The sequence below is a fragment of the Ruegeria sp. AB5 genome, assembly GCF_056542645.1.
Window position 1 is genome coordinate 166,701 of sequence record NZ_JBQGAE010000001.1, and the last position, 112,086, is coordinate 278,786.

112 protein-coding genes, 1 tRNA gene and 1 pseudogene (2 of these 114 running past the window's edge) are annotated in these 112,086 nt (G+C 58.7%); 75 read left to right on the forward strand and 39 right to left on the reverse strand.

The features are described from left to right. Positions 1 to 460, reverse strand: partial view of a cobaltochelatase subunit CobS gene (gene cobS, locus ACR0L4_RS00875; RefSeq protein ID WP_480509869.1) — the 5' portion only. 527 nt of this gene lie to the left of the window's left edge; only the first 460 of its 987 coding nucleotides appear in the window; the start codon lies at positions 458 to 460; its stop codon lies off the left edge, out of view. 286 nt (positions 461 to 746) lie between these two features. Here cobS and ACR0L4_RS00880 point away from each other — a divergent pair, with 286 nt between their 5' ends. Both ACR0L4_RS00880 and ACR0L4_RS00885 read left to right on the forward strand, forming a co-directional pair. After that, complete coding sequence (locus ACR0L4_RS00880; RefSeq protein WP_170748362.1) at positions 747 to 1,400, forward strand: methyltransferase domain-containing protein; 654 nt, start codon at positions 747 to 749, stop codon at positions 1,398 to 1,400. 41 nt (positions 1,401 to 1,441) lie between these two features. Next, on the forward strand, positions 1,442 to 2,308 hold the full coding sequence (locus ACR0L4_RS00885) for a hypothetical protein (protein ID WP_480509871.1): 867 nt from the start codon (positions 1,442 to 1,444) through the stop codon (positions 2,306 to 2,308). 196 nt (positions 2,309 to 2,504) lie between these two features. Here ACR0L4_RS00885 and ACR0L4_RS00890 read toward each other — a convergent pair whose 3' ends face one another. Continuing rightward, a complete protein-coding gene (locus ACR0L4_RS00890) occupies positions 2,505 to 3,281 on the reverse strand; it encodes a hypothetical protein (protein WP_480509873.1) in 777 nt (258 codons plus the stop codon). 32 nt (positions 3,282 to 3,313) lie between these two features. Further along, entirely contained in the window at positions 3,314 to 3,940 is a 627-nt protein-coding gene (locus ACR0L4_RS00895) for a J domain-containing protein (RefSeq protein ID WP_170748365.1), read from the reverse strand. A 107-nt stretch (positions 3,941 to 4,047) separates the two neighbouring features. Here ACR0L4_RS00895 and ACR0L4_RS00900 point away from each other — a divergent pair. Beyond that, positions 4,048 to 4,301: pseudogene (locus tag ACR0L4_RS00900) on the forward strand (BolA family protein). Between the two features lie 6 nt (positions 4,302 to 4,307). On the opposite strand, the gene ACR0L4_RS00905 reads toward ACR0L4_RS00900, so the two are convergent. The 7 genes from ACR0L4_RS00905 to pepN form a co-directional block, all read right to left on the reverse strand. Next, a complete protein-coding gene (locus ACR0L4_RS00905; RefSeq protein ID WP_480509875.1) occupies positions 4,308 to 5,207 on the reverse strand; it encodes a hypothetical protein in 900 nt (299 codons plus the stop codon). A gap of 163 nt (positions 5,208 to 5,370) precedes the next feature. After that, entirely contained in the window at positions 5,371 to 5,799 is a 429-nt protein-coding gene (locus ACR0L4_RS00910; protein ID WP_480509877.1) for a DUF4177 domain-containing protein, read from the reverse strand. 80 nt (positions 5,800 to 5,879) lie between these two features. Next, positions 5,880 to 7,124 carry a peptidase T gene (gene pepT, locus ACR0L4_RS00915; protein ID WP_480509879.1) on the reverse strand — a complete coding sequence of 415 codons (1,245 nt, stop codon included), beginning with the start codon at positions 7,122 to 7,124 and terminating at the stop codon, positions 5,880 to 5,882. Between the two features lie 90 nt (positions 7,125 to 7,214). Beyond that, a complete protein-coding gene (gene gatB, locus ACR0L4_RS00920; RefSeq protein ID WP_480509881.1) occupies positions 7,215 to 8,726 on the reverse strand; it encodes an Asp-tRNA(Asn)/Glu-tRNA(Gln) amidotransferase subunit GatB in 1,512 nt (503 codons plus the stop codon). Between the two features lie 79 nt (positions 8,727 to 8,805). Beyond that, the gene (locus ACR0L4_RS00925) at positions 8,806 to 10,062 is read right to left on the reverse strand and encodes a hypothetical protein (protein ID WP_480509883.1); all 1,257 of its coding nucleotides are present in this window, start codon (positions 10,060 to 10,062) and stop codon (positions 8,806 to 8,808) included. Between the two features lie 133 nt (positions 10,063 to 10,195). Continuing rightward, positions 10,196 to 10,624: a hypothetical protein gene (locus tag ACR0L4_RS00930; RefSeq protein ID WP_170748371.1), complete on the reverse strand. Its 429-nt coding sequence runs from the start codon at positions 10,622 to 10,624 to the stop codon at positions 10,196 to 10,198. Continuing rightward, positions 10,621 to 13,173 (reverse strand): aminopeptidase N, encoded by a 2,553-nt coding sequence (pepN, locus tag ACR0L4_RS00935; protein WP_480509885.1) that lies wholly within the window; start codon positions 13,171 to 13,173, stop codon positions 10,621 to 10,623. The genes ACR0L4_RS00930 and pepN overlap by 4 nt, the downstream gene beginning before the upstream one ends. Positions 13,174 to 13,367: 194 nt before the next feature. On the opposite strand from pepN, the gene ACR0L4_RS00940 reads away from it, so the two are divergent. From ACR0L4_RS00940 to ACR0L4_RS00950, 3 genes are all read left to right on the forward strand, one after another. Continuing rightward, positions 13,368 to 15,503: a malate synthase G gene (locus tag ACR0L4_RS00940; protein WP_480509887.1), complete on the forward strand. Its 2,136-nt coding sequence runs from the start codon at positions 13,368 to 13,370 to the stop codon at positions 15,501 to 15,503. A gap of 82 nt (positions 15,504 to 15,585) precedes the next feature. Then, complete coding sequence (locus ACR0L4_RS00945) at positions 15,586 to 16,011, forward strand: heme-binding protein (RefSeq protein ID WP_170748374.1); 426 nt, start codon at positions 15,586 to 15,588, stop codon at positions 16,009 to 16,011. 174 nt (positions 16,012 to 16,185) lie between these two features. Then, positions 16,186 to 16,965 (forward strand): gamma-glutamyl-gamma-aminobutyrate hydrolase family protein, encoded by a 780-nt coding sequence (locus ACR0L4_RS00950; protein WP_480509889.1) that lies wholly within the window; start codon positions 16,186 to 16,188, stop codon positions 16,963 to 16,965. A 40-nt stretch (positions 16,966 to 17,005) separates the two neighbouring features. On the opposite strand, the gene ACR0L4_RS00955 is transcribed toward ACR0L4_RS00950, so the two are convergent. Together ACR0L4_RS00955 and ACR0L4_RS00960 are read right to left on the reverse strand one after the other, a co-directional pair. Continuing rightward, the gene (locus tag ACR0L4_RS00955; protein ID WP_480509891.1) at positions 17,006 to 19,246 is read right to left on the reverse strand and encodes a xanthine dehydrogenase family protein molybdopterin-binding subunit; all 2,241 of its coding nucleotides are present in this window, start codon (positions 19,244 to 19,246) and stop codon (positions 17,006 to 17,008) included. 3 nt (positions 19,247 to 19,249) lie between these two features. Continuing rightward, positions 19,250 to 19,714, reverse strand: coding sequence for a (2Fe-2S)-binding protein (locus tag ACR0L4_RS00960; RefSeq protein WP_170748377.1), 465 nt, complete (start codon positions 19,712 to 19,714; stop codon positions 19,250 to 19,252). Positions 19,715 to 19,812: 98 nt separating this feature from the next. Here ACR0L4_RS00960 and ACR0L4_RS00965 point away from each other — a divergent pair, with 98 nt between their 5' ends. Further along, entirely contained in the window at positions 19,813 to 20,391 is a 579-nt protein-coding gene (locus ACR0L4_RS00965; RefSeq protein ID WP_170748378.1) for a TetR/AcrR family transcriptional regulator, read from the forward strand. On the opposite strand, the gene kynU is transcribed toward ACR0L4_RS00965, so the two are convergent. Then, a complete protein-coding gene (gene kynU / locus ACR0L4_RS00970; protein WP_480509894.1) occupies positions 20,384 to 21,577 on the reverse strand; it encodes a kynureninase in 1,194 nt (397 codons plus the stop codon). The two genes, ACR0L4_RS00965 and kynU, sit on opposite strands and share 8 nt — an antisense overlap. 218 nt (positions 21,578 to 21,795) lie before the next feature. Here kynU and ACR0L4_RS00975 point away from each other — a divergent pair, with 218 nt between their 5' ends. The 6 genes from ACR0L4_RS00975 (at position 21,796) to ACR0L4_RS01000 (ending at position 28,503) form a co-directional block, all read left to right on the forward strand. Next, entirely contained in the window at positions 21,796 to 22,245 is a 450-nt protein-coding gene (locus ACR0L4_RS00975; protein WP_480509896.1) for a methyltransferase family protein, read from the forward strand. A gap of 129 nt (positions 22,246 to 22,374) precedes the next feature. Further along, positions 22,375 to 23,946: a Re/Si-specific NAD(P)(+) transhydrogenase subunit alpha gene (locus ACR0L4_RS00980; RefSeq protein ID WP_480509898.1), complete on the forward strand. Its 1,572-nt coding sequence runs from the start codon at positions 22,375 to 22,377 to the stop codon at positions 23,944 to 23,946. A 13-nt stretch (positions 23,947 to 23,959) separates the two neighbouring features. After that, on the forward strand, positions 23,960 to 25,414 hold the full coding sequence (locus tag ACR0L4_RS00985) for an NAD(P)(+) transhydrogenase (Re/Si-specific) subunit beta (protein WP_170748382.1): 1,455 nt from the start codon (positions 23,960 to 23,962) through the stop codon (positions 25,412 to 25,414). A gap of 135 nt (positions 25,415 to 25,549) precedes the next feature. Then, entirely contained in the window at positions 25,550 to 25,906 is a 357-nt protein-coding gene (locus ACR0L4_RS00990; protein ID WP_170748383.1) for a VOC family protein, read from the forward strand. 107 nt (positions 25,907 to 26,013) lie between these two features. Beyond that, positions 26,014 to 27,294, forward strand: coding sequence for a DUF3422 family protein (locus ACR0L4_RS00995; RefSeq protein ID WP_480509901.1), 1,281 nt, complete (start codon positions 26,014 to 26,016; stop codon positions 27,292 to 27,294). Positions 27,295 to 27,366: 72 nt separating this feature from the next. Further along, the gene (locus tag ACR0L4_RS01000; protein WP_480509903.1) at positions 27,367 to 28,503 is read left to right on the forward strand and encodes an MFS transporter; all 1,137 of its coding nucleotides are present in this window, start codon (positions 27,367 to 27,369) and stop codon (positions 28,501 to 28,503) included. 7 nt (positions 28,504 to 28,510) lie between these two features. On the opposite strand, the gene ACR0L4_RS01005 is transcribed toward ACR0L4_RS01000, so the two are convergent. From ACR0L4_RS01005 to ACR0L4_RS01015, 3 genes are all read right to left on the reverse strand, one after another. Beyond that, positions 28,511 to 29,491 carry an ABC transporter permease gene (locus tag ACR0L4_RS01005; RefSeq protein WP_480509905.1) on the reverse strand — a complete coding sequence of 327 codons (981 nt, stop codon included), beginning with the start codon at positions 29,489 to 29,491 and terminating at the stop codon, positions 28,511 to 28,513. Next, positions 29,484 to 30,491, reverse strand: a complete 1,008-nt coding sequence (locus tag ACR0L4_RS01010) for an ABC transporter permease (RefSeq protein ID WP_170748386.1) — start codon at positions 30,489 to 30,491, stop codon at positions 29,484 to 29,486. Before ACR0L4_RS01010 ends, ACR0L4_RS01005 begins: the two co-directional genes overlap by 8 nt. A gap of 93 nt (positions 30,492 to 30,584) precedes the next feature. Continuing rightward, entirely contained in the window at positions 30,585 to 32,291 is a 1,707-nt protein-coding gene (locus ACR0L4_RS01015) for a peptide ABC transporter substrate-binding protein (protein ID WP_170748387.1), read from the reverse strand. 285 nt (positions 32,292 to 32,576) lie between these two features. On the opposite strand from ACR0L4_RS01015, the gene ACR0L4_RS01020 reads away from it, so the two are divergent. From ACR0L4_RS01020 to ACR0L4_RS01040, 5 genes are read left to right on the forward strand one after another with little or no spacing between them, the layout of a single operon-like run. After that, positions 32,577 to 34,397, forward strand: a complete 1,821-nt coding sequence (locus ACR0L4_RS01020) for an ABC transporter ATP-binding protein (protein WP_480509907.1) — start codon at positions 32,577 to 32,579, stop codon at positions 34,395 to 34,397. 6 nt (positions 34,398 to 34,403) lie between these two features. Next, the gene (gene argE / locus ACR0L4_RS01025; protein ID WP_480509909.1) at positions 34,404 to 35,570 is read left to right on the forward strand and encodes an acetylornithine deacetylase; all 1,167 of its coding nucleotides are present in this window, start codon (positions 34,404 to 34,406) and stop codon (positions 35,568 to 35,570) included. 39 nt (positions 35,571 to 35,609) lie between these two features. Further along, positions 35,610 to 36,776 carry a M20 aminoacylase family protein gene (locus tag ACR0L4_RS01030; protein ID WP_480509911.1) on the forward strand — a complete coding sequence of 389 codons (1,167 nt, stop codon included), beginning with the start codon at positions 35,610 to 35,612 and terminating at the stop codon, positions 36,774 to 36,776. Between the two features lie 15 nt (positions 36,777 to 36,791). Beyond that, entirely contained in the window at positions 36,792 to 37,955 is a 1,164-nt protein-coding gene (locus tag ACR0L4_RS01035) for a M20 aminoacylase family protein (RefSeq protein ID WP_170748391.1), read from the forward strand. A 17-nt stretch (positions 37,956 to 37,972) separates the two neighbouring features. Beyond that, positions 37,973 to 39,136 (forward strand): M20 aminoacylase family protein, encoded by a 1,164-nt coding sequence (locus tag ACR0L4_RS01040; RefSeq protein ID WP_480509914.1) that lies wholly within the window; start codon positions 37,973 to 37,975, stop codon positions 39,134 to 39,136. 51 nt (positions 39,137 to 39,187) lie between these two features. Here the strand turns inward: ACR0L4_RS01040 and ACR0L4_RS01045 are convergent, their stop codons facing one another. Then, the gene (locus ACR0L4_RS01045) at positions 39,188 to 40,516 is read right to left on the reverse strand and encodes a 3-deoxy-D-manno-octulosonic acid transferase (RefSeq protein WP_480509916.1); all 1,329 of its coding nucleotides are present in this window, start codon (positions 40,514 to 40,516) and stop codon (positions 39,188 to 39,190) included. A 1-nt stretch (position 40,517) separates the two neighbouring features. Next, complete coding sequence (gene moaA / locus ACR0L4_RS01050; protein ID WP_480509918.1) at positions 40,518 to 41,525, reverse strand: GTP 3',8-cyclase MoaA; 1,008 nt, start codon at positions 41,523 to 41,525, stop codon at positions 40,518 to 40,520. A gap of 91 nt (positions 41,526 to 41,616) precedes the next feature. Between moaA and ACR0L4_RS01055 the strand changes: the two genes are divergently transcribed. Further along, entirely contained in the window at positions 41,617 to 42,030 is a 414-nt protein-coding gene (locus tag ACR0L4_RS01055) for a hypothetical protein (RefSeq protein ID WP_170748395.1), read from the forward strand. Here ACR0L4_RS01055 and ACR0L4_RS01060 read toward each other — a convergent pair. The 4 genes from ACR0L4_RS01060 to glmU are packed head-to-tail and all read right to left on the reverse strand — an operon-like array spanning position 42,027 to position 46,436. Further along, on the reverse strand, positions 42,027 to 42,704 hold the full coding sequence (locus ACR0L4_RS01060) for a DNA alkylation repair protein (protein ID WP_480509920.1): 678 nt from the start codon (positions 42,702 to 42,704) through the stop codon (positions 42,027 to 42,029). The genes ACR0L4_RS01055 and ACR0L4_RS01060 overlap by 4 nt on opposite strands. Positions 42,705 to 42,709: 5 nt before the next feature. After that, positions 42,710 to 43,252: a pyridoxamine 5'-phosphate oxidase family protein gene (locus ACR0L4_RS01065; RefSeq protein WP_480509922.1), complete on the reverse strand. Its 543-nt coding sequence runs from the start codon at positions 43,250 to 43,252 to the stop codon at positions 42,710 to 42,712. Positions 43,253 to 43,255: 3 nt separating this feature from the next. Further along, the gene (gene glmS / locus ACR0L4_RS01070; protein ID WP_480509924.1) at positions 43,256 to 45,079 is read right to left on the reverse strand and encodes a glutamine--fructose-6-phosphate transaminase (isomerizing); all 1,824 of its coding nucleotides are present in this window, start codon (positions 45,077 to 45,079) and stop codon (positions 43,256 to 43,258) included. Positions 45,080 to 45,083: 4 nt separating this feature from the next. Continuing rightward, the gene (gene glmU / locus ACR0L4_RS01075) at positions 45,084 to 46,436 is read right to left on the reverse strand and encodes a bifunctional UDP-N-acetylglucosamine diphosphorylase/glucosamine-1-phosphate N-acetyltransferase GlmU (RefSeq protein WP_480509926.1); all 1,353 of its coding nucleotides are present in this window, start codon (positions 46,434 to 46,436) and stop codon (positions 45,084 to 45,086) included. Positions 46,437 to 46,570: 134 nt separating this feature from the next. Here glmU and ACR0L4_RS01080 point away from each other — a divergent pair, with 134 nt between their 5' ends. From ACR0L4_RS01080 to ACR0L4_RS01090, 3 genes are all read left to right on the forward strand, one after another. Then, positions 46,571 to 47,242, forward strand: a complete 672-nt coding sequence (locus ACR0L4_RS01080; RefSeq protein WP_480509928.1) for an HAD-IA family hydrolase — start codon at positions 46,571 to 46,573, stop codon at positions 47,240 to 47,242. A 39-nt stretch (positions 47,243 to 47,281) separates the two neighbouring features. Then, entirely contained in the window at positions 47,282 to 48,472 is a 1,191-nt protein-coding gene (locus ACR0L4_RS01085) for a DegT/DnrJ/EryC1/StrS family aminotransferase (protein WP_480509930.1), read from the forward strand. A gap of 572 nt (positions 48,473 to 49,044) precedes the next feature. Continuing rightward, complete coding sequence (locus ACR0L4_RS01090) at positions 49,045 to 50,208, forward strand: isovaleryl-CoA dehydrogenase (protein ID WP_170748403.1); 1,164 nt, start codon at positions 49,045 to 49,047, stop codon at positions 50,206 to 50,208. Positions 50,209 to 50,259: 51 nt separating this feature from the next. Here ACR0L4_RS01090 and ACR0L4_RS01095 read toward each other — a convergent pair whose 3' ends face one another. Then, a complete protein-coding gene (locus ACR0L4_RS01095) occupies positions 50,260 to 50,865 on the reverse strand; it encodes an OmpW/AlkL family protein (protein WP_480509932.1) in 606 nt (201 codons plus the stop codon). A 136-nt stretch (positions 50,866 to 51,001) separates the two neighbouring features. Between ACR0L4_RS01095 and ACR0L4_RS01100 the strand changes: the two genes are divergently transcribed. Beyond that, a complete protein-coding gene (locus ACR0L4_RS01100) occupies positions 51,002 to 52,522 on the forward strand; it encodes an AMP-binding protein (protein ID WP_480509934.1) in 1,521 nt (506 codons plus the stop codon). Positions 52,523 to 52,621: 99 nt separating this feature from the next. Here ACR0L4_RS01100 and ACR0L4_RS01105 read toward each other — a convergent pair whose 3' ends face one another. Further along, entirely contained in the window at positions 52,622 to 52,846 is a 225-nt protein-coding gene (locus tag ACR0L4_RS01105) for a hypothetical protein (RefSeq protein ID WP_170748406.1), read from the reverse strand. 45 nt (positions 52,847 to 52,891) lie between these two features. Here ACR0L4_RS01105 and ACR0L4_RS01110 point away from each other — a divergent pair, with 45 nt between their 5' ends. The 31 genes from ACR0L4_RS01110 to ACR0L4_RS01260 all read left to right on the forward strand — a co-directional run bounded on the left by ACR0L4_RS01110 (position 52,892) and on the right by ACR0L4_RS01260 (position 80,318). After that, complete coding sequence (locus ACR0L4_RS01110) at positions 52,892 to 54,496, forward strand: carboxyl transferase domain-containing protein (protein WP_480509936.1); 1,605 nt, start codon at positions 52,892 to 52,894, stop codon at positions 54,494 to 54,496. 1 nt (position 54,497) lies between these two features. Beyond that, entirely contained in the window at positions 54,498 to 54,947 is a 450-nt protein-coding gene (locus ACR0L4_RS01115; RefSeq protein WP_480509938.1) for an ASCH domain-containing protein, read from the forward strand. After that, entirely contained in the window at positions 54,929 to 56,860 is a 1,932-nt protein-coding gene (locus ACR0L4_RS01120) for an acetyl/propionyl/methylcrotonyl-CoA carboxylase subunit alpha (protein WP_480509940.1), read from the forward strand. Before ACR0L4_RS01115 ends, ACR0L4_RS01120 begins: the two co-directional genes overlap by 19 nt. Before the next feature lie 77 nt (positions 56,861 to 56,937). Then, the gene (locus tag ACR0L4_RS01125; protein WP_480509942.1) at positions 56,938 to 57,789 is read left to right on the forward strand and encodes a hydroxymethylglutaryl-CoA lyase; all 852 of its coding nucleotides are present in this window, start codon (positions 56,938 to 56,940) and stop codon (positions 57,787 to 57,789) included. 1 nt (position 57,790) lies between these two features. After that, entirely contained in the window at positions 57,791 to 58,579 is a 789-nt protein-coding gene (locus tag ACR0L4_RS01130; protein ID WP_480509944.1) for a crotonase/enoyl-CoA hydratase family protein, read from the forward strand. A gap of 186 nt (positions 58,580 to 58,765) precedes the next feature. Then, on the forward strand, positions 58,766 to 59,131 hold the full coding sequence (locus ACR0L4_RS01135; protein ID WP_480509946.1) for an NADH-quinone oxidoreductase subunit A: 366 nt from the start codon (positions 58,766 to 58,768) through the stop codon (positions 59,129 to 59,131). After that, positions 59,122 to 59,655: a NuoB/complex I 20 kDa subunit family protein gene (locus ACR0L4_RS01140; protein ID WP_037307875.1), complete on the forward strand. Its 534-nt coding sequence runs from the start codon at positions 59,122 to 59,124 to the stop codon at positions 59,653 to 59,655. The genes ACR0L4_RS01135 and ACR0L4_RS01140 overlap by 10 nt, the downstream gene beginning before the upstream one ends. A 12-nt stretch (positions 59,656 to 59,667) precedes the next feature. Beyond that, positions 59,668 to 60,273 (forward strand): NADH-quinone oxidoreductase subunit C, encoded by a 606-nt coding sequence (locus ACR0L4_RS01145; protein WP_170748413.1) that lies wholly within the window; start codon positions 59,668 to 59,670, stop codon positions 60,271 to 60,273. Then, entirely contained in the window at positions 60,273 to 60,446 is a 174-nt protein-coding gene (locus ACR0L4_RS01150) for a hypothetical protein (RefSeq protein ID WP_170748414.1), read from the forward strand. Before ACR0L4_RS01145 ends, ACR0L4_RS01150 begins: the two co-directional genes overlap by 1 nt. 1 nt (position 60,447) lies before the next feature. Further along, positions 60,448 to 60,570 (forward strand): hypothetical protein, encoded by a 123-nt coding sequence (locus ACR0L4_RS01155; protein ID WP_480509949.1) that lies wholly within the window; start codon positions 60,448 to 60,450, stop codon positions 60,568 to 60,570. After that, positions 60,570 to 61,793 (forward strand): NADH-quinone oxidoreductase subunit D, encoded by a 1,224-nt coding sequence (locus ACR0L4_RS01160; RefSeq protein ID WP_170748415.1) that lies wholly within the window; start codon positions 60,570 to 60,572, stop codon positions 61,791 to 61,793. The genes ACR0L4_RS01155 and ACR0L4_RS01160 overlap by 1 nt, the downstream gene beginning before the upstream one ends. Then, positions 61,790 to 62,164: a hypothetical protein gene (locus tag ACR0L4_RS01165; RefSeq protein ID WP_170748416.1), complete on the forward strand. Its 375-nt coding sequence runs from the start codon at positions 61,790 to 61,792 to the stop codon at positions 62,162 to 62,164. Before ACR0L4_RS01160 ends, ACR0L4_RS01165 begins: the two co-directional genes overlap by 4 nt. Then, positions 62,164 to 63,261: an NADH-quinone oxidoreductase subunit NuoE gene (gene nuoE / locus ACR0L4_RS01170; protein WP_480509951.1), complete on the forward strand. Its 1,098-nt coding sequence runs from the start codon at positions 62,164 to 62,166 to the stop codon at positions 63,259 to 63,261. The genes ACR0L4_RS01165 and nuoE overlap by 1 nt, the downstream gene beginning before the upstream one ends. A gap of 31 nt (positions 63,262 to 63,292) precedes the next feature. Next, positions 63,293 to 63,514, forward strand: a complete 222-nt coding sequence (locus tag ACR0L4_RS01175) for a DUF5337 domain-containing protein (protein ID WP_170749229.1) — start codon at positions 63,293 to 63,295, stop codon at positions 63,512 to 63,514. Between the two features lie 12 nt (positions 63,515 to 63,526). Further along, entirely contained in the window at positions 63,527 to 64,825 is a 1,299-nt protein-coding gene (nuoF, locus tag ACR0L4_RS01180) for an NADH-quinone oxidoreductase subunit NuoF (protein WP_480511114.1), read from the forward strand. Next, positions 64,825 to 65,328 (forward strand): DUF3291 domain-containing protein, encoded by a 504-nt coding sequence (locus ACR0L4_RS01185; protein ID WP_480511116.1) that lies wholly within the window; start codon positions 64,825 to 64,827, stop codon positions 65,326 to 65,328. The genes nuoF and ACR0L4_RS01185 overlap by 1 nt, the downstream gene beginning before the upstream one ends. Positions 65,329 to 65,333: 5 nt before the next feature. Continuing rightward, a complete protein-coding gene (locus tag ACR0L4_RS01190; protein WP_480509953.1) occupies positions 65,334 to 65,687 on the forward strand; it encodes a hypothetical protein in 354 nt (117 codons plus the stop codon). A 98-nt stretch (positions 65,688 to 65,785) separates the two neighbouring features. Continuing rightward, positions 65,786 to 66,190 (forward strand): DUF5333 domain-containing protein, encoded by a 405-nt coding sequence (locus ACR0L4_RS01195; RefSeq protein ID WP_480509955.1) that lies wholly within the window; start codon positions 65,786 to 65,788, stop codon positions 66,188 to 66,190. Positions 66,191 to 66,193: 3 nt separating this feature from the next. After that, positions 66,194 to 68,215 carry an NADH-quinone oxidoreductase subunit NuoG gene (gene nuoG / locus ACR0L4_RS01200; protein ID WP_480509957.1) on the forward strand — a complete coding sequence of 674 codons (2,022 nt, stop codon included), beginning with the start codon at positions 66,194 to 66,196 and terminating at the stop codon, positions 68,213 to 68,215. Positions 68,216 to 68,260: 45 nt separating this feature from the next. Further along, complete coding sequence (gene nuoH, locus ACR0L4_RS01205; protein WP_480509959.1) at positions 68,261 to 69,298, forward strand: NADH-quinone oxidoreductase subunit NuoH; 1,038 nt, start codon at positions 68,261 to 68,263, stop codon at positions 69,296 to 69,298. Between the two features lie 231 nt (positions 69,299 to 69,529). Next, entirely contained in the window at positions 69,530 to 70,024 is a 495-nt protein-coding gene (gene nuoI, locus ACR0L4_RS01210) for an NADH-quinone oxidoreductase subunit NuoI (protein WP_480509961.1), read from the forward strand. Beyond that, a complete protein-coding gene (locus tag ACR0L4_RS01215) occupies positions 70,021 to 70,431 on the forward strand; it encodes a carboxymuconolactone decarboxylase family protein (RefSeq protein WP_480509963.1) in 411 nt (136 codons plus the stop codon). The genes nuoI and ACR0L4_RS01215 overlap by 4 nt, the downstream gene beginning before the upstream one ends. Further along, positions 70,428 to 71,030, forward strand: a complete 603-nt coding sequence (locus ACR0L4_RS01220) for an NADH-quinone oxidoreductase subunit J (protein WP_480509965.1) — start codon at positions 70,428 to 70,430, stop codon at positions 71,028 to 71,030. The genes ACR0L4_RS01215 and ACR0L4_RS01220 overlap by 4 nt, the downstream gene beginning before the upstream one ends. Positions 71,031 to 71,035: 5 nt before the next feature. After that, positions 71,036 to 71,566, forward strand: coding sequence for a hypothetical protein (locus ACR0L4_RS01225; protein WP_480509967.1), 531 nt, complete (start codon positions 71,036 to 71,038; stop codon positions 71,564 to 71,566). After that, on the forward strand, positions 71,563 to 71,868 hold the full coding sequence (nuoK, locus tag ACR0L4_RS01230; RefSeq protein WP_050602759.1) for an NADH-quinone oxidoreductase subunit NuoK: 306 nt from the start codon (positions 71,563 to 71,565) through the stop codon (positions 71,866 to 71,868). Before ACR0L4_RS01225 ends, nuoK begins: the two co-directional genes overlap by 4 nt. Positions 71,869 to 71,875: 7 nt before the next feature. Beyond that, positions 71,876 to 74,056, forward strand: a complete 2,181-nt coding sequence (gene nuoL / locus ACR0L4_RS01235) for an NADH-quinone oxidoreductase subunit L (RefSeq protein WP_480509969.1) — start codon at positions 71,876 to 71,878, stop codon at positions 74,054 to 74,056. Continuing rightward, positions 74,056 to 75,600, forward strand: a complete 1,545-nt coding sequence (locus tag ACR0L4_RS01240; protein WP_480509971.1) for an NADH-quinone oxidoreductase subunit M — start codon at positions 74,056 to 74,058, stop codon at positions 75,598 to 75,600. The genes nuoL and ACR0L4_RS01240 overlap by 1 nt, the downstream gene beginning before the upstream one ends. 15 nt (positions 75,601 to 75,615) lie before the next feature. Continuing rightward, complete coding sequence (gene nuoN / locus ACR0L4_RS01245) at positions 75,616 to 77,058, forward strand: NADH-quinone oxidoreductase subunit NuoN (RefSeq protein ID WP_480509973.1); 1,443 nt, start codon at positions 75,616 to 75,618, stop codon at positions 77,056 to 77,058. Positions 77,059 to 77,113: 55 nt separating this feature from the next. Continuing rightward, positions 77,114 to 77,863, forward strand: a complete 750-nt coding sequence (locus ACR0L4_RS01250) for a biotin--[acetyl-CoA-carboxylase] ligase (RefSeq protein WP_480509975.1) — start codon at positions 77,114 to 77,116, stop codon at positions 77,861 to 77,863. Between the two features lie 11 nt (positions 77,864 to 77,874). Next, the gene (locus tag ACR0L4_RS01255) at positions 77,875 to 78,654 is read left to right on the forward strand and encodes a type III pantothenate kinase (protein WP_480509977.1); all 780 of its coding nucleotides are present in this window, start codon (positions 77,875 to 77,877) and stop codon (positions 78,652 to 78,654) included. Next, complete coding sequence (locus tag ACR0L4_RS01260; RefSeq protein WP_480509980.1) at positions 78,651 to 80,318, forward strand: ribonuclease J; 1,668 nt, start codon at positions 78,651 to 78,653, stop codon at positions 80,316 to 80,318. The genes ACR0L4_RS01255 and ACR0L4_RS01260 overlap by 4 nt, the downstream gene beginning before the upstream one ends. 8 nt (positions 80,319 to 80,326) lie before the next feature. On the opposite strand, the gene ACR0L4_RS01265 is transcribed toward ACR0L4_RS01260, so the two are convergent. After that, positions 80,327 to 81,028: an NUDIX hydrolase gene (locus ACR0L4_RS01265; protein WP_170749232.1), complete on the reverse strand. Its 702-nt coding sequence runs from the start codon at positions 81,026 to 81,028 to the stop codon at positions 80,327 to 80,329. A gap of 16 nt (positions 81,029 to 81,044) precedes the next feature. Next, positions 81,045 to 81,440 carry a DUF983 domain-containing protein gene (locus tag ACR0L4_RS01270; protein WP_170749233.1) on the reverse strand — a complete coding sequence of 132 codons (396 nt, stop codon included), beginning with the start codon at positions 81,438 to 81,440 and terminating at the stop codon, positions 81,045 to 81,047. A 213-nt stretch (positions 81,441 to 81,653) separates the two neighbouring features. On the opposite strand from ACR0L4_RS01270, the gene ACR0L4_RS01275 reads away from it, so the two are divergent. The 4 genes from ACR0L4_RS01275 to ACR0L4_RS01290 are packed head-to-tail and all read left to right on the forward strand — an operon-like array spanning position 81,654 to position 83,558. Further along, positions 81,654 to 82,121, forward strand: coding sequence for an EF-hand domain-containing protein (locus tag ACR0L4_RS01275; protein WP_170748429.1), 468 nt, complete (start codon positions 81,654 to 81,656; stop codon positions 82,119 to 82,121). 6 nt (positions 82,122 to 82,127) lie between these two features. Further along, positions 82,128 to 82,742, forward strand: a complete 615-nt coding sequence (locus tag ACR0L4_RS01280; protein WP_480509984.1) for an RNA polymerase sigma factor — start codon at positions 82,128 to 82,130, stop codon at positions 82,740 to 82,742. Then, a complete protein-coding gene (locus tag ACR0L4_RS01285) occupies positions 82,735 to 83,088 on the forward strand; it encodes a hypothetical protein (RefSeq protein ID WP_480509986.1) in 354 nt (117 codons plus the stop codon). Before ACR0L4_RS01280 ends, ACR0L4_RS01285 begins: the two co-directional genes overlap by 8 nt. Next, positions 83,085 to 83,558 (forward strand): periplasmic heavy metal sensor, encoded by a 474-nt coding sequence (locus tag ACR0L4_RS01290; RefSeq protein ID WP_480509988.1) that lies wholly within the window; start codon positions 83,085 to 83,087, stop codon positions 83,556 to 83,558. Before ACR0L4_RS01285 ends, ACR0L4_RS01290 begins: the two co-directional genes overlap by 4 nt. Positions 83,559 to 83,563: 5 nt before the next feature. Here the strand turns inward: ACR0L4_RS01290 and ACR0L4_RS01295 are convergent, their stop codons facing one another. Continuing rightward, positions 83,564 to 84,961: a diguanylate cyclase gene (locus tag ACR0L4_RS01295; RefSeq protein ID WP_480509990.1), complete on the reverse strand. Its 1,398-nt coding sequence runs from the start codon at positions 84,959 to 84,961 to the stop codon at positions 83,564 to 83,566. 88 nt (positions 84,962 to 85,049) lie between these two features. Between ACR0L4_RS01295 and ACR0L4_RS01300 the strand changes: the two genes are divergently transcribed. The 5 genes from ACR0L4_RS01300 (at position 85,050) to ACR0L4_RS01320 (ending at position 89,430) form a co-directional block, all read left to right on the forward strand. Next, positions 85,050 to 85,334: a DUF3572 domain-containing protein gene (locus ACR0L4_RS01300; RefSeq protein ID WP_170748434.1), complete on the forward strand. Its 285-nt coding sequence runs from the start codon at positions 85,050 to 85,052 to the stop codon at positions 85,332 to 85,334. 27 nt (positions 85,335 to 85,361) lie between these two features. Beyond that, complete coding sequence (locus ACR0L4_RS01305) at positions 85,362 to 86,054, forward strand: HAD family hydrolase (protein ID WP_480509992.1); 693 nt, start codon at positions 85,362 to 85,364, stop codon at positions 86,052 to 86,054. A 121-nt stretch (positions 86,055 to 86,175) separates the two neighbouring features. Beyond that, entirely contained in the window at positions 86,176 to 87,735 is a 1,560-nt protein-coding gene (locus tag ACR0L4_RS01310) for a trimethylamine methyltransferase family protein (protein WP_480509994.1), read from the forward strand. 118 nt (positions 87,736 to 87,853) lie between these two features. Beyond that, positions 87,854 to 88,441 carry a heme NO-binding domain-containing protein gene (locus ACR0L4_RS01315; protein WP_480509996.1) on the forward strand — a complete coding sequence of 196 codons (588 nt, stop codon included), beginning with the start codon at positions 87,854 to 87,856 and terminating at the stop codon, positions 88,439 to 88,441. Further along, complete coding sequence (locus ACR0L4_RS01320) at positions 88,438 to 89,430, forward strand: GGDEF domain-containing protein (RefSeq protein WP_480509998.1); 993 nt, start codon at positions 88,438 to 88,440, stop codon at positions 89,428 to 89,430. Before ACR0L4_RS01315 ends, ACR0L4_RS01320 begins: the two co-directional genes overlap by 4 nt. Before the next feature lie 2 nt (positions 89,431 to 89,432). On the opposite strand, the gene ACR0L4_RS01325 is transcribed toward ACR0L4_RS01320, so the two are convergent. From ACR0L4_RS01325 to ACR0L4_RS01360, 8 genes are all read right to left on the reverse strand, one after another. After that, positions 89,433 to 90,131 carry a CbiX/SirB N-terminal domain-containing protein gene (locus ACR0L4_RS01325; protein ID WP_480510000.1) on the reverse strand — a complete coding sequence of 233 codons (699 nt, stop codon included), beginning with the start codon at positions 90,129 to 90,131 and terminating at the stop codon, positions 89,433 to 89,435. Between the two features lie 71 nt (positions 90,132 to 90,202). Next, positions 90,203 to 91,135 (reverse strand): AEC family transporter, encoded by a 933-nt coding sequence (locus ACR0L4_RS01330; RefSeq protein WP_480510002.1) that lies wholly within the window; start codon positions 91,133 to 91,135, stop codon positions 90,203 to 90,205. A gap of 45 nt (positions 91,136 to 91,180) precedes the next feature. After that, the gene (locus ACR0L4_RS01335) at positions 91,181 to 91,978 is read right to left on the reverse strand and encodes an MBL fold metallo-hydrolase (RefSeq protein WP_170748441.1); all 798 of its coding nucleotides are present in this window, start codon (positions 91,976 to 91,978) and stop codon (positions 91,181 to 91,183) included. Then, positions 91,975 to 92,781, reverse strand: a complete 807-nt coding sequence (locus tag ACR0L4_RS01340; protein ID WP_170748442.1) for a TatD family hydrolase — start codon at positions 92,779 to 92,781, stop codon at positions 91,975 to 91,977. The genes ACR0L4_RS01335 and ACR0L4_RS01340 overlap by 4 nt, the downstream gene beginning before the upstream one ends. After that, the gene (locus ACR0L4_RS01345; RefSeq protein WP_480510005.1) at positions 92,778 to 93,899 is read right to left on the reverse strand and encodes a DNA polymerase III subunit delta'; all 1,122 of its coding nucleotides are present in this window, start codon (positions 93,897 to 93,899) and stop codon (positions 92,778 to 92,780) included. Before ACR0L4_RS01345 ends, ACR0L4_RS01340 begins: the two co-directional genes overlap by 4 nt. Before the next feature lie 3 nt (positions 93,900 to 93,902). Continuing rightward, positions 93,903 to 94,529 (reverse strand): dTMP kinase, encoded by a 627-nt coding sequence (tmk, locus tag ACR0L4_RS01350; protein ID WP_480510007.1) that lies wholly within the window; start codon positions 94,527 to 94,529, stop codon positions 93,903 to 93,905. After that, positions 94,526 to 95,653, reverse strand: a complete 1,128-nt coding sequence (locus ACR0L4_RS01355; RefSeq protein WP_480511119.1) for a D-alanyl-D-alanine carboxypeptidase family protein — start codon at positions 95,651 to 95,653, stop codon at positions 94,526 to 94,528. Before ACR0L4_RS01355 ends, tmk begins: the two co-directional genes overlap by 4 nt. 56 nt (positions 95,654 to 95,709) lie before the next feature. Next, positions 95,710 to 96,888, reverse strand: coding sequence for an SPOR domain-containing protein (locus ACR0L4_RS01360; RefSeq protein WP_480510009.1), 1,179 nt, complete (start codon positions 96,886 to 96,888; stop codon positions 95,710 to 95,712). 202 nt (positions 96,889 to 97,090) lie between these two features. On the opposite strand from ACR0L4_RS01360, the gene ACR0L4_RS01365 reads away from it, so the two are divergent. The 4 genes from ACR0L4_RS01365 to ACR0L4_RS01380 all read left to right on the forward strand — a co-directional run bounded on the left by ACR0L4_RS01365 (position 97,091) and on the right by ACR0L4_RS01380 (position 100,051). Further along, positions 97,091 to 97,180: transfer RNA gene (locus ACR0L4_RS01365), tRNA-Ser, on the forward strand. A 419-nt stretch (positions 97,181 to 97,599) separates the two neighbouring features. After that, entirely contained in the window at positions 97,600 to 98,331 is a 732-nt protein-coding gene (locus ACR0L4_RS01370; RefSeq protein WP_480510011.1) for a sulfotransferase-like domain-containing protein, read from the forward strand. Beyond that, positions 98,328 to 99,269, forward strand: coding sequence for an aminotransferase class IV (locus ACR0L4_RS01375; RefSeq protein WP_480510013.1), 942 nt, complete (start codon positions 98,328 to 98,330; stop codon positions 99,267 to 99,269). Before ACR0L4_RS01370 ends, ACR0L4_RS01375 begins: the two co-directional genes overlap by 4 nt. A gap of 80 nt (positions 99,270 to 99,349) precedes the next feature. Further along, positions 99,350 to 100,051, forward strand: a complete 702-nt coding sequence (locus tag ACR0L4_RS01380; protein WP_480510015.1) for an SDR family oxidoreductase — start codon at positions 99,350 to 99,352, stop codon at positions 100,049 to 100,051. A 168-nt stretch (positions 100,052 to 100,219) separates the two neighbouring features. Here the strand turns inward: ACR0L4_RS01380 and ACR0L4_RS01385 are convergent, their stop codons facing one another. From ACR0L4_RS01385 to ACR0L4_RS01400, 4 genes are all read right to left on the reverse strand, one after another. Continuing rightward, entirely contained in the window at positions 100,220 to 100,645 is a 426-nt protein-coding gene (locus ACR0L4_RS01385; RefSeq protein ID WP_480510017.1) for a VOC family protein, read from the reverse strand. Between the two features lie 114 nt (positions 100,646 to 100,759). Next, positions 100,760 to 101,800, reverse strand: coding sequence for a TRAP transporter substrate-binding protein (locus ACR0L4_RS01390; protein ID WP_480510019.1), 1,041 nt, complete (start codon positions 101,798 to 101,800; stop codon positions 100,760 to 100,762). 66 nt (positions 101,801 to 101,866) lie between these two features. Beyond that, positions 101,867 to 103,195 (reverse strand): TRAP transporter large permease, encoded by a 1,329-nt coding sequence (locus tag ACR0L4_RS01395; RefSeq protein ID WP_480510021.1) that lies wholly within the window; start codon positions 103,193 to 103,195, stop codon positions 101,867 to 101,869. Further along, on the reverse strand, positions 103,192 to 103,752 hold the full coding sequence (locus ACR0L4_RS01400) for a TRAP transporter small permease subunit (RefSeq protein WP_170749234.1): 561 nt from the start codon (positions 103,750 to 103,752) through the stop codon (positions 103,192 to 103,194). Before ACR0L4_RS01400 ends, ACR0L4_RS01395 begins: the two co-directional genes overlap by 4 nt. 445 nt (positions 103,753 to 104,197) lie before the next feature. Here ACR0L4_RS01400 and ACR0L4_RS01405 point away from each other — a divergent pair, with 445 nt between their 5' ends. From ACR0L4_RS01405 to ACR0L4_RS01440, 8 genes are all read left to right on the forward strand, one after another. Continuing rightward, positions 104,198 to 105,601 (forward strand): MATE family efflux transporter, encoded by a 1,404-nt coding sequence (locus ACR0L4_RS01405; RefSeq protein ID WP_480510023.1) that lies wholly within the window; start codon positions 104,198 to 104,200, stop codon positions 105,599 to 105,601. 122 nt (positions 105,602 to 105,723) lie between these two features. Then, a complete protein-coding gene (locus tag ACR0L4_RS01410) occupies positions 105,724 to 107,085 on the forward strand; it encodes a V-type ATP synthase subunit B (protein WP_480510025.1) in 1,362 nt (453 codons plus the stop codon). Then, positions 107,063 to 107,668 (forward strand): V-type ATP synthase subunit D, encoded by a 606-nt coding sequence (locus ACR0L4_RS01415; protein ID WP_480510027.1) that lies wholly within the window; start codon positions 107,063 to 107,065, stop codon positions 107,666 to 107,668. Before ACR0L4_RS01410 ends, ACR0L4_RS01415 begins: the two co-directional genes overlap by 23 nt. Further along, entirely contained in the window at positions 107,665 to 109,461 is a 1,797-nt protein-coding gene (locus tag ACR0L4_RS01420) for a V-type ATP synthase subunit I (RefSeq protein ID WP_480510029.1), read from the forward strand. Before ACR0L4_RS01415 ends, ACR0L4_RS01420 begins: the two co-directional genes overlap by 4 nt. Continuing rightward, positions 109,458 to 109,901: an ATP synthase subunit C gene (locus tag ACR0L4_RS01425; protein WP_170324458.1), complete on the forward strand. Its 444-nt coding sequence runs from the start codon at positions 109,458 to 109,460 to the stop codon at positions 109,899 to 109,901. Before ACR0L4_RS01420 ends, ACR0L4_RS01425 begins: the two co-directional genes overlap by 4 nt. Next, the gene (locus tag ACR0L4_RS01430) at positions 109,901 to 110,578 is read left to right on the forward strand and encodes a hypothetical protein (protein WP_480510031.1); all 678 of its coding nucleotides are present in this window, start codon (positions 109,901 to 109,903) and stop codon (positions 110,576 to 110,578) included. Before ACR0L4_RS01425 ends, ACR0L4_RS01430 begins: the two co-directional genes overlap by 1 nt. 1 nt (position 110,579) lies before the next feature. Beyond that, positions 110,580 to 111,272, forward strand: coding sequence for a hypothetical protein (locus tag ACR0L4_RS01435; RefSeq protein ID WP_480510033.1), 693 nt, complete (start codon positions 110,580 to 110,582; stop codon positions 111,270 to 111,272). Beyond that, positions 111,269 to 112,086: the 5' end (the start) of a V-type ATP synthase subunit A gene (locus tag ACR0L4_RS01440; protein WP_170748458.1), read on the forward strand. Its footprint extends 1,024 nt past the window's final position; 818 of the gene's 1,842 nt are visible here — the first part of the coding sequence; its start codon is at positions 111,269 to 111,271; the stop codon falls past the right edge of the window. The genes ACR0L4_RS01435 and ACR0L4_RS01440 overlap by 4 nt, the downstream gene beginning before the upstream one ends.

Below are 112,086 nucleotides of genomic sequence, written 5' to 3' on the forward strand. Positions count from 1 at the left end.
TGACGAACATCACATCGGCACGGCCCGCGTCGTATTCGTCAAAGACGATGGCAACAGGGTTGCGCAGCGCCCACGGCAGAATCCCTTCGTGGAACTCGGTGACCTGCTTGCCGTCACGCAGCTTGATTGCATCCTTGCCGATCAGGTCGATCCGGCTGATATGGCTGTCCAGATTCACACGGACGGCGGGCCAGTTCAGACGCGCGGCGACCTGTTCGATATGGGTCGACTTTCCGGTGCCGTGATAGCCTTGGATCATCACGCGACGGTTATGAGCAAAGCCCGCCAGAATGGCCAAGGTGGTTTCCGGGTCGAACTTGTACGTCGGGTCGATTGCAGGGACGCGGTCGCTGCGCTCGGCAAAGCCTTTGACCGCCATTTCGGTATCAATGCCGAACACTTCACGGACCGAGATCTCTTCGGTTGGTTTTGCGTTGATGTCGATCGATCCGTCAGCCATTCGTCGTGTCCTTATACCTTGTCCCGTCTCGCCGGGCTTGAACCCGTGTGTGGTGCAACATATTGCGCCCAAGGGCAAGGGGAAGAGGTGCACGCAACGGTTTGCCGGTCTGCCGGCGTCACCGTCCCGACCAGTGTTGCGCGAAAGCGCACGGCACCCGAAAGTTTTGAGAACCCAGTTGGTGCGCCACGTTTGACCTTGATTTCACGTTTATTTTCCATCGAGATTGCAGTTGCTCTTGAGTGGTAAAAATGGCTTAAGTCGCGATCACGAAAAGGAACAGGCAATGACAAGAACCGGACAGCGGAATGAGGCATTCTGGCAGAAGTTCTATGACGATCAGCTTCAAGACAGAGTACTTCTGCCGCCGTCACAGTTTGCCGCTTTTGTCGCGCAAGAGTTGTCTCCGCACAGCAGTATAATCGATGTCGGCTGCGGCAACGGACGCGACACGATTTTCTTCAGTCTTCTCAGGTTTGATGTGGTAGGTATTGATGCCAGCGAGCAAGGGATTGCCGTGGCCCGCGCCAATGCTGACCGCCTGGGGTTCAATCGGACGCCGCTATACCAAAGCCTTGCCAGTTCAGACCGCGTTGTCTCTGAAATTGCTAAGCGGACCGAAGCCGAGCTGTGTGTGTATGGGCGGTTCTTCCTTCACGCCATAACGCAGGATGTACAGGACGCATTTTTGCTGTTGTTGTCCAAAAACCTTTCGGTTGGTCAAAAACTTGCTTTTGAGTATCGGACCCTAGAAGATGAAGCCTTGCTCAAGGTCGCGTCGCCACACTACCGCCGATATCAGTCGATGCAGATGTTAGACGCGCAGTTGCATGATCTTGGTTTTGACAAGGTTTATGGCACTCAGGGGCAAGGTCTGGCCAAGTATCAGGATGAAGACGCGCATGTCGCGCGTGGAATCTATGAAAGGGCAGATCGATGAGCTCTGATCGCGCTGCATTCGAGGGCTTTCGAGACGAGCTGATGGGGATCATCCGTTCAGGGGGGCGTTTGCGTCGTCCTTTTGCGATTCAACCTCGCTTGGATGCGGTGTTCAGTCCAGATTGGGAAGAGGACTGGTTGAAGTTGTTCGTGTACTACCATTGTGCAGGCCGCTTTCGCCCTACACGTACCTATGGAAAGCTGATTAGACTACGAGAGTTGTGCCGCCAACATGGGCGCTCGGCTCAGTTCGAAGAGTTTCTCGCCGAGATCAATCAGCTCATGTATCCGGAATCGCTCACGTTCCACGGTTACCGCAGCACGTTTGCAGCACAAGATACGGACTCCATGGCGCGTTCGTTTAGAGGTATCCTGACGCCGCTTGAGGGGCACGGCTATCCCTTTTTTCTCTACGCTGGGGCTCTGTTGGGATTGGTTCGGGATGGCACCTTCATCGCGCATGATGACGATATTGATCTGGCTGTGTACCTGGGGGAATGCACCGATGCCGAGGCCGCTGAAAAGTGGCGCTTATACAAAGAGACGTTGTGCGCTGCAGGGTCGGTTGCCTATGGGCAAGTCTCAAACAACCCACCGGTTTTCCAGATCATCAATGACAAGGAACTTTCCGTCGATTTGTTTCCGGCCTGGACAACCGATGGCAAATTCTCGGTCTACCCCTATTCATACCATGCGATGGACGCGCAGGATATCTTGCCTTTGAAAACGGATCCTGACGGCACGCAAGATATGTTTGTCGACTATGAAATCATGCTGCCAGCCAATCCCGAAGCTCTTTTGGTCAGCAGCTACGGTCCCAATTGGCGTGTTCCGGATCCTTTGTTCAGATTCAACTGGCGGAAAGCACAAAGAAAGTTCAATTTGATTTTCAATCAACAGTATTGTTGAACGTCCTTACTGCATTGAAATGCAAAGTCGAAGTTGCTTTGCAGGCCGGGAATGCAGCGGTTGGGCGGTGACGTGGCGATTGAAGTGCGACGTCAATCTATTGAACCTGAGCGTGTGAACTAGACCGGCTCGTAACTTTGAAGCACAAACATGCCTGCACCAGGTCGTCAGGTGTGACCGCATTCAGGGGTGTCGCTTATTTAGCTGCGTTCCAGTAGCCGTTCAGTTCAATGACGCTGGCCACCGCGAATGCTTTCTCGGCCAAACACGTGTCAGTGCCATCGTTCAGCGCCAGATTTTTGTACCTGTCATAGAGGGATTTGGACGTGTAGAATTCAAACGCCTTCGAGTTGCCAGGGCTCTCCCAGAAGGCCGTGATCCAAACGGACTCGCGCCCGGGGATGCAATTTTTGCACCAATCATTCCAAAACCGCTCTGTTAGCTTCGCGTCTGATGCCGCAGTGACCTGTTCAAACAGGCTATCCAAGTGCCACCCGGCCAAACCGAACATGCACACTGTGTCATCCAGATAGCCGGTGTCGCGCTCAATTTCGCGTGCAAGATACGCACGCTGGAACCTGTTCAGGACGTGCCATTCTTCGTCAGACCAGTTCTTCGGGTTACCTGTTTCGAACCTGTTCAGGCTGACTTCCAGCCCAACATTCGCGGCCTCTTCATCAGTTGCAAGAACTTCCAGTATGCGCGGCAGCAGATAGCCCCAGGTTCCCTTGGAGATCCCGTTCGGGTCATAGGCGGCAAAGAACCAATCCTGAATATAGTGCAGCGGCAATTCCGCTATGGGGGGCGAAAAGAAATCGGCCTCGATATCCGCATCCATACAGCAGCCTTGGCACACGTCGGTACTCGAGGGTTTATCGTAGTCGAAAACCCTGTAGGCGTCGCTGATGATCTGAAAAAACGGATGTTCGGGCGGAAGCTTGGCCCTGAGAGGTTTTTGTTGCTTGCGCGGCATGTTACGGCATCCTCGAAAGCGCGCCTTGATATCTACTTGAAGTTCCGGCTGTCCTTGATCTGATCCCAGGCCCAGACGACCTCTTGCAATTGTTCTTCCTGCGAGCGGTCGCCGCCGTTCATATCCGGGTGCAAAACCTTGATCAGCTTCTTGTAGGCCTTGCGCACCTCGGCTTTGGACCAGCTGTCGTTGGCCTCAAGGATTTCAATCGCGCGGCGTTCAGTCGGGGGCAGGCGGCGACCGCCGCCACCTGTGGTTCGGCCCTTGTTCTGCGTGCCGTTTGCGCCCAGAACCTGATGCGGGTCTTCGATGCCCAGCCGAGCCCAGGCGCGGGCCTCGGGATCGCCCATGGGCTTGGTCTCACGCTCCCACACCTTGTCTTTGGACCGCTGCGCGTTCAGCTCAGCCTCGGTTGTGCCGTCAAAAAAGTTCCACTTTTGGTTATATTCACGCACATGCTGCTGGCAGAACCAGTAGAAGTCATCCAGAACGTCCGGTGCCTTAGGCGCGCGGAACTTGCCGGGCTCTTCACATCCCGGATGATCACAGATTCGCTTCGACGTCTCGGACGCGCCCGACATGCCCCGGCGCCCGCGCGGGTTCTTCTTCTTGGCGCTGGAAACGGACATATCAAATCCGAAGGGGTCTGATTTGGTCATGCTGTGATCCTCACGAACGCATCTTTTCGACTCGGAGGCAGCAGTTTAGTCTAAGCAGCCGAAAGTAGAAGAGGGGGGCGGCAAGTTTTTTGTCGCTGAGCATAAAAATGAGCATGACTGACGAAATCCGAACCCGCCTGCAATCCGCATTTGACCCGCATGAGTTGGAGGTTGTGGATGACAGCGAAAGCCATCGCGGCCATGCCGGATTTCAGGAAGGCGGCGAAAGTCATTTCAACGTCCGTATCCGCGCAGCTGCGTTCGAAGTCAGTCTCGCGTCGCTCGTCACCGTGCGGTCCATAAGGCGTTAGGGGATGTCGTCCCCCGCATTCACGCGCTGGCCTTGGATATTGATGTGTGATCCGGGTCAGAACCGCAGCCGAAAGGCCAGACCGACCAGCGGGGCCGTTTCATAGCCTTGGCTGTCGATCTCGGTTCCGTTCTCATCTTCCAGCGTAAGCTGGCCATCGAACTCGGCCCCGGCAAAAACTGTCAGCGACACGCCCGGGTTGGGAGTGTAGCTGAGCGCCGCAACAACCGGGATGCTCTGGTCTTCACCGATGCCATTTGGTGCAGGTCCACTGCCATCCAGGCGGAAGCGGATTTTTTCTGACCGCGCCGACAGCGATAGGCTGAAATCGGCATTCACCGCATAGCTCAAGGTCAATCCCGGCCCGCGCGTGGCGCCGATTCCCGATCCCGTGTTCAGGTTCCAACGGTCATTGATGTCCCAGTCCACCAACAGGGCCGGGAAAACATCCGTTCCGCCGTCTTCGAGTTGGGAAAACGCGCCAAAGGCCGGCCCGATCGTTAGGCTGTCGCTGACCTGCCACGCGACGCCCGCAAACACACCATAGGTACGCCCGTCCGAAGACTCAGCTCCGCTTTGGTAGTCCCACCTGATTTGCGGAGACACAAAAATGTTGGCCCGTTGACCGGCCTGAAAGCGCAGCGGGGCCGAGATGCGGATGTCGCGGATGTCATTCCATGGCTGGTTGTTCGCCGCGCTGAAATCATAGTCCAGTTGCCCGTAGCTGACCGAGACCCCGAAAGAGGTGCCGCTATCGAAGTTGTAAAGCCCCGTGGCCCGCAAGAACGACCGTGTTGCAGTAAAATCCCCACCATCATCCAGATCCGCGCTGCCCTGGTAGGCGGCCAGCCCGTCAATCTGACTTACCCAACCCAGGTGCTGTTGTGCAGCGACCGGTTGCGCAAATTGGCTGGCAAAGACGGTGACGAGGCAAAACGTGGCGGTACAGGATTTCATTAAAAATCGGGTCCCATGATTGTTTTCAGTTGGTCGCCTGAAGAATACGACCGACGCATCCGAACGGATGACGGATCTTGGCGTTTCAGAATGTCGCAGTGCCATGAATGCCACACCCGACACGGGCGGGCTGCTTTGTTCCACAAGCGGACCTTTTGCAAAGCTACTTGGTGGCTTCTTCGGCTTTTTCTTCGGGCTTCAACGTCAAAGGCGGTTCATCCACCTCTGCCGAAATCGGATCTGGTGCTTTAACGGCGTCCGGTCCCGGTATCGGTTGGGCCAGTGGCACCCCCTGCGGCGTCTCGCTGGGCGAGGGCGCGGCCACCGAGGGCGCAGGAGCCGCGTCCGGCATATCCCCTGCCACGGCCCGCCGGAAGACCAGCACATTGCGCCAATTTGTGGTCGACCCGGTCAGGCCCGAGCGTTCTTCGCTGGGCAGCAGCTCGGCGCGTTGGTATTCCCACCCCTGTTGCCCCATCTCGTTCAGCACCTGTTCGACCGAGGTGGCAAAGCGGCCTTCGGGTGTCTTGACGCCCTTGGCCTTGGTACCCTTCTGCGGGGCGGGGATGACCTTGTATTCGTAGCGCTGCATTGCGTGTTCCCTTGTGCCTCTTGACGCCAACTTATCACGCACGTCGCAGGGTGAAAGAGACGTTCGGCGAGCGGCGCAAATCAGCCGGTTTTCTGCGCCGCCTTGGCCACAACGGACAGACACAGTTCCGTCGCCAGCGCCATGTCCTGGACCGAGATCCACTCAAGTGGCCCGTGAATACACTGCATACCCGTGAACAGGTTGGGGCAGGGCGTGCCGAACTCGGTCAGGCGCGAACCATCGGTGCCGCCGCGGATCGGAACCGACAGTGGTTCTATCCCCAACTCCCGGCACGCCTCGTTGGCCAGATCGACCGGTGTCATGTCCTTTTCAAGCCAATACCGCATGTTGCGGTACTGATGGCTGATATAGCAGGTGATGGTCGCACGCGGTTCCGAGGCTTGCACCGCGTCGCAAACCTTGCGCACCAGATCGCGCTGGGCCTCAAGTCCCTCCATCTCGAAATCCCGCAGGATCAGCTTGATCTCCATCTCGGACGAGCCGCCATTCATATCGGTGACATGGATGAACCCTTCGCGCCCATCAGTGACTTCGGGTGTCAGCGTGGCCTGCGGCAGGGTCTGTACGATCTTTGCGGCCAGATGGGTGGCATTGACCATCTTTTCCTTGGCCAGTCCGGGGTGAATCGAAACACCGGTGATCTTGATCACCGCCCGGTCGGCCGAGAAGCTTTCGTATTCGATCTCACCCACTTCCTGCCCGTCCAAAGTGTAGGCGAAATCGGCCTTCAGGTTCTTGGGAAGTTGCTTTGTCACGCCGCGTCCGATCTCTTCGTCGGGCGTAAAGGCGATGCGGATGGGGCCGTGCGGAACGTCTGGATTTTCGATCAGATGCCGCGCCATGGTCATCAGGATTGAAACGCCGGCCTTGTCATCAGCACCGAGCAAGGTCGTGCCCGAAGCGGTGACCAGATCATGGCCAATCTTTTCGGCCAGATAGGGATGCTCGTCAGGGGACAGAACCAGTTCGGGATCGTCAGGAAAGGTGATGTCGCCCCCGTTATAGCCTTTGATGACGCGCGGTTTGACGCCGGTTGCATTAAACTGGGGTGCCGTATCGACATGGGCCAGAAACCCAACGGTCGGTCCTTCGGCCGTGCCGGGAATGGTCGCCACTACAACGCTGTCGCCAGTCATCTCGACATCCTGCGCACCGATCTCAGTCAGTTCCCGATGCAGCAGGTTCAGCATGTCGAACTGGATCGGCGTACTGGGGGTCGAGGGCGATGTCTCGTCGCTTTGGCTGTCGATGGCCGCGTAGCGCATCAAGCGATCTTCAAGTTCCTGATCGAATTGTTTTTTCATTGCATCTCTCCTGAGCGGAAGAAAGGGCGCAAACGAAAACGGAGTCAAGCCGATGCCTGACCCCGTTCCAATTCTGTAAAAAGACGGGTCTTATGATCCCAGTTTCTTGGCAACCAACTCGTTCACCGCCTTGGGGTTGGCCTTGCCGCCGGTCGCTTTCATCACCTGACCCACGAACCAGCCCGCAAGCTTGGGGTTCACCTTGGCCTTTTCGACCTGTGCCGGATTCGCCGCGATGATCTCGTCCAAGGCTGATTCAATCGCGCCCGTGTCGGTGACCTGCTTCATGCCGCGATCCTCGACGATCTGGGCCGGGTCACCACCTTCGGTATAGACGATCTCGAACAGGTCCTTGGCGATCTTGCCCGAAATGGCGTCAGACGAAATCAGGTCGATGATGCCACCTAGCTGCGCAGGGGAAACCGGCGAGTCGGTAATGTCGTGGTCTTCTTTTTTCAGGCGACCAAACAGCTCGTTAATGACCCAGTTCGCGGCCAGTTTGCCGTTGCGGCCCTGCGCGACCTCTTCGAAATAGGCAGCCGATTCAACATCGGCGGTCAGAACCGAGGCGTCATAGTCGGTCAGACCGAAGCTCTCGATAAAGCGTGCTTTTTTGTCGTCCGGCAGCTCGGGCAGGTTGGCGGCGATGTCGTCGACCCAGGCCTGCTCGATCTCAAGCGGCAGCAGATCGGGGTCAGGGAAATAGCGATAGTCATGCGCTTCTTCCTTGGACCGCATCGAGCGGGTCTCGCCCTTGTCCGGGTCATACAGGCGGGTTTCCTGATCGACCTTGCCGCCACCTTCGACGATGGCGATCTGACGACGAGCCTCGACCTCGATCGCTTGCTGGATAAAGCGCATCGAGTTCATGTTCTTGATCTCGCAGCGCGTGCCCAGATGCGAGAAATCCTGTGTTTCCTGATACTTCTCATAGGCCCCCGGCAAGCAGATCGAGACGTTCACGTCCGCCCGAAGGTTGCCGTTCTGCATGTTGCCGTCACAGGTGCCCAGATAGCGCAGGATCTGACGCAGCTTGACGATATAGGCGGCGGCCTCTTCCGGGCTACGGATGTCGGGGCGGGAAACGATCTCCATCAGGCAAACGCCGGTCCGGTTCAGGTCGACAAAGGACATATGCGGGTCCATGTCGTGAATGGATTTGCCCGCGTCCTGTTCCATGTGGATGCGTTCGATCCGAACCATGCGTGCGGTGCCGTCACCCATCTCGACCAGCACTTCGCCTTCGCCCACGATGGGATGGTACAGCTGGGAAATCTGGTAGCCCTGCGGCAGGTCGGGGTAGAAATAGTTCTTGCGGTCAAAGGCTGATTTCAGGTTGATTTCCGCCTTCAGGCCCAGCCCGGTACGCACCGCCTGTTCCACGCAATATTCGTTGATCACCGGCAGCATTCCCGGCATCGCCGCGTCCACAAAGGCCACGTTCGAGTTCGGCTCGGCCCCGAATTGGGTCGATGCGCCCGAGAACAGCTTGGCATTGGATGAGACTTGCGCATGCACCTCCATCCCGATCACCAGTTCCCAATTGTGCTTGGCCCCGGCAATGATTTTGGGCTTGGGCATTTCATATGTCAGGTCGAGCATGGCGCGCCTCATTTCCGCAGAAGTCTAAGCCTGCGTATTAGGCGCGCCGGAGCAAAGGGGCAAGGGGGAATGGCGCGATTCAGTGCTGTGAAAACTGCAGGCCTGTGGGCGTAAAGGTCACATCCTTGCCACTGCCCAACTCATCCCGGAAGAAATCGCCGATGGCACGTAGCGCGTCGCGCTGTCCCCGCGCGGCAAATCGCTCGGGTGAGCTGACGCGAACCGAGTTGTTGAACCCCGACGCCGCATGCGCCCAGATCAGCGGGTGAAGCTCGGTCAGGTGATCGCGGATCAGCCAGTTTGCGGTGTCACGCATCTGAGACCGGGCCAGATCGGCCTTTTCGTTCAGACCCTGACCGTTTTGAACTGTAATTGCGCAATAAGCTGACAACATGTTGACCATCTGCTGATCGGGGCGCAGCCGCAAAATGTCCTGCAGCCCTTCGAGGAAGTATTCAACATCGACCCGCGCGCAGGCCTCATCATCCAGCGCAATGGCGTCGAATTGAACCCAGGTGTATCCGCCTGCACCCCAAATCTGATGGGTACGGGCCGCATTTCGCAGGGCTTGCACTTCGAGTTCTTCATAGCTGCCGAACCAGCGGGGCAGAAGATGGCTGCCCATCGCGCGCATATGGCGCTGGTTGTTCGGGTCGAGGTCGATCAGACGTTCATACTCATCCGCAACGCGTGCTGTCGCCCTGCGCTGACCTGCAAGCAAGGCGCAGCACGCGGACGCCACCAGAGGGCTCTCCGGGGCGGCTGTCTTGCAATCTGGCAGAATTTGCGCCGCCCGGTCAAAATGTGCGGTGCACCGTGACTGATGCAAAGACGGCAGCGTTGCGTCCGTTGCATTGCCGCGCCAGGCCCATGCAAGGTCGATATGCGCCAGCGCCACGACCAGGGCGATCATCGGATCATCGGAATGATCCTGCAATTCGCATTCGAGATCCGAAATGCCACCCAGCAGATCGTAATCCGATATGGCTTTGCCATCGGCCAGCGCATGCTCGGCAGCCAGAACCACATCGGCGCGCGCGCCAAATGCCAGCAGATCGGCAATTGGCATTCCGTCTGGTGCAGCCGCGCGTGCCGAGTCGGCGTCACGCATTTCTCTGGACAAATCGGACCACCGATCCTGTCGCGCCAGATGTCGACCGCGTTCAATCGCTTCGCGTCCTACCCCGTCGTCCGGCCCGGGCGTGGCCACGGAAATGTTCAACTGTCCCTGTTCGGGCAGAGCTGCCGCCAATGCGGAATTTGCGCTGAATTCATGCGCTGTTTGAAGACTGGAAGACGTGAAACGGGCAGAAAGCGCCCGGGCAAACCGGAACATGGTGGAACTCGAAAACAAAAAACACGTTGTACTTAGGATATTCAGGTTGGCCGGATTCCCAGTTCAATTCAAGTTAAATGCGCGCTATTTTTCAGGAATTCGGCACAATCCGGGCAGGCAGCCCCGATCGTTCTCAGAAAGCCATGAAATGATGGCGTTCTACACGGAAACCGGCCTGTTCCAGCAGGGCTTGAAAGTCGCGATGCGGTGGCAGCGATTCATCCGGCAGGCGTATTTTCTTCCCTGAATGCAACACCAGCGACACGCGGACCGAGAAATCCCATCGCGTATCAAAGCGGAAGAAATCGATCTCGCTTAGCTTCATTTCCCCTTGCCGTTTGCCTGTGAACCAACGCAACTGGTCTGGTTCCAACTGCAGACCTGCGCTGGTGTCCTGCACGATGTCCCAAAGGGCGGGCAGCGTGGCAAGGGACAGCAGACCCACCAGCCACCATACCGCATCAAACATGATGATGAGCAATAACAGGGCTGCGTAAACGCCGATCAGGATGACGACAGTCCGAGAGTTCCGGTTGCGGCGTGTGAACGTATACGGGGTCATGTGCCGAGGATGCGCGACACCATTTCGGTGGTGTCACGAGACAGGTTGGGCGTCTCGGAAATGCGCGTCAGTTGCGCGCGCATCAGCTGCTGCCGGTTCGTGTCATAGCGTTTCCATGTCTGGAAGGCCGCGCACATGCGCGCCGTTGTTTGCGGGTTTACCGCATCCAGACGGATAAGCCAGTCGGCCAGCAACTGGTACCCTGCGCCATCGGGCTGGTGGAACCCGGCATGGTTCATTGCCAACCCACCCATCACAGCACGGAAACGATTGGGGTTTTTCCAGTTAAAGTCAGGATGCGCGGTCAGGTCCCGCGCCGTTTTCGGTGTCGCTTCGGGCGCGGCCATGGACACTTGCAGACCAAACCATTTGTCTATGACCAGCCGGTCATGCTGCCACTGGTCATAGAAGGCAGCAAGCTCGCTTTCTCCTTTGCCAGCGCGCAGCAGGCAGGACAGGGCCGAAAGCTGCAACGTCATGTTGTCCGACGTGGTGTAGGCCTCGGCGGCCATCGCGCCACCGTCCAGGCGTGTGGTCAGGGCCAGGACTGCACTTCCCAAAGCACGCTTGCCCGATTGCTCGGCGTTGGGGGCGTAAGGTGCGTCCACCAAAGCCTCGCTGTGCAGGCGAGGCAGAAGGTCCTGCAGGTGCTGCGCTGTGACTTGCCGCAAGGTCTCGGTCGCGGTCCAGATTACCATCGGGTCAGGCGTCCGGCCCCGTTCGTGCAAAGCCGCTGCCAGTTCGGATTGCGTGGGAAGGCCAAGCATCAGCGCGCGATAGGCCGGGTCCAGATCGCCATCGCGCAAAACAGCCAGCAAACCGTCGAGGTAATCGGCATCGGGCGTCGCTTCGTCCGAGATCATGTGCAGCAACGTATCTTCTGCCAGCGACCGCCCGGCCTGCCAGCGATTGAACGGGTCGGTGTCGTGAGCCAGAAGGAAGGCGCGCTCGGCGTTTGTGTGGTCATGCTCCAGGATCACCGGGGCCGAAAAGCCGCGTAGGATCGAGGGTATGGGTTTCGCTGCCAAACCGGTGAACTGAAAGCTCTGCTCGGCCTGGGTCAGTTCCAGCACTTCGGTCCTGCGCACCTCATTGCCGTTGGACCCCAGCAAGCCAACAGCCACGGGGATGACCTGAGGTTCCTTGCGTTCCTGTCCCGGTGTCGGCTCGGTGCGCTGGCGCAGGGTCAAGGTATAGGTGCCATCGTTCCAATCCTCGGAAACGGTCACCCGAGGTGTGCCGGACTGGCTGTACCATCGTTTGAATTGGGTCAGATCGCGCCCAGTCGTATCTTCGAACACCTTGATCCAGTCTTCGATGGTGCAGGCTTGCCCGTCATGGCGGTCGAAATAGAGGTCCAGTGCCGTCGCATAGGCCTTATCACCCACCAGTCGCTTTAGCATCCCAATGACCTCGGCGCCTTTTTCATAGACGGTCGCAGTGTAGAAGTTGTTGATTTCCTGAAAGCTCTCGGGCCGAACCGGATGCGACAGCGGCCCGTTATCCTCGGGGAACTGCCGTGCGCGCAAATCAATGGCGTCATGGATGCGTTTTACCGGGGCCGAGCGCATGTCAGAGGTGAACTGGGCATCGCGAAACACGGTCAGCCCTTCTTTGAGGCACAGCTGGAACCAGTCGCGGCAGGTGATGCGGTTGCCGGTCCAGTTGTGGAAGTATTCATGCGCGATGATGGCTTCGATCCGTTCGAAATTCAGATCGGTCGAGGTCTCAGGGCTGGCCAGAACGGCTGAAGAGTTGAAGATGTTCAGACCCTTGTTTTCCATTGCGCCCATGTTGAAATCGTCAACGGCCACGATGTTGAAAACATCCAGATCGTATTCCCGACCATAGACATCCTCATCCCATTTCATCGACTTCTTAAGCGCCTCCATGCCAAACGCGCATTTTCCTTCATCGCCCGGGCGGACCCAAAGGTTCAGGTCAACAGGGCGACCGGACATCGTGGTGAAGCGGTCGGAATGGGCAATCAGATCGCCCGCGACCAGCGCAAACAGATAGGCCGGTTTGGGCCAGGGATCTGTCCATTCAGCCCAACCATCGCCCATGCCCGAGGGGTTTCCGTTCGACAGCAGCACAGGAAGGTCACCATTGATCCGCACGGTGAAGGTCGACATCACGTCGGGGCGATCCGGGTAGTAGGTGATCTTTCGGAAACCCTCGGCCTCGCACTGGGTGCAATACATGCCGTTGGACATATAAAGCCCCTCAAGCGCGGTGTTGTTGCCGGGGTCGATCTCGACCTCGGCCTCCCAGATGAAGGGGGTACTGGGAACATCGGCAGTCAGGCCCTTGTCGGTGACGTCCGGAGTAAGCGCGACACCATCAATGGTCGCGCGGATCAAGCTCAGTTCTTCGCCATGCAAGAAAAACGTTTTGTCAGTGGCCTCAGGGTTCGGACGGAAAGCGATACGCGAAGTGACACGCGTGGCATGTTCAGCCAGATCAAATGTCAGGTGTACGCTGTCCACCAGATAACCAAAGGGCGCATAGTCTTTGAGGTAAATTGTGGTGGGGGCAGCGTCACGCATCGGGGCCTCGCATCGGTTCGTGTTTGCCGCGACGTTAGGGGGATCAGGGCGAGGCTGCAAGGCGGCGAGACGGGCGACTGTCGCCGATTTGGTAACTTCACTTTACCACAGACGCGGCGTTATTGTTGCGTATCGGAAACTTTCGCCTTAATTGGAGCGCATACAGTGGCACACAATGGCGGGAGATGTCGAAAATGAGCAGCAGAGAAGCCCGGAACGGATTGAAAATTTCCGTTGAACTGGCGGACTTTATCGAAAACCGAGCGCTGCCAGGGACGGGTGTATCGGCTGAAGTCTTCTGGGCTGGTTTGTCGCGTATGGTAACTGAACTCGGCCCGAAAAACCGTGAGCTGCTGGCCAAGCGCGCCGACATTCAAAGCCGGATCGATGCCTGGCATGAAATGCGCCAAGGCCAGGATCATGACGCCGCTGCTTATGAAGCTTTTCTGAAAGAGATCGGGTATCTGGTCGAGGAGGGTGCGGATTTCAGGATCGACACCGCCAATGTCGATCCCGAGATTGCGCTGACGCCCGGGCCGCAGCTGGTGGTGCCGATCACGAACGCTCGTTTTGCCCTGAACGCCGCCAACGCACGCTGGGGCAGCCTTTATGATGCGCTCTACGGCACCGATGCAATGGGCGATCTTCCCCCCGCGGGTGCCTACAACTCCGAACGTGGAGCGCGCGTGATCGCATGGGCCAAAACCTTTCTGGACGATGCTGTTTCGCTGGCAAGCGGGTCGTGGTCGGACGTCACAGGCCTGAGCGTGGAAGGTGGCACACTGGTTCCCGCTCTGGCCGATCCCGCGGCTTTCGTGGGCTTTGGTGGCGCTGCGGAAAATCCGGACTTTGTGCTCTTGAAGAACAAGGGATTGCATGTGCAGGTCCTGATCGACCCGACCAGCAATATCGGATCTTCCGACCCTGCGGGTATCGCGGATGTCCGTTTGGAATCGGCTTTGTCGACCATCATGGACTGCGAAGATTCAGTTGCTTGTGTCGACGCCGCTGACAAGGTTGTCGCCTACAGCAACTGGCTGGGCCTGATGAAAGGCGACCTGACTGAAGAGGTCGCCAAGGGCGGCAAAACATTTACGCGCAAACTGGCGAGCGACCTGGAATACACCTCTGCCGCTGGTGAACAGGCCAGGCTTAAGGGTCGTTCGCTGATGCTGGTGCGGAATGTCGGCCATCTGATGACCAACCCCGCCGTTCTGGACGGAGCTGGCAACGAGATCGGCGAAGGGCTGATGGATGCGCTGTGCACCACGTTGATTGCCATGCATGACTTGAAGCGCGAGGGCGGAAATTCGGTTGAAGGGTCTGTCTATGTGGTGAAACCCAAGATGCACGGGCCGGAAGAGGTCGCGTTCGCGGTCGAGATTTTCGACATGGTTGAAGACATCCTCGGATTGCCGCGCAACACCGTGAAACTGGGCATCATGGATGAAGAACGGCGCACGTCGGCCAACCTCAAGGAATGTATCCGCGCCGCGAAATCGCGTGTGGCCTTCATAAATACCGGGTTTCTTGACCGCACCGGAGACGAAATCCACACCTCGATGGAGGCGGGTCCGATGCTGCCCAAGGGTGACATCAAAAATACGCCTTGGATCGCCTCCTACGAAGACCGTAACGTTGATATCGGCCTGTCATGTGGCCTGAAAGGCAAGGCGCAGATCGGCAAGGGTATGTGGGCGATGCCTGACCGCATGGGCGACATGCTTGAGGCCAAGATCGGTCACCCGCAATCTGGCGCGACCTGCGCCTGGGTTCCGTCGCCCACCGCTGCGACCCTGCACGCGACCCATTACCACAAGGTTGACGTGCTTGCGCGTCAGGACAAATTGGCCGCGGGTGGCGCGCGCGGGACGCTTCGGGATCTGCTGACAGTTCCTTTGTTGGGGGGTCGGAACCTCGGCACAGAGGAAATCACCCAAGAGATTGAGAACAACGCGCAAGGCATTCTGGGTTACGTAGTACGCTGGGTGGATCAGGGCGTTGGATGCTCGAAAGTGCCGGACATTCACGATGTTGGCCTGATGGAAGATCGTGCGACCTGCCGTATCTCCAGTCAGGCGCTGGCCAACTGGCTGCATCACGGCGTCGTCAGCGAAGATCAAGTGATGGCGGCGATGCAAAAGATGGCGGCTGTGGTGGATCGTCAGAACGCGGACGACCCGACCTACAACCCCATGGCGACTGCCTTTGACGGGATCGCGTTTCAGGCGGCCTGTGATCTGGTTTTCAAGGGGCGGGTTCAGCCTTCCGGGTACACAGAGCCGGTTTTGCACGCCCGCCGGCTGGAACTCAAAGCCAGCTTGCGCTGAACAGCAGCGTCGGGAACGAGGGGGCTGTCTGCCCCCTCGCGCTCCCCCGAGGATATTTTTGGCCAGATGAAAGGGATCAGGCATGGTTATTTCGTTGCGCAAAGCGCGCACCATCATTCGCAAAGCGCTGGAAAAAGGACGCGAGATGGAGCTGAAGCCTCTGTCCGTTGTGGTTCTGGATGCGGGCGGCCACGTCATCGCATTTGAACGCGAGGACGGCGCGGCCCCCGGTCGGTTCGCGATTGCGCAGGGCAAGGCCTATGGCTCGGTGATGTTGGGGATGGCCGGGTCGGCTCAGATGCAGCGGGCCGAGGCGCAGGCGTATTTCATGGCAGCGGTGAACGGCGTCTATGGCGGTCAGGTCGTGCCGGTTCCGGGCGGTGTTCTGCTGCGCGACAAGAAAGGCGCGGTGATCGGAGCAGTCGGCGTGACCGGCGACACCTCGGACAATGATGCAATTGCTGCGATGGCCGGGATCGAGGCAGGCGGATTGGTCGGCGAGATCTGATTGGTCTTGGCGATCGGTGCCACCTTGCGCCAGTGTGCCTAGATTTTTTGCGTCGGTTCGATTTGTGCGCAGTTGAACACGTCCTTGCGCTATGGTGCAGGGCGTGTTCTGTTGCACGCATGAGCTGCGCCGGATAGCTTTTGTGCAGACTTCTGACGCAGCAAGGACAGCAGAATGGCCCGACCCGTTGTTGGCATTATCGGCAACTCATATCTGATGAACGACGAATACCCGACCCATGCGGGCGGAACGATGAATTCAGATGCGGTCGCCAATGCCTCGAACTGCTTGCCGTTGCTCATTCCTGCTGATCCGCGCTATGTCACGGTCGAGGAATTGCTACAGGTCTGCGACGGGTTTCTGCTGACGGGTGGGCGGCCCAACGTGCACCCAGAGGAATATGGTGAGGCCGCGACAGACGCACATGGTGACTTTGATCGTGCACGGGATGCGATAACGCTGCCGCTTGTTCGGTCTTGCGTCGAACGCGGTCAGCCCTTCATGGGCATTTGCCGTGGATTTCAAGAAGTGAATGTCGCCATGGGCGGAACGCTCTACCCCGAGATCAGGGACTTGCCGGGCCGGATGAACCACCGGATGCCGCCCGATGGCACATTGGAGGAAAAATTCGCCCTGCGCCACGTCGTGACATTGGCCGAAGGGGGCGTTTTCCACGATCTTTTTGGCGCGCCTGAGGTGATGACCAACACGTTGCACGGGCAGGGCATCAAAACCGTGGGAGAGCGTGTTGTGATCGAAGGCCACGCACCTGACGGGACACCAGAGGCGATTTACATCAAGGATGCGCCGGGCTTTACACTTTCGGTGCAGTGGCACCCGGAATGGGACGCAATGAACGACCCCGTGTCGCGGCCACTGTTTGCGTCATTTGGAAAGGCCGTTCAGGCGTGGGCTGCCGGAGCGGGGCCACAGTTGGTTCAAAAATCCGCGTGAACGGCGACCGGTCCAACGCAGGCTGGACCGGAGGGTTCTATCAGACCAGCAGATTGAACTGATTGCTCAACGGCAGTGTACGTGCGCGTTCTCCGGTCAGATCGAACAACGCGTTTCCAAGCGCCGGCATGGACGGAGGTGTACCGGGTTCGCCGGCGCCACCCATGTGACGGTTGGTTTCCAGCACGCGCACTTCGACGTGCGGGGCCGTATGCATGCGAAGCGCGTCGTAGTCGGGGAAGTTGTATTGTTCGACCTCGCCGTCGGCAAAGGTGATCTCTTCGTAACACGCAGCGGACAGGCCATACATCATTCCACCAAACATCTGCGCCTTTACGTTTTCCGGGTCCAGTGCCAACCCCGTGTCGCAAGCAATCCATGCTTTGTTGACGCGGATGGTTCCGTCTTGGTCAACCACCTCGATGACCTGCGCGACCGGAGTGCCAAAGCTGTAGGTGAAGGCCACGCCACGACCAACGCCGTTCGGGGTCTGCCCTGTCCAGCCGGACATCTCTTTCACGGCTTCAAGGCACCCGGCTGAAGGGGCATGTTCGTGTCGCATCATCTCAAGCCGGAACTCCAGCGGGTCGCGCCCGGCGGCATGTGCCAATTCATCCATGAAGGTTTCATGGAAGAACCCGTTGTGGCTGTTTCCGACCGAGCGCCAGAATCCAACAGGGACATCCAAGTTAGCGATATGACCGCTCATCCGGTAGTTTGGCACAGCATAGGGCTGGTTAAAGAAGCCTTCGACCAGAACTTTGTCCGGGCCCGCGCCGGGCAACCCGGTATAGCGCCGCACGGCTTGTTGGGTGCAGGATTGCGACGCAACCGCGCCATCGATCAGAACCGCTTTGCCATCCTGCACCGCGCCACGCATCCGCGCGATGGCACCGGGGCGGTAGTAATCATGTCGCATATCCTCTTCGCGGCTCCAGGTGGTCTGGACCGGGGTGCCCGGCATGGCCATGGCAACCTTGGTGGCGATGTCACCAAAATCCAGTTCGCCCCGACGGCCAAAACCGCCACCCAGATAGGTGGTGTGGATCTGAACCGCCTCGGTCTCAAGCCCGGCGGTATTGGCAACGCGGAACCGGATCAGGGTCGGGGCCTGGTTGCCGCACCACAGCTCAAGCGCGTCCCCGGTGTAAAGCGCGGTCGCGTTCATCGGCTCCATTGTGGCGTGGGCCAGATAGGGCACCTGATACTGGCCGGTGATTTCAATTGCGCCGTCGGGCGTGACGCTGACATCCCCATCGTCGCGCATGGTCGAGTTCGGGGCGTCATCGAACGCCTCGGCGATCTTGGCAAAGATACTATCGGTGTCGGGCGGATAGGGGGCGTCACCCCAATCCACAATGATGGTCTCGACCGCCTGATTGGCCAGCCATGTGTTGTTGGCAATAACGGCGACGCCCGTGCCCAGATCGACGACCTTTTCGACCCCCGGCATGTCCTGCGCGGCACTGGCATCGTACCCGTTCATCGCGCCGCCCAGCTTGGGGTTCATGCGAACGGCCGCGAATTTCATACCGGGCAGGCGAACGTCTACCCCGAATTCTGCTGTTCCGGTGACCTTCTCGACCATGTCCAGACGGGGTTGGGTTTGGCCGAGATAGCGCCATTCTGACGGATCTCGCAAAGAAACCTCGACCGGCTCAAGCCCGGCTACCTCGATAGCCAGTTCGGTGTATGCGATCTTGTCGCCATTTGGCGTGATGACATGGCCCGAGGCCGTCTGTAGTTGCGACGGATCAACCCCCAGACGGTCGGCAGCGGCCCGTTTCAGCGTCTCTCGCGCCGAGGCGCCGGCCTGTCGCATCCGTTCGAATCCGTCTTTCATCGAGGTCGAGCCACCGGTCACCTGAAGGCTCAGCGCCTTCCCAAGCACGCCAAGCGCCTCGCCCAGATTGTGCTGGAAGTTCGAGATGTCATATCCCTTGTTCGGCAAGCCTTCGCCCACCAGCGCTGAATTGTAGTAGGCCGCCGCCGCAGGACCGTGCAACACGGTGACCTGGTCGAGATCCACGTCCAGTTCTTCGGCAATCAGGGCGGCCCACGTCGTCTTTACGCCCTGTCCCATCTCAGCACGCGGTGCGAACAGTGTGATGCCATTCTGGTCGATCAGAATGAACGGGTTCAACGCGGCCTCGCCTTTGCCGGGTTTCAGTGGATTGGGGGCAGGGCGGGTGACATGGTAAGCCCCGAAAGCCACACCGCCGACGATGGCGGCTGAGCCGATCAAGAAGGTGCGGCGCAGTATTTTTCCAACTTTTCCCATGAGTTATGCCTCGTTCAGCTTGCTTGCGGCGTCCTGGATCGCGGCACGAATACGGGGATAGGTGCCGCAGCGGCACAGATTACCCTGCATCGCGTCGTCGATATCGGCGTCAGTCGGCGCAGGGTTGTCGGCCAGCAATGCTGCCGCCTGCATGATCTGCCCAGACTGGCAATACCCACATTGCGCGACTTGATGGTCAACCCAGGCTTGCTGGATGGCCGACATCGCTTTGGGCGAGCCGATACCTTCGATTGTGGTCACATCGCCCCACACATCCGACAGAGCCACCTGGCAGGATCGCACGGCCTCACCATCGATATGCACGGTGCAGGCCCCACAGGCGGCAACGCCACAGCCGAATTTGGTTCCCGTCAAACCGACCTCATCCCTCAAGACCCAAAGCAGTGGGACGTCATCGGGCAGGTCAACCTGGTGTTGCGTTCCGTTGATCTTCAGCGCGGTCGCCATGGCGCACATCTCCTGGTTGTGGTAGATTGTGACATAATTGGTGAAAAGTGTCAGAGTGTCAATTGACAAAATAAACAAAAACTGTCAAACGTGCGGATATGACGAAAACAATTGAAGATTCACGGCAAAAGGCGATCCTGAATTCTGCTTTTCAGGCTTTTGCCGCATATGGATTTCGCAAAACCTCGATGGATGACATCGCGCGCGGGGCCGGGATGTCCCGACCGGCAGTGTATCTGCACTATAAGAACAAGGAGGCGATCGTCCGCAGACTGACGCAGATTTACTATGAGGAAAAGACCGCAGCGGTTGCCGCGGCTTTGGCGATACCGGGGCCTGTGCCCGAAATTCTGGACCGCGCGATTCAGGCGCAAACCGAAGGCATGGCGACGATTTTGGCCTCGCCACACGGGCTTGAGATGCTGGACGCCTCAAAATCCATGTCCTCCGAAATCGTCTCGGAGGGTGAGGAGGAACTGGCCGGTCTTTATGCCGATTGGCTAAGGCGCGAGGCGTTGGCGGGGCGGGTACACTTGCAGGTCGAGGCCAGCGAGGTTGCGCGCACGATTACGGCCGCCCTGAAGGGGCTCAAGATGATAGGGGCCGGGGCCGCAGTCTATGAGCAGCAAGTGACACAGTTGTCGGCGCTGCTTGGTGCCGGGCTCGAGGTCAGGTAACGCGCTGTCGGATTTTGTGCTCTGGCCTGTCCCAGAGCTTGTTCGCCATGATGTCAGCCAGAATGTCCGCGGCCCGCAGTACGTCCGTCTCGTCGACGTAGAGTGGTGCAAAGCCAAACCGCATGATGTCTGGTGCACGAAAATCGCCGATCACACCGCGGGCGGCCAGGGATTGCATGGCGGCATACCCTTCCGGGAACCTGAACGAGACCTGACTGCCGCGCTGCGAAGGGTCCCGTGGGCTGGCAAGGGTCAGATCGGGGCAAGTTGCCTCAACCCTCTCGATGAACAATTGCGTCAGTGCGATGGATTTCGCGCGGATATCCGACATGTCAGCCATGTCCCAGACGTCCATCGCGGCCGACAGCGCCGTCATCTGGATAACCGGCGGGGTGCCAACCCGCATCCGCTCGATACCCTTGCCGGGGCGATAGTCCAAATCAAAGGCGAAAGGTGCTTCATGCCCCAGCCAGCCAGACAAAGCTGGGCGAATCCGGTCGTTCAAATGCGGAGCGACGTAGATGAAGCCAGGTGCGCCGGGGCCACCATTGAGATACTTGTAGGTGCAACCGACAGCGAAATCCGCATTGCAGCCGGATAGATCCACCGGAAGCGCACCGGCAGAGTGGGCGAGGTCCCATACCGTTACCACACCTCGGGAGTGAGCGAGTTCGGTCAGGGTCCGCATGTCATGCAATCGGCCGTCTTGATACCCCACTTCGGTCAACATCAGAACGGCGATGTCTTCGGAAATATGTGCCGCGACATCCTCGGGGTCGACCACCAGCAGTTCATAGTCGGGACCCAAGGAGTGCAACAGCCCGCTTGCCATATAGAGGTCCGAAGGAAAGTTGCCATTGTCAGACAGAACCACCTTGCGCCCGGGATTGAGGTCCAGCGCTGAGGCCAGCGCTTGGTAAACCTTGATCGACAAGGTGTCACCGAGCATGACGCTGCCGGGTTCTGCGCCAATCAGCCGCCCGATACGGTCGCCGAGCATCGTTGGCATGGCCATCCAGCCTGCTGCATTCCAACTAGTGCTCAGCATCTCTCCCCACTCGCGCTGCATCATCTCGCCGACCCGTGCTGCCGCAGCTTTGGGCATCGGGCCCAACGAGTTTCCATGCAGGTAAATGACGCCCTCGGGCAATTCGAACATGGATTTGGTCTCGGCGAAATCGGTCATGGCTGCTCTTCATGCTGAGGTGGAAAGGGTGGTCCTGTCCCGGCCTATCTGATCGGTCGCTACCTGTCCATGACCTCTGGTCTGTACCCGTTGCAGAGCGCATGAGGTGAACTTTCCCTGATGCGACAACCTGAACTTTTGCCATTGGGGTCAGAAAGCGATAACACGTCGCCCAGAAACGACATGCGCGGATGTATGTCGCCGCTGCGGGGATGGCCATGCATCGAATAGACCTTCCACCAGTCTGGCTTGTGGGTTTTGCCGCATTGGCATGGGTTCAGGCGCGGGTGCTGCCCTTTGGTCTGTCGCTGGACAGTGGACTGACCGGTCTGCTCAGCGGCCTTCTGATTGGCGGAGGGATCGTCCTTGCGCTCTTGGCGGTTGTCGAGTTCCGTCGTCATCAAACTACCGTCATGCCGCATGAAACCCCCAGCAGAATGGTGCAATCCGGTATCTACAAGCGCAGCCGCAACCCGATCTATCTGGGGGATGTTCTGATCCTGGCGGGGTTGATCCTGCGGTTTGATGCCGTTTTGTCGCTGGTGCTGATCCCGATTTTCGTCTGGGTGTTGGAGCGCCGGTTCATCCTGCCTGAAGAGGATCGCCTGCGTCGCACTTTTCGGGCCGATTTCGCACGCTACGAGCGTTCAACACGGCGTTGGATCTAGGACGATTTGCATAGTGACATAACGTCAGATTTGCTGCGCTTGCGAAATAATGTTGCGCAGGATACATGTCTGCTTAACGAAGAATATCGATCACCCGCTCATAGAAAGTAAGAACTAGGGGGACTGCCAGTGAAGATAGGCACACCGAAAGAGATACTGGACGGAGAGGCTCGTGTTGCGATGACGCCCGAGTCTGCTGTGCAGTTGCAGAAACTGGGCTATGACTGCGCCATCGAAACCGGAGCCGGTGCTGCCGCCGGTTTCTCGGACGAGGCCTACAAGGCCGCGGGCGTTGAGATCGTCAAGACAGCCGCGTCACTTTGGAAAAACTCGGATATCGTTGCCAAGGTCCGCATCCCGACAGATACCGAACTGAAGCGCTTGAGCAAAGGCAAGACGCTGATCTCGTTCTTCAACCCGGCGGGCAATGAAGAAGGCATGGAGTTGGCCAAATCCAAGGGCGCCAACGTGATCGCCATGGAGATGGTGCCGCGGATCAGCCGGGCGCAGAAGATGGACGCGCTGTCCTCGATGGCGAACATTGCCGGCTATCGCGCCGTGATCGAGGCAGGGAACAACTTTGGCCGCTTTTTTACCGGTCAGGTGACAGCGGCGGGCAAGGTGCCGCCTGCGAAGGTACTGATTGTTGGTGCCGGTGTGGCCGGTCTTGCGGCAATCGGCACCTCGACCTCTCTGGGTGCGATCACCTACGCATTTGACGTGCGCCCGGAAGTGGCCGAGCAGGTCGAATCCATGGGGGCCGAGTTTGTCTATCTGGATTTTGAAGAGGAACAGCAGGATGGCGCAGCCACCGGCGGGTATGCTTCGGTCCAGTCCGAAGAGTTCCGCAATGCGCAACTTGCAAAGTTCCGTGAGCTGGCTCCGGAAATTGATATCGTCATCACAACAGCCCTGATCCCCAACCGCCCGGCACCCAAGCTGTGGCTTGAGGATATGGTCAAGGCGATGAAGCCGGGATCGGTCATCGTCGACCTTGCGGCGGAACGCGGCGGCAACGTGGAAGGCACGGTGCCGGATGAGAAGGTTGTGACCGACAACGGCGTCACCATCATCGGCTATACCGATTTCCCAAGCCGAATGGCCGCGCAGTCCTCGTCGCTCTATGCGACCAACATCCGTCACATGATGACCGACCTGACACCCGAGAAGGACGGTCAGATCAACCACAACATGGAAGATGACGTGATCCGTGGTTCGACCGTGACGCATGAGGGCGAGATCACCTTCCCGCCACCGCCACCCAAAGTGCAGGCGATTGCAGCGCAGAAAAAGCCGGAGGTCAAGGAACTGACCCCGGAAGAGAAAAAGGCGCAGGAAGTCGCTGCCTTCAAGGCGCAGACCAAGCAGCAGTTCACCCTGTTGGGTGTCGGCGGGGCGCTGATGCTGTTGGTGGGGCTGGTCGCACCGGCCAGCTTCATGCAGCACTTCATCGTCTTCGTGCTGGCAATATTTGTCGGCTTCCAGGTGATCTGGAACGTCTCGCACAGCTTGCACACTCCGTTGATGGCGATCACCAACGCGATCTCGTCGATCATCATCGTTGGGGCCCTGATGCAGATCGGGTCGGGGTCATTCCTGGTCATTCTGCTGGCGGCGCTGTCCGTCTTCATGGCCGGGATCAACATCTTCGGCGGCTTCCTCGTAACACGGCGCATGCTTGCCATGTTCCAGAAATCTTAAGGAGGCCGGGCACATGGAATTTGGCTTCACCACCGCCGCCTATGTCGTTGCGGCTGTTCTGTTTATCCTGTCCCTCGGCGGTCTATCGAACCAGGAAAGCGCCAAGCGCGCGGTCTGGTACGGCATCGTCGGTATGGCGCTGGCGGTTTTTGCAACGCTGGTCGGCCCGGGATCCGGCCTGTGGCTGCTGTCTCTGCTGCTGATCGCGGGCGGCGGTTTCATCGGCCAGTACGTCGCACAGCGTGTGCAGATGACCGAGATGCCGCAACTTGTGGCCGCGATGCACTCGCTGGTCGGTCTGGCGGCTGTCTTCGTCGGCTTCAACGCGCATTTCGAGATCGGAAACGTGGCACAGGTCATGGCAATTGTGGATTCTGCCAGTCAGGCTGACCTGTCCGATCTGGGTGCCTTTGCCAAGCTGATTGCCAAGAAGACACCGGCGGAACTGGCTATCCTGCATGTCGAACTTTTCCTGGGTATCTTCATCGGCGCGATCACCTTTACCGGCTCGGTCGTGGCCTATGGAAAGCTGGCGGGCAAAGTGACCTCGGCGGCAACCAAATTGCCGGGCGGTCACGCGCTGAACGCTGGTGCGGCGGCTTTGTCGTTCATCTGTCTGATCTGGTACACCAGCTCGGGCGGTTTTTTCCCGCTGTTCCTGATGACTCTGGCGGCGCTGTTCATCGGGTATCACCTGATCATGGGCATCGGTGGCGCCGACATGCCGGTGGTTGTTTCGATGCTGAACAGCTACTCGGGCTGGGCAGCTGCGGCAATCGGCTTCAGCCTTGGCAACGACCTGTTGATCGTCGTCGGTGCGCTGGTGGGCTCAAGCGGTGCGATCCTGTCCTACATCATGTGTAAGGCGATGAACCGTCACTTTGTCAGCGTGATCCTGGGCGGCTTTGGCGGCCCGCAGGGCGAACAGATGGCTGTTGAAGGTGAGCAGGTGGCAATCGAAGCGGACGGCGTTGCTGCGGCCTTGAATGATGCCGACAGTGTGATCATCATTCCGGGTTACGGCATGGCGGTCGCACAGGCGCAGCAATCAGTGTCCGAACTGGTGCGCAAGCTGCGCGCCAAGGGCAAGAACGTGCGTTTCGCAATCCACCCCGTTGCCGGGCGTCTGCCGGGTCACATGAACGTGCTGCTGGCCGAGGCGAAAGTCCCGTATGACATCGTTCTGGAAATGGACGAGATCAACGAGGACTTCCCCGAGACAGACGTGGCCATCGTGATCGGGTCGAACGACATTGTTAACCCCGCCGCGCAGGAAGACCCCAACAGCCCCATCGCCGGCATGCCGGTTCTGGAATGCTGGAAAGCCAAGCAGGTGTTCGTGTCAAAACGTGGCCAGGGTACCGGGTATTCGGGCATCGAAAACCCGCTGTTCTTCAAGGAGAACACCCGCATGTTCTATGGCGATGCTAAACAGTCGCTGGACAAGTTGCTGCCCATGATCGACTGATCAATGGTACAAGCCAATTGCAAAGGGCGCCGTCGGGCGCCCTTTTCTTTATTCTCGTGCAGGATATTTGAAGCCAGAGGAAGCGAGCGGATTGTGCTATTCTGGATCGGAATGACGGCGGACAGGAGGTTTGAGATGCAGAAAGTGAATGGCATAGGCGGTGTTTTCTTTCGCGCCCGCGATCCTGAGACCCTGCGCGACTGGTATGAAAAACATCTGGGCGTACAGCACTACGATCCCGTGCCCTGGAAGCAGCGCGAGGGCTATACGGTCTTTGCTCCTTTTGCGCAGGATACCGAGTATTTCGGCAAGGCCGAGCAGCAATGGATGATCAATTTCCGCGTTGATGATCTGGCGGCGATGACCAGCCAGCTTGAGGCGGCGGGTATCAAGGTTGAAACCCATCCCGACTGGGACAGTGAGGTCGGCAAGTTTGCCCGTATTCACGATCCTGAGGGCAATCCGATAGAGCTGTGGCAGCCAAATCAATGAGATAACACGCTTGTATACCGTTGTATTCCTGTAAGTATATGAAATAAAAAGAGAATTGATGTTGTCTCCTTGTGTCGTATAGTGCCCCGAGTGAACTGGAGCCCCGCATGACACCGATTGATGACCATCCCTTGCGCTACAGGCTAGCCAACGAGTTGCATGCGCGGCCTTTTCCGGTCGCGGAAGTCCCGTGCACGGTGGTTTTTCTGGCTATCAAAAAAACGGAACAGAATTTGGGGCAGGATGGGCAAGAGGACATTGCCCATCTGACCGATCTGCTGGATCGCCACGGCGCCCTGCACCCACAGCCCGAAGCGACCCACTACGCCGGGCAAATCGGGCGTCACTGGCTCAAATGGGAACAGCATACCGAATTCGTGACCTATACTGCTATCTCTCGGAACGTCAGCGATCGGGCCTTCAACCCCGCTGATTTCGAGGTATTCCCGCCAGATTGGTTGATGGCGAGCCCGGGCCAACGGATCACCTCGGCCATGCTGCGCGTTGTGCCGCGCCCGGATGATGCTGCGGTGATAAACGGGCTGTTGCCCGATTGGTTCGAGCCAGAAAGCCTCGCGGTTTCGTGCGTTTTGGACAACGCCGCAATCTGCGCCAGTGACTTCCGTATCGATCCAGCGGGGCATATGCGTTTTGCGCTGTTTGTAGCTGACGGGACAGGAGAAAGCCGGGTAGGGCGGATCATCCAGCGCCTATGTGAGATAGAAACCTACAAGGCCATGTCAATGCTGGGTTTTGCACGTGTGAAAAACCTGACACCCCGCATAGGCGAACTGGATCAGAAACTGACCGAACTGATGGTGGAAATGACCGATGGGGAAAAACACCCGGACGGTCTGTTGCCTCAGTTGCTGAGCACATCCACCGAACTGGAAACCATGTCGGCACGCTGTGCCTTTCGGTTTGGGGCCACGGGGGCCTATGAGGCCATCGTCAACCAGCGCATTCAGGTGCTTCGGGAAGAGCGGTTCATGGGCCGCCAGAGCTTTGCCGATTTCATGATGCGCAGATACGATCCCGCCATGCGGACAGTGAAATCAACTGAAAAGCGCTTACAGACTTTGTCCGACCGGGCGATCCGCGCCGGTGATTTGTTGCGGACGCGCGTGGATGTGGAACGCAGTGCCCAGAACCAGGCGCTGCTGGAAAGCATGGATCGACGCGCTGATTTGGCCCTCAGGTTGCAGCGCACGGTCGAGGGGCTGTCGGTTGTCGCGATCAGCTACTATGCGGTCTCTTTGGTCAGCTACCTGCTGTACCCAATCACACCGGATGGTGTGAGCAAGGCGATGCTTACAGGGCTGATCACTCTGCCGGTGATATTGGCTGTCTGGATTGCGGTCCACAGAATCCGCCAACGATTGGAGTGAACGGTGCTTGCACTGGACTTGCGGCATTGTAGTAGTGGCGGGATAGGGTAGCCAAGCAAGCGGGGCCTGCAAGTGATCAGTGTTGTGTCAGCGTGGCGGGCCGTTACCGCCATGTTCATTCTGAACGGGGCGCTGTTCGGTATCTGGGCCTCACGTATTCCCGCCGTTCGTGATCACTTGCAGCTGGGCCACGAAGATTTGGGCTATGGTCTGCTGTTCATGGCCGCCGGGGCGGTGTGTTCGTTCCCGGTGACCGGGCGGCTGACAGACCGGTTCGGAGCCGTTGCAATCACCCGGATCATTGCCGTTTTGTACACTGGCTCACTGGTGTTGCTGGCGTTGGCCGACAGCTTCACCATGCTCGCGACTTTCCTGTTTTTGTTCGGTGCCTTTCATGGGTCGATGGACGTGGCGATGAACGCTTGGGCTGCTGAGGTTGAACAGGCCTATGACAAACCGCTTATGTCCTCGTTTCACGCGATGTGGAGCCTTGGCGCCGGGCTGGGAGCGGTTAGCGGATACGTTGCGGTTCAGTTGAATGCGACTGTATTGCAGCATTTCTTGGTCGCAGGGGGCGTTGTGGTGGTGCTGGCTCTGGCAATGTCATGGGTGCAGTGGACGTCCCGCCGAGTGGAACAGTCTCAAGGGGCTGTGTTTGCATTCCCGTCGGGGGTTTTGATCCTTGTTGGCTTCACGGCGCTGTGCGGCGCGTTGGGAGAAGGCGCTGTCGCCGATTGGAGCGCTCTATTCCTGCGGGACGTTACCGGAGCAGCCGAAAGTGTTGCGGCACTGGGCTATGCCGTTTTCTCGGTTGCAATGGTGGTGTGCAGGCTGGCCGGAGGGTTCCTGATCGCGCGCGTCGGGCCGGTCGCAGCTGCGCGTGGCGGCGGCGTCTTCGCTGCGATGGGCGTGTTCTGCGTCGTGTCTGCAGGTGCCGCGCCACTGGCGTTGGTCGGGTTCACATTGATGGGGGTGGGGTACGCCGTGATCATGCCTTTGGCCTTCAGCCGGGCCGCCAATGATCCGCAAATCCCGCCCGGGCAGGCCATCGCCAGTGTGGCAACGCTTGGATATGGAGGGTTGTTGATCGGTCCGCCGCTGATCGGGTTTCTTGCCGAATTGCTGTCGCTGCGGTTGGCGTTCGGCGTGTTGCTACCGCTTGCCGTTCTGATCGTCGTGTGCGCCGGCGCGCTGAAGCGCGCCGACTGAAGTTCAGTTAACGGCCACGAATGCGTGGGTCCAAGGCATCGCGCAGACCGTCGCCCAGATAGTTCACGCTGAGAACCGTCAGCGAGATGGCAAGGCCGGGCCAGAACACACGCTCGGGGTATTGCTGCAGATAGTCAACGCCATCGAACAACAGGCGGCCCCATGTCGGGAAGTCGGGCGGAAAGCCCAGGCCCAGGAAGGACAGCGCGCTTTCGGTGATGATCGCGGTTGCGATCCCCAGCGTTGCCGACACCATGATCGGAGACAGCACATTCGGCAGGATATGTCGCGTGATGATCTGCCGGTTGCTGGTGCCGATGGAGCGTGCGGCCAGAACGAATTCCCGTTCCTTGATGGCCAGCACGTCGCCGCGCACGATCCGAGCCGTTGGCATCCACGAGGTGATACCGATGGCGCAGACGATCAGGATGAAGATCCCGCGCTCCAACCCGAAGGCTGCGGACAATGGCTCGCGGAACAGCAGCATCATGACGAGCAACAATGGCAACAGTGGCAGGGCCAGGAACAGGTCTGTCAAGCGCATCAGCGGGCCGTCAAGGCGTCTGAAGAACCCCGCCAACACGCCGATCAGCGACCCCAGGATCAGCGCCAGCAACATCGCGGTGATGCCGACCGAGACCGAAGTCTGCCCCCCCGACATCATCCGGGCCAGAATATCCCGGCCCAACTGGTCTGTGCCAAACGGGTGCCCCCAGCTTGGGCCCTGATTGCGCGAACGGATGTCGATCTGTGTCGGGTCGATAGTCCACAGATACGGCCCCAAATATACGCCTGCGACGATAACGATGAACAGGACTGCCCCGATCATCGCACCCTTGTGCGTCTTGAATTGATCCCAGACATCGCGCCACTGACTGCGCGGTGGTGTCGCCAGCTCTTCCATCACACCCGCAGTTGGGAGTGCGGTGGCAGCAGGCGCCAAGCCTTCATCGGGGATCAGCGTATCACTCCGATCATGATCAGTCATAGCGAATCCTCGGGTCCAGAATGCCATACAGGACGTCTGCGATCAGGTTGAACAGCACGATCAGAACGGCAAAGATAAAGGTCAGGGTCTGCACCATCGGCAGATCATTGGCCTGAATGGCGCCGATCAGCAATTGGCCGATACCGTTCACCTTGAACACCTGCTCGGTGATGATGGCACCACCAAAAATGGCCGGGATACCCAGCGCAATAACGGTGACCACAGGGATCATCGAGTTGCGCAGGACATGGACCATGACCACGGTGTATTCACTCAGACCTTTGGCGCGGGCGGTACGGACGTAGTCCTGATTGAGGTTGTCCAGCATCGAGGCACGCATGAACCGGCTGAGTTGCGCGGTGATCTGCAGGGCCAGAACCATGACCGGCATGATCATCTGTTGCAGCTGTACGACAAAGCTGTCCCAGCTGTTGACCACATGGGTGGTGTCATAGATCGACGGGAACCAGCCCAGTTGGACCGAGAAGATCACGATGACCAGAACCCCCGAGAAGAACGGTGGAACCGAAAAGCCGACCATCGACACGAACGTGCCCATCTGGTCGAACCACGAATACTGGCGATAGGCGGAATAGATGCCGATGGGCAGAGCGATCAGGATGGCGACCACATAGGCGGTGCCAACAACCCACAGTGTCTGCGGGATGCGCTGAACGACAATATCCATGACAGGCGAGCGGGTCTGCCAGGAAATCACGCGCAAGTCACCTTCGGAAAAGGTGGTGCCGAACATGTGGTCGATCAGAACCTGCGGCTCGATCCAGAAGAACTGCACGATCCATTTCCAGAACCGGATATGCATCGGCTGACCAAGGCCAAGCGCCTCGCGCATCTTCTCTTTGACTTCGGGCGGAACGGTGAGGGGAACCTGTGCCATCGGGTCGCCGGGGGCAAGCTCGAGGAGCAGGAATATGACGAGGCTGATGAAAAGCAGCGTAGGGACTGCGAGTATCAGTCGTCTGATGGTAAAGTTGAGCATTAAGAGGCGCCTTTATATGCGTCTTCTTTTTGGGGTGGTCTGCAAAGGACCGCGCCCCGAAGCAGATCGGGGCGCAGCCTGACAGAATGGCGTTTAGGAACCGGTCTTACGATACCAGTCAGCTACATTCCACAGCTCACTGTCCCAAACGTTCAGGACAACACCACCCAATGTGTTCGCATGGGCCGAAAGACGACCACGGTGAACCAGCGGGATCATTCCACCTTCCTGCACGATGATATCGTTCAGGCGCTTGGCGATCTCGGCGCGTTGCTCAAGGCCAGCGGTTTCAGCCAGTTTGGCATGAAGCGCGTCGAACTCGTCGCTGCAGAAGCGGCTGATGTTTTCACCCTGCCACTGCGTATCAGGACGCGGAGCCTTGTCGCACAGGCCGTTGCCCAGATAGGACTGCGGGTCAGTGCCGTTGAAGGTGTTGGCGTACATTTCAACGTCGGCATAGAACTTCTGGAAGGTATCGGGCGAGCCCGGGTCACCACCGAAGAAGACCGAAGCGTTGATGTTGCGCAGTTCGGATTCGATGCCGATCTGGCTCCACCATTCCTTGATCAGCGCCTGAAAGTCCTGACGGACGGCGTTGGTCGAGGTCTGATAAACGATCTTCAGCGGTACACCGTCTTTTTCACGGATACCGTCGCCATCGGTGTCAACGATGCCAGCTTCGTCCAGCAGCGCGTTTGCACCCGCGATATCCTGCGTGTCGCAGGTCATCGAGGTCGAGTTGAAGGCCGCAGGCGCCGGGACCCAGTTGCAGGTTACTTTACCAGCCTGACCGTACCCGATTTCAACCAGCAGCGGACGGTCGATTGCCATGGACATCGCTTGATAGACCGCGGGCTCCTGCAGGAACGGATGCGGGTGTTGCGCGGTCGAACGCTCGCCTTCCGGCAAATCGGGCGACGGGTTGGTCTGGTTCAGCATGATACGCTCGACCAGTGGGCCAAAGCCTGCAACCGGAGTGCCTTTGCCACCTTCCTGCATCTGCGCGATCACTTCGGGCGCAAGTTGCAGGTTCCAGGCATAGTCAAACTCGCCGGTTTCCATAACCGCGCGGCCAGCCGCCGTCGCATCGCCGCCACCCTTGAAGGTCACAGACGCAAAGGCAGGCTTTGCCGGGTCACGATAGTTGTCATTGGCCGCAAAGGTGATCACGTCATTCGGCTTGAACTCGGTCACCACAAACGGTCCAGTGCCGATCGGGTTGAAGTTTTCATCGGTGCATTCGGGCGCCTTGGCACCCAGGCAATCCGCGAACTGAGCGGCCTGAATGATCGGGCTTTCACCACCCACGAAGGGACCATAGGGGAACGGGGTAGGCGCATCGAAGGTGACTTTGACGGTCAGGTCATCCACGGCTTCGACATTGGTGACGCCTTCAAACTTGGTCACCTGCGCGCAGCCGCCTTCGGGGTCCATGCAGTAGTTTGCGGTAAAGACCACATCAGCCGAGGTGAACGCAGTGCCATCCGACCACGTGAGACCCGGCGAGATTTTCCAGGTGATCGATGTCAGGTCTTCGCTGACACCGCCATTTTCAACGGTTGGAATTTCAGATGCCAGATAGGGCACCATATTGCCGTCCTGGTCGTAGCGCGCCAGAGGCTCGATCACCAGCGACGCAGCTTCGACATCCTTGGTCCCGCCTGACAGGAACGGGTTCATGATTGATGGGGCTTGCCAGTAAATAATGCTGACATTGCCATCCGAGCCGCGCTCGGCAAAGGCCACTGGTGCCATCGCCGTGCTTGCGATTGCACCAAGCAAAAGGGCTTTGATTTTCATCATACACTCCATGTTGGACACTTGCGTGTCTCAAGTTTCTCCGCATGGCCTGCGGGTTCGGCGTTGCCGCAATTGGGGTAAACTTCTGATTTCAGGTTGCAAAATCAGGTCGCATTTTTGTGCTGCCGTATTCTCCCCAACACGGTTACGCAGGGTATCGAAACAGAACTTTAGAAAAAAGCAAGGGTTGCCGTCGGGAAAAACCGCGACGGGTTTGACTTTTCCTGTCTCAGCGCCTTAGCGTCAGGCATCCGCAAAAATAAGCCTGACAAAGGGAGCGCGTACGTGCTGGACCAACCGATTGCCCAGATCAAAAAACTTCGGGTCGAGTTTCAAACCAAAGATGGTCCTGTAGTCGGGGTCGAAGATGTCTCGTTCGAGGTCAAGCCCGGCGAAACCGTTTGTATTGTGGGCGAATCGGGCTCGGGCAAGTCGGTTTCATCGCTGTCCCTGATGCGATTGGTCGAATTCGGAGGTGGCGAGATCGCGGGCGGAGAATTGTTGTTCGATCGCCGCGACGGGGCCGAAATGGATCTGGCTGGGGCCGATCAGGATCTGATGAAACAGATTCGCGGAAATGAGATTGGGATGATCTTTCAGGAACCGATGACGGCCCTGAACCCCGTTTTCACCGTGGGACGACAACTGACCGAAGGTTTGCGAATCCATAAGGATATGTCCAAGTCCGAGGCCGAAGAGCGGGCCCTTGAATTGTTGCGCCAGGTCCGGATTCCAGAACCCGAGCGGCGTTTGAAGCAATACCCGCACGAACTGTCCGGTGGCATGCGGCAGCGCGTTGTGATCGCCATGGCCATGGCCTGCGAGCCCCGTTTGTTGATCGCCGACGAACCGACAACGGCCCTCGATGTGACGATTCAGGCCGAGATTCTGGCTCTGATGGACCGCCTGAAGCGGGAAACCGGCACGGCGGTCATGTTCATCACCCATGACATGGCTGTTGTTGCGCAGATGGCCGACCGGGTTGTGGTCATGTTCCGCGGCAACAAGGTCGAGGAAGGTAGTGTCAAGGAAATCTTCGAAAATCCTCAACATGACTATACCAAAGCGTTGCTGGCTGCGGTGCCCAAGCTGGGCGAAATGCGGGGTAAATCCGCCCCCGAGCCGATGAAGCTGCTGGGTGTTGAGGGGCAGAACATCGCACCGATTCCCGGTACCGAAGAGGTTCTGTTGTCGGTCAAAGGTCTGACCACGCGCTTCCCGGTGAAAGGTGGGCTGCTACGTCGCACAATTTCGAACGTGCACGCGGTCGAAGATGTGTCCTTTACGTTGAACCGGGGTCAGACGCTGAGCCTTGTCGGCGAATCAGGGTGCGGCAAATCGTCTGCCGGACGGTCGATCCTGCGGCTTGTCGAGCCGATGGCAGGTGAAATCGACCTCGACGGCGTCGACATCATGAAACTGGACCCGTCCGGCCTGCGCAAGGCGCGGTTGGACATGCAGATGATCTTTCAGGACCCCTTCGCCTCGTTGAATCCGCAGATGCAACTGGTCGATCAGGTGGCCGAGCCGATGCGCAACTACGGCGTGGCCACAGGGTCCGAACTGCAAGACCGCGTCGCGCAGCTGTTCGACAAGGTGCAGTTGCCGCGCAGCTTCATGCGACGCTTCCCGCACGAAATGTCGGGCGGTCAGCGTCAGCGTATCGCAATTGCCCGCGCTTTGGCGCTGAACCCCAAGCTGATCATCGCGGACGAGGCGGTCTCTGCCCTGGACGTGTCGGTTCAGGCGCAGGTTCTGAACCTGATGATGGAACTGCAATCCGAACTCGGCCTGTCCTATTTGTTCATCAGCCACGATATGGCCGTTGTGGAGCGGGTCAGCCATTATGTTGGCGTCATGTATCTGGGTCGGATTGTCGAGCTGGGACCCCGTGCGCGGGTGTTCGAGAACCCTCAGCACCCCTATACGCAAGCCTTGATGAAGGCCGTCCCGATTGCCGATCCAAACAAGCGGAAATCGGAAAAAGACTTGAATTTCAAACCGATTCCCTCGCCCATTCATCCGATTGGCTACACGCCTGAGCCGTCTCAATACAATGAGGTCGAACCGGGGCACTTCATATTGACCACTGACAGCGGGTATTGACGTCTTATGGCACAGCGTCTGACGCCGCTTGAGATCATGACCAAGCTGATCTCGTTCCCGACCGTAAGCCGTGACAGCAACCTGCCGTTGGTCGATTGGGTCGAAAGCTATCTGCGCGAGCACGGAATCGAACCTCATCGCTGGCCGGACCCGGATCAGCCGCACAAAGCGGCGGTTTTTGCCCATGTGGGGCCGTGGGAGGAGGGTGCTGTGGTCCTGTCGGGTCACACAGATGTGGTGCCGGTGGACGGGCAGCCCTGGGACACCGACCCCTTTGTCGTTGTCGAAAAAGACGGCAAGTATTTTGGACGTGGCACCTGCGATATGAAAGGCTTTGATGCACTGGCCATCTGGGCTCTGGTCGAGGCGCAGTACACGGACCTTGAACGCCCGCTGCAACTGGCGCTGAGCTTTGATGAAGAAATCGGCTGCACCGGCGCGCCGCCCATGATCGAGGCGATGCAGACCGTGCTGCCGAAAGGTTCGGCCGTAATCGTGGGTGAGCCTTCGATGATGCAGGCGGTTACAGGCCACAAGGGCAGCTTTGGCTTTGACACGCATATGATTGGGTTCGAAGTTCACAGCTCGATCATGCATACAGGTGTCAATGCGATCATGGAGGCGGCACCGCTGATCCATTGGGCGAACGAACAGAATGCCCGAAATCAAAACGCGACCCCAAGTGAGACCGCTGCCGTCTTCAACCCGCCGTGGTCGACGCTTCATGTCGGCATGATCGCAGGCGGGACAGCGCACAACATCACGGCCAAGGACTGCCATTTCATGATGGATTTCCGCATCGTCCCGGATGAACGCAAGGCAGATTGGCAAGACGCCTACTTCCAGCAGGTACGCAAGGTTGAGGCCCAGATGCAGGTCGTTCATCCCGAAACCCGGATCGAGATTTCCGAGAATTTCTCGATCCCCGGGTTGGTGCCGGAACACGATGGTGAGGCCGAAGCGCTGGTCCGTGCGCTGACCGGAGACAACGCCAGCCATGTTGTCAGCTATGGCACAGAAGCCGGCCAGTTTCAGGAGGCGGGCTATTCGGCGGTCATCTGCGGACCCGGCGACATCGCTCAGGCGCATCAGCCAAATGAGTTCATTACGATTTCTCAATTTACTGAAGGCCAAAGATTTATGGAGCGTCTGATACACCGGCTTGCGTCCTAGCCTCAGGCGCGACAAGGGTTTTCGGAAAGGAATTGGGTCATGCCCGTAAAGAACCGACTTGCCGAGATGCAGGACGAGATCACCAAGTGGCGTCGCCATCTGCACGCCCACCCCGAACTGATGTATGATGTTCATCAGACTGCGGCCTTTGTGGTCGAGCGTCTGAAAGACTTTGGCGTTGATGACATCACAGAGGGCGTTGGCCGCACTGGCGTCGTCGCCGTGATCAAAGGCCGCACCGATACCAAAGGGCGGGTCATCGGGCTGCGCGCAGATATGGATGCGCTTCCCATCGAAGAGGCCACGGGGCTTGACTATGCCTCGACCGTTCCCGGCAAAATGCACGCCTGCGGCCATGATGGGCATACCTCGATGCTGCTGGGCGCAGCACAGTATCTGACCGAGACACGGAATTTCGACGGCACCGTGGTTTTGATTTTTCAACCGGCCGAGGAAGGCGGGGCCGGGGGCCTTGCCATGTGCCAGGATGGGTTGATGGACCGGTGGGGCATTGATGAGGTGTACGGGATGCACAATATGCCCGGCCTTCCGGTGGGGGAATTCGCGATCCGTCCGGGTGCTTTGCTTGCATCATCGGATGAATTTGAAGTTACCGTAACGGGCAAGGGCGGCCACGCTGCGGCCCCGCATGACGCCGTTGATACAACCTTAGTGGCGTCGCATATAGTTGTGGCTTTGCAATCGGTTGTGGCGCGAACCGTAGATCCGATCAAACGGGTTGTTCTGACCGTTGGCACGTTCGAGACCGATAGCGTGGCCTCTAATGTGATTGCACATACGGTCAGGCTGAAGGGCACAGTGCGGACGCTTGACCCCGAATATCGCGCCATCGCGGAAGAGCGCGTGCGCCGGATTGCCGAAGATACGGCCTCGGCCTTTGGCGCGTCGGCGCAGGTGGCATGGACGCCCGGCTATCCAGTGACCGTCAATTCCGAGGCGGAAACGGGCTATGCCGCCGAAGCTGCCGCTGCGGTGGCAGGCAAGGTGAATGACAGCACGGATCCGATCATGCCATCAGAAGATTTCGCCTATATGCTTGAAGAACGGCCCGGAGCCTACATCTTTGTCGGTAACGGGGACACGGCCATGTGCCATCACCCGGAATACAACTTCGATGACGACGCCATTCCCGCCGGCTGCAGCTGGTATGCCGAGCTTGTGGAACGACGATTGCCCGTCGCGTAAAAAAGGAAGAACGCCATGCCAATCAGAAATCGCCTTGCAGAACTGCACGCAGAAATCACCGGTTGGCGACGTGACATTCATGAACACCCCGAGATTCTCTACGATACACACCGCACCAGCGCCCTGGTGGCTGAAAAACTGAAAGAATTCGGCTGCGATGAGGTTGTTACCGGAATAGGTCGCACAGGCGTGGTCGGAATCATCCGGGGCAAGACGGACACACAAGGCCGGGCCATTGGATTGCGGGCGGATATGGATGCTCTGCCCATGCAAGAGCAGACCGGGCTGGATTATGCCTCGAAAACGCCTGATGCAATGCATGCCTGCGGCCATGATGGCCATACGGCGATGGTTCTGGGCGCGGCCAAATACCTAGCTGAGACGCGCAATTTTGACGGCACGGCGGTTGTGATCTTTCAGCCCGCTGAAGAGGGGGGCAACGGCGCTGAGGCCATGTGTCAGGACGGTCTTATGGATCGGTTTGGCATTCAGGAAGTCTATGCCATGCACAATGTGCCGGGACTGCCCACCGGGCAGTTCGCGATCCGCTCGGGGCCGTTGCTTGCGGCAGCGGATGAATTCGACATACATCTAGAAGGCCACGGGGGGCACGCCGCCAAACCACACGAGACGGTGGATACGACTGTGATGCTGTCTCAACTGATCGTGGCGCTGCAGACGGTCGTGTCGCGCAACGCGGACCCGATCCAGCAGGGCGTATTATCCGTGACGTCGGTTGAGACGTCGTCGAAGGCGTTCAACGTGATCCCCCAATCGGCGCGTGTACGCGGGACGGTGCGCACTCATTCCAACGAAATGCGCGAGATGATCGAACAACGTCTGACCGAGATTGCCACCGGTATCGCCGCAACCATGGGCGGCACGGCAAAAGTGACCTACACCAAGGGAGTCCCGGTCACGATCAATGCCAAAGACCAAACTGGCTATGCTGAAGAGGCCGCGATTGCGGTCGGCGGTAGTTGCGGTGAAGCGCCGATGGTCATGGGCGGCGAGGACTTCTCGTTCATGCTGGAGGAACGTCCCGGGGCCTTTATCATTCTGGGCAACGGCGACAGCGCCGGGCTGCACCACCCCGAATACAATTTCAACGACGAGATCATTCCAATCGGATGTTCGTGGTTTGCCGAAATGGTCGAGCGCCGGATGCCGGCGGCTTGAAATAGGAGAGAGAAGACATGCCAGTCAAAAACCGCTTTGCGGAATTGCAGAATGAGATCACCACATGGCGACGCGACCTGCACGAGAACCCCGAAATTCTGTTTGAAACCCACCGCACCAGCGCACTGGTTGCCGAGAAGTTGAAGGCGTTCGGTTGTGATGAGGTTGTCTCTGGCATTGGCCGCACCGGTGTTGTGGGTGTGATCAAAGGAAAGTCCGACAGCAAAGGCAAGGTTATCGGGCTCCGGGCCGATATGGATGCGTTGCCGATTCACGAGGCGACCGGGCTGGACTATGCCTCGAAAACGCCGGGCGCAATGCATGCCTGTGGCCATGATGGTCACACGGCAATGTTGCTCGGCGCGGCCAAGTACCTGTCGGAAACCCGCAATTTCGACGGCACCGTCGTGGTGATTTTCCAGCCCGCCGAAGAAGGCGGCGGTGGTGGTCGCGAGATGTGCGAAGACGGCATGATGGACCGCTGGAACATTCAGGAGGTCTACGGCATGCACAACTGGCCGGGCAAGCCGGTCGGCAGCTTTTCGATCCGTCCCGGAGCGTTCTTTGCGGCCACCGACCAGTTTGACATCACGTTCGAAGGGCGCGGAGGACATGCGGCAAAACCGCAGGAGACCGTGGATACGACCGTTATGACGGCGCAGGCGGTGCTGGCGCTGCAGACGATTGCCTCGCGTAATGCGGACCCGATTGATCAGGTGGTCGTGTCGGTGACTTCGTTCGAGACTTCGTCGAAAGCGTTCAACGTGATCCCTCAGACCGTTCACATCAAAGGCACTGTGCGCACGATGAGCAAAGAGATGCGCGATCTGGCCGAAAAACGGATCAACGAGATTTGCAACGGCGTGGCCGCGACTTTTGGCGGCACGGTGGATGTGACATATATCCGCGGCTATCCGGTCATGGTTAACACTGACGAACAGACCGAATTCGCCGCCGATGTGGCTAGGTCAGTTTCGGGTGCTTGCGAGGAGGCGCCGTTGGTGATGGGTGGCGAGGACTTTGCCTTCATGCTTGAGGAACGTCCGGGGGCCTATATCCTTGTAGGCAACGGCGACACGGCTATGGTGCACCATCCTGAGTATAACTTTAACGATGAGGCCATACCCGCCGGGTGCAGTTGGTGGGCTGAAATTGTCGAACAGCGGATGCCTGCGGCCTGATTTTTGCTGTGCAAAGCGAGGGGCCAGCCCCTCGCGCTCCCCGGGAAATTTCTAGCCAGATGAAGAGGGATCCTGTGCTTTTTGGCGCAGGTTCAGATGGGCGCACAGCGTATCTACAACCGAATTCAGCGCGTCTTTTTGGCTGTTGACGCAGGTTTGGGCCGCTTTGCGTGCGGTGGTCAGTGCGGCGTCGTCTGACAGCCAGTTTGCAACCGCATTGGACAAGTCATCGGCCGTTTGAACCTCGATTGCGCCGCCAGCGCCAACAAGCGGCGCAAATGTTTCGGCGAAATTGAAGTAACCCGGTCCGGTGATAACGGCGGCGCCCGCCTGTGCAGGCTCGAACGGGTTGTGGCCGCCGATTTCCTTTAAAGACCCGCCAAGAAAGACGATCGGGCACAGCGCGTACCATGTGCCGGTTTCACCAAGCGTATCCGCCACATAAACCTGCGTGTTCTGCGAAATTGCATCACCCTTGGCACGGAAAGCAGAGGTGAGTTCGGCTTTGCCCAGCAGAAGGTTCACGTCTTCACGTCGCTCCGGGTGGCGCGGGATCAGCAGCAGCAGTAAGTCCGGGCGGTGTCGCAGCAACGCACTATGCGCGGCCAGAACGGTTTCTTCTTCGCCTGCATGGGTTGAACTGGCAATCCAGACCGGGCGCTCGCCAATCTGTGTACGGATATCCGACAGTGTGGCCTGATCCACCGGCAATGGATCGGACATCGCCTTGAGATTGGTCCCAGGCTGGACACGTTCTGGGCAGGCTCCGATTGAGATCAGATTCTGTGCGGTTTGGTCATTCTGGGTGAGAAAGACTGCGAAGTGGTTCAGGATGAACCGTGCTGTATCGGGTCGCTTTCGCCATCCAGCGACTGAGTTTTCGGACAAGCGCGCATTCAGCAGGCACAGAGGCGTCCCGCGTTTGGCGGTTTCCACGATCAAACGGGGCCAGATTTCGCTTTCCACAAAGATTGCGGCATTTGGTTTCCAGTGATCCAGAAAGCGCCGGACCGGTGCGCCGCCGTCCAGAGGTGGAAACTGATGTCTTGTGCGGGGTGGCAGCCGCTTTTCAACCAGACTGGCAGATGTGGGTGTTCCAGAGGTGATCAGGAACTCGGCCATGGGCAGGCGTTCTCCCAATCTTTTGATCAGACTGAGCACAGACAGGCTTTCGCCCACGCTGGCGGCATGAAACCAGATCAATTGCCCCTCGGGACGGTCGCAACTGGCGTGGCCTAAACGCTCTCGCTGTCGAAGAGGGGTAACCTCGGCGGCTTGCAACTTGTTGCGAACAACACGCCAGGCCAAAGGTTGCACGATGGATGTTACACCGCAGTACAAGTGGTACAGCAGCGTCGGCCGCACATGTGCCTCGGTCACGTCAGCCGCCCGTGTGGCTCATATGGCGGGTCATCTGGCCATCAACCGCCTGACGGGAATAGTCGAAATCGTGGCCTTTGGGCTTGAGATTGATGGCTGCGCGGATTGCCTCTTCCAGGGGTTGTTCGGTGTCGGGATGGTCGCGCAGCGGCGCGCGCAGATCGGCCATATCTTCCTGGCCCAGACACATATACAGCTCTCCGGTGCAGGTCAGGCGCACGCGGTTGCAGCTTTCACAGAAATTGTGGGACAGCGGTGTGATGAATCCAATTCTCTGGCCGGTCTCTTCCAGCCGGACATAGCGCGCCGGGCCACCTGTGCGTTCGGCCAGATCAGTGACGCTGTAGTGGTTTTCGTATTCCTTGCGCACGTCCTTGAGCGACCAGTACTGATCCAGCCGGTCCTCATTTCCGATGTCTCCCATGGGCATGACCTCAATCCAGGTCAGGTCCATGCCGCGTTCGGAACACCATTGTGTTATCCGGGGCAGTTCTTCCTCGTTGAAGCCTTTCAACGCTACCGCGTTGATCTTGATCCGCAAGCCTGCTTTTTGCGCGGCGTCGATGCCGCTCAGTACCTGCTTCAGGCGACCCCAGCGGGTGACCTTGGCAAATTTGTCGTCATCCAGCGTATCGAGCGACACATTTATCCTTCGGACACCTGCCGCATACAGATCGTCAGCGAAGCGATGCAACTGCGAGCCGTTTGTGGTCAAGGTCAGCTCTTTCAACGCGCCGCTGTCCAGGTGCCGGGTCATTGCGTTGAAAAACGTCATGACATTGCGCCGCACCAGCGGTTCGCCACCCGTGATGCGTAGCTTTTCAACGCCCATCCTGACAAAGGTTGAACACATGCGGTCCAGTTCCTCAAGTGTCAGCAGTTCCTTCTTGGGCAAGAAGGTCATGTTCTCGGACATGCAGTAGAGGCAGCGAAAATCGCAGCGGTCTGTCACCGAGACGCGAAGATACGTGATGGCACGGGCGAAGGGATCAATCAGAGGAGCAGTCATGGAAACATAGGTAGAGCCGGAACTTGTCGACGACAAGAGTGAACTGTGCTTTGGTCTGGTGTCGAAACGAACTGGGTAGTAGGTTCGGCACATGAAAGAACTGCTTGTGATATCCTGTGTTTTGCTGGCTGGCTGTGATGCCGTGCGGTCCACGACGGATCGGGTTCTGGGGCGCACGGACGCAGAGGTTGAGGCCGCTCCTGCCGAAGTGGAAAGCACGGCCTATACTCAACCTGTCACCGCGACGGCAAACTGGGCGGGGGCCAAGACCACTGTCGCGGGATTGGGGGATCCTACAACGCCGGGGCGTTGGATGCAGACGCCGCTGGTCGACTCGGAAGTCACTGCACGGGTGGTTGTGCCGAAGACCGGGGCGCAGGCCTATATCACACTGGTTCCTGCGTCCGGGCCGGAAACCGGCGGTAGCCGTTTGTCACTGGATGCGATGCGGGCCTTGTTGGTTCCCTTTGACGAACTGGTCGAGGTTGAGGTCTACGCCAACTAATCTTTCAGGTATTTGCCCGCTTCGCGCCGGGCAAAGGGTTTCATTGCGTCGCCATGGCGGTGCAGAAAGGCCACGACCCGGTCCGGATCGTGTTTGGACAATTCCCGCAGCCACCATGCAATCGACTTCTGGATGAACCAGTTCCGGTCAGGGATATAGCTTGCGGCCCAACCAAGTATCCTGTCGCGCCGGGCCAGATCGTCCGGCTTTGGGTGGTTCTGCTTGGTCCAAGGCAGGGTCGAGACCAAAGCAGCCCGGCGCGTCCACATATGATCTGATCCTGTCCAGGCTTCGACCTGATCCAATCGGGCCGGATCGGCGCTCAGGCGTTTCTGGATGGCGGTGCAGGCGTGGTCAGCGATGGCCCAGGCGTCGAAATCGGGTACCCAGCTTTGCAACAGTGCCCAGACCTCATCATCTGGACGAATACGCGCCTGAGTCAGCAGTTTGGACGCGGCGACGCGGGCCTCGTGGATGTTGGTCTGCCAGAGCGCATCCGCGAGGGTGACGCGCTCAGCAACCGACAGTTCCTTGCGCCAGGCTTTCGTCAGATCGTTGAGAACCGGGACGGCGACGCCCAGATAGGGACGCTCGGCCTTGTGATAGGCTGCGACCTGTTCCGCGCGCTCAGCATCGGCATGTGCCTTGATCTGATCCAGATAGAGGTCGAGCATGGCGTCTACACCGGAACGCCGGTGGGTTTGCCGTCAATCGTCTGCTGGTTCTTCTCGACCCAATAGGCTCGAATGTCGTCGTCCGACTTGCCGTCGACCCATTTCTGCATCGTGTCCCTGTCCGACTGGAATTCCATAAACGGGACTGCGTAACCGCAGGAGGTCTGCACCAGATCAATAGTGACGTCATAGATTTGCCGCGCGCTGCGATGGTTTGGGAAAAGGCCGACAAGCTCCTTCCAATCCTTGTCCCCGGCATGAAGGGTCTGCGCAGTACCATAGGTGCGCAGGATCAGAGGGCGGGTCGTGAAGGAACACCACATCAGCGTCATGCGATTGACCTCGCGCAGATGCCCGGCTGTTTCATTTCCGCTTCCGGTCAGGTTCATCCATGCAATCCGGTTCGGCCCCAGAACCCGAAGCGAATCCATCCCCTTGGGAGAGATGTTGACCCGCCCTTCGGCCCCGGCGCTGCCGACAAAGAACATATGCTGGTCTGCAATGAACCTTTGTTGGGCTTCATCAAGCTGAGGGAATTGTTTGGCCATATCTCACTCCACAGTAACCGACTTTGCGAGGTTACGCGGCTGGTCCACATCGGTCCCTTTCGCGACTGCTGTGTGATAGGCCAGCAATTGCGCCGGAACCGAGTACAGGATCGGTGTCAGGTTGGTGTGAACATGGGGCATGCGGATCGTGTTCCAAGCCTCGTCTCCGGCTTCAGCGATCCCATCATCATCCGACACCAGGATCACCTTGCCCTTGCGCGCCATGACCTCTTGCATGTTCGAAACGGTCTTGTCGAACACCGTGTCCCGCGGGGCCATCACCACCACCGGCATGTGTTTGTCGATCAGGGCGATGGGGCCGTGCTTTAATTCACCTGATGCATAACCTTCGGCGTGTATATAGCTGATTTCCTTCAGTTTCAACGCACCTTCCATCGCCAGAGGGTACATCAGGCCGCGCCCCAGAAACAGAACATCGCGTGCTTCGGACAGGCGTTGAGCGGATTTACGGATGGCACGGTTCTGATCCAGCGCCGTGTTCAGAACCGAGGGCAACCCGCGCAGGGCGGCGGCGTGATCGGCAAGTTCCTCATCCGTCAATGTGCCCCGGTCGGCGGCAGCCTTGAGGGCCAGCATGAGCAGGACGCTCAGCTGACAGGTAAACGCCTTGGTCGAGGCCACGCCGATCTCAACGCCGGCGTGAATGGGCAAGGCAATGTCACTTTCCCGCGCGATCGAGCTTTCTGGAACATTGACGACCGAAACGATCTTGTCCGCCTTGCCCTCGCAATAGCGCAACGCGGCCAGCGTATCAGCGGTTTCGCCGGATTGGCTGACAAACAGGGCCAGGGTGCGGTCGCTGATCGGAGGTTCGCGATAGCGGAATTCGCTGGCGATATCGACCTCGACCGGCATTTTTGCAAGCTGTTCGAACCAGTATTTTGCGGTCAGACAGGCGTAGAAGGCTGTGCCGCAGGCCACCATCGTCAGGCGGTCAAGCTTGGTGAAATCCAGCTCGGTTTCCGGCAAAACCACCCGGTCGCCGCCTGTCGGCAGGTAGGATCGGATCGCTTCGGCGACCACAACGGGTTGTTCGGCGATTTCCTTGGCCATGAAGTGCTTGTGTCCGCCTTTGTCGGCGCGCGCATGATCCAGCTTGATCTTGCGCATCTCGCGATTGGCCAACTCGCCTTCTTCATTGCGGATTTCCAGCGAGGTGCGGGTCAGAACGGCCCGGTCGCCTTCTTCCAGATAGGTTATTTTGTTCGTGAGCGGGGCCAGCGCAATCGCGTCCGAGCCGACATACATCTCACCATCCCCGTGACCGATGGCCAGCGGAGACCCCTTGCGGGCAGCAACGATCAGGTCGTCCTGTCCGTCGAACAGAAAAGCCAGCGCAAATGCGCCTTGCAACCGGTCAATGGTCTGGAAGGCGGCCTCGACGGGCGCAAGACCCGAGTTGAGAAGGTGTTCGGCCATCAATGCGACCGTTTCGGTATCCGTCTCGGTCTCGAACCCGATCCCGTGCCCGGCCAATTCTGTACGCAGTTCGCGATAGTTCTCGACTATGCCGTTGTGAACCACGGCAACCGGTCCCGCCTTGTGCGGATGCGCATTGTTGACCGACGGCGCGCCGTGGGTGGCCCATCGGGTGTGCCCTATCCCGGATTTTCCTCGCAGCGGGTCATGCACCAGCAGATCACTCAGATTGACCAGTTTTCCCACGGCCCGGCGACGACCCAGGAGTCCATCGTTCACGGTGGCAATTCCCGCACTGTCATAGCCGCGATATTCAAGCCGTTTCAGGGCCTCAACCAAGATAGGGGCGGCTTCATGCTGTCCCAGAACACCTACAATTCCACACATAAACTCAAGCCTCTTTATCTCGGCGAGCTTTCTTCGCCTTTAGCATCTCAAACAATTTGCGGGCGTAGCCCGGTTTGTTGTCCTGCTTTGCGCGCGCAACCGCCAGCGCATCCGCCTCGACATCGCGTGTCACAACCGTGCCGGTGGCTGTCATGGCACCATTGCCCACGCTCACCGGTGCGACCAACATGGTATTCGAGCCGATAAAAACATTTTCACCAATCGTCGTTTTATGCTTCATCACGCCATCATAATTGCACGTGATCGTCCCTGCGCCGATATTCGATGCTGCCCCGACGGTGGCGTCGCCGATATAGCTGAGGTGATTGACCTTTGCGCCCTCGGCGATCTCAGCATTCTTGATCTCGACAAAATTACCGATTTTCGCATTTTCCGCCAGTTCCGCGCCCGGGCGCAGACGGGCATAGGGGCCCACGACAGAACCTCGGCTGACATGACAGCCTTCAAGGTGCGAAAACGCCCGAATGGTCGCGCCGCTTTCGACGGTCACACCTGGGCCAAAGACCACGTTCGGTTCAATCACCGTATCGCGCCCAATGACCGTATCGGCGGCAAGGTAGACTGTATCCGGCGCCATGAGCGTCACGCCCAAATCCAGCAATTCGGCCCGGGCCTGCACCTGAAACATCGCATCCGCAGCGGCGAGATCGGCGCGAGAATTCACACCCAGCGTTTGCGCCTCATTGCAGGCAACAGCCGTGACACTCAGTCCTCGGCTGCGGGCAATTTCGACGACATCCGTCAGGTAGTACTCGCCCGAGGCATTGTCGTTGCCGACCGCATCGATCAATGACATCAATATCTGTGCATCACAGGTCAAAAGGCCTGAATTACAAAAGGTTATCTCGCGTTCTTTATCTGACGCGTCTTTGAATTCAACGATCCGCTCCAGCGTATCTCCGTTCATAACCAAACGACCATAGCGCGCGGGATCGGAGGCCTCAAAACCAAGGATCACCAGATCATTTCGGGTGCGCGCCTCAATCATCCGCTCCAGCGTGTCAGGCTGTAAGAATGGTGTGTCCCCAAAGAGAACCACGACATCGCCGTCAAATCCCTCTAAGGTCTCGCGCGCCTGTCCGACCGCATGGGCCGTACCCAATTGTTCTTCCTGCACGACAATCCGAGCGGTTTCATCCTCAGCCTGAGCAACCTTCGCGACGGCTTCTGATCCATGACCAGTGACAATCACGGTGCGTTCGGGGTTCAGTACAGATCCGGTGCGCATGGCGTGGATCAGCATCGGAACCTGTGCAATAGGATGTAGAACCTTTGGAATATCCGAATTCATCCGGGTGCCTTTTCCGGCGGCAAGGATGACAAGGGCAGTGGTCATGAAATCGTTTTCTCTTTGTGTTTTGTTGCCGTCCGTTTTATCCGCTGAGGTCAAAGGCGCAAGCCGTTCGGCCATCAAACAAGATTGCCGATTGCAACATGACATGGCGGAAACCTGCCGAACAAGGAGGCGCGATGCGCACGGTCATCTTCGATCTGGACGGGACCTTGGCGGATACGTCCGGGGATTTGCTTGCTGCCGCAAACCATTGTTTTCGCGCAATGGGGCATGGTGATGTGCTGGTCCATGGGCAGGATGCGGGCGTCGCATTGCGCGGTGGTCGGATGATGCTGACGCATGGGCTGAAGCGGGTCGGGGCCTATGATGACGCAACTGTCGCCGACTACTATCCCGTTCTGCTCGAGGCCTATTCCAGGGACATTGACACCCATACCCGGTTCTACCCAGGCGCGCTGGAGGCGGTCGAAGTCCTGAAAGCCGCGGGCTATGGCGTCGGGATTTGCACTAACAAGCCCGAGGCTTTGGCCAATCAGTTGCTGTCTCAGATGGGTGTTCGGGATCGGTTTGCAGCGCTGGTGGGGGCCGATACCCTGCCAGTCCGCAAGCCCGACCCGGAACCCCTGCGCGAAGCGGCGCGGCGGGCTGGGGGGCATCCCGACCTGTGCGTTCTGATCGGGGACTCTGATACCGACCGCAACACAGCCAAGGCCGCAGGCGTGCCGTCTGTGCTGGTCACATTTGGCCCCTCGGGCGACGACATGGCCGCGCTAGAGCCCGAAGCTCTGTTGCATCACTTTGACGACCTGCCAAATGTCGTTACCGATCTGATCGGTGCGGCGGCGTGATCTCTTGACCCGAACCGGATAGAGCCCCAGAACTTACCCATGACTGAGATATTCACCGGCAGTTTCACCCAGCAGGAACCGATCCCCGACGAGGCCATCGAGGCCGCGCTGGACGTTTTACGCCACGGGCGTTTGCATCGCTACAATGTCGCACCGGGGGAGTTGGGCGAGACCGCATTGCTGGAGCAGGAATTTGCAGCCCAGATGGGGTCGAAATACTGTCTGGCTGTTTCCTCAGGCGGGTATGCACTGGCGACCGCACTCAGGGCCGTTGGCGTGCAGCCCGGCGAACCGGTTCTGACCAATGCGTTCACGCTGGCCCCGGTGCCGGGGTCGATTGCCTCTGTCGGGGCAATGCCAGTGTTCGTCGGGGTGACGGAAAACCTGACCATTGATCTGGATGACCTTGAGGCCAAACTGGATCAGGCGCGGGTTCTGATGCTCAGCCACATGCGCGGCCATTTGTGTGACATGGACCGGCTGATGCAGATGTGCGACTCTGCGGGTGTCACAGTGATCGAGGATTGCGCACACACGATGGGGGCGGCCTGGCGCGGGCAAGTGTCGGGTCGGCAGGGGGCGATCGGGTGTTATTCCTGCCAGACCTACAAGCATGTGAATTCGGGGGAAGGCGGTCTGCTGATCACCGACGACGAAGACCTCGCGGCCAAGGCAACAATGCTGTCGGGCTCGTACATGCTGTATGAACGGCATCTGGCCGCGCCGTCGCCTGAAGTGTTCGAGCGGATCAAATACACCACCCCGAATGTATCAGGTCGGATGGACAATTTGCGTGCCGCGATTCTGCGCCCCCAACTGCGCGATCTGGATCGTCAGGTCGGGCGCTGGAACGAGCGTTACCAGACAATCGAGGCAGGCCTGCGCGGAACGCCGGGTTTGACCATGGTCGAACGGCCCAAGGCGGAAACCTATGTCGGGTCGTCGATCCAGTTCCTTTTGCTGGACTGGTTGCCTGAGCGTATCGCCGAAGTGATGAGCCGATGCGCCAAACGCGGGGTCGAGCTCAAATGGTTTGGCGGCGCAGAACCGACAGGCTTTACCTCGCGCTATGACAGTTGGCGCTATGCCGAGAGCGACCGCATGCCCGGCACGGATCGCGTATTGGCAGGCGTCATGGATATGCGCGTGCCTCTGACGTTTTCGTTGGAGGACTGTCAGTTGATCGCCCGTATCATCCGGGCCGAAGTCAGTGCGGTTTTCCAGTCCTGACCACCCCGGGCGAACCTTTGTTCGATCAGTGGTTCGTTGTTGCGGTTGAACCTGTCCAAACTGCGCTAGTGCCGCTTGCCGTCTGGAATGGTCTGTGGCGACGTGTCTTGGGCGAGACCGCCGCAAGGGGCCTTTCGGACGGCAACATGTCTTACCCGGCGCGCCATTGGCAAACACGATGTTGAGTAGGAAGTGACGGTAGATTGCCCACTCGACGTTTATTTCGACTTCTGACCTGGGTAAAGCTCTTCTGCATTGGGTGATCGGTCGTCAAGAAACATGCCTTCGGGATCGAATTTCAGATGGGTCCGGGACCAGTTGACGCCTTTGTCGCAGAAGTCATCATTGATTTGGGCAATTGCAGTTAGCACTCGACAGGCTTGATGCAAATGGGTGCGTACCACCGCGTATTTGTGGACCTGCAATCTCAACCATGTCCAAGAATTCGGCACAAACCTGCTAAAAATCTGGCAAGCGCGCTGTCAGAATTCTCACGCGCTGCTTGACCTACAGCTCTGTCCGTGTCAGATTATTTGAACACTTGTTCATTAATGCTGGGGAGGAATGCGTCAATGTTCATGGCGACCATGCAGTTTGATCTGGGCGAAGACGTAAACGCGCTGCGCGAGATGGTGCATCGCTGGGCGCAGGAGCGGGTAAAGCCGATGGCGGCCGAGATCGATGCCTCAAACGCGTTTCCAAACAGTTTGTGGACCGAGATGGGCGAATTGGGCCTGTTAGGCGTAACCGTGCCCGAGGAATATGGCGGCGCGGGCATGTCCTATCTGGCGCACACCATTGCGATTGAAGAAATCGCGCGGGCCTCGGCCTCGGTTTCGCTGTCCTATGGTGCTCATTCGAATCTGTGCGTGAATCAGATCAAGTTGAACGGCAACGAAGAACAAAAGCAGAAGTACCTGCCGCGCCTGATCTCGGGTGAACATGTTGGCGCTTTGGCCATGTCTGAAACTTCGGCAGGCTCTGACGTGGTTTCGATGAAGCTGCGTGCGGAGAAGCGGAACGATCACTATCGGCTGACCGGCAACAAGTATTGGATCACCAATGGGCCCGACGCGGATACTCTGGTGGTCTATGCCAAGACCGATCCGGATGCGGGGTCGAAAGGGATCACCGCATTTCTGATCGAAAAGGAGATGAAGGGCTTTTCGACCTCGCCGCATTTCGACAAGCTGGGGATGCGCGGCTCGAACACGGCCGAGCTGATCTTTGAAGATGTCGAAGTGCCCTTCGAAAACGTTTTGGGAGAGGAGGGCAAGGGCGTGGCCGTTCTGATGTCCGGTCTCGACTATGAACGCGTCGTGTTGGCCGGGATTGGAACCGGCATCATGGCCGCCTGTCTGGATGAAATCATGCCCTATCTGGCCGAGCGCAAACAGTTCGGCAAACCGATTGGAAGCTTCCAGCTGATGCAGGGCAAGATTGCGGATATGTACACGGCTATGAATTCGGCGCGTGCGTATGTTTACGAAGTGGCCAAGGCGTGCGACCGGGGGGATGTAACCCGTCAGGACGCGGCTGCATGCTGTCTGTATGCCTCCGAGGCGGCAATGACCCAGGCGCATCAGGCGGTTCAGGCGATGGGTGGGGCAGGGTTCCTGGCCGACGCTCCGGTCAGCCGGATTTTCCGGGACGCAAAGCTGATGGAAATCGGCGCGGGCACCAGCGAAATCCGCCGGATGCTCATTGGCAGAGAATTGATGGGCGCGATGCTCTGAAAAACAACGCCGCGTGCCTTGCGAAGGTACGCGGCGCTTGGTGCTACAGGATCAGAAGCGATGGACGTAGGAAACGCCGACCAGCCACGGATCGATTTCAGCGGTGCCGATATCGACGCCGTCCAGCTTGACGTCCGAATCGATGTCGAACCAGCGCACGTTCAGACGCACCGAGCCGTTGTCGGTGATCTGATAGTCCAGACCGGCCTGCAGCGCGATGCCGAAAGAATTGTCGAGTTCCAGATCGCCCAGTGGCGATTTCTCGTCAAAGAAGATCGTGTAGTTCAGACCCGCACCGACATAGGGTTTCCAGGCGCTGTTGGTCGGGAAGTGATAGTTCAGCGACAAGGTCGGGGGCAGGTGATCGACGCTACCTGCGTCGATGCTGCCACCAAGCGTGATGTCATGGCTGAAGGGGGTCGCGGCCAGAAGTTCGATGCCCAGGTTGTCCCGGATGAAGTATTCTGCGGTGAAGATCGGGCGCGTGTCCGAGTCGATTTCGGCATCGAGACCGGCAAGCGTTCCATTGTCGGATTTCGGGTCCAGATAGCCGACACCGATACCAACGGTCCAGTCGCCTTGCGATTGGGCAAAAGCGGGTGCGGCCAGCGCAACAAGTGCGGTAGACAAAGTCAAAGCGGCGAGTTTTTTGGTCATTGTTCTGCTTTCGGTTCAGTTGATGACCATCATTTGACAGGGAAGCGACGCGCCCACTCTGATCTGTATCAAATCCACGTGAACAAAGTGGGTGGCATGGCCGCGCTATCTTGCCGCGGAATAAGGGGAATTCACGATGGTATACGGTGATCGCATACCGGGTTTGCTTTCTGCGGGTGGCTGGAACATCCCAAATCCTCTGAATATGGCGCGCCAATGCCTGGATCATGCGCCTGATCAGGTGGCTATCATTGATCTTGCAGGCTCGTTTAGGCGCGATGTGACATATGCGGAACTGGCTCAGATGGCGGATGGCATTGCGCGGGCGCTTTTGCCACGCGTGCAGACGGGTGACAGGGTTGGAGTCCTGCTCAGCCAATCCCCGTGGTGCGCAGCGGCGCATCTGGCGATCTGGAAACTCGGGGCAATCTCGGTGCCGTTGTTCAAATTGTTCAAACAGGATGCCTTGCGGTCGCGCGTGTCGGATGCCGGAGTGCGGATCGTTTTGACCGATGCCGAAGGTGCAAAGCTTTTGGGCGACTTGGCCGAACCGGTGATCGCGTCCGAGGTCGGGGTATCCGGCGCACCGGTGCCTTTTGCCCAGACGGGGCCAGACGACCCGGCGGTTTTGATCTACACCTCGGGCACCACCGGTCGTCCAAAGGGCGCGCTGCATGGGCATCGGGTGCTGACCGGGCATCTGCCGGGGGTTTCGATCAGCCACAATCATCTGCACGCAGGTGACTGTCTTTGGACGCCGGCGGATTGGGCCTGGATCGGCGGGTTGTTCGATGTGCTGATGCCGGGGCTGGCGCTGGGCATTCCCGTCGTCGCCGCCCGGTTGGAGAAATTCACGCCCGAGGCCTGTGCCGATGTGATCGCACACGGCGGGGTGCGGAATGTGTTCTTCCCGCCGACCGCATTGCGCATGCTCAAAGCGGCGGATCAGGCGATCCCGGGTCTGCGCTCGGTCGCGTCCGGAGGGGAGCCTCTGGGCGCCGAGATGCTGGCCTGGGGCGAACAGGCGTTTGGCCTGACGATCAACGAATTCTACGGCCAGACCGAATGCAATATGGTGGTGTCCTCCTGCGCGCAGGATTTTCCAGTTCAGCCCGGCTGTATCGGCAAGCCCGTACCGGGGCATGAGGTGGCGGTGATCGACGAGGACGGCAACCCGACGACGAAAGAGGGCGACGTTGCCATCCGCCGAGGCTCGGCCTCGATGCTGTTGGAGTATTGGAACCGGCCCGAGGCCACGGCCGAGAAGTTCCGGGGCGACTGGCTGATCACCGGCGACCGAGGCGTATGGGACGGCGATTATCTGCGCTTTGTGGGGCGCGAGGATGACGTGATCACCTCAGCCGGATACCGCATCGGCCCGGCCGAAATCGAGGACTGCCTGCTGACCCACCCGGCGGTGGCAACCGTGGGAGTGGTGGGCAAGCCGGATCCGCTGCGGACCGAGATCGTGAAGGCCTACGTGGTGCTAAAACCGGGGGCCGAGGCGTCAGAGCCGGAGTTGCAGGACTGGGTAAAGGACCGTCTGGCGCAGTATTCCTATCCGCGTGAGGTGGCATTTCTGGAGGAATTGCCGATGACGGTGACGGGGAAGGTTATTCGGAAAGAACTTAAGGCGCGGGCGGCGGGGGAGGTGTAGGGGAATGAAAGTATTCGATAAGATTGGTGGGCTCCGATGCCCTTGTTGCGACGCACCTGTCACGTGGAGTATCGCAAATACAGCGAAGGGCAGTGAGGGCTACATACCTTTCGTTGAATGTGGAAAATGCAATGAGAAGCTCAGAGTTGCGAGCGGTTCTGGTCTCATCCATGCAATAGTAGCTTGCACCCTCGTAACCGTCTTTTGGTTCGCCTTTGGAATGATGGGATTGTTCGGCGTCGATGGCGTGTCTTTGTTCCCAAGTTCGGTGCCGATCGGATTATTGGGGAAATCAATATTGTTTGGCATTGCCGTGGTTTTCATTGCGCTTCCAGTTGCCAATCGGTCCTTGAAAATAGAGGTATGCAAATGAAACTCGCTTCCAAAGCTATGTCCACCTCCGAGGGCTTCAAGGCAAACCGTGCGGCTCATCTCGGCGCGCTAGCGCAAATCTCAGCCGCTGCCGAGACCGCCCGCATGGGGGGCGGTGAGAAATCTCGGGACCGCCATGTTTCGCGCGGCAAGATGCTTCCGCGTCGGAGGGTGGCGAACCTGCTCGATCCGGGCTCTCCGTTTCTGGAAATCGGCGCGACGGCGGCGCATGGGATGTATGGGGATGCCGCGCCCTCAGCAGGGGTCATCGCGGGGATTGGCCGGGTGCAGGGGCGCGAGGTCATGGTGGTGTGCAACGATGCCACCGTGAAAGGCGGCACCTACTACCCGATGTCGGTCAAGAAACACCTGCGCGCGCAGGAGATTGCCGAGGAAAACCATCTGCCCTGCATCTATCTGGTCGACAGCGGCGGCGCAAACCTGCCCAATCAGGATGAGGTCTTTCCCGACCGCGATCACTTTGGCCGCATCTTCTATAATCAGGCGCGGATGAGCGCGAAGGGCATCCCTCAGATCGCGGTGGTGATGGGGTCGTGTACGGCGGGCGGGGCTTATGTACCTGCGATGTCGGATGTCACGATTATTGTGCGCGATCAGGGTACAATCTTTCTGGCCGGGCCGCCTCTGGTCAAGGCTGCGACCGGAGAGGTCGTCAGCGCCGAGGATCTGGGCGGTGGCGACGTCCATACCCGCCTGTCCGGCGTGGCCGATTATCTGGCCGAGGATGACGCCCACGCGCTGGCCCTGACGCGTCGGGCGGTGGGGTCGTTGAACCTGCGCAAGCCGCAGACGGTCGATTGGGCCAGCCCCGAAGACCCGGCCTATGACCCCGAGGAAATTCTGGGCGTTGTCCCCGCCGATCTGCGCACGCCCTATGATATCCGCGAGGTGATCGCGCGGCTGGTCGATGGCTCTCGGTTCGATGAGTTCAAGCCGCGTTTTGGCGAGACGCTGGTCAACGGTTTTGCCCATGTCAAAGGCTGCCCCGTCGGGATCATCGCCAATAATGGCGTGCTGTTTTCCGAGGCCGCTCAGAAGGGCGCGCATTTTGTTGAGCTGTGCTCGCAACGCAAAACCCCGCTGGTGTTCCTGCAAAACATCACCGGCTTTATGGTGGGCCGCAAATACGAAAACGAAGGCATCGCGCGACATGGGGCCAAGATGGTGACTGCCGTTGCCACGACCTCGGTGCCAAAGATCACGATGCTGGTGGGTGGCTCATTCGGGGCCGGGAATTACGGCATGGCGGGTCGCGCCTATCAGCCGCGGTTCCTGTGGACCTGGCCGAACTCGCGGATTTCTGTGATGGGCGGAGAGCAGGCGGCGGGCGTGTTGGCAACTGTCAAACGCGACGGGATCGAACGGCAGGGCGGCACATGGTCGGCCGAGGAAGAGGCCGAATTCAAACGCCCAACGCTGAAGATGTTCGAGGAGCAATCCCACCCGCTCTATGCCTCGGCCCGGATGTGGGATGACGGCATCATCGACCCGCGCAAAAGCCGCGATGTGCTGGCCTTGTCGCTGAGCGCCGCACTGAATGCCCCGATTGAGGAGACACGCTTTGGCGTGTTCAGGATGTGATATGCGCGAAACTCTCGAACAGGTAAAAGCACGCTATCCCGGTGCGCAGACATTCAAATTTGGCGACAACCAAAAGCTATGTGATGACTTGCTTGCGCTTGTGCGGTCTGGTGTCAAGACCGCGACATGCGGGTCTTTGGAGGATTATCCGGAAGGCAGTGCAGAAATGCCAAAACCCGGACGTCAGGATATTGCGCTGGAATGGGATGGCCGACCGGCACTGGTAATCGAAACTGTGGACGTCACGACCCAACGCTATATCGACGTGCCCGAGGAGTTTGCTTTGGCAGAAGGTGAGAATGAAACGCTGGACGGGTGGCGCGAGGATCATCGCCGCTATTTCGAGCGCAACGGTGGGTTTGACCCCGAGATGATGCTGGTATGCGAACGGTTCCGCCTTGTGGAAGACCTCGCACCCAAGGGGGAATACGAATGTTCAACAAAATCCTGATTGCCAACCGGGGCGAGATTGCCTGTCGGGTGATGGAAACGGCTCAGAAAGTGGGCGTGTCCTGCGTGGCCGTCTATTCCGACGCGGATGCTTCGGCCAAGCATGTGCAGATGGCGGATGAGGCAGTGCATATCGGTGGGGCGGCCCCGGCGGACAGCTATCTTAGGGTCGATGTGATCATTCAGGCGGCGCTGGATACTGGCGCACAGGCGATCCATCCGGGCTATGGGTTTTTGTCCGAGAACCCGGATTTCGTGGATGCGGTTGAGGCTGCGGGCCTGACCTTCATCGGCCCCTCGGCGGATGCGATCCGCAAAATGGGCCTCAAAGACGCGGCCAAGGTGTTGATGGAGCAGGCGGGCGTGCCTGTGGTGCCGGGGTATCACGGCGATAACCAGGACGCTGACCATTTGGCCGACGCGGCAGCAGCCATTGGCTACCCCGTTCTGATCAAGGCGGTTGCAGGCGGTGGCGGCAAGGGCATGCGGCTGGTGGAGACACCCGACGCGTTCTCGGACGCTCTGGACAGCGCGCGGGGTGAGGCAAAGACCGCCTTTGGCAATGATGCGGTACTGGTTGAGAAATTCGTCTCCAAGCCCCGTCATATCGAGGTTCAGGTCTTTGGCGATGGCACCCAAGCGGTGCATCTGTTCGAGCGCGATTGCTCGCTGCAGCGGCGGCACCAAAAGGTGATCGAAGAGGCTCCGGCCCCCGGAATGACGCCCGAGATGCGCGAGGCGATGGGGCAGGCGGGCGTGCGCGCCGCCGAGGCGATTGGCTACAAGGGCGCCGGCACGGTTGAGTTCATCGTCGATGCCTCGGACGGGCTGCGCCCGGACCGATTCTGGTTCATGGAGATGAACACACGCCTGCAAGTGGAACACCCGGTGACCGAAGCGATCACCGGCGTTGATCTTGTCGAATGGCAGTTGCGCGTTGCAGCAGGTGAGACCCTACCCAAGCGGCAGGAGGCACTGACGATCACGGGCCACGCGTTTGAGGCACGGCTTTACGCCGAGGATGTTCCCAAGGGGTTCTTGCCCGCAACGGGTACGCTGACCCATCTACGCTTCCCCAAGACGTGCCGTGCCGATAGCGGGGTTCGGGCCGGGGATACGATCAGCCCATGGTACGACCCGATGATCGCCAAGGTTGTAGTGCATGGGCCAACGCGCGCTGTCGCTTTGGAAACCCTGTATCGCGCCTTGCGCGAGACCGAGGTGGGCGGCACGGTTACAAATCTTGCCTTTTTGGGGTCATTGACACGCCATGCCGGGTTCGCCTCGGGCGATGTCGACACCGGGCTGATCGGACGGGATTTGGGGGTGTTGGTCGAACAGCCGTTGGTTCCCGCGACCTGTTTTGTGGCCGCGGCGATGCATGCTTTGGGTTTGGTTGTCCCTCAGGCTGAAGCGGGGTTTTGCCTGTGGGCTCCTCTCCACCGCGCGGTGCAACTGGAACACGGGGGTGAGGTTCTTGATCTGGATGTTCAGGTCGAGGGGCCCGCGCGGCAAGTCTGGGCCCTTGGTCAGGCCCAAGTGGTTGCAGAGCTTCGTGACGGGACGTGGTACCTTGATGGGCGTCGCATGCCAAATGTTGCGATCTCGGAACGTCGAATAACCGTGTTCGAAGACTATGGGCAGGACTTTGAAATCGTTGACCCGCTGGACCGGGAGGGCAGCGCTGCTGGGGATACCAACGTGATCGAAGCGCCGATGCCCGGATTGGTCAAAGCCGTGTTTGCCGTCGTCGGACAATCCGTAAAGGAGGGTGATAGGCTCGCAGTTCTCGAAGCGATGAAGATGGAGCACTCATTGCTGGCCGCGCGGGACGGTATTGTGGCCGAAGTGCTGACAAAAGACGGCGCGCAGGTCGAGGCAGGGGCGGCTCTGGTCCGGTTGGAGGACGCATAACCTGTATGCGCACGGCGTGATGTGGCAAGGTCGCGATATCCGAGTATGGAACGACAAGAAGCCTGGGAGGGTGAGATATGGGAGAGCGGGTCGAAATCTTTGAGGTGGGCCCTCGGGACGGGCTTCAGAACGAAAAACGCGAAATTCCAGTGTCCGAGAAAGTGGCGCTGGTGAATTGCCTGTCGCGCGCAGGGTTCAATCGGATCGAAGTCGCCAGTTTTGTCTCACCGAAATGGGTGCCGCAGATGGCGGGCAGCGGCGCGGTTCTGGCCGGGATCACACGTGCCGACGGTGTACGCTATGCGGCTTTGACCCCGAATATGCATGGGTACGAGGATGCGCTGTCGGCCAAAGCAGATGAGATCGCGGTTTTTGCGTCAGCCTCGGAAGGGTTTTCAAAAGCCAACATCAACGCAACCATCGCCGAGTCGATAGACCGTTTCCTTCCAATCCTTGAGGCCGCACGGCACATAGATCTGCCAGTGCGCGGCTATGTCTCTTGCGTGACCGATTGCCCCTATGATGGCCCGACGCCGCCGGATAAGGTCGCCGAGGTTGCGGATTTGCTGTTTTCGCACGGCTGTTACGAGGTATCTCTGGGCGATACGATCGGACAGGGCACGCCGGACAAGATCGCCCATATGCTGCTCGCAGTGCGCGAGCGTGTCCCGGTGACGCGGCTGGCGGGCCATTTCCACGACACAAACGGTCGGGCGATTGACAATATCGACGCGTCGCTGGCACTGGGCGTTCGGGTGTTTGACGCGGCTGTTGGGGGCTTGGGGGGATGCCCCTATGCGCCTGGGGCCGCAGGAAATGTCGCGACCGAGGCTGTTGCCGCACATGTGGAGCGGCTGGGATATAAAACCGGTCTGGACGCGACTGTTCTCGAAGAGGCCGCGCAGATAGCGCGCGGGATGCGGGGCTGAAATGTTTGAAACAATCTCGTTGAGCATGGACACGAGGGGTGTGGCGACCCTGACGCTGACCCGCGCCGAAAAACACAATGCCATGTCGGCACAGATGATTGGCGAGTTGCAAAAGGCGGCCTTGCAGCTTGGTCAGGACGAAACAGTACGTGTGGTGGTCCTGACGGGCGCGGGCAAGAGTTTTTGCGCGGGCGGTGATCTGGGCTGGATGCGGGACCAAATGGCGGCGAATCCGGAAACCCGGTTTGTCGAAGCGCGCAAACTGGCAGAAATGCTGAACGCTTTGAACACGATGCCCAAACCGCTGATCGGCGCGTTGCAGGGCAATGCGTTCGGGGGCGGTGTCGGACTGGCCTCGGTCTGTGATGTCGCTGTTGGCGTCGATACGCTCAAGATGGGCTTGACCGAAACCAGATTGGGTCTGATCCCGGCCACCATCGGCCCCTATGTCGTCGCCCGGATGGGCGAGGCGCGGGCCCGGCGTGTGTTCATGTCCGCGCGTCTGTTCGATGCTGCCGAGGCGGTAGAGCTTGGGTTGTTGGCCAAGGCAGTGCCTGCAGACCATCTGGACAGCGCGATAGAAGCGGAAGTCCGTCCCTATCTGGCCTGCGCGCCGGGGGCTGTTGCGTCGGCAAAGCTGCTTGTTCAAAACCTTGGGTCCGGGCTTGACGACAGCGTGATCGACCATACCATTCAGGCATTGGTTGCACGATGGGAAACGGACGAGGCGCACGAGGGGATTGGCGCCTTTTTTGAAAAACGTAAACCCAAGTGGAACAACGAAGTTTGACTTTGCTTGCCTAGAACCTACTGACTGCAAGCCGCCGTGATTCCCCGAGTGCTGTCAAGTACAGGAATGATGCAGTGTGCGCTTGTGTTCGGTTGACCCCCTGACCGCGCGGGGCTAGAGAATGTCGAGTCAACACGCCAATTGACGGCGCGGCCCGAACGGGGACGCGCAGGAAAGGAGCTACACGTGGAAGACCTGCTGCGGGAATACCTCCCGATCCTGGTGTTTCTTGCCGTGGCCATCGGCCTTGGAATTGTCCTGATTCTGGCGGCTGTCGTACTGGCCGTTCGCAATCCCGACCCTGAAAAAGTCAGCGCCTATGAATGCGGTTTCAACGCGTTCGACGATGCCCGGATGAAGTTTGATGTCCGGTTCTATCTGGTGGCGATCCTGTTTATCATCTTCGATCTGGAAATTGCCTTCCTGTTTCCATGGGCCGTCGGCTTCAAGGATCTCAGTGACGTAGGCTTCTGGTCGATGATGGTGTTCCTTGGCGTTCTGACCATCGGCTTTGCCTATGAATGGAAGAAAGGGGCGCTGGAATGGGAGTGATGACGGGTGCAAACACCGCCGGCGTCGACAAAGAAGTCGCCACCCAGGCCCTCAATGCCGAGTTGCAGGACAAAGGTTTTCTGCTGACTTCGACCGAAGATATCATCAACTGGGCCCGTACCGGCAGCTTGCACTGGATGACCTTTGGTCTGGCCTGCTGCGCGGTTGAGATGATGCATACCTCGATGCCGCGCTACGATGCGGAACGGTTTGGCATTGCGCCGCGTGCATCCCCGCGCCAGTCGGATGTGATGATCGTGGCGGGTACGCTGACCAACAAGATGGCGCCCGCGCTGCGCAAGGTTTACGACCAGATGCCCGAGCCGCGCTATGTAATCTCGATGGGGTCCTGCGCCAATGGCGGCGGCTACTACCATTATTCTTATTCCGTCGTGCGCGGCTGTGACCGCATTGTGCCTGTGGACATCTACGTTCCGGGGTGCCCCCCAACAGCTGAGGCTCTGCTATACGGTCTGATGCAGCTGCAACGTAAAATACGCCGTACTGGCACGATTGTGCGCTGAGGAGAAAGCTGGATGAGCGAAGCACTCGAGGAACTCGGCACGCAACTGGAACTCAAACGCACAGACTGTGTTGTGGCCTGGGATGTCAGCCATGGCGAGTTGAATGTGGATGTCGCCCTTTCTAACCTGTTTGAGTTCGTGGAGTTTCTGAAATCCGACCAGAACTGCAAATTCTCGACACTGGTCGACATTACGGCAGTCGACTACCCCGAGCGCGCCAAACGGTTCGATGTGGTCTATCATTTCCTGTCGATGTATCAGAACCAACGCATCCGCCTGCGGGTTTCTGTGCGTGAAGAGGACATGGTGCCCTCGATTGTCGACATTCACCCCTCGGCCAACTGGTTCGAACGCGAGGTGTTCGACATGTTCGGCATCCTGTTCTCGGGCCACCCGGACCTGCGGCGCATCCTGACCGATTATGGGTTCCGTGGCCATCCGTTGCGCAAGGATTTTCCAACCACGGGCTATACCGAAGTGCGCTATGACGAGGCGCAAAAGCGCGTGGTCTATGAGCCCGTTTCGCTGGTGCAGGAATACCGCCAGTTTGATTTCATGTCCCCATGGGAAGGTGCGAATTACATTCTTCCAGGAGACGAAAAACAGGAGGCCGAGTGATGGGTGGTATCTGGTGGTTGATCTTGTCGGCGCTGACCATCATTCCGATGGTCAAGATTCTGCCGTTCTTCGGGATCAACAAAGTCTGGTGCCTGCTCTGTCTGATCCCGTTTGGTACGATCGCATTGCTGTGGTGGGTCGGGATCAAGCTACAGGAATTGGAGCGCCGCTGAGATGCTGGGGGAACTGATCGTAATGGGGGCGCTGGGCGTGCTTCTTGCCGGAGCAGCAGCAAAGGCGGCTGAGGCACAAAAGGTCCGGGTGCGCGCGGATGCGAAGAAGAAGCGGGGGCGGTGATGGACGGCTCAAGATATGATGACGGCAGCACGGACGCGCTGAGCGGAGAACAGAAAATCCGCAACTTCAACATCAACTTCGGCCCGCAACACCCTGCGGCGCATGGAGTCCTGCGTCTCGTGCTTGAGCTGGACGGTGAGATCGTTGAACGGTGCGACCCGCATATCGGCCTGTTGCACCGTGGTACCGAAAAGCTGATGGAAAGTCGGACGTATCTGCAGAACCTGCCGTATTTCGACCGTCTGGATTACGTGGCGCCGATGAACCAGGAACATGCCTGGTGTCTGGCCATCGAAAAGCTGACCGGGGTCGAGGTGCCGCGCCGTGGCTCTCTGATCCGGGTGCTGTATTCCGAGATCGGGCGCATCCTGAACCATCTGCTGAACGTGACCACGCAGGCGATGGATGTGGGCGCGCTGACCCCGCCGCTCTGGGGGTTCGAAGAGCGTGAAAAGCTGATGGTGTTCTATGAACGCGCCTGTGGTGCCCGCCTGCACGCGGCCTATTTCCGCCCCGGCGGTGTGCACCAGGACCTGCCACCGGAATTGCTGGACGATATCGAGGCGTGGAGCCATGAATTCCCTGCCGTTCTCGACGATATCGACGGCCTGCTGACCGAAAACCGCATCTTCAAACAGCGCAACGCCGATATCGGCGTCGTGACCGAAGATGATATCCAGAAATACGGCTTCTCGGGCGTGATGGTGCGTGGTTCGGGTCTGGCCTGGGATTTGCGCCGCGCGCAGCCCTATGAATGCTATGACGAATTCGAGTTCCAGATCCCCGTCGGCAAGAACGGCGACTGCTATGACCGCTACCTGTGCCGCATGGAAGAGATGCGCCAGTCGCTGCACATCATCCGTCAGGCCGTCGCCAAAATCCGCGACTGCCCCGGAGACGTTCTGGCCCGTGGCAAGATCACCCCGCCGTCACGCGCGGATATGAAGACCTCGATGGAGAGCCTGATCCATCACTTCAAGCTGTATACCGAAGGTTTCCACGTCCCCGCAGGCGAGGTTTATGCCGCCGTCGAGGCCCCAAAGGGTGAATTCGGCGTCTATCTGGTCGCCGATGGCACCAACAAGCCCTACCGCGCCAAGCTGCGCGCGCCGGGTTTCCTGCACCTGCAAGCCATGGACCACGTTGCCGGAGGGCATCAACTTGCTGATGTCGCTGCGATCATCGGCACAATGGACGTTGTGTTTGGGGAGATTGACCGGTGAGGCTATTTTTCCTTTCAGTTGCCTATACATTCGCGGCCGGCGCGAGCTTCGCTCAAAACAGTTGGGTGTTATCAGCAGACGGGAGCGCGGAGGGCGTTTCGGAAGGCGCGATTTATATTCAGGAACTATTGGACGGCTATACGGACGAAGGTTCTACCGCGCTGTATGACACTAATTCACCAGAAGCGAGAATTGAGTTTTGCAAAAGTCGATTGAGTTATGCCGAGCGCTCACTTGCTCAAGCGCTGTCGGACTTTGAGTATTCGGTCAGCATCTCTGTTAAAGGAGTTGCTTCCCATAATCTGGGCACCGAATGCACGCTGAATTCAACACGTAAAGCTGAAATCAAACTCGAAGGGCCGACCGAATAATGCTCCGCCGTCTTCACCCAGAACAACCCGAAAGCTTTGCCTTCACCGCTGCCAATCGGCAATGGGCCGAAGCGCAGATCACCAAATACCCCGAGGGCCGTCAGGCCAGCGCGGTCATCCCACTGCTGTGGCGCGCGCAGGAACAGGAGGGCTGGCTGTCCCGTCCGGCGATTGAATCCGTCGCTGATATGCTGGGCATGGCCTATGTCCGCGTGCTTGAGGTCGCGTCCTTCTACTTTATGTTCCAGTTGCAGCCCGTTGGGTCTGTTGCGCATATTCAGGTTTGCGGGACGACGTCCTGCATGATTAGTGGGGCCGAGGATCTGATCGCTGTCTGCAAGGACAAGATTGCGGCCAAGCCGCATGTTTTGTCCGCCGATGGCAAGCTGAGCTGGGAAGAGGTCGAATGCCTGGGCTCTTGCGCGAATGCCCCGATGGCGCAGATCGGCAAGGACTATTACGAGGACCTGACCGCCGAGAGCTTTGGCAAGATCATCGACGATCTGGCGGCGGGCAAGGTACCGACGCCCGGCCCTCAGAACGGGCGCTATGCGGCGGAACCGTTGAGCGGGCTAACCAGCCTGACCGAGCATGACGCCGGAAAACCAAAGCATAACGCCAGCGTGGCCTTGGCGACTGATCTGGCGGATACCGTCAAGCGGATCGACGGGACCGAGGTGCCGATCCTGACCCCGTGGCTGGGCAAGGATGGCAAGGCGGCGTCAACCAAGGCGGCTCCGAAGCCGCCCAAGGCACCTGCGCCTGCGAAACCCGCTGTAAAGCAAGCGGCAGAGGCGAAGGCCAAGGAAAGCCAGCCCGAAACGCTAAGCGCGGCGCGAGATGGCAAGGCGGATGATCTGAAGATGCTGAAGGGCGTCGGTCCCAAGCTCGAGCAGACGCTGAACGAACTTGGGTTCTACCATTTCGACCAGATTGCAACATGGACGCCAGAACAGGTGGCATGGGTCGATACCCGGTTGAAGTTCAAAGGCCGGATTGAACGGGACGGTTGGATCGAGCAGGCGGCCAAGCTGGCGGCAGGGGAAGAGACCGAATTTGCCAGACGTGCCAAGGAAGATGGCACATACGAGGATTAAGGCGCGTGCCCATCCGGGGCACCGAGGTGAGATGGACAAGGACAAGGAACTGGCCATAGCCCGCAAGGGTCGTCACATCGGCATAGTCATCGCGGTGACTATGGCGTTTTGGCTTGCCATGAACCTGTTTGTCGGTCCCGCAATGGAGCTGACGGCGCGCCACGCGCTGCTGTTTGACCTCGCCGCGTTGGCCGGGTTCATCTATGCGGGCGTCAACATTTTTCAACTCTGGCGCATGCGTCAGGACAGCTGAAGGTAACACATGATGCTGAAGGATCAGGACCGGATCTTTACCAACATCTACGGGATGCACGAGCGCACGTTGCGCGGTGCACAGGCCCGGGGGCATTGGGACGGCACCGCTGGCCTGATCGAAAAGGGCCGTGACTGGATCATCCAGACGATGAAAGATTCAGGCCTGCGCGGTCGCGGTGGTGCGGGGTTCCCAACTGGCTTGAAATGGTCATTCATGCCCAAGGAAAGCGATGGGCGTCCGGCCTATCTGGTGGTCAATGCGGATGAATCCGAGCCCGGCACTTGCAAGGACCGCGAGATCATGCGCCATGATCCGCACACGCTGATCGAAGGCTGCCTGATCGCATCGTTCGCGATGAACGCGCATACCTGCTATATCTACCTGCGCGGTGAATATATCCGTGAGCGTGAGGCGCTGCAGGCTGCGATTGATGAGGCCTATGATGCGGGCCTTCTGGGCAAGAACGCTGCCGGTTCGGGCTGGGATTTCGACGTTTTCCTGCACCACGGGGCCGGGGCCTATATCTGTGGCGAGGAAACCGCCCTGATCGAAAGTCTTGAGGGCAAGAAGGGCATGCCGCGGATGAAACCTCCGTTCCCGGCGGGCGCGGGTCTGTATGGCTGCCCGACCACGGTGAACAATGTGGAATCCATCGCCGTTGTGCCGACCATCCTGCGCCGCGGTGCCGATTGGTTCGCGGGTTTTGGCCGCCAGAACAACGCGGGCACCAAGCTGTTTGCGATCTCGGGCCATGTGAACAACCCGTGTGTCGTCGAAGAGGCGATGTCGATTTCCTTTGAAGACCTGATCGAAACCCATTGCGGCGGCATTCGCGGCGGTTGGGACAATCTGCTTGCCGTGATCCCCGGTGGCTCGTCCGTGCCGTGTGTGCGGGGGGAAAACATGCGCGACGCGGTCATGGATTTCGACTATCTGCGCAACGATCTGGGCTCGGGTCTCGGAACCGCTGCGGTCATTGTGATGGACAAGTCAACCGACATCATCAAGGCGATCTGGCGCCTGTCCAAGTTCTATAAGCACGAAAGCTGTGGTCAATGCACGCCTTGCCGCGAAGGCACCGGGTGGATGATGCGGGTGATGGAGCGTCTGGTGCGCGGTGAAGCGGAACTGGAAGAGATCGACATGCTGTTCGACGTCACCAAACAGGTCGAAGGCCACACGATCTGCGCGCTTGGTGATGCTGCGGCCTGGCCGATTCAGGGCCTGATCCGCAATTTCCGCGAAGAAATTGAGGACCGCATCAAGGCCCAGAAATCGGGCCGTATCGGCGCGGTGGCAGCGGAATGATGATGCAGCCCGACGGATATCATCTGGCCGAGTTGAACGTTGGCCGCCTGTTGGCCCCGACGGATGACCCCCGGGTGGCGGAATTCATGGCCAATCTCGACAGGATCAACGGATTGGGCAAACGGATGCCTGGCTTTGTCTGGATGATGGAGGGTTCGGGTGAACCGGGCACCGGGAATACGGAAAATGCGATTGGCGACGATCCTCAGTTTGTCGCGAACCTGACGGTCTGGGAAGATGTCGCCAGTCTGGAGAAATTTGTTTGGGGGACCATCCACAAGCAATTCTATGAGCGGCGTCAAGAGTGGTTCGAACTGTTGGGGGACCAGCATTTTGTGATGTGGTGGGTGCCTGAAGGACACCAACCGGCCCTTGATGAAGCCTTGACGCGTTTGGATCGCCTGCGCGCGGAAGGCCCGAGCGAACACGCCTTTGGATGGGCGGATTTGAAACAAGCAAGCAAGTGGCGCGACAATCGCTGCGCCCAGGTCGCGGCGGAGTGAACGGGATGAAAACAAAACTCTCAATCATCGCCGGCCTTTGCGGGCTTTTGCTGATCTCGGCCTGTGGCACCATCACGTCGTCCGAGGACCGTGTCTTGTTTGACGGTCAGTTTTTCCGGGCCAAGGCCAAAGCGGTGGACAAGAAGGTGTCTCCGACCGATTTCACCGTGGTTGTGAACAATGTCTCTGCCTCGCTGGACGGCGCGCGCGAAGCGGGTCGTTTCGAAGGTACGAAATATTGTGTTCAGAATTTCGGCTCGTCCCGTATTGCGTGGAAAGTTGGGCCGGACTCAGAGCCGCAAAACCTGCGCATCAGCGATGATAAACTGACCTTTGCAGGAAGCTGCACGCGACCATGAGCCAAGGTATTGCATATCACAAACTCGCCCGGAGGATGCTATTGCATAGCAGACCCGCCGCCAATCATCTTGGGAAACCCAAGATGAAAGGACCTGTGATGTCATATATCATAACCATTGCCCTGAGCGTTCTTTTTGCGTTTCCGGCAGCTGCCGAAGCCAAGCCGCCCTTGAGGGAAGTCAAAGAGATCGACAACGAGCTCTACTATATCGCGGTCGCGAATGAGATCTCTGAGTATTGTCCTTCGATCAGCGGGCGGCGTCTGAAGGCAATTAACGTGATGTGGGGGCTACGGTCTCAGGCGAACAAGCTGGGCTATTCAGATCGGGAAATCCGGGCCTATGTCGAATCGGACGCCGAAAAGGACCGGATGCGCGCCAAGGGCGAGACCTATCTGGCGTCTAATGGTGTTACCTATGAGAACCCGAATTCCTTTTGCACGCTTGGGCGCAAGGAAATCGACAGAAACAGCGCCATCGGCGTTTATTTGAGGGCGAACTAAATCATGTCTGACCTTCGCAAAGTGAATATCGACGGCACAGAAATCGAAGTCGATGGCGCGATGACACTGATTCAGGCCTGTGAAGAGGCCGGGATCGAAGTGCCGCGGTTCTGCTATCATGAACGTCTGTCTATCGCCGGGAACTGCCGGATGTGCCTGGTCGAGGTTGTGGGCGGCCCGCCGAAACCTGCGGCCTCCTGTGCGATGCAGGTGCGTGACCTGCGTCCGGGGCCTGAAGGTCAGGCTCCGCAGGTCAAGACGAACTCGCCCATGGTCAAGAAGGCCCGCGAAGGCGTCATGGAGTTCCTGCTGATCAACCACCCCCTGGACTGCCCAATTTGCGATCAGGGTGGAGAATGCGACCTGCAGGATCAGGCCATGGCCTACGGTGTCTCGGGCTCGCGCTTCAAAGAAGCCAAGCGCGCCGTTGATGATCTGGATCTGGGACCGCTGGTTGGTACGGCGATGACCCGTTGCATCAGCTGTACCCGGTGTGTGCGGTTTACCACCGAGGTCGCCGGGATCACACAAATGGGTCAGACCGGGCGCGGGGAGGATGCCGAGATCACCTCGTATCTGAACCAGACTCTGGTGTCGAACCTGCAAGGCAACATCATCGACCTCTGCCCGGTTGGTGCGCTGACCTCTAAACCTTATGCGTTTACGGCGCGCCCGTGGGAGTTGACCAAGACCGAGAGCATCGATGTCATGGATGCTCTGGGCTCGAACATTCGCGTGGATACAAAAGGGCGCGAAGTCATGCGCTTCCTGCCACGTAACCATGACGGCGTGAACGAGGAATGGATCAGCGACAAGACCCGCTTTGTGTGGGACGGCCTGCGCCGTCAGCGGCTGGACACGCCCTATTTGCGCGAAAATGGCAAACTGCGCCCGGCCTCATGGTCCGAGGCGTTGACCAAAGCGGCAGAGGCGCTAAAGGGTGCTGAGAAACCGGCTGGGATTGTTGGCGATCTGGCTCCGGTTGAAGCGGTTTTTGCGTTGAAGCAGATGATCGAAGGGCAGGGCGGTGTTGTCGAATGTCGGACGGATGGGGCCAAGCTGCCTGCGGGCAACCGTGGAGCCTATGCCGGGACTGCTTCGATTGAAGACATCGACATGGCCGAGCGTATCCTGCTGATCGGCACCAATCCGCGTGATGAAGCTCCGGTGCTCAACGCGCGTATCCGCAAGGCCTGGACGCATGGGGCCGAGATTGCTCTGGTCGGTCCGGCAGCTGACCTGACCTATGACTATCATCATGTGGGCGACGACCGCGCGGCTCTGCAAAAGGTTGTCGACATGGGCGGCGATGACGAGATCAAGGCCAAGGCCTCGTTGGTCATTGTCGGTCAGGGGGCCCTGCAGGAAGCAGATGGTGCAGCCGTTCTGGCTGCGGCACAAGCCGTTGCAAAAAGTACTGAAAGCGGTCTGATCATTCTGCACACCGCGGCTTCGCGCGTCGGCGCGATGGACGTGGATGCGACAAATGCGGCTGGCATGGATGCCGTCAGCTCCGCAGATGTGATCTTCAGCCTTGGCGCGGATGAGGTGGAAATCGGTGACGGTGCGTTTGCAATCTATCAGGGCAGCCACGGCGACCGCGGTGCCCACCGCGCCGACGTGATCCTGCCCGGCGCGGCCTATACCGAAGAAAACGGCCTGTTCGTAAACACCGAAGGCCGCCCGCAACTGGCGATGCGCGCCGGGTTTGCTCCGGGTGAGGCCAAGGAAAACTGGGCGATTCTGCGCGCGTTGTCCGCAGAGTTGGGGGCCACGTTGCCCTTTGACTCCCTGGCCCAACTGCGCACGGCATTGATCGAAGCGGTTCCACATCTGGCCCGTATCGACGAAGTGATTGAAAACGAGGTTCGACCGCTTGATCCCGGTTCGTTGGGCCAGGCGACATTCCGCAATGCGGTCAAGGATTTCTACCTGACCAACCCGATTGCGCGCGCCTCGCAACTGATGGCCGAGCTTTCGGCGCAAGCCAAAGCCCTGAAAACCGACAGGATCGCCGCAGAATGATCCGAACCGCTGATATATCCCCGACGACCCACGGTGTGAGGACCAATGGCTGATTTCTTTAACACCCCAGGCGGTATCGCCCTGATCATTCTGGCGCAGGTGCTGGCCGTGGTCGCCTTTGTAATGATCTCTCTGTTGTTTCTCGTTTACGGAGACCGCAAGATCTGGGCAGCCGTCCAGATGCGCCGGGGCCCGAACGTGGTGGGCGCGTACGGCCTGCTTCAATCGGTGGCGGATGCGTTGAAATACGTGGTCAAAGAGGTGGTCATTCCAGCGGGTGCAGACCGGACTGTATTTATCCTCGCGCCGCTGACCAGCTTCGTTCTTGCCATGATCGCCTGGGCGGTGATCCCGTTCAACGATGGCTGGGTGCTGTCGGATATCAACGTCGCGATCCTATATGTCTTCGCCGTGTCTTCTTTGGAAGTTTATGGCGTGATCATGGGCGGTTGGGCGTCAAACTCAAAGTACCCATTTCTTGGCTCTCTGCGCTCGGCTGCGCAGATGATTTCTTATGAGGTGTCAATCGGCCTGATCATCATCGGCATCATCATTTCGACCGGATCGATGAATTTCGGCCATATCGTCGAGGCGCAAGACGGCCGCTTCGGATTCTTCAGCTGGTACTGGCTGCCGCATTTCCCGATGGTCTTCCTGTTCTTCATCTCGGCACTCGCGGAAACCAACCGCCCGCCGTTCGACCTGCCCGAGGCGGAATCGGAATTGGTCGCAGGTTATCAGGTCGAATACTCGGCTACGCCTTTCCTGCTGTTCATGGCTGGTGAATACATAGCCATCTTCCTGATGTGCGCGCTGACAACGCTGCTGTTCTTCGGGGGCTGGCTGTCGCCGATCCCTGGCCTGCCCGATGGCGTGCTGTGGATGGTCGCCAAAATGGCGTTCTTCTTCTTCCTCTTCGCGATGGTCAAGGCGATCACGCCGCGCTACCGCTATGACCAACTGATGCGGTTGGGCTGGAAAGTATTCCTGCCGTTCTCACTGGCCTGGGTAGTCTTCGTGGCCTTCGCGGCGAAATTCGACTGGTTCTGGGGCGCGTTTGCGCGTTGGAGCGTGGGGGGATGACATGGATTGTGAGCCGCCCTTCCGCTACGACGACTACGAACGCTTTTGGAACTGTCAAAGTGGTTTGTCGCAGGAGGTCCGCGAAATGTTAGTGGAACGTTGCGCGAATGACCAAGACAGCGTGATTCTGAATATGATTGAGGTGTCTGGAGTTGTGTATACGATTTCGGCGAAATGCGCTGACATCCGGACTCAAGAAGATCACTCGACAAGTGTTGATGAGGTAACCGAATGACCCAAATCGACTACACCCGCGCTGCCAAGTACTTTCTGCTGCAAGACTTTTGGGGCGGCTTCAAACTTGGCATGAAGTACTTCTTCGCACCCAAGGCCACCGTGAACTACCCGCATGAAAAGGGGCCGCTGTCGCCGCGTTTTCGCGGCGAACACGCCCTGCGTCGTTATCCAAACGGCGAGGAACGCTGTATCGCCTGCAAGCTCTGTGAGGCGATTTGTCCGGCGCAGGCCATCACCATCGATGCTGAACCGCGCGAAGACGGCAGCCGCCGCACCACGCGCTATGACATCGACATGACCAAATGCATCTATTGCGGCTTCTGTCAGGAGGCCTGCCCGGTCGATGCCATCGTCGAAGGGCCGAACTTTGAATTCGCCACCGAAACCCGGGAAGAGCTGTTCTACGACAAGGAAAAACTGCTGGACAATGGCGAACGCTGGGAAGCCGAAATCGCCCGCAATCTGGAAATGGACGCGCCGTACAGATGAGTGACACGCCGACAAATCCGTTCGAGTTGATGATGAAGCAAGCGCAGGACATGGCCAAGGCGATGAACCCGGCGATGGAAAGCTTCTCGCCAAAGGGGTTCGAGGCGCTATGGCCGACCATGCCGAAAGAAGTCATGGAGATGATGTTCGGCAATGCCGTCAACACCGACGGGCTGGATGCCAAAACACGCCTGCTGCTGACGCTGGCCGGGCTGACCTGCCAGGGCGCGCAGGCTGATACCGCCGTGCGTCAGACAGTGCGCCACGCGCTGGAAGCGGGCGCTAGGAAACAAGAGATCGTCGAAACGATCGGTCAGATGTCGGTCTTTGCCGGCATCCCGGCCATGACCCGCGCGCTGGAACTGGCGCAAGAGGTCCTGGGCGATAACGAGGATGAGGATCAATGACCGTCTTTGCCTTCTATCTGTTTGCCATCAGCGCCATCACCGGCGGGCTGTTCACAGTGATCAGCCGCCAGCCGGTACACTCCGTGCTGTGGCTGATCCTGTCCTTCCTGTCCTCGGCGGGGCTGTTCGTGCTGCTGGGGGCCGAGTTCGTGGCGATGCTGCTGATCATCGTCTATGTCGGCGCGGTCGCGGTGCTGTTCCTGTTCGTGGTGATGATGCTGGACGTGGACTTTGCCGAGCTCAAGGCTGAGATGGCGCGCTATATGCCGCTGGCTCTGCTGATCGGTCTGGTCATCCTGATGCAGTTTGTCATGGCCTTTGGGGCTTGGGACAGCGCGCAGGGCGTGCCTGTTAACTTGGCCCAGCCGATCCCGGCAGACCGCCACAACACCGAGGCGCTGGGTGTCATCCTTTACGATCAATACTTCCTTCTGTTCCAGCTTGCGGGTCTGATCCTGCTGGTGGCCATGATCGGCGCTATCGTGCTGACGCTGCGCCACCGTCAAGACATCAAGCGTCAGGACATCATCGGCCAGATGATGCGCGACCCGGCCAAGGCGATGGAGTTGAAGGACGTGAAACCGGGGCAGGGGTTGTGAGGACAATGTTCGGCACTACGAAGATAGTGGCATTTTTTGCTGCTGCGCTTTCCTGCGCCTCTTCGATGGCAATCGCGTGTGACATGCCTGTGCCTGAAGACAACTTACCTATACGCACTCTCAGTAACTGCTCTTTTGAGAACGCTGGGCCGCTAGATAGCGGCTGGGGGCGCGAAGCTCGTTTGCATTCGTCAGGTTTGGTGTCTCAGATTGTTTCTTACAATGACTATTTTCGCCTGATGGTTTCGGATTGCCTGAAAGGTGAGACCAAAGTTGTCTGGGCGAAGCCTGATCCACAGATAAGTACCGGATGCGGTGGCACTTTTGACATGGCAATTCACTTGAGCCCGGCTGGGCCAATAGATGTTGATAGCGCGGAGTCGCTTACCGTCTTGAAGAACGACATCGAGGCAAAAGGGTTCACACTCGACGAGACCTTTTTGGATACGCTTGGGCTGTACCCCTCTAATGATCGCATAGACTACACGTGCGGCTGCAAACTCTACTACCCCGACTCGCCAGGAGCGAAGCTATGATCGGACTTGAACACTATCTTACGGTCGCGGCGACGCTGTTCGTTATCGGCATCTTCGGTCTCTTCCTGAACCGCAAGAACGTCATCATCCTGTTGATGAGCATCGAGTTGATGCTGCTGGCGGTGAATATCAACCTCGTGGCGTTTTCCAGCTTCCTCGGCGATCTGGTCGGGCAGGTCTTTACGTTGTTCGTGCTGACTGTTGCGGCGGCCGAGGCGGCGATTGGTCTGGCCATTCTGGTCTGCTTCTTCCGCAACCGTGGTTCGATCGCGGTTGAAGATGTTAATATGATGAAGGGCTAAGAGAACTATGGAAACCACCATCCTCTTCGCCCCTCTCGTGGGCGCGCTGCTCTGCGGGTTCGGCTGGAAGTTCATTGGCGAGAAAGCCGCGATGTGGACCGCAACGGGTCTGTTGTTTCTGGCCTGTCTGCTGAGTTGGATTGTCTTCCTGACCTTCGACGGAGTAACCCAACAAATCGAAATCCTGCGCTGGATCGAGAGTGGCTCGCTGTCGACAAGCTGGGCCATTCGTCTGGACCGCCTGACCGCGATCATGCTGATTGTTGTGACGACCGTCTCCGCTCTCGTTCACCTTTATTCCTTCGGCTACATGGATCACGATCCGCAATGGCGCGAGGGCGAAAGCTATAAGCCCCGCTTCTTTGCCTATCTGTCCTTCTTTACCTTTGCCATGCTGATGCTGGTGACGGCTGACAATCTGGTTCAGATGTTCTTTGGCTGGGAAGGCGTAGGCGTTGCCTCCTATCTGCTGATCGGGTTCTATTATCGCAAATCCTCGGCCAATGCGGCAGCGATGAAGGCGTTCATCGTCAACCGGGTGGGGGATTTCGGATTTGCGCTGGGGATCTTCGCGATCTTCTTCCTGACAGACAGCATCAACTTTTCGGACGTCTTTGCCTCGGCCTCCGACCTGTCGGAACTGCAACTCAACTTCCTGTGGGGCGAGTGGAACGCCATCGAAGTGATCTGCGTGCTGCTGTTCATCGGCGCGATGGGCAAGTCGGCGCAGTTGATCCTGCACACATGGTTGCCGGACGCGATGGAAGGCCCGACCCCTGTGTCGGCCCTGATCCACGCCGCGACCATGGTGACTGCAGGTGTCTTCCTGATCTGCCGTATGTCGCCACTGATGGAGTTCGCACCGGGCGCGACAGCGTTTATCACCTTCCTTGGGGCCTCGACGGCGTTCTTTGCGGCGACGGTGGGATTGGTGCAGACAGACATCAAGCGCGTCATCGCGTATTCGACCTGTTCCCAGCTGGGATACATGTTTGTGGCCGCCGGTGTCGGCATGTATTCGGCTGCGATGTTCCACCTGCTGACGCATGCTTTCTTCAAGGCGCTGTTGTTCCTTGGCGCGGGTTCAGTGATCCACGCGATGCATCACGAGCAGGAGATGACCGAATATGGCGGTCTGCGGAAAAAGATCCCGTATACATTCTGGGCGATGATGATTGGAACTTTGGCGATTACCGGTGTGGGTATCCCGCTGACCACCTTCGGCTTTGCCGGGTTCCTGTCCAAGGATGCGATCATCGAAAGCGCCTTTGCGGGCGGCACAGGTTATGCCTTCTGGATGCTGGTGATTGCTGCGGTCTTCACGTCATTCTACAGCTGGCGTTTGATCTTCCTGACCTTTTATGGCGAACCGCGCGGGGACAAGCATACGCATGATCACGCGCATGAAAGCCCGAAGGTTATGCTGGTACCTCTTGGCGTTCTGTCGCTGGGCGCAGTGTTTGCCGGGATGCTCTGGTACAACAATTTCTTCGGCCACACGGACAAAGTCGGCAAATTCTACGGGATTCCGGTGGCCGAGGCCTCGGCGCATGGTGAAGGTCATGACGAAGCGACCCATGCCGAACATGTTGCTGATGGCACCGCCGAAGAGCACCACGGTGAAGATAACGCCGATGCCCACTCGGATGAGGCGCACGGGGATGATCATGCGGATGAGGCGCATGGCAAGAAAGACGGCCACGGAGATCATCACTATGTCTTCGCGGGCGAACCGGGTGAGGGCGCTTTGTATATCGCACCGGACAATACCGTGCTGGATGACGCCCATGCCGTCCCGAAATGGGTCAAGGTCTCGCCTTTCGTGGCGATGCTGCTTGGGTTTGTCGTGGCCTATTGGTTCTACATCGTAAACACCACGCTGCCCGCGCGGCTCGCTGCAAACCAGCGTCCGCTCTACCTGTTCCTGCTGAACAAATGGTATTTTGACGAGATCTATGACGCGATCTTTGTCAAACCGACCGTGGCCCTTGGCCGCTTCCTGTGGAAGCGCGGGGACGGCAAAACGATCGATGGCTTCCTGAACGGAGTAGCAATGGGCGTTGTTCCCTTTTTCACCCGCCTCGCAGGCAAGGCGCAGACCGGGTACATCTTCACCTATGCTTTCTGGATGGTGCTGGGCATTGCGGCCCTTGTGACCTGGATGTCGATCGGCGGAGGGGCGCAGTAATGGACAATATCCTTTCCATCGTCACCTTCATCCCAGCCATTGCAGCGGGTATTCTGGCCCTGTTCCTGCATGGCAATGATGCGGCGGCGCAACGCAATGCCAAATGGGTCGCCCTACTGGCGACCTCTGTGACCTTCCTGGTCTCGATCGGCATTTACACGGGTTTTGATCCCAACGACACCGGCTTCCAGATGGTGGAAGAGGGTGAGTGGTTGCTGGGCCTGAAGTACAAAATGGGCGTGGACGGCATCAGCGTTCTGTTCGTGTTGCTGACAACTTTCATCATGCCCCTGACCATTCTGGCCAGCTGGAACGTGACCGACCGGGTCAAGGACTACATGATCGCCTTCCTGCTGCTGGAAACGCTGATGCTGGGCGTGTTCATGGCGCTGGATCTGGTGCTGTTCTACCTGTTCTTCGAGGCAGGCCTGATCCCGATGTTCCTGATCATCGGCATCTGGGGCGGGGCGAACCGCATCTATGCCAGCTTCAAGTTCTTCCTCTATACCTTCCTCGGTTCGGTGCTGATGCTGGTGGCGATGGTGGCAATGTATGCCGATGCGGGCACCACGGATATCGAGGCGCTGATGAGCCATCAGTTCTCGTCCGAAAGCTTCAGCGTCTTGGGCGTCTATATCGTCGGCGGGATGCAGACATTGATGTTCCTGGCCTTCTTCGCCAGCTTCGCGGTGAAAATGCCGATGTGGCCGGTGCATACGTGGTTGCCGGATGCGCACGTACAGGCCCCGACCGCAGGGTCAGTGGTGCTGGCGGCGATCCTGTTGAAGATGGGCGGCTATGGCTTCCTGCGGTTCAGCCTGCCAATGTTCCCGGTTGGCTCGGCAGTGATGACTGACTTGGTCTTGTGGATGTCAGCCATCGCCGTTGTTTACACCTCGCTCGTGGCATTGGTGCAGGAGGACATGAAGAAGCTGATCGCCTATTCCTCGGTCGCGCATATGGGTTTCGTGACCATGGGGATTTTTGCGGCGAACCAGCAGGGTATTGATGGCGCAATCTTCCAGATGCTCAGCCACGGGTTTATCTCGGCGGCGCTGTTCCTGTGTGTTGGTGTGATCTACGACCGAATGCACACCCGTGATATCGAAGCATATGGCGGTCTGGTGATCCGCATGCCCGCCTATGCGCTGGTCTTCATGCTGTTCACCATGGCCAATGTGGGCCTGCCGGGCACGTCCGGGTTCATCGGTGAATTCCTGACCCTGATGGGCGCGTTTCAGGTCAACACCTGGGTGACAGCGGTCGCGGCGACTGGTGTGATCTTTTCGGCGGGTTATGCGCTGTGGCTTTACCGTCGGGTCGTGTTTGGTGACCTGATCAAGGAAAGCCTGAAGGCGATGACCGACATGAGCTCGCGCGAGCGGTTGATCTTTGCACCGCTGATCGTGATGACCATTCTGCTGGGGGTCTACCCGTCGCTGGTGACCGATGTGATCGGCAATTCGACTGCCGCGCTGATTTCGAACTATGACACGGCTCTGGCCGCGGCTAAGGCTGCGACCCAGACAGCCGCCTCGCATTAAGGGAGCTTTGGAGACATGATCCAGGCTGATCTGACAATAATCCTGCCAGAGATTGTTCTGGCCGTATATGCGATGGCTGCTTTGATCGGGGCCGTCTACACGACGAAAGATGGGCTGGCACCGGTGCTGGTGTGGACGACGGCGGGCTTGATGGCGCTGCTGTCCTTCTGGATTGCGACCAATGGTGACGGCACGAATGTCGCCTTCAATGGCATGTTCATCGACGATGGCTTTTCCCGTTTTGCCAAGGTTGCGATCCTGCTGTCCGCAGCCGCCGTTCTGGTCATGAGTCAGGACTACATGGCGCGCCGCGACCTGCTGCGGTTCGAATACCCCTTGCTGGTCGCATTGGCTGCCGTGGGCATGATGATGATGGTCAGCGCGGGCGACCTGATGTCGCTTTACATGGGATTGGAGCTGCAATCGCTGTCGCTGTATGTCGTGGCCGCGCTGCGCCGGGACAGCGCGAAATCGACCGAGGCCGGTCTGAAATACTTCGTGCTGGGCGCGCTCAGCTCGGGTCTGCTGCTCTATGGTGCTTCGCTGGTTTATGGGTTCACCGGAACCACTCTGTTCTCGGGTATCATCGCGACCGTTCAGGCCGGAGAGGTCTCGATTGGCCTGCTGTTCGGACTGGTCTTCCTTATCTCGGGTCTGGCTTTCAAGGTCTCTGCCGTGCCGTTCCACATGTGGACGCCGGATGTATACGAAGGCTCTCCGACCCCGATTACAGCCTTCTTCGCCACTGCGCCGAAAGTGGCCGCCATGGCGCTGTTTGCGAGACTGCTTCATGACGCGTTTGGCGGCATCGTGAAAGACTGGCAGCAGGTCATCGTCCTGCTGTCGGTTCTGTCGATGCTGCTGGGGGCCGTTGCGGCGATTGGTCAACGCGACATCAAACGCCTGATGGCGTTCTCGTCGATTGCCCATATGGGTTATGCGCTGATCGGTCTGGCGGCAGGTACAGAGTTGGGCGTAAAAGCCATGCTGATGTATCTGGCCATCTATGTGACGATGAACATCGGCACGTTCGCTTTCATCCTGATGATGGAGCGAGACGGGAAACCTGTTACCGACATTGACGCACTGCGGCAGTATTCCAAGCGTGATCCGGGAAAGGCACTGGCTGTTTTGATCCTGATGTTCTCGCTTGCAGGCGTGCCGCCGATGCTGGGCTTTTTCGCCAAGTTCGGCGTTTGGCAGGCAGGTGTCAGCGCCGGGTTAACCGGACTGGTCATCGTTTCGGCCATCGCCTCGGTGATCGGCGCGTTCTACTATTTGCGGATCGTGTTCTACATGTATTTCGGGGCCGAGAACGAAGAGCCGATTGAAACCCGGTCGACGCCCGTTCTGTGGGTTGCTCTGATGGGGTCGGCCGCATTGATGCTGGTCGGTGTGTTCTATCAGTTCGGTGTCGAAGGCGCGGCGGCTGCTGCGGCTGCAACGCTTGTCAATTGATGTAGGACGTATCCAAATTGGAGGGGGCTCGGTCACATGATCGGGCCTTTTTGGCATGAGTAAATGGCCCCAAGGCTATGGCCTGCACGAGGTGCAGGAAGTTGATAGCACCCTGAACGAGGCGGCACGGATCGCCCCCAGCGCCAGTGGTCCGGTCTGGATCATGGCGCATCACCAGACAGCGGCGCGCGGGCGACGTGGGCGCGCGTGGTCCCACCCGATGGGGAATCTGGCCGCGACGTTGCTGATGCGTCCGCAAGGTGCACCCGAACAGGCGGCATTGCGCAGTTTTGTGGCGGCGCTGGCGCTGTTTGACGCTTGTGTGGCGGTCACAGGGCGGGCGGCGGGCCTGTCTCTGAAATGGCCAAATGACGTTTTGCTGAATGGTGGCAAGCTGGCTGGTATCTTGCTGGAAAGCACGGGGCAGGGGCGCGGCGTGGCCCATCTGGCCATCGGCATCGGCGTCAATCTGGCCAATGCTCCGGATGCGGATGCAGTGGAACCCGGAGCGGTCCGTCCCGTATCGCTGCTGTCGGAAACCGGAGCACATGTCTCGCCCGAGGATTTTCTGACCGAACTTGCCGCCGCCTATGCCGGCTACGAAGCCCAGTTCGTCACCTACGGATTCGAGCCGATCCGCACGGCATGGCTTTCGCGGGCTGCCCGGCTGGGCGAGGTCATCACCGCCCGCACCGGCACCTCGGAAACGGTGGGAACATTTGAAACGGTGGACGCGGGGGGCAACCTTGTCCTAAACACCGCGAAAGGCCGCGTGAACATTCCCGCGGCGGATGTGTTTTTCTGAAAGGGGCCCGGATGCTTCTGGCCATCGATTGCGGCAACACGAACACCGTTTTCTCGATCTGGGATGGCGATACGTTTCTGTGCACCCTGCGCACCTCGACCCATCATTCACGCACGGCGGATGCGTATTTCACCTGGTATTCGACGCTGGTGAAACACTACGGCATCGAAGCAAAGATCACCGATGTGATCATCGCCTCGACCGTGCCGCGCGTGGTGTTCAACCTGAGAATTTTTGCCGACAGGTTCTTTGGTTGTCGCCCGTTGGTTGTGGGCAAGCCCGATTGCCTTTTGCCGGTGGCTCCCCGCGTCGATGAAGGCACGGTGCCGGGTCCGGACCGTCTGGCCAATGCCGTCGGCGCATTTGACCGCCACGGCGGCAATGTGGTTGTGGTGGATTTCGGCACCGCGACCAATTTCGATGTCGTGGCCGCCGATGGCGCCTATGTCGGTGGTATCATCGCACCGGGTGTGAACCTCAGTCTTGAAGCCCTTCACCAGGGTGCGGCGGCACTGCCGCATATCGACATCACCCGCCCGGACAAGGTGATTGGTACGAATACGGTTGGCTGTATCCAATCCGGCGTGTATTGGGGCTATTCCGGTCTGATCGAAGGGTTGATTGCCCGCATCAAGGCCGAATACGGAATGCCGATGAAAGTCGTTGGAACCGGAGGGCTTGCGCCCTTGTTCGATCAGGCCGACGTGGGGTTCGACGCTATCGAAGATGATCTGACGATGCACGGCCTGACCGTGATCCATCGCTATAACAAGGAAAATGGCTCAACATGAGCAGCGAAAGACTGATCTACCTGCCGCTGGGCGGGGCCGGTGAAATCGGCATGAATGCCTATGTGTATGGCTATGGTGAACCAGGCAAAGAACGCCTGATCCTTGTCGATCTTGGTGTGACTTTCCCCGATATGGACACAACGCCGGGCGTGGACTTGATCCATGCCGATATCTCGTGGCTGCAAGAGCGGTCAGATCGGCTTGAGGCGGTGTTTGTAACCCACGCCCACGAGGATCACGTGGGCGCTGTGGCGCACTGCTATGAGACGCTGGGGGCTCCGGTCTATGCCCGCGCTTTCACTGCCAATATCGCGCGCCGCAAGATGGAAGAACATGGCCACCCCGAAGATGCCGTGCAAACGGCCTCGGCTTGGCCCGAGCAAGTTTCTGTTGGCCCGTTCGATGTTGGATTCCTGCCGGTTTCGCATTCGATCCCTGAAAGTGCGGCACTTGTGATCGATACGCCAGCGGGCCGTATCGTGCATTCGGGCGATTTCAAACTGGACGCGAACCCGGTGGTGGGCGAACCCTTTGACCCGGATCTGTGGGCTGAGATCGCCAAATCGGGCGTCAAGGCGTTGGTCTGTGACAGTACAAACGTGTTCTCGACCCATCCTGGGCGCTCGGAATCCGAAGTTGGCCCAGAAATCACCAAACTGGTCGAAAGGGCAGAGGGCATGGTCGTTGCGACCACCTTCGCCTCGAACGTGGCGCGGGTGAAGACTTTGGCCGAAGCCGGGCAGAGGGCCGGGCGTTCGGTTGTGCTGCTGGGGCGTGCCATGCGCCGGATGATCGAGGCGGCGACGGAAACCGGCATCCTTCAGGACTTCCCCAAAGTGATCAGCGCTGAAGAGGCGGTGGATCTGCCGCGCCAGAACCTGATGCTGATTGTGACCGGCAGTCAGGGCGAGCGCCGTGCCGCCAGCGCGCAACTGGCGCGTGGCAAGTATCGCGGGATCGAGCTGAAAGAGGGCGATCTGTTCCTGTTCTCCTCGAAAACCATCCCGGGCAACGAACGCGGCGTGATCTTCATCATGAACCAACTCAGCGAAAAGGGCGTGGATGTGGTGGATGACAGCTCGGGGCTGTATCACGTCTCGGGTCACGCCAACCGGCCTGATCTAGAGAAAGTGCATGGGTTGATCGACCCTCAGATCGTGATCCCGATGCATGGCGAGCACCGCCATCTGCGCGAACATGCGAAACTGGCCGAGGCCGGTGGGCGCACCGGTATCCTGGCCGTCAACGGTACGATGCTGGACCTGACCGGCAACGCCCCCGGCGTCGTGGACTATGTTGAAACCGGGCGCACATATCTGGATGGTACCGTGAAAGTGGGTGCGTTGGACGGGGTCGTCCGCGACCGCATCCGCATGGCGTTGAATGGCCACGTCACCGTGACGGTCATTCTGGATGAAGAGGATGAGCCATTGGGCGAGCCCTGGTGCGATACCATGGGCCTATCCGAGATTGGAACCTCTCGTGCCCCGCTGATTGACGTGCTGGAGGAAGATCTGAACCAGTTCCTGATGCGCGCCGAAGCGAAAACCCTGCGCGACGACGACAAGCTGGATGAGGCAATGCGGCGGATCGTGCGACAGACGGCTAAATCAGAGATCGGTAAGAAGCCCGAAGTCACCGTTGTGATCAGCCGAATGAAATAGTCCGTTCGTTAGTCGACATCGGGCATCGGGAACCCCCGAAGACGCAGGAACAAGCTGGCCTCATCATTGTTCTGGTAAAAAGGTACCGATTCCGGAGGCGCGGGATCGGTCACGCGGGCTGCGATTTCGGCCAGAACAACCTCGGTGATGAAGGGCAGGTCCAGATCGCGGGCCCGGTCGAGCTTGACCCATTGAAGATGCGACAGCTCATCCGAGGCACGGCTGAAATCGTCGGGATCGCCCTGAAGCGCATCGGCATCAACCAGAAAGAAACGGGCATCAAACCGCCGGGGGCGCCCCGGGGGTGTGACGGCCCGGAACACGAACTGCAAAGCCTCGGCCGCAGGTCGATAGCCCAGGGCCGCAAAGCTGGACCAATCGGACGATGCGTGTCCCGGCCAATCACCGGGTTGCCCAAGCACCAATCCGGTTTCCTCCCACAATTCGCGGATCGCCGCCACGGCAAGGGCCTGTTGCAGCCCCGGCTCGGCGTGTTCAGAAAGCCGTTGGTGACAGAGATCCGGCAAGGGGGTCACCAGTTGGATATCTGCGTCCTCAGGGTCGACCGCACCGCCGGGAAAAACGAACTTGTTGGGCATGAAGACCGCCTTGGCCCCACGCTGTCCCATCAGAATGGACGGCTCAGTCAGCCTGTTGCGCAACACGATGACGGTTGCGGCGTTGCGAATGGCGGTTTTGTCTATGGTCATGCCCGGTCCGATCCGGTCATGCGGCTTTTTCGAACCCATGCATGCGCCGGGCCCACTGATAAGCCACAACGGCCCCTTTCAACCGGGGCAGCAGGAACAGTGACAGCGCCACACAACCGATCGAAAACGAGATTGCCATAGTCCACGGATCCGGACGCCAATGCACATAAGACACGTGCAGGGCCGGGGCCAGAAGGTGTCCAACCAGCAGGATCGTCAGATAGGCCGGTCCGTCATCAGCGCGGTGGTGAAACAGCTCTTGCCCGCAGTTCGCGCAGTGGTCGTTCACTTTCAGATAGCTGTGCAACAACTGTCCTTCACCACATTTGGGGCAACGACAGCGAAAGCCTTTGACCAAGGCAGGCCAGGTTTGGCGGTCTTCCTCGGTCGGTGTGTCGATGGTCTGATCCATAGTAACATAACTCAAGCGTTCATCTTTATGCGATACTGCGCCTCTTGGGCCGAAGATGAAAGGGGGGTGCGTCGCTTTGCGTCGGAACCCGCGATGGGGTGCTGACAAAAAACTGAAAAAATATTTGGTCCTATGCGACGGAAACCCGAGCCTGTCTCGTTTGAAGAGATATGAGCAGCGGTGATGAGGCCGCGTAAACAAGGGAAATAAGTCATGAAAAGCGCAACATTCATCTCGGGGATTGTTCTTGTGGCCATCGCCGTCACCGGCACCTCGGTTCTGGCCGCTGGCCCCAAAGACCGCGCACCGGTCTCGTTCCAGGAACTGGACGCAAACGGAGACGGGCAGGTGACGAAGGAGGAAATGGAAGCCCATCGCAACGCGCGGTTTACCACAGCCGATACCGATGGTGACGGCCAGCTGAGTGTTCAGGAAATGCAGGCCGCAGCACAGCAAAACGCCAACGACCGGGTCACAAAGATGTTCGAAAAGCACGATGCCAACGGCGATGGGTTTCTGAGTGATGATGAGTTGCCGAAACCGCGCCGGGCTGACAAGATGTTTGACCGGATCGACGCGGATAGCAGCGGCGGTATCTCGGAGCAGGAATTTGCCAATGCAAAAGACAAGATGGGCCGGCATAACAAGAAGCGCCAGAAATCGGACGCAGACGATAGCTGATGCAGGATGGAGGATCTGACCTCCTATCCTCAGGACGTTCGCGGTGTCATGTGCACCGCGAGCGACCTCAACGACGATGCGTTGTTGAGGCGATTTGCTGATGGCGATGCCGGGGCCTCTCGGATTTTGACAGATCGACTGGGGCCGCGAAGTTATTCGGTCGCATTGCGGGTGCTCGGCAACCGGGCCGAGGCCGAAGATGTAACGCAAGACGCAATGATGCGGCTTTGGCAGATGGCGCCCAATTGGGAACCAGGCACGGCCAAGGTTTCGACGTGGCTTTATCGGGTGACGCTGAACCTGTGTCTGGATCGGAAGCGCAGAAAGACACCGGATCAGATGTCAGATGAGGCCGAGCCCGAGGATGGCGCGGCCAGCGTCGTCGACAAGTTGCAGGACACGGCACGCAAGGATGCGTTGCAGGACGCATTGTCTCAACTGCCCGAGCGGCAGCGGCAAGCCGTCGTCCTGCGTCATATCGAGGAGCTGCCGAACCCCGAGATTGCCGGTGTGATGGGCATTTCGGTAGAAGCGGTGGAAAGTCTGACTGCGCGTGGAAAACGAGCGCTTTCGGCCATTTTGGCCGGGCGCAGGGATGAACTGGGGTATGACGATGGCTGATGAAGACATGAAACTGGACGACCTGTTTGCCCAGGCGCGACGTAACCGTCCCTCATTGCCGGATGATCTGGCCGTTCGCATCCAGACCGACGCCGAATCCGTCCGACTGGACCGCGTAGCGGACCAAACCCGCCCAAAACGCAGCCTCTGGACGCGGTTACTTGGCAACGTCGGTGGTTGGCAAGGGTGCAGCGGGTTGGCAGCCGCCAGCGTGACCGGCATTTTCATCGGCTTGTTCGCGCCAGCCTTTCTGCCCGACCCGGCCAGCCTGCTGACTGGCGAGGACAGCAGTTTCCTCACGGCGGATCTGGGATTTGACACAAGCTTTCTGGAGAGTACCGAATGAGCACTGATCCCAAACCCAAACGCCGATGGATGCCTGTGGTTCTGACGGTCTCTCTGGCGTTGAACCTTTTGATCGTCGGGATGGCGGTTGGTACCATGCTGCGCCTGAAAGGAGGCGAACACGCCAAGGCACCGCCCGGGTTCGGACCAGCCTTGTATCGTGCTTTGCCAAAAGAGGATCGCAAGCTTTTGCGGGGTGAGTTGTCCAGCAAACACACCAAGGGGTCCAAAGGACGCGCGCAGGATTTTGCAAAACTCAGCACCGCGTTGCGAACAGTTCCATTTGATCCTGAGACCGTTGCGCAGTTGTTGCAGCAACAGGCGCAGGCGACGGCTGACCTGCAAGCTGCGCTTCAGGTGCAGTGGCTGGCGCGGGTCACGGCCATGAGCGACGAAGAACGCCAGAACTATGCCACCCGCTTGGAACAAGTCGTGGAACGCGGGCCGCGTGGTCACAAGAAAAAGGATTGAATGGTTCAGGCCGCGTTCTGCCGGATCATGACCTGATTGCGACCGGCCTGTTTGGCGGCGTAGAGCGCCTTGTCGGCGGATTTGATCAACTGCTCAACTGATTCAACCGGGTCTTGCGGCAGATAGTCAGACACCGACATTTTCAACCCGATGCTGATGGTTACCGAAATCGTCGCGCTTTGGTCCGGCAGACGGAACGGCGTGGCGCAGATCGCATCGCAAAGCGCACTGGCCAGTGTCAACGCCTTGCTGCGAGAGATGTTGGGAACGCCGACCATGAATTCTTCGCCGCCGATGCGGGCGACGAATCCGGTCTCGCCCAACACGTTCTGCATTCGCACGGCAGCCTGTGTCAGGACAAGATCGCCACTGGCGTGGCCAAACCTGTCGTTGATCGCTTTGAAGTGGTCTAGATCGGCAAGCATCACCGCAAAGCCACGACTGCTTTGTGCAGATTGTCGAGCAATCTGTTCGATGGCCCGCATCGCGTAGCGTCGATTGTGCAATCCGGTCAGCGGATCAATCCAGGACTCGGCAATGCCCTTCCTGAGCGAGTCCCGCATCTGATCCATCCTGCTTTTGCGGGCGATCTGATTGTCCAACCGCAGTAGAACCTCTTGGGTACAAAACCCGCCCAGACACACTGTATCCGCGCCGCGATCCAATGCTTCGGCGGCCCGGGCGGCGTTGTCGTCGGCCTGCACACCGATCAGAACCGTGTGGCGCGTGGCGCTGCGTGATCTGAGGTCGGCCAGAATATTCTGAACCGACAGGCTTCTATCCAGCTCAACCAAGATTGCGTCCGGGATTGCGCCTGACAGAAGGGCCTGGAGGTCCGATTGCAGGTGGGTTGATATGGAGTAGGGCGTTTGGCTGGACAAGCTTTTGTGCCAAAGCGCGCCCGTGCGCGCCGATTGGGCCAGAATCGCAACCTGAGCGGTTTTGGGGGCGGCCAGCAAGATGGTGGCAGGTTCGGCAAAACCGATCGGTGGGGTGTTGTCGCGCAACTGTAGATCCTGCGTATCGGCACGCGCGCGCAACAGGCTGCGGATACGCGCCAGTAAAAGCGTATCTTTGAACGGGTGGGTCAGGACATCGTCCAGACCATCTGCCAAGGCGCGCAGCCTGGCCTGCTTGTCGTTCTGGGCGGCCAGTGCAACCACGGGCACATCGCCCAGGTCTGGGTGAGACGTGATCAGTTTTTTGACATCCGCCGCTGATCCATCCGGTAGGGTCTGTGCGGTCAGCACCAGATCAGGGCGTGTACGTCGCAAGAGAGCGGCCAGACCATTCAGTTTTTCCCCCTGAACAACGTGATACCACGCCGCTGTCAGCTGAACCTTCAGCATGATGCGGTTTGTTGATACCCCGTCGAGGACAAGGATGGTTCCCTGTACGGACATAGTCGTTCACCATCGATTGCATGCGTGAACAAAGTCTTTATGACTCTGGTTAACAAACCCTTTCCAAAATCCGATCCGAGGCCAGTTAATGCCGATTTCCGAAGATTCCGCCCAAACGCTCGCCCTGAACGCACTGGGCTGGCTGGTGGGAAATGACGAGCTTTTACCCGTGTTTCTGGGCTCAACCGGCGCCGCGGTCAATGATCTGCGGGACAGGGCCGGCGAACCGGAGTTCATGGCATCCGTGTTGGATTTTCTGATGCTCGACGATTCGTGGATCATGGCGTTCTGTGACGCGGCCTCGGTGCCCTATGATCAACCCGCACAGGCGAAGGCCGTACTGTCGGGCGGTTCCGACGTTCACTGGACCTGATCCAAACCCCATTTGAAGGAGGTCTTCATGCCAATCGATGCGATCGTGTTTGACAAGGATGGCACGTTGTTTGATTTCGCCAATACCTGGGGCGCATTCGGGCGGCTTATGCTGATTCGCCTGGCCAATAACGATGCTGATCGCGCGGCCGAGTTGGGGCAGGTCATAGGTTTCGATTTGGACACCGAAACCTATGCATATGACAGCATCGTCATTGCAGCGACCGTTGAAGAGATTGCCGAGGTGCTGTTGCCGCATGTCGCGGGGATGACCCGGGACGCTCTGGTAGATTTGATGAATGCCGAGGCGGCTGTTGCTCCGCAAGCGCCAGCTGTGCCGCTGGGGCCGTTCCTGTCAGGTCTGAAGCAATCCGGTCTGAAACTGGGTGTTGCAACGAATGACAGCGAACACCCTGCCTTGCAGCATCTGGAGTCGGCCGGGATCAAGGACCATTTCGACTTTGTTGCCGGATACGACAGTGGCCATGGCTTCAAACCCGGCCCCGGTCAGTTGCTGGCCTTTGCAGCCCATGTCGGTGTTCAGCCAGATCGGATCGCAATGGTTGGGGACAGTCTGCATGATCTTCAGGCCGGGCGGGCCGCGGGGATGATCACGATCGGCGTTCTAACCGGCTTGGCCGAGGCGGATGCGCTGGCTCCCATGGCGGATGTCGTTCTACCGAATATCGGTCATATTCCGGCTTGGCTGGCGGAAAACTAAACCTCCTTCATCGGCTTCCGGCGGTCTGAGTGTAAAAACCGACACACTCTGTCGCAGATGGGACGGCGTGCCGCGGCGTTCCCGGGCTTGCTTGACGACAAGCAGTTTCAGGGAGGCGAAGATGGCAGAGACCAAAACACGCAAACGTCGTGGGGGAGGACGCGCAGGGGCCGCCGCGCGTCGCGGCAGCGCGGTAATCGATCAGATGCCATGGAACCCTCCGATCAACATTGATGCGCCGACCGAACCGCTGGATCAGGGTGGGATCGAAGCGATTCATGACGGCGCGATGCGCATTCTCGAAGAGATCGGTATCGAGTTCTACAACGAGGAGGCCATCGGCATCCTGCGCGAGGCCGGATGTACGATAGACGGTGACAACGTTCGCATGGGCCGCGATTTTGTGATGGAGATGGTTGGAAAAGCCCCCAGCCGGTTTTCGATCACCCCCCGCAACCCCGATCGCAAGATTGAAATCGGTGGCAAGAATATCCTGTTTGGAAACGTCTCCTCTCCGCCAAACTACTGGGATATGGAGATCGGAACCAAAGTCCCCGGCAATCGCGAGATGTGTCGAAACCTTTTGAAGCTTACCCAGTATTTTAATTGCATTCACTTTGCGGGCGGGTATCCGGTCGAGCCGGTTGATATCCACGCCAGCATCCGCCATCTGGACGTGCTCTTTGACAAGTTGACACTGACGGACAAGGCAATGCACGCCTATTCGCTGGGTAAAGAGCGGGTCGAAGATGTGATGGAAATGGTGCGCATCGCAGGCGGGCTGAGCCATGAAGAGTTCGAGGCAACGCCCCGGATGTACACAAACATAAACTCAACCTCGCCATTGAAACATGACCATCCGATGATCGATGGCTGCTTGCGTCTGGCGCGGCGCGGTCAGGCCATTGTGGTGACGCCCTTTACGCTGGCCGGGGCGATGGCGCCAGTGACCATAGCCGGAGCGGTGGCGCAGTCCTTAGCCGAAGCATTATGTGCCATTGCCCTGTTCCAATATGTGCGCCCGGGTATCCCTTGCGTGATTGGAACATTCACATCGAATGTGGATATGAAATCGGGGGCTCCGGCCTTTGGAACGCCGGAGTACATGCGAGCGACCCAGATGACGGGGCAGATGGCGCGTTTCTATGGCTTGCCAATGCGGTCGTCCGGTGTGTGTGCGGCGAACGTACCGGACGGGCAATCGGTGTGGGAGACGTCGAATTCTCTCTGGGCGTCGGTGCAGTCGGGAACCAACATGGTCTATCACGCGGCGGGTTGGCTTGAAGGCGGATTGATCGCCAGCCCCGAGAAATTCATTATGGATTGCGAAATCCTGCAGCAAATTCAACGCTATATGAACCCGGAACTGACCGCTACCGGCCCGGATGAAATTGCGTTGGATGCGATCCGCTCGGTTGGAAACGATGGGCATTTCTTTGGCATTCAACATACGCAGGACCGCTATAGCACCGCCTTCTATCAGCCCTTTCTGAGCGATTGGAAGAACTATGAAGGTTGGGATGTTGCAGGTGGCATCTGGACAGCCGAACGCGCGCATCACATGTTCAAGGAGATCATTTCCAGCTTTGAAGCACCGCCCATTGATGCGGGTATTCGGGATGAACTGGCCGACTTTGTCGACCGTCGCAAAGCGGAAGGTGGTGCCCCCACGGACTTCTGACCAGGTGGCTTGTGTCACTCTGATACTCGTTAGGATTAAGGGTATTCGCGGGAGTATTTTGGCTTTTTGTTAAGGATTGCCGGACCAGAGTGGAAAGGAAACCAATCTGGGGCATCTGATGCACGGTCTGATCAATCGGGCGATACAATCTTTTGTATGCGCAACTTATGGGCGCCCCTGCTGGCTGCGCGTCGCCGATGCCGCTGACCTGGGTTTCGTCGAGTTCGAGGCGATGCTGGTCTATGACGATACCGTATCTGCGCGGGTCCTTGATGCGCTCAGCTCTGATCTGGGTCGCCCACGATCGGAAATTCTCGAGGATGTGGGGACATATCTCGTGTCACACGCGAACATGGAAGGGTTGCGCCGTCTTCTGCGGTTCGGTGGCGTTACCTATGTCGAGTTCCTGCACTCTCTTGACGATCTGGCAGATCGGGTGCGGTTGGCGGTGTCTGACCTGACGCTGCCGACGCTGGAACTGTCTGAGCTGTCCCCGGCCGAGTATCAACTTTGCTGCTCACCCGGGTTGCCCGGCTATTCAAGCGTGATGGTTGGTGTGCTGCGGGCAATGGCGGACGACTATGGTGCTTTGGTCATGTTGTCCCATGACGGCCAGCAAGGTGAGATCGAGGTGATCTCGATCATGCTCATCGAAAGCGCCTTTTCCGAGGGTCGACATTTCGATCTGGGCGCGCGCCAGGGATGATGGGGATGCATGACCTTGCCGCGTTGCTGAACACGCTGTGCCCGATGTTCCTGTTGGTGGATGAGACCGGACGGATCCGCTGTGTCGGGCCAACTTTGCAAAAGCTGCGCCCGGATACCTCGATGATGGGGCAGAGCTTTCTGGATGTGTTCGAACTGATCCGCCCGCGCACGGTGACGACGATTCCGGCTTTGATGGCAGTGGCCGGGGCCAAACTGCATCTGAGGTTCCATGATGAACCCAGAACGGCGCTGAAAGGGTTGGTGGCCCCGTTACCCAGTGGCGAAGGCGCGGTGATCAACCTGTCCTTTGGAATCTCGATTCTGGATGCGGTGCGGGACTATGCCCTGACCAGCGCGGATTTCTCGGGCACCGATCTCGCCATTGAACTGTTGTATCTGGTCGAGGCGAAATCCGCCGCGATGGAGGCGTCGCGGTCGCTGAACCTCAGGCTGCAGGGCGCGATGCTGGCAGCAGAGGAGCAGGCCTATACCGATACTCTGACCGGTCTGAAAAACCGGCGCGCGATGGACCACATGCTAGGGCATCTGATCTCGACCAACGCATCTTTCGCCCTGATGCACCTTGATCTGGATTTTTTCAAGTCGGTGAACGATCAAATGGGCCATGCTGCCGGAGATTTTGTGTTGCAGCAGGCGGCGCAGATCATGCTTGAGGAAACACGCGACGACGACGCCGTAGCGCGGGTCGGCGGGGATGAATTTGTTATCATATTCAAGAATTTGGTGAACGAAGGCAGGCTTGCCGCGATTGCCGAACGCCTGATTACGAGATTGAAAGAGCCAATGCTGTTCCAGGGCAAGATCTGTCGGGTTTCAGCAAGTATAGGAACCGCAGTGTCGTCTCATTTCGATGCCCCTGTGGCCGAGGATATTCTCCAGGCCTCTGATCTGGCGCTGTATCAGGCAAAAAGACAGGGTCGGTCTTGCCACTGTCTGTATTCCACGTTGTTGAAGGCGCAGTCGTGATCCTAGACGAATGCACAGGCTGCTTGCAGCTTCGCGGCAATTCGGCGCTGAATTGGGGGCAATTCCCCGACTACTGGCAATTCGCAACCCTTGAAATCGGCTTGCTCCAATGCCTCAGGCACGTCGTCCAATACGTGGCCGCCGCGACAGGCGAAAAAAGGCAGGCAAAATGCCTGATCCATCGCGCCTTGTGCAGCGTCTAAAATCGACGGAGGCTCCTCTACAAAACCAAGACGGATCGAATGGAATGCGATCCTCCGTCCCAATTGCTCTGCAAAGGCTGCGGCTACCGCTGATGGGTTGCGACTGCGTCCCGATCCGTGTGCGGCGATGATCAGGTCCGTTGCCGATGCGTCCCAGTTCTTCTCTGACAATGCCATGTTCAGCGCATCGCCAACCAAGGTCGGAAGCTCTGGATCAGTGCCCAGAGGGTCCAGAATGCGCAGGTCACGATCACCGACGCGTTTTGGCAAGGCACTGGTCACGAACCAGCCTTTGGCCATGAACATTGGGTAAATGACACTTGAAGCGGGCAAAACATCCATTGCTGCCTCAAGCCGTCCAGGGGCGGCCAGAGTTGCCGATTGCACCGATACCCCTTCGGTCATCGCGTTGACCCCTGCCGCGAATGCAGCAAGCGAGGCCTCGGCGGGCTCTGGGTCCGAGGGCTGACCATGGGCGACGATGAGGGCGTGCTGCATGCCAAGTTTCCTGTGCAAGTGTGCGAAAGATGTGCTGTTTAACAGCAAAGTCAATCCGCAAGATGGATGTCTTACCCCAAGAGTGTAAGCCACATCCACACAGTCAGGATGGAAACGGCCGTGCCGATCAATACGGACGAGGCCGCGACCCGTTTCGCGCGTCCATACATATTCGCAAAGACATAGGCATTGACGCCAGGAGCCATGGCCGATGTCAGCAGGCCCGAACGGAACAGGTCTTGTGGGACGGCCAAAGACGTTCCCAAGAGCCACATGAGACTTGGATGCAGCACCAGTGCGATCCCGCAGACATAAGCAATCGTGCGCAAATCGCCCTCGGGCCGGTATTTGACCAGTACACCACCAAGCGCAAACAAAGCCGCAGGCAGAGCCGCGCGGGCGACAAGCCCCAGCGCTTCGTCCAAGACGGCGGGAATGATCAGCCCGGACAGATTGACCAAAAAACCCAGGGCGATGCCAAGGATCAAAGCATTCTGGAACATCGCAGACAGCACGGACCGAACCATGCGCGTGCCGCCGTTACCACGATTGCGCACAACTTCCATCACGGTAATGCCGATGCCGTAACAAACCGGAGAGTGGAAGGCGATGATGGCATAGTTGCCGACCAGGTTGTCCGGCCCATAGGCGCGTTCGGTGATCGGCAGGCCCAGCAGAACGGAATTTGAGAAGAGGCAACAGAAGCCGATCGCAACGCAATCCTCCCAATCACGCCCAAAGATCAGCCGTGCGCCAAACAGTCCGGCCGTAAAACACAAAGCAGCGGCGGTATAAAAGCTGATCAGCAGGCGAGGGTTGAAGCCGGTGCTCAAATCCAGATGCGCGATGGCCAGAAACAGCAGGCAGGGGATCGCGAACCCTTGCGTGAATTTCATCAACCCATCGACGTGAATGTCTTTGAAATAGCCTGTGCGGGTCGCCGCATATCCTGCGCCAATGACCAGAAAGACCGGAAGAATAACGTTGATCAGGCTCTGGAGCATATCGCCCTCGTGCTTGGCGATATTTGGATGGCGCGCGGCAGGGCCTTACAGAGCCTGTTCGATCACCATGCCATCATAGGCCGGGGTGATGTGATCGGCGGTCTCGGCATCGACGGTCGCATAATCCAGATCGATATGCATATTGGTCAAAACTGCGCGTTTGGGCTGCAGCTTTTCGATCCAGCCCAGCGTCTTTTCCAGATGCGCATGGGTAGGGTGCGGGGCGCGGCGCAAGGCGTCGATGACAAGGCACTCCAACCCTTCCATTGCGGGCCAGGCATCGTCGTAAATCTCGGCGACATCCGGCAGGTAGGCCAGGTTCCCCATTCGAAATCCCAGCGAGTCGATCGAACCGTGATTGACCTTGAACGGTTGAAACGGGATGGGTCCGCCCGGGCCATCCACCTCAAAGATACCATCAATGGACTTGAGATCGAGGATCGGGGGATAGGGCGAGCCTTCGGGTTGTATGAAGGCGTAGCCAAAGCGGCTGAGCAAGGCGTTTTGCGTGTCGCCATCTGCCCAGACTGGGACGCGGGACCTCATGTTGAAGACGATCATCCTGAGGTCGTCGATGCCGTGTACATGGTCGGCGTGCGAATGGGTATAGATCACCCCGTCCAACCGCCCGGTGCCCGTATCCAGCAACTGGCTGCGCATATCCGGCGTGGTGTCGATCAGAACCGAGGTCGTTCCCTCCGGCCCATCCCGTTCGACAAGCATCGAACAGCGGCGACGGATGTTCTTCGGGTTTGCGGGGTCGCAATCGCCCCACTGATCACCCAGCCGGGGGACGCCGCCGGAGGATCCGCAGCCCAGAATGGTACACCTCAGCTGGGTCATGCAGCCGCCTTGTGCAACGCGACCTTTGTGAACAGGCGATCAAAGTTAGCCTGCGTCTTGGCTGCGAAATCGGCATAGGTCATGCCGAAAACCTCTGCACCCTTGCGGGCCGTGTGTGCCGTGTAAGCCGGTTCGTTCCGTTTGCCGCGAAAGGGTGGTGGGGCCAAGTAGGGCGCGTCGGTTTCGACCAGAACGCGGTCCACCGGGGCGGCAGCAAAGATATCGCGCAGCTCCTGACTTTTGGGGAAAGCGGCAATGCCGGACATGGACAGGTAAAACCCCAGATCCAGAGCGGCCCTGGCCAGCTCGGCCGAGGATGAAAAGCAGTGCATGACGCAGGAATAGGGCGCGTTTCGATATTCGTCTGTCAGAATGCGGGCCATGTCGTCATCGGCTGCGCGTGCATGGATGATCAGGGGCAGCCCGGTGCGCTGAGCGGCCTCGATATGGATGCGCAGCGACTGTTTCTGCGCCTCGGCACTGTCAGCGGTGTAGTGATAATCCAGCCCGGATTCACCAATGCCTACAAATTTCGGATGCTGTGAAAGCGCGACCAATTCCTCAACCGTCGCCATCGGCTCATCTGCGGCGCTCATCGGGTGGGTGCCAGCCGCATAGAAGACCGGTGTGTGAGCCTCGGCAATCGCGCGCACGGTGGGCTCGTTGCGCAGGCGGGTGCAGATCGTGACCATCCGGGTCACACCGGCCTCGGCGGCATTGGCGACGATCTGGTCCAACTGCCCCTCGAAATCGGGGAAGTCCAGATGGCAATGGCTGTCGGTAATTTCGGGCGTGTCGCTCATCTGCTCTGACCGGCGGTTTCCTGTATCTTGAACACCGTATCTAGGACCAATGCAGCAGGGTCAAGGTTCACAGACTGCCCATGGCGTGCGCGGGCCGTGATTGTCGCCGCGACCTCGGCCCAGCGGCGGGCCTGATCTGGTGAAGAAGACAGGCGCGCCAATACTGCGGCTTCATTTGGAGCCGCTTCGGGCATGGGGGGCGCACCGGCGGCCCCGGTCAGGGCGAGACGCGACAGGGCGACGTCGATCAAAGTCAGCAACAATTCGAACCGGTCGGCTGCACCGCGTTGGGCCGCAGCTTCGGCCAGGGCCAAAGCTCGCTGGCGGTCCATGCGGGGCAGGGTGTCCAGAACCGCAATCAATTCGGTGTAAATCTCCAGCCCGCCCAGATTGATCAGGCGCACGGCATCGCCTATCGACCCAGCGGCCAGAGCAGACAGATGCTCGGACTGGTTCGGTACTTGGGCACCAGTCTGCACAAGTGCCGCCTGCATGTCGTCCGGTGCAAGGGGCGACAATCGCAGCGTCCGGCAACGCGACCGGATTGTTGGCAACAGGCGCGAGGGTTGGTGCGAGATCAGCAGAAGCGTGGTCCGCGCAGGCGGCTCCTCCAGCATTTTCAGGAGTGCATTTGCAGCGCTGATATTCATCTCATCTGCCGAGTCCACGATGACAACGCGCCGTCCACCATCCGCCGAGGACAGACCGAAAAACTTGCCCAGCTTTCGGATGTCATCCACGACAATCTCGCCACGTAGCCGTCCTTGATCGTTCAGCGAACGGGTGATCGTCGCAAGACCGGGTTCGGCCCCCGCCAAAATGCGGTGCGCGACAGGGTGGTCCGGTTTGATGTCCAGCGTCTCGGGCGGCGGGGGCGCGCCGAACAACCCGTCCTTTTCCGCAGGAGGGGTTGCCAAAAGAAACCGTGCGATCCGCCAGGCCAGTGTCGCCTTTCCAACCCCTCGGGGGCCGGTCAAAAGCCAGCCGTGGTGCAGCCGGTCCGAGGTATAGGCGGTTAGAAACGCTTGTTCTGCAGCGTCTTGGCCAAACAACCGGGCGGTTTCACGCGGGTGAGGTGCACCGGGTGCCTGATCGGGTTTTGGGGTGTCGTCGTTCATCGTCTACCGCAATGCTGCCTTGACGATGTCTCTCACATCCTGTGCGACGCTGTCCATGTCGCGATTGCCGTCCACCACTTGAAATCGGTCCGAGAACTCATCAGCCAGGGCCAGAAACCCGGCGCGCATCTGTCTTTGAAGGGCCGGACCGAAATCCTCGAACCGTTCTTCGGTGCCCTGCCGCCCCTTGGCGCGGGACAGGCCAGTGTCCGGGTCCATGTCGATCAGCAGCGTCATGTCTGGTTCGCGCCCGATCATCAGATCATGCAACTGATCCACCATTGATCGCAGATTGCCTCGCGAGAGACCTTGGTACATCCGGGTGCTATCGGCAAACCGGTCGCAGATCACCACCTTGCCCTCGGCCAGCGCCGGATCGATCGTGCGTTCCAGATGATCGCGGCGGGCGGCTGTGAACAGCAGCAACTCGGTTTCGGCCGACCATCTGTCGGGATCCCCCTCCAGCACAAGGCTGCGGATTTCTTCGGCCCCGGGCGAGCCTCCGGGTTCGCGTGTCAGCACAACCTGATGGCCTGCGTCACGCAGATACTCCGCCAGCATCCGGGCCTGAGTTGACTTGCCTGATCCGTCTATGCCTTCAAAGGTCAGGAATAACCCGCGTCGCGTCACATCGACTCCAGCGGGTTGTTGATGACATCCTTCAAGACAATTCCGCCGACGGTCATCATCCGCACCAGAAAACCACCCAATGCAACATCTTCCGCCGCAAAAAGCGGTCGGCGAATTTCGGGAAGGCCGTCGGGTTTGATCACCAGCTCAGCCAACTGCTGACCTTTTGCGACCGGGGCGTTGATGGGGCCGTCATAGACAACCTCGGCCTCGACATTCTGTGTGCCCAGAACCGGGAACAGCACGTTCAGATCACCCTCGGGCACCAGACCCACGGTCCGTTTTTCACCCATCCACAGTTGGGCTTCGGCTATTGGCGTTTCTTCGGTGGCAACTGTCCTCTCGACAAAATTTCGAAACGACCAGTTAACCACGGACTCAGCCTCCTCTGCCCGCTGTGCGGTTGTGTCGATGCCGGTTAGCACGAAAATCACCCGTCGATCCCCTTGTTTGGCAGAACCGACAAGACCGTAGCCGGCCTCTTGCGTATGGCCGGTCTTCAGGCCGTCGGCACCAATGTCAAGCTTTAGCAATGGGTTGCGGTTGCGGGTATTGGCAGGTGCGCGCCCGTCGAATTCGAACTCTTCCTCGGCAAACAACGGGTAGTATTCAGGGAAGTCGGTAATTAGCCGGTCCGCAAGAACAGCCAAATCATGGACCGACATCATATGTCCCGCAGCTGGCCATCCGTTGGAGTTGGCAAAATTCGAGTTGTTCATGCCCATTTGCTGCGCCCGCTGGGTCGTGTAACGGGCAAACCCGGCCTCGGTTCCGTCAGGGCTGAGCGCCTCGGCGATCACGACACAGGCGTCATTGCCCGACAACACGATGATCCCACGGATCAGGTCCTCGACAGTCACCCGGTCCTGCGTGTTCAGAAACATGGTCGAGCCGCCATAGCTCATGGCGTGTTCTGATACCGGAAGGGTTTCCTGCAGGGTTAAACGCCCGTCGCGAAGGGCTTCGAACGCCACGTAAAGCGTCATCAGCTTCGACATCGACGCCGGTGGCAGAGGCTGATCGGCTTCTTTCGACAGCAGTACTGTTCCGGTCGTCTGGTCCATCACATAAGCGGCCCGCGCCGAGGTGTCGAACGCATGGGCAGGCAAGGTCAGAACGGCCATGCCAAAGGTGAATACGGATGTTCGCAATGCGGATAGCACGGGGGCGTCTCCTGTTCTCAGTTGGACACGGTAAATGCGTCGGTAAAGCCCAGATCCTTGACGTCGTTCTGGATGGCTTTGCGCTCGGCACGTGTGGCAGCGGGACCGACAAGAACCCGCCAGACTGTATTGTTTTCGGTTTTCAACTCGCGCACATCCGCTGCCATGCCGTTTCGACGGATTTTTGCGGCTGCGCTGTCGGCATTGGCCTCGACCCCGAACGTGCCAACCTGAACAAAGGGTTTGGACAGGGCCGAGGATACTGCTGCTGCGGCAGCAGCTGGCGTCGCCTCAGATGCCTCAATGGCCGCTGCCGCGCCTTCGATCGGATCTAGGGTGGTTTCGGTGATCTCGTTCGGGTCTTTTCTCTGCCACCACTTCCGCTTGGCCGGTTTTTCCGCAGGGGCAGTGACCGGCGCATCGGTAAGGGCAGGAGAGGGGGCTGCTTCGAGTGCCGTTTCCGCGGTGGTTTCGACCACGTCTTCTGTGACTTCTGCAGCGGTGTCGGTCGCTGCTTCGGTTGTGTCCGAGGCCACTGCCGCCACGCCAGCTGCGCCTGCCGCCGCCGCAGCAGGTTTCTTGCGCTGCCACCATTTCCGCTTGGCCGGCTTTTCGGTCTCGACCGCAGCCTCGGCAGCATCAGCCGAAGCGATCTCGGTGTCTTGGCTTTCGGCGTCAGGTTCAGGAGCGGCTTCAACCTCTTCTGCGACCACCTCAGGTTCGGGTTCTGGTGGCGTTTCGACAATGGCCTCTCGACGCAGGGCAACCACGTTGATCTTTGCAGGCGCGCCTGCCAGCATGCCCAATTGTTCAGCGGCCGCTGATGACACCTGAAGGGCCGGGCCGGGCAGGTTGCGTTCGCGCCTGAACAAGGCACCCGTTACCGATTTGTTGTTGGCCGCATTCTTGATCACCACGCGTTCGGGTTGAGTCACATCCGGGTGCGCCACCCAGATGCCGCCCAGCGACGGGCGCCCGTCCCAAAGCCCGGCTTCGGTCAGCTCGAACACGTCCGGCGCTTCCACGTCGCGCTGAGCGCTGGTGGATGCCTGTGGGAACAGCTCGGTTGCGTTGGATTTTTCTTCCGGTTTTTCAGCTGTTGTCAGGACGTCTTCACAGCCCGACAGCGCGGCCAGAGCCAATGCCAGACACGCCAGCCGTTTTGGTCCCGGGCGGATCTCAGTCGCTCGCTTCATCTTGTCATCCCTTGCCTGAAGGGGCCTCGTTCTCCGAGCCCCACCGTCAGCCTTCCGGTTCTTCGCGCCGGTCTGCTGCGGTCTTTCACGGGGATCATAACCTGAGCGCGGTGTCATGGAAAGTCCGCTGCGCAGGCTTCGGCAAGATTTCCCGATTTCGACTTGCCTCTGAATTCAGTTGGCCTTAGACCCTGCCTTCGACGGGGAGGTGGCAGAGTGGTCGAATGCGGCGGTCTTGAAAACCGTTGGGCGTGAGAGCGTCCCCAGGGTTCGAATCCCTGTCTCCCCGCCACACTGCACCGTGTCCCCCAAATCCCTTTTTTCTGGTTGTGCGCATGGTACAAGCGTCACGGCTTCTTCGACGGGATCGACACTGCAAAATTAAAATCGTCGCCCAATCTTGCATTCGGAAAGTCTGGTAACCGATTATGATCAGGTTGTGATTTCCCGAGGGAAAGGTCAGCGGCCTGTCCAGACCGACCAGCTTGCCGGGATGGTGTCTGCACCAGTGCAGGGGCAACGCGTCCAGAGGCCCGCGTCGCAGAACTCGATATTGACAAGTTCATACTATTGCGCCGACAAGCGTGAATGGGTCGCAGAAGCTTGAATTTTGTCGCGTATGCGTCGGTGGCAAAAGCCATTTTGGGCGTTTGGGCTGTGCGGCCTGACTGCGGAGATACAACCCTCGATCACGTGATGGGGTCTTGAAACATGAATATAGCCTGCTGGTCCGGTCCAAGAAATCTGTCGACCGCGATGATGTATGCTTTTGGCGCGCGTTCGGATTGCGCCGTATGGGACGAACCGTTCTATGCTGCCTATCTGGCGGAAACCGGGTTGGAGCATCCTATGGGCGCCGAGATCATCGCCGCAGGGGAGGTGAATCCCGATTGCGTCGGGCAGGAGTGTGCCGCAAAACCCACGGAGGGGCAGGCACATTTTTATCAGAAGCACATGACGCACCACATGGTTTGGGGGCTGGATCAGCCGTGGCTGGATGCGCTGACCCATGTCTTTCTGATCCGTCACCCTGCGCGTGTCCTGGCCAGCTATGCGGCCAAACGCGAAAATCCGACGCTGGACGATATCGGGTTTGTGCAGCAGTGCGAGGTCTATGACGCTATCCGGTCACGCACGGGTAAGGGCGTTATTGTCGACAGTTATGATATCCGCATGGCGCCCGAGCAGATGCTGCGCAAGCTCTGCGCTGCAATTGATTTGCCCTTCGACCCAAATATGCTCTCCTGGCCGGCGGGTGGGCATCCCTCTGACGGCGTATGGGCGACGCATTGGTATGGTGCTGTGCATGCCTCGACCGGTTTTGCCGGGCCAGAGGGGGATTTGCCGTCCCTGCCGCCTGACCTTCAATCCGTTTGTGACGCTGCGATGCCCTATTATGAACGGCTGAAAGCTGATGCACTTGTTCTGGAAGATACCCGATGACGACCGAGCTCTCGACTCATGACGCGGAACATGACGCCCGCAATGACGACCTGAAGATTTGGGTCGATGGCGTATTGGCTCACAAGGACGAGGCCAAAGTGTCGGTCTACGATTCCGGTTTCATGCTGGGGGACGGCATGTGGGAGGGGCTGCGGTTATACGACGGGTGCTGGGCCTTTTTTGACGAACATATGGACAGGCTGTTTGACAGTTGTAAGGCCGTATCGCTGGACATCGGCAAAACCCGGGAAGAAATCCGCGACATTCTGGATGCGACCGCCGCTGCCAATGGCGCAACAACGGATGCCCATGCGCGGCTGATGATCACCCGTGGACGCAAAGCCAAGCCCTTTCAGCATCCCAAACTGTCGCGCTGGGGGCCTACAATTGTGGCCATTGTCGAACATTCCAAACCTGCCGCAGCACTGACCGGGCGGGGTATCCGGCTAGCGACGGTGCCGCAGGTGCGGGGTTTGCCGACCAGTCAGGATGCAAAGTTCAACAGCCATTCCAAGCTGAATTGTGTGATCGCCTGTTTGCAAGCCGAACAGGCGGGCGCAGATGAGGGGTTGATGCTGGACCCTCATGGGTTTGTGAACACAACCAATGCCTGTAACTTCTTCATTGTTCGCAAGGATGAGGTTTGGACTTCGACCGGAGATTACTGCATGAACGGCGTAACCCGACAAAAGGTGATCGACCTGTGTCGCGACAACGACATTCCGGTTTTCGAGAAAAACTATTCGCTTTATGAGGCTTACAGTGCTGACGAAGCGTTTTTGACCGGCACGTTTGGCGCTCAGACCCCGGTGGCAGAGATCGATGGTAAGCCGATCGGAGAGGGGAAAGCTGGCCCCATGACATTGCGGATACGCGAGTTGTACAAAGACCTGGTCGCCCAGAATGTGGCATCGCAAAAACGAACACAGGGTGCTTGAACCCAAGGGTTTGCGCAAAAAACCATTGTTGACGAAGGGTTCAGGGTCAATTGGTTCTAAGGCTGCAACAGGAGGTCGCTATGACTAAAAAGACATGCCTAATCATCGGAGGCGGGCGCGGAATGGGCGCCGCGACAGCGCGAGAGATGCACGCGCGAGGGTATAGGCTGGCACTTATGTCGCCCTCAGACACGTGTGAGTTGCTGGCACAAGAGCTGGGCGGGGTTGCCCATCGCGGCAAGGCCGAAAATGCGGCCGACACGCAAGCCGCCTTTGATTTGGCCATGACCACTTTTGGTCGCATCGATGCCTGCTTGATCCACGTCGGCGGTCCACCCAAGGGTGATCTTCTCGACATCCCCGAAGAAGACTGGGACCGCGCCCATGAGATGGTTCTGAAACCGGTCATCCGACTGGCGAAACTGTTGGCCCCGGTAATGGAGACGCAGGGGGGTGGCTCGATTGTAAACATCACCACGTTCTCGGCCTTCGAGCCGTCCCTGACGTTCCCGACCTCCAGCGTGTACCGTGTTGGCGTGTCCAGCTTCACCAAACAGTTCTCGGATCGGTATGGCCCGGCGAACATCCGAATGAATTGCCTGTTGCCCGGCTTCACCGACAGTCTTGATCTACCGCATAAATTCGCCGAGATGTCCGCGCTTGGCCGTCTGGCCCGAGCCGAGGAACAGGCCAAGGCGGCCGCCTTCCTGCTGAGCGAGGACAGCAGCTATATTACCGGTCAATCGCTGCGCGTTGATGGCGGGGTCACCCGGCATATGTGACAGATCATTCCTTGCCTTGCCGCGGATCAAACCAAGGGCGGGTTTTTTTGAGATTCAGGACGTCTTGAACGGGCGCAACAACCGAAGCAGTTCTGCAGTGAGCTTCCCAAGCGTTATGGCAGTGCTGTAGCGGTTTCGGCATCCCGTACACACAGGTGCCTGTTGCTTTTAGCGATCTACGGGAACCTGTTGGTGCACTTCGATCACGTTGCCTTCGGGGTCGTGGAAGAAGACCTGATGCCATTCCTTGGCGAAGGTGGTGCCGTAGTCGGAATAGGGGATGCCGCGCTCGTCCAGAAGTTTCAGGAATGCGGGCAGATCATCGGTGCGAAATGCGATATGGCCGCGTTCAACCGGGTTGATCACCTGACCGTTCCTGAAGGCAACGTCAAAGGCACGCTCGGCCAGATGCATTTGCATGTTGCCCTCGGTCGCAAAGCGGATTTTGCCGTCATATCCGCCGTCCTTGTCCGCCTCTGTACGCGGGAAATTGTCCTGAGGAATGTCATCCAGACCCAGCACGTTGGTGTAAAAATCGTGCATGCGATCAACATCATCGGCCACGAAGTTGATGTGGTGGAATTCCAGTTTCATGCTCTGCCTTCGCCCTGAACCTTAGGTGTCTTGGGACCTCTAGCACGTTGGCTGGTGGCTGTGGATGCCAAATTGATCAGGCGACCCCATCAAATGGGGTCGCCGAATGGGGTCTTATTCGAAGTTGTAGGGCACGCCAGCCTGATTGATGACGCTGTTGTACTCGCGGAAGATACCAATGATCTTCTGATGCACTTCCCCTTCCTGAGCAATCTCGTCCCAGAACACTTTGGCCGCGTTTTCAACCTCGGCCCATTCCGAAGGTGGAACCGAGCGCAGCTCCAGCTTGTCGCCATTGGCCCGCAGCGCCGCCTCGCCGCCCCAGTACCACTGGTTGCGATAGGTATGACCGGCTTCGATCCCGGCCATCACGATGGACTTGAGGTGATCCGGCAACTCGTTCCAGCGCTCCTGATTGGCAAACCACGATCCGATCCACGCGCCCGAGATGTTGTTGGTCAGGAAATAGTCGGTCACATCGGCCCAGCCGACGGTGTAGTCCTCGGTTATGCCCGACCAGGCCATGCCATCCAGCTCACCTGTTTGAACGGCCACTTCGGCGTCTTCGTAGGGGATGTTCACCGGAACCACACCGAACTGGGCGAGGAAGCGACCGGCGGTCGGGAAAGTATACAGCTTCAACCCGTCCAGATCGGCAACCGAGGTGATTTCCTTCTTGGTGTTGAAGTTGCACGGGTCCTGACCTGCGGCCGACAGCCACTGTACCCCGACCTTCGCATATTCATCCCGCCAGATATCGGCCAGACCGTATTGGTTGAACAGGACCGGAACGTCGAGGATGTGTTTGGTTGCAAAGGGGAAATACCCGCCGAACACGCGCAGAGGGGTGGGCGACGCCATCGAGTCATCGTCCGAATGCACCCCGTCGATTGTGCCGCGCTGAAGCGCCTGGAACAGCTCGCCTGTAGGGACAATCTGATCGGCAAAGAACAGCTCGATCTCCAGCTCGCCATTCGCATTGGCGTTGATGTAGTCGATGGCCGGTTTGGTCACATGCTCACCCAGAGCACCCCCGGCATAGGTCTGAAAGCGCCATTTGATCGGGGCCTGCGCTTTGACGATTGCAGGCGCTGCCAGTGTCGCGGGCGCAGCCAGAGCTGCGGTTCGCAAAAATCTGCGTCTTGTTGTGGTCATTGTCTTCCTCTCCTGTGCTTTTTGTTGAAATCGAACCGGTTGATCCGGCTTCTATTCCTTATGTGCTCAGTTTCCGTAGACGACGCCCGGAAGCCACAATGCGATGTTGGGGAAGGTCATCACCAATCCCAAGGCCACTGCCATCACGCAGACAAACGGGATGATAGAGCGGTAGATGTCTTTGATCGTCACCTCTGGCGGGGCCATGGCCCGCATCAGAAACAGATTATACCCGAATGGCGGCGTCATATAGGCGATCTGGCATGTGATCGTGTAAAGCACACCATACCAGATCAAATCAAAACCAAGCGCGCCCACCAATGGGACATATAGCGGGGCCACGATGACCAGCATGGCCGTGTCATCCAGAAACGTACCCATGACAAGAAAACTCAGCTGCATCAGGATCAGGATGATCCACGGGTTCAGGCCGAGTTGCACGGTAAACAGGTTCTCGATCGCCTTGACCGCGCCCAGACCGTCGAAGACGGCCCCAAAGGCAAGGGCGGCCAGGATGATCCACATGAACATGCAGGTGATACCCAGTGTCTGCTTGACCGAGGTTTCAAAGACCTGCCAGGTCATGCGGCGTTTCAGGACGGCAGCCAGAAAGGCCGCGATGGCACCCAGGGCCGAGCTTTCCACCAAGGACGTCCAGCCGTTGACAAACGGCACCATCATCACGGCGAAGATGCCCAACGGCAGTAGGCCAGCCCCCAGCAGGCGCAGCTTTTCGCCCCAAGTGACTTGCGCCCGCTCCTCGGCGCTCATCACGGGGCCGAGCTTGGGATTTATGCGGCAGCGAATGGCAATGTAGATGATGAACAGCGTGGCCATCATCAATCCGGGGATCACCCCGGCCAGCCAGAGTTGCCCGACGGGCTGACGGGCGATCATGGCGTAGAGAACCAGCACAACCGATGGTGGCACCAGAATGCCCAGAGACGATCCGGCCTGTATCACGCCGGTAACCATCAGCTTGTCGTAGTTGCGTCGCAGCAGTTCGGGCAGGGCGATGGTGGCTCCGATCGCCATACCAGCCACAGACAGCCCGTTCATGGCCGAGATCAGCACCATCAGACCGATGGTACCGATGGCCAGCCCGCCGGACAGGCCACCCATCCAGACATGGAACATTCTGTAGAGGTCATCGGCAATCCGGGACTCGGACAGGATGTAGCCCATGAAAATGAACATCGGCAGGGTCAGAAGCGGGTACCACCGCATCACTTTAATCGCCGCAGCAAAGCCCAGATCGTATCCTCCGCGGTCGCCCCACAGAAAGAAGGCGGCGATTACAGCAACGAACCCGATCGCGCCAAAAACCCGCTGGCCGGTCAGCAACATCAGCATCATGGTCGAGAACATGAGCGCGGCGATCAGTTCGTAGCTCAACGGCGATGCCCCCCGTCAAGGTCTTCGGGGGCCATGTGAACGGGCTCGTCATCCTTTTTGCCCATATCGTGGCCTTTCAGGCGCAGGATATCCTTGCAAAGCTCTGAAAGCGCCTGAAGCAGCATCAGGAAGATGCCAATGACCATGATCGTCTTGATCGGCCAAATGTAGGGCCGCCAGGCCGAGGACGAACGCTCACCCCCGTACTGGAACGAGTACATCAGGCTGTCCCATCCGCCCCAAAGCAGGAAGGCGAGGTAGGTGATCAGGAACAGCACCGTCATCGCGTCTATCTGGCTTTTCCTGCGATCCGTCCATTCGCCATACAGCAAATCCATCCGAACATTTGCACCCATCTGCATCGCGTAGGGCCCGCCCAGCATGTAATAGGCCACCATCGCGAATTGGGCCATTTCCAACGTCCAGAGAGAAGGCACAAAGAACGTCTTGGAAACCGAAGAATACAGCAGGATCGCCATCATCACGAAGATGCCGTACATGACAATCCGGCCCAGCATGCGATTGGCGCGGTCGATGAACCGCACATAGGTCAACATCGCGCCTGTCACGAGAGGCTGACTTTCGAAGGGTGATGGAAATCGGGCAACATTACGTGGGCCGGGGTTTTCAATCCCACCTTTGCCCTGATCCACCGAGCGACGCAGGCGCGCCAGCGGAACAAGGGTATTGCAACGGCAATGTGTTGGTTTGATTCAGAGTTTTTCGCCACAAGGGCATCTGAGCCGCATGCTTGAAGTCTGTCAAGCTTGGGTTTTGAATTGAGACTTTCCTTTGGTGATGTCGGGACGACTGAGCCTATGGCGAAACGATCAACCCTCACAGTTTTGGGAGTTTGGAAAAACACTTTTGGCGTGAAAACATGGGCACTGAATGGGGAATACCCGGTTGTCGCTGGTGCAACGCTGCGCAACGAAATGGTTGACGGTTTGTCGACGTGTGTGATGGTGGCCCTGCAAGGCGCAGCCCAGATTGGACAAATAAATGGCAAGCCAATCTCAAACCGAAGCCGTTTTCCTGAGCGGCAGCCTGATGCGGCACGTCACGCGCATGTCGTTGACAACAAGCATTGGCCTGATGGCGATCTTTGCGGTCGACTTTGTCGATATGGTTTTCATATCCATGCTTGGGAACGACGCCTTGGCGGCGGCCGTAGGCTATGCCGGAACGCTGTTGTTTTTCACCAACGCAATCAACATCGGTCTGTCAATCTCTGCGGGTGCACTTGCGGCACGGTCGTTGGGCGCTGGAATGCCGGAGGAGGCTCGGCAGTATGCGTCCAGCGTGGCTACTCTGGGTCTTTGCGTTGGGTTGATCACGCCTGTGCTGGTCTTGTGGAACCTGAGTACACTGCTGGCTTTATTGGGCGCAGAAGGCGAGGTCCTGAGGCTGGCGACCCGATATGTCTCGATCATCCTGCCGACCATGTGGGTTATGGCGCTGGCCATGGTGGCAATGGCCGTGCTGCGCGCGCATGGGGATGCGCGGCGATCCATGATGGCGACGATCTATGGCGGGTTGGTCAATGCCATTCTCGATCCCATCCTGATCTTTGGCGTAGGGCTGGGTTTGGATGGTGCTGCGATAGCTTCGGTTCTGGCGCGCCTTTGCATGCTGGCAGCAGCGCTCTGGCCTGCCCTGCGCGTTCACCGCGGCTTTGCGCGCCCGTCACTGTATCAGGTTGCGCAAGATCTGAAACCGGTGCGCGCGATAGCAATACCCGCTGTGCTGACCAACGTCGCCACACCAATCGGAAATGCCATCGTCGTGCGTGAAATCGCCGAGTATGGCACCGACGCAGTGGCTGGAATGGCGGTGATCGGGCGTCTGCTGCCAGTGGCGTTTTCGGTTATCTTTGCGCTATCGGGTGCGATAGGCCCGATCATTGGCCAAAACTTCGGGGCCGAACAGTTTGCCCGTGTGCGCGCCGCGTTTCTGGCCGGGATCAAGTTTACCGTGCTCTACGTGCTTGGCATGTCGGCCGTGCTGTTCGTCCTGCGCGCGCCTATCGCTGATCTGTTCGCAGCTCAGGGCGAAACTCGGGTGCTGATCTACCTGTTCTGCGGGCCGCTTGCACTGGCGTCGTTTTTCAACGGGGTTATCTTCGTTGCCAATGCCAGCTTCAACAATCTGGGCCACCCCGTCTATTCCACCTGGATCAACTGGGGCCGCCATACGCTGGGCACCTGGGTGTTCGCGTCGATTGGGTCCTCTCTGGCCGGGGCTTCGGGTGTTTTGTTGGGGCAGGCATTCGGAGGCGTGATTTTCGCGCTTATCAGCTGGGTCTTGGTGGGACGGGTGGTCTCGGGGTTGGAACGCGCGCAGGCGGTCGAGCCTTTTGCCGATCAGAACCGCATTCATTCCCTGTTCGGCCGCAGGGGGTGGTAGTGGTACAAATTGTCCATTTGCCAAGGTTTGAATTCGTTGTAAACTATACCTATAATTGAAAAAATGCCCGGCGCCTTGACAGAGACTGTCAATACTATTCTTCGAACGAATGAGGATAGGCGATGTCCCAAAGTCTGTTGAAATACACGCGTGTCCTGGAGATCGTCGGTGATACGATCAAGGTCAGGGTTCCCGTCGAAAAGGGCGGCACGCCTGTGGTGCGGTTCAATGATCTTGCGATGATCGAAACGGTGGATGGGCACAAGACACTGGCCCAGGCGATCTTCATTGATCGGGACGTGGTGACCCTTCAGGTATTTTCAGGCACCAAGGGCGTTTCGACCGAAGCGACGGCAACCTTCCTTGGCCATCCGATGCAGACACCCTATTCGGCAAACATTCTGGGCCGCGTATTTGATGGGGCGGGCGTGGCCATCGATGGTGGTCCGGACCTGTCCGCCGAGCCGCGGATCGATATTGGCGGACCGACTGTGAACCCTGCCGAACGGGCGGTGCCAAACAAGATGATCCGCACAGATGTGCCCATGATCGACGTCTTCAACACGCTGGTCGAAAGCCAGAAAATTCCGATCTTTTCGGTTTCGGGCGAGCCGTTCAACGCGTTCCTCAGCCGGATTGGTATTCAGGCCGATGCCGACATTGTGGTTTTTGGCGGCTTGGGCCTTATTTTCGACGACTACCACACGTTCCGGACGTCCTTTGAAGACGCGGGCGTGTTTTCCCGCACCGTGATGTTTGTCAATCAGGCGATGGACCCATTGGTTGAGCGTCTGCTGGTGCCCGATATGGCGCTGGCCGTGGCCGAGAAATTTGCGGTGGAAGAAGGTAAACGCGTTCTCGTCCTGCTGACCGACATGACGGCCTATGCCGACGCGATGAAAGAGGTGGGGATCAGTCAGGAGCGTGTGCCTTCGCAGCGCGGCTACATGGGGGATCTTTATTCCCAATTGGCGCGGCGCTACGAGAAAGCCTGTGACTACGCCAAAGGCGGATCGGTGACTGTCCTGACTGTGACGACGATGCCCGGCAATGACGTGACCCATCCTGTGCCTGACAATACGGGCTATATCACCGAAGGGCAGTTCTACCTGCATTCCGGTGTGATCGACCCGTTCGGCAGCCTTTCGCGTCTCAAGCAGAATGTCATTGGCAAGACGACCCGCGAGGATCATGGGCAGATCATGAACACGATGATCCGGTTCTACTCGGAAAGCCGCGACGCGGCGCAGAAACAGGCGATGGCTTTTGATTTGTCAGATTACGATCATCAGTTGTTGAAGTTCGGCGCACTGTTCCGGTCGCGGTTCATGGACATCAACGTATCGATCCCGCTGGAAGAGGCGCTTGATCTGGGCTGGAAGACCTTGGCCGAGTGTTTTGCGCCGGAACAATTGCTGATGAAGCAGGCTCTGGTCGACAAGTATTTCCCAAAGGATGCCAATGGCGCGGTTGCAGCTGAATAAATCGTCGCTTGCGCGCGAGCAGACGCAGCTGAAAAGCTATGAGCGGTTCCTACCGTCCCTGGACCTGAAACGACAGCAGATGATGGCGGAACGTGTGAAGGCCCGCGAAGATGTAAAGCGCCTCGAGGACGAGGTGCAGGACCTGGCGCAACAGGTCGGGGCAAAACTGCCGATGTTGGCGCAGCAGAATATTGATCTGGATGGTTTGGTGGAACTGAAAGACTATAAGATCAAAGAGGTCAACGTGGTGGGCGTAACGATGCCCGCACTGGACCGGATCGAGGTTGCAGTGCGACCCTATTCGCTGTTGGCAAAACCCCATTGGGTCGACGCCGCCGCGCATTTGCTGCACGACATGATCGAAGCGCGACTGCGCGTTCGGGTGGCAGAGGAGCGGGTGAAAATCTTTGACAGGGCCGTGGCGACCATCACTCAGCGGGTCAACCTGTTCGAAAAGGTCCTGATCCCGCGGGCCAAGGCCAACATAAAGAAAATCCGTATCTATCTGAGCGATGAGCAGATGCAGGCGGTGGTGCGCTCAAAAATATCCAAGCGCAAGCACGCCAAAGAGACGGCATCATGAGTGTGGCGCGCCTCAAGAAACTTTCTCTGGTCGGGCGGGCGGCGCAGAAGACCGCGACACTTGAGGCGTTGCAGAATCTGGGCTGTATGCATGTGCTGCCTTTGGTGGCTCCGCCAGCCGAGCCGGAAAAGGTCAGTGAGCGTGGTGCAAGAGAGGCCTATAAGGCATTGCGTTTTCTGACAGATGTGCCCGAACCGCGCCGTCAGATACAACGCGATCCGGGGTTCGATATGGACCAGTTCGTCCAAGACGTTCTGGACCTGATGCAACGCAGCCGCGATGTGATGGACCGGCGCGACTTTCTGGCATATCGGATTGCTCGGGTGCGCCCTTGGGGAGATTTGGATTTTCCCCCCGACGATGTTTTGGCAGGCAATCGGTTGTGGTTCTACCAACTGCCTTTGAAACATCGCGAGGCACTTGAACGGTTGCCGATCCCTTGGGCCATTCTGGAACAGGACCATCGGTTCATTTACGCGGTTTTGATTGCACCGGATGAACCTGCCGACGACATTTTACCTGTCGCCCGCACCCATACCGGCTCATTGCCGATCCATGAGCTAGAGGCGCAGCTGGAAGAGGCCGAGATTGCAATCGAAGCACTTGAGGCTGAACGTGTCGCACAGACCAGATACCTGACGCTGATGCGGCGCAATCTGTCCGTGGCGGAAAGTGCTGCGGAACTGGCTCATGCAAATCAGAAAGTGCGCGATGAAGAGGCCATGTTTGCCCTGCAGGGCTGGGTCCCCGAAGATCAGGTCGATGCAGTTCTGGGCTTGGCGCAAGCCAATGACGCTGCTGCGCTGATCGAGGAGCCGGGTCCTGACGACACCCCACCCACATTGCTTGAGCAACCGGAAAAACGCAGTGCTGCCGTGGATTTGGCGCTGTTTTATCAAGTGCCCGGCTACAAGGACTGGGACCCGAGCGTAATCGTTGCAGCCTCTTTCGCGTTTTTCTTTGCGATGATCGTGGCCGATGCCGGTTACGGAGCCATCATCCTGCTGGGCCTGTTGCTGTTCTGGAAGCGCATGGGCGGGACAGTCGGTCAGCGCTCTTGGCGGCTGTACGGGGTGATCATATCGGGCGCAACGATCCTCTATGGCGTATTGGTCGGCAGCTACTTTGGGGTGGCACCGCCTGAGGGGGCAGTCCTTGGCAGGGTCAAACTTCTGGACCTGAACAATTTCAACGCCATGATGATGGTGTCTATCGTCGTGGGCGTCTTGCATCTGGTTCTGGCGAATGCATTGGCTGCGCGGGCCGCTTGGGGGCGGCGCAAAGCAATCGCCAATCTGGGCTGGATCGCGGCTCTGGTCGGCGGGTTTGCCCTTTGGCTCAGCTATATGAACGGGGACAGCCTGACGCTTGGCGCGGCGCTTCTTGGTTTGGGTGTGCTGGCCATTTTGCTGTTTTCCAGCGAACGAGAGATCAAAAAGCCTACAGACTGGCTGTGGCGTCTGATTGACGGTATCCAGGCACTGGCCGGTGCCATGGGCGCGTTCGGAGATGTCCTCAGCTATATGCGCCTGTTTGCGCTGGGCCTGGCCTCGGCCTCTCTGGCGATCACGTTCAACGATCTGGCGATGTCGGTGATCCATGCGCTGAAAGGACCGGGGATTCTGTTTGGCCTGCTGATCCTGATCGTCGGCCACATCCTGAACTTTGCCCTCGCGATGATGAGCGGCGTCGTTCACGGATTACGTCTCAATTACATCGAATTCTTTAAATGGGGTCTGCCGGACGAAGGCATTGTCTTTCGTCCGTTTGCCCGCAAGGAGGTTCAGGAATGAATGAGCTTGTTCTGACATTGGGTTGGCTGGGCATTTATGCGCCCATGGCGCTGGGCGCGGCGGCCAGCGCGATTGGGTGCTCGATTGCGGGCATGGCCAGTATCGGCGCGATGACCGAGACCGAAGGTGGCTATGGCCGCTTCGTCGGAGTCTCGGCCTTTCCGTCAACAATGGTGATCTATGGCATCGTCATAATGTTCACCCTGAACCGCGATGTGACGCCCGAAAACGCAGGCGGGCTGTTTGGTATTGGCATCCTGTCGGGCATCGCGCTTATGTATTGCGGTATCTGGCAGGGCCGGGCTTGTGCGGCAGCGATCAATGCCACCAAGGAGAAGCCTGAGATCTTCGGCCTGTCACTGGCGCCTGCCGCGATCATCGAAGGGTTTGGTGTCTTTGCCTTTGTCTTTGCCCTCGTCATCAGTGCGGGGATCAGCTGATGGCACAGGACCGAATGATTTCGCATGGCGTTGATGCTCTGATCGACAAGTTGCGAAATGACGGGGTGGCTGCCGGTCAGGCAGAGGCGGAAAAACTGCGCGCCGATGCCAGGACCGAAGCCGCCGAGATTCTGGCTGAGGCCAAACGTGAGGCGGATGCATACAAGAAAAAGGCGCGCAGTGATGCCGACAGCTATCGCGCAGCCGGAGAAGAGGCGCTGAACACGGCGATGCGCGACACGGTCCTGACCATGAAGGCAGGTCTGACGGATCGCTTCCGGCAGGATGTGGAACGTCTGGTGACCAAGGAAATGGCTGATCCGCAGCTGCTGAAACAGATGATCCTCGAAGTTGTAGGACGTGCAGCAGACGGAGCCAATCTGGATGGCAAGGTACAGGTCATCCTGCCCGCCAGGATCGCCACTCAAGAAGACATCAAGCAAAACGCCGATGACATCCAGTCCGGAAAACTGACCAAATATGTTCTGGGTCTGACGGCCGAAATGCTGAACGAAGAGGTCGAGTTGCACGCCTCTGACGATGCTCAGGACGGCATCCGCGTGCGAGCCGAGGATCAGGGCGTGGTGCTCGATCTGACGAATAAGGCTGTGGCCTCCTTGCTGATGGAGCATCTGCAACCCCGATTCCGCGCCGTCTTGGAAGGGGTGATCCGCTGAGATGTCGGGCCCGGATGCCTATATCGCGCTGATCAGCAGCCTGCCGGGGTCAGAGAGGTTGTTCATCGCCAAACAACCCCCTCTGTCCCGGCTGCGCCTGGATCGTCGACTGACGGCGCTGATGCCCGAGGATGCCCGCGTTCTGAAAGTGCTGGAACACGCGCTGAACTGGAGTGACTATGACATTGACGTCACCGATGCGCAGGCCGTTGAGCGATGCAAAGAGGGGCTAAAGGATGTTCCACAGCCTACGTTGCGGAAGATCTTTGTCGAGCGGATGGACCTGCGCACGGCGGTTGCAGCGCTTCGTTTGCGCAAGCAGGGCGGCAGCCCGTCTGGTGGGGTCTTTGGTATGGGCCGATGGGCACGCCACATTCCCGCCAACTGGAGCGATCCGACCTTCAGGCTGGACGGGCCAATGCCGTGGATCAAGGAGGCCAAGCAGTTGCTGGATGCCGAAGACCCTCTGGGGCTGGAACGGTTGCTTTTGTCAGTGAGCCACAAACACCTGAAACGGCATGCGTCCCGCCACTATTTCGATTTCGAAGCGGTGGCGATTTATGTGTTGAAATGGAACATTTTCAACCGCTGGGCGCAAAGCAACGCGCAGGACGCGGCCAAGAGATTTGAGAACCTCGCGCAGCTTGCCATGGCTGGCGTCGCAGAAGTCGAGTTTGATGGAGCAATCGCATGACAGCCCCAACCCCCGCCACGCAGACCGCCACTGCCCGCGTCGTCTCGGTGCAGGAGGGGCTGGTTCAGATCCAAGCCAACCCGGATGCCTCGGGCCAGCCCGGACAGTTGGTCAAGAACGAGGTGGTTTTCATCCTGCCGACGCGACCGGGACCCGGCGGCCGTCAAGAGCACCTGAAGGCCGAAGTCCTGCGCGTGCGCGGCGATACCGCGGATGTGCAGGTCTATGAAAGCACCGACGGCGTGGCCGTGGGTGATCCGGTAGAACAGTCCGGCCAACTGCTATCGGTGGAGCTGGGGCCGGGCCTGCTGGGGCAGGTGTTTGATGGATTGCAATCGCCGCTGCCCAAAGTGGCTACCGAGTTTGGCACATTCCTGCCGCGCGGGGCAGACGTTGCCCCGCTGGACGATCAGGCGAAATGGTCGTTTTCGCCGTCAGTCAAGGTAGGTGACACCGTAAAAGCAGGCGACAGCATCGGCACAGTGCCCGAGGGCCATTTCAGTCACAAAATCATGCTGCCCTTCAATTGGGCGGGTGTCTACACCGTCGTTTGGGTCCAGAAAGGCGCGGCCACCATTCACGATATCGTGGCACGGCTGGAAGACGAGCAGGGCGGCGAGCACACACTGACACTCGCTCAGAAATGGCCGGTGCGCCGTCCCTTGCCGGAAAGCATCCTGAAGCGTGCGCTGTCCGAGCGGTTGTATCCGACCGAGCCGGTCCTGACCTCTCAGCGCCTGATTGATACGTTCTTTCCGATCGCACGTGGCGGCACGGCTTGTATTCCGGGGCCTTTTGGGGCGGGCAAAACGGT

Bases quoted from the DNA above. Each gene is read 5' to 3' on its own strand.
- glmU (WP_480509926.1), bottom strand. From the start codon at position 46,436: ATGACCACTGCCCTTGTCATCCTTGCCGCCGGAAAAGGCACCCGGATG.
- ACR0L4_RS01035 (WP_170748391.1), top strand. From the start codon at position 36,792: ATGCCAATCAGAAATCGCCTTGCAGAACTGCACGCAGAAATCACCGGT.
- ACR0L4_RS01305 (WP_480509992.1), top strand. From the start codon at position 85,362: ATGCCAATCGATGCGATCGTGTTTGACAAGGATGGCACGTTGTTTGAT.
- ACR0L4_RS00895 (WP_170748365.1), bottom strand. From the start codon at position 3,940: ATGACCAAATCAGACCCCTTCGGATTTGATATGTCCGTTTCCAGCGCC.
- nuoH (WP_480509959.1), top strand. From the start codon at position 68,261: ATGGCTGATTTCTTTAACACCCCAGGCGGTATCGCCCTGATCATTCTG.
- ACR0L4_RS01390 (WP_480510019.1), bottom strand. From the start codon at position 101,800: ATGACCACAACAAGACGCAGATTTTTGCGAACCGCAGCTCTGGCTGCG.
- ACR0L4_RS01010 (WP_170748386.1), bottom strand. From the start codon at position 30,491: ATGCTCAACTTTACCATCAGACGACTGATACTCGCAGTCCCTACGCTG.
- ACR0L4_RS00995 (WP_480509901.1), top strand. From the start codon at position 26,014: ATGACACCGATTGATGACCATCCCTTGCGCTACAGGCTAGCCAACGAG.
- ACR0L4_RS01325 (WP_480510000.1), bottom strand. From the start codon at position 90,131: ATGCAGCACGCCCTCATCGTCGCCCATGGTCAGCCCTCGGACCCAGAG.
- ACR0L4_RS01280 (WP_480509984.1), top strand. From the start codon at position 82,128: ATGGAGGATCTGACCTCCTATCCTCAGGACGTTCGCGGTGTCATGTGC.
- ACR0L4_RS01090 (WP_170748403.1), top strand. From the start codon at position 49,045: ATGTTCATGGCGACCATGCAGTTTGATCTGGGCGAAGACGTAAACGCG.
- ACR0L4_RS01110 (WP_480509936.1), top strand. From the start codon at position 52,892: ATGAAACTCGCTTCCAAAGCTATGTCCACCTCCGAGGGCTTCAAGGCA.
- ACR0L4_RS01160 (WP_170748415.1), top strand. From the start codon at position 60,570: ATGGACGGCTCAAGATATGATGACGGCAGCACGGACGCGCTGAGCGGA.
- ACR0L4_RS01375 (WP_480510013.1), top strand. From the start codon at position 98,328: ATGACGACCGAGCTCTCGACTCATGACGCGGAACATGACGCCCGCAAT.
- ACR0L4_RS01290 (WP_480509988.1), top strand. From the start codon at position 83,085: ATGAGCACTGATCCCAAACCCAAACGCCGATGGATGCCTGTGGTTCTG.
- ACR0L4_RS01360 (WP_480510009.1), bottom strand. From the start codon at position 96,888: ATGAAGCGAGCGACTGAGATCCGCCCGGGACCAAAACGGCTGGCGTGT.
- ACR0L4_RS00910 (WP_480509877.1), bottom strand. From the start codon at position 5,799: ATGCAGCGCTACGAATACAAGGTCATCCCCGCCCCGCAGAAGGGTACC.
- ACR0L4_RS01300 (WP_170748434.1), top strand. From the start codon at position 85,050: ATGCCGATTTCCGAAGATTCCGCCCAAACGCTCGCCCTGAACGCACTG.
- ACR0L4_RS01125 (WP_480509942.1), top strand. From the start codon at position 56,938: ATGGGAGAGCGGGTCGAAATCTTTGAGGTGGGCCCTCGGGACGGGCTT.
- ACR0L4_RS01370 (WP_480510011.1), top strand. From the start codon at position 97,600: ATGAATATAGCCTGCTGGTCCGGTCCAAGAAATCTGTCGACCGCGATG.
- kynU (WP_480509894.1), bottom strand. From the start codon at position 21,577: ATGACCGATTTCGCCGAGACCAAATCCATGTTCGAATTGCCCGAGGGC.
- ACR0L4_RS01240 (WP_480509971.1), top strand. From the start codon at position 74,056: ATGGACAATATCCTTTCCATCGTCACCTTCATCCCAGCCATTGCAGCG.
- ACR0L4_RS01155 (WP_480509949.1), top strand. From the start codon at position 60,448: ATGCTGGGGGAACTGATCGTAATGGGGGCGCTGGGCGTGCTTCTTGCC.
- ACR0L4_RS01120 (WP_480509940.1), top strand. From the start codon at position 54,929: ATGTTCAACAAAATCCTGATTGCCAACCGGGGCGAGATTGCCTGTCGG.
- ACR0L4_RS00885 (WP_480509871.1), top strand. From the start codon at position 1,442: ATGGGGATCATCCGTTCAGGGGGGCGTTTGCGTCGTCCTTTTGCGATT.
- ACR0L4_RS00925 (WP_480509883.1), bottom strand. From the start codon at position 10,062: ATGTTCCGGTTTGCCCGGGCGCTTTCTGCCCGTTTCACGTCTTCCAGT.
- ACR0L4_RS01255 (WP_480509977.1), top strand. From the start codon at position 77,875: ATGCTTCTGGCCATCGATTGCGGCAACACGAACACCGTTTTCTCGATC.
- ACR0L4_RS00990 (WP_170748383.1), top strand. From the start codon at position 25,550: ATGCAGAAAGTGAATGGCATAGGCGGTGTTTTCTTTCGCGCCCGCGAT.
- ACR0L4_RS01040 (WP_480509914.1), top strand. From the start codon at position 37,973: ATGCCAGTCAAAAACCGCTTTGCGGAATTGCAGAATGAGATCACCACA.
- nuoI (WP_480509961.1), top strand. From the start codon at position 69,530: ATGACCCAAATCGACTACACCCGCGCTGCCAAGTACTTTCTGCTGCAA.
- ACR0L4_RS01250 (WP_480509975.1), top strand. From the start codon at position 77,114: ATGAGTAAATGGCCCCAAGGCTATGGCCTGCACGAGGTGCAGGAAGTT.
- ACR0L4_RS00940 (WP_480509887.1), top strand. From the start codon at position 13,368: ATGAGCAGCAGAGAAGCCCGGAACGGATTGAAAATTTCCGTTGAACTG.
- ACR0L4_RS01295 (WP_480509990.1), bottom strand. From the start codon at position 84,961: ATGTCCGTACAGGGAACCATCCTTGTCCTCGACGGGGTATCAACAAAC.
- ACR0L4_RS00975 (WP_480509896.1), top strand. From the start codon at position 21,796: ATGCATCGAATAGACCTTCCACCAGTCTGGCTTGTGGGTTTTGCCGCA.
- pepN (WP_480509885.1), bottom strand. From the start codon at position 13,173: ATGCGTGACGCTGCCCCCACCACAATTTACCTCAAAGACTATGCGCCC.
- ACR0L4_RS01315 (WP_480509996.1), top strand. From the start codon at position 87,854: ATGCACGGTCTGATCAATCGGGCGATACAATCTTTTGTATGCGCAACT.
- ACR0L4_RS01270 (WP_170749233.1), bottom strand. From the start codon at position 81,440: ATGGATCAGACCATCGACACACCGACCGAGGAAGACCGCCAAACCTGG.
- ACR0L4_RS01030 (WP_480509911.1), top strand. From the start codon at position 35,610: ATGCCCGTAAAGAACCGACTTGCCGAGATGCAGGACGAGATCACCAAG.
- ACR0L4_RS01005 (WP_480509905.1), bottom strand. From the start codon at position 29,491: ATGACTGATCATGATCGGAGTGATACGCTGATCCCCGATGAAGGCTTG.
- nuoF (WP_480511114.1), top strand. From the start codon at position 63,527: ATGCTGAAGGATCAGGACCGGATCTTTACCAACATCTACGGGATGCAC.
- ACR0L4_RS01115 (WP_480509938.1), top strand. From the start codon at position 54,498: ATGCGCGAAACTCTCGAACAGGTAAAAGCACGCTATCCCGGTGCGCAG.
- ACR0L4_RS01015 (WP_170748387.1), bottom strand. From the start codon at position 32,291: ATGAAAATCAAAGCCCTTTTGCTTGGTGCAATCGCAAGCACGGCGATG.
- ACR0L4_RS01320 (WP_480509998.1), top strand. From the start codon at position 88,438: ATGATGGGGATGCATGACCTTGCCGCGTTGCTGAACACGCTGTGCCCG.
- ACR0L4_RS00985 (WP_170748382.1), top strand. From the start codon at position 23,960: ATGGAATTTGGCTTCACCACCGCCGCCTATGTCGTTGCGGCTGTTCTG.
- ACR0L4_RS01415 (WP_480510027.1), top strand. From the start codon at position 107,063: ATGGCGCGGTTGCAGCTGAATAAATCGTCGCTTGCGCGCGAGCAGACG.
- ACR0L4_RS01145 (WP_170748413.1), top strand. From the start codon at position 59,668: ATGAGCGAAGCACTCGAGGAACTCGGCACGCAACTGGAACTCAAACGC.
- ACR0L4_RS01355 (WP_480511119.1), bottom strand. From the start codon at position 95,653: ATGGCCGTTCTGACCTTGCCTGCCCATGCGTTCGACACCTCGGCGCGG.
- ACR0L4_RS01085 (WP_480509930.1), top strand. From the start codon at position 47,282: ATGACTGAGATATTCACCGGCAGTTTCACCCAGCAGGAACCGATCCCC.
- ACR0L4_RS01435 (WP_480510033.1), top strand. From the start codon at position 110,580: ATGTCGGGCCCGGATGCCTATATCGCGCTGATCAGCAGCCTGCCGGGG.
- ACR0L4_RS01400 (WP_170749234.1), bottom strand. From the start codon at position 103,752: ATGTTGACCTATGTGCGGTTCATCGACCGCGCCAATCGCATGCTGGGC.
- ACR0L4_RS00905 (WP_480509875.1), bottom strand. From the start codon at position 5,207: ATGAAATCCTGTACCGCCACGTTTTGCCTCGTCACCGTCTTTGCCAGC.
- ACR0L4_RS01065 (WP_480509922.1), bottom strand. From the start codon at position 43,252: ATGGCCAAACAATTCCCTCAGCTTGATGAAGCCCAACAAAGGTTCATT.
- ACR0L4_RS01265 (WP_170749232.1), bottom strand. From the start codon at position 81,028: ATGACCATAGACAAAACCGCCATTCGCAACGCCGCAACCGTCATCGTG.
- ACR0L4_RS00930 (WP_170748371.1), bottom strand. From the start codon at position 10,624: ATGACCCCGTATACGTTCACACGCCGCAACCGGAACTCTCGGACTGTC.
- ACR0L4_RS01330 (WP_480510002.1), bottom strand. From the start codon at position 91,135: ATGCTCCAGAGCCTGATCAACGTTATTCTTCCGGTCTTTCTGGTCATT.
- ACR0L4_RS01260 (WP_480509980.1), top strand. From the start codon at position 78,651: ATGAGCAGCGAAAGACTGATCTACCTGCCGCTGGGCGGGGCCGGTGAA.
- ACR0L4_RS01285 (WP_480509986.1), top strand. From the start codon at position 82,735: ATGGCTGATGAAGACATGAAACTGGACGACCTGTTTGCCCAGGCGCGA.
- argE (WP_480509909.1), top strand. From the start codon at position 34,404: ATGGCACAGCGTCTGACGCCGCTTGAGATCATGACCAAGCTGATCTCG.
- ACR0L4_RS01425 (WP_170324458.1), top strand. From the start codon at position 109,458: ATGAATGAGCTTGTTCTGACATTGGGTTGGCTGGGCATTTATGCGCCC.
- nuoG (WP_480509957.1), top strand. From the start codon at position 66,194: ATGTCTGACCTTCGCAAAGTGAATATCGACGGCACAGAAATCGAAGTC.
- nuoL (WP_480509969.1), top strand. From the start codon at position 71,876: ATGGAAACCACCATCCTCTTCGCCCCTCTCGTGGGCGCGCTGCTCTGC.
- ACR0L4_RS01095 (WP_480509932.1), bottom strand. From the start codon at position 50,865: ATGACCAAAAAACTCGCCGCTTTGACTTTGTCTACCGCACTTGTTGCG.
- ACR0L4_RS01195 (WP_480509955.1), top strand. From the start codon at position 65,786: ATGTCATATATCATAACCATTGCCCTGAGCGTTCTTTTTGCGTTTCCG.
- ACR0L4_RS00890 (WP_480509873.1), bottom strand. From the start codon at position 3,281: ATGCCGCGCAAGCAACAAAAACCTCTCAGGGCCAAGCTTCCGCCCGAA.
- ACR0L4_RS01430 (WP_480510031.1), top strand. From the start codon at position 109,901: ATGGCACAGGACCGAATGATTTCGCATGGCGTTGATGCTCTGATCGAC.
- ACR0L4_RS01275 (WP_170748429.1), top strand. From the start codon at position 81,654: ATGAAAAGCGCAACATTCATCTCGGGGATTGTTCTTGTGGCCATCGCC.
- ACR0L4_RS01130 (WP_480509944.1), top strand. From the start codon at position 57,791: ATGTTTGAAACAATCTCGTTGAGCATGGACACGAGGGGTGTGGCGACC.
- ACR0L4_RS01345 (WP_480510005.1), bottom strand. From the start codon at position 93,899: ATGAACGACGACACCCCAAAACCCGATCAGGCACCCGGTGCACCTCAC.
- ACR0L4_RS01055 (WP_170748395.1), top strand. From the start codon at position 41,617: ATGAAAGAACTGCTTGTGATATCCTGTGTTTTGCTGGCTGGCTGTGAT.
- ACR0L4_RS01310 (WP_480509994.1), top strand. From the start codon at position 86,176: ATGGCAGAGACCAAAACACGCAAACGTCGTGGGGGAGGACGCGCAGGG.
- ACR0L4_RS01175 (WP_170749229.1), top strand. From the start codon at position 63,293: ATGGACAAGGACAAGGAACTGGCCATAGCCCGCAAGGGTCGTCACATC.
- ACR0L4_RS01410 (WP_480510025.1), top strand. From the start codon at position 105,724: ATGTCCCAAAGTCTGTTGAAATACACGCGTGTCCTGGAGATCGTCGGT.
- ACR0L4_RS01220 (WP_480509965.1), top strand. From the start codon at position 70,428: ATGACCGTCTTTGCCTTCTATCTGTTTGCCATCAGCGCCATCACCGGC.
- pepT (WP_480509879.1), bottom strand. From the start codon at position 7,124: ATGAAAAAACAATTCGATCAGGAACTTGAAGATCGCTTGATGCGCTAC.
- glmS (WP_480509924.1), bottom strand. From the start codon at position 45,079: ATGTGTGGAATTGTAGGTGTTCTGGGACAGCATGAAGCCGCCCCTATC.
- ACR0L4_RS00965 (WP_170748378.1), top strand. From the start codon at position 19,813: ATGACGAAAACAATTGAAGATTCACGGCAAAAGGCGATCCTGAATTCT.
- ACR0L4_RS01225 (WP_480509967.1), top strand. From the start codon at position 71,036: ATGTTCGGCACTACGAAGATAGTGGCATTTTTTGCTGCTGCGCTTTCC.
- moaA (WP_480509918.1), bottom strand. From the start codon at position 41,525: ATGACTGCTCCTCTGATTGATCCCTTCGCCCGTGCCATCACGTATCTT.
- nuoE (WP_480509951.1), top strand. From the start codon at position 62,164: ATGCTCCGCCGTCTTCACCCAGAACAACCCGAAAGCTTTGCCTTCACC.
- ACR0L4_RS00945 (WP_170748374.1), top strand. From the start codon at position 15,586: ATGGTTATTTCGTTGCGCAAAGCGCGCACCATCATTCGCAAAGCGCTG.
- ACR0L4_RS01105 (WP_170748406.1), bottom strand. From the start codon at position 52,846: ATGAAAACCACGGCAATGCCAAACAATATTGATTTCCCCAATAATCCG.
- ACR0L4_RS01385 (WP_480510017.1), bottom strand. From the start codon at position 100,645: ATGAAACTGGAATTCCACCACATCAACTTCGTGGCCGATGATGTTGAT.
- ACR0L4_RS01150 (WP_170748414.1), top strand. From the start codon at position 60,273: ATGGGTGGTATCTGGTGGTTGATCTTGTCGGCGCTGACCATCATTCCG.
- ACR0L4_RS00950 (WP_480509889.1), top strand. From the start codon at position 16,186: ATGGCCCGACCCGTTGTTGGCATTATCGGCAACTCATATCTGATGAAC.
- ACR0L4_RS01380 (WP_480510015.1), top strand. From the start codon at position 99,350: ATGACTAAAAAGACATGCCTAATCATCGGAGGCGGGCGCGGAATGGGC.
- ACR0L4_RS01060 (WP_480509920.1), bottom strand. From the start codon at position 42,704: ATGCTCGACCTCTATCTGGATCAGATCAAGGCACATGCCGATGCTGAG.
- ACR0L4_RS00960 (WP_170748377.1), bottom strand. From the start codon at position 19,714: ATGGCGACCGCGCTGAAGATCAACGGAACGCAACACCAGGTTGACCTG.
- ACR0L4_RS01420 (WP_480510029.1), top strand. From the start codon at position 107,665: ATGAGTGTGGCGCGCCTCAAGAAACTTTCTCTGGTCGGGCGGGCGGCG.
- ACR0L4_RS01215 (WP_480509963.1), top strand. From the start codon at position 70,021: ATGAGTGACACGCCGACAAATCCGTTCGAGTTGATGATGAAGCAAGCG.
- ACR0L4_RS00880 (WP_170748362.1), top strand. From the start codon at position 747: ATGACAAGAACCGGACAGCGGAATGAGGCATTCTGGCAGAAGTTCTAT.
- ACR0L4_RS01190 (WP_480509953.1), top strand. From the start codon at position 65,334: ATGAAAACAAAACTCTCAATCATCGCCGGCCTTTGCGGGCTTTTGCTG.
- ACR0L4_RS01335 (WP_170748441.1), bottom strand. From the start codon at position 91,978: ATGACCCAGCTGAGGTGTACCATTCTGGGCTGCGGATCCTCCGGCGGC.
- ACR0L4_RS01405 (WP_480510023.1), top strand. From the start codon at position 104,198: ATGGCAAGCCAATCTCAAACCGAAGCCGTTTTCCTGAGCGGCAGCCTG.
- ACR0L4_RS01340 (WP_170748442.1), bottom strand. From the start codon at position 92,781: ATGAGCGACACGCCCGAAATTACCGACAGCCATTGCCATCTGGACTTC.
- nuoK (WP_050602759.1), top strand. From the start codon at position 71,563: ATGATCGGACTTGAACACTATCTTACGGTCGCGGCGACGCTGTTCGTT.
- gatB (WP_480509881.1), bottom strand. From the start codon at position 8,726: ATGCTCGACCTGACATATGAAATGCCCAAGCCCAAAATCATTGCCGGG.
- ACR0L4_RS01140 (WP_037307875.1), top strand. From the start codon at position 59,122: ATGGGAGTGATGACGGGTGCAAACACCGCCGGCGTCGACAAAGAAGTC.
- ACR0L4_RS01100 (WP_480509934.1), top strand. From the start codon at position 51,002: ATGGTATACGGTGATCGCATACCGGGTTTGCTTTCTGCGGGTGGCTGG.
- ACR0L4_RS01080 (WP_480509928.1), top strand. From the start codon at position 46,571: ATGCGCACGGTCATCTTCGATCTGGACGGGACCTTGGCGGATACGTCC.
- ACR0L4_RS01185 (WP_480511116.1), top strand. From the start codon at position 64,825: ATGATGCAGCCCGACGGATATCATCTGGCCGAGTTGAACGTTGGCCGC.
- nuoN (WP_480509973.1), top strand. From the start codon at position 75,616: ATGATCCAGGCTGATCTGACAATAATCCTGCCAGAGATTGTTCTGGCC.
- ACR0L4_RS00955 (WP_480509891.1), bottom strand. From the start codon at position 19,246: ATGGGAAAAGTTGGAAAAATACTGCGCCGCACCTTCTTGATCGGCTCA.